This window comes from Sinorhizobium sp. CCBAU 05631 (assembly GCF_002288505.1).
Lineage (GTDB): Bacteria > Pseudomonadota > Alphaproteobacteria > Rhizobiales > Rhizobiaceae > Sinorhizobium > Sinorhizobium fredii_C.
The window spans coordinates 2,545,423-2,659,059 of the sequence record NZ_CP023063.1 but is presented as its reverse complement, the minus strand read 5'-3'; the positions used below and the strand labels follow the sequence as shown (position 1 = coordinate 2,659,059).

The following is a 113,637-nucleotide window of genomic DNA, read 5'->3' as shown; positions in this document are numbered from 1 at the left end:
CCGATCGCCGCAAGCAGCGTGCCCGAAGAGACGAGCACGGAATAGGCGGCGAGCCGGCCCATGGCCTGCGAAGCCAGCACGCCGATGGTGCCGAAGGCGATCGTCAGCATGCCGCCGGTCAGAAGCCAATCCTGGCCGAAACCGGCCGATGCGCCGGCGGCCGTGCCGAAGACGAGCATGTGCAGGCGGAGGATGACGTAGATGCCCACTTTCGTGAGTATGGCGAACACAGCGGCGACCGGTGGGGTCGCCGCTGCATAGGCCGCCGGCAGCCAGAAGCTCAGCGGCCACATGCCGGCCTTGACGAGAAAGGCGACGCCGAGCACCGCGGCGCCGGTTTCGACGAGCCGCCGGCTTTCCGGCGCGAGCGTGGCAAGCTTCGTCGCGAGATCCGCCATATTGAGCGTACCAGTGGTACCGTAGATCAGGCTGACGCCGATCAGGAACAGCGAAGAGGCGGCGAGATTGATGGCGACATAGTGCAGCCCGGCTTTGACGCGCAACGGGCCCGAGCCGTGCAGCAGCAGTCCGTAGGAAGCCGCCAGCATCATCTCGAAGAACACGAAGAGGTTGAACAGGTCGCCCGTCAGGAAGGCGCCGTTGAGACCGGCGACGAGCAGCTGGAACAGCGAGTGGAAATGGTGACCGGCCGTGTGCCAGCGGGCCATCGAATAGGCCTGGGCGGCAAGCGCCAGGCCGCTCGTAAGGCAGAGCATCAGCGCCGACAGCCGGTCGAGGACGAGGACGATGCCGAACGGCGCCGGCCAGTTGCCGAGCTGGTAGACGCCGGCGCCCGGCAGGCTGCCTTCGCCTGCCGCCGCAAGCCGCATCAGGATCATCGTGACGATGAAGACGACGAGCGTCGATGCGAAGCCGATCGCTCCCTTCAGCGTGCGCTCACGCTCGTCGATCGGGATCAGCATCGCCGCGACGCCAAGCGGCAGCAGGATCGGCAGGATTAGAAGATGGTGCAGCCAATCAGTCACCGCGCGGCGGCTCCCTTCCGTCGACATGGTCGGTGCCGGTGAAGCCGCGTGACGCGAGCAGCACGACGAGAAAGAGCGCGGTCATCGCGAAGCCGATGACGATCGCGGTCAGAACGAGGGCCTGCGGCACGGGATCGGTGTAGCGCAAGAGGTCGCCCGCGCCGCCGGGTTCGAGCACCGGCGGCGCGTTTACCCGGAGCCTCCCCATGCTGAAGATGAAGAGGTTGACCGCATAGGAGAGCAGCGCAAGTCCGACGATCACCTGATAGGTGCGTGGTCGCAGCAGAAGATAGACGCCCGATGCGGCGAGGGCGCCGATGCCGGCGGAGAGAATGAGCTCCATTATTGTGCCGCCTCCCTTTCAGGTCGCGCGGCCCGCGCATGGGCGCGCGCTGCGCGGCGGACCGACTGGTGCGCCAGCGCGATAAGCATCAGCACCGTGGCGCCGAGCACCAGAGAGAAGACGCCGAGGTCGAAGAGGATGGCGCTTGCGAGCGGAACCTTGCCGATGACCGGCAGGGTGGCATATTCGGCGCGCGATGTCAGGAACGGATAGCCGAAGAGCCAGGATCCGACGCCCGTCGCCAGGGCGACGAGCAGACCGATGCTCATCCAGCGAAGCGGGTGGATGCGCAGCCGCTCCTCCACCCAGCGGGTGCCGCCCGACATATATTGCAGGATGAAGCCGATCGACATGGCAATTCCGGCGGCAAAGCCGCCGCCCGGCAGGTCGTGGCCGCGCAGGAACAGATAGGCGGCGAGCATGCCGGTGACCGGGAACATCCAGCGCATGATCACCGAAGGGATGTGTAGATATTCAGCGACGCTGTCGCCCGCGGTCCGCTCCGGATGATCGTCGTCATAGGCGTTCTGCACTCGTTGCTGTTCGGGCGATTCCAGACTGTCCAGGTGCGGGCGGAAGCGCAGCAGCAGCGCAAAGACCGTGAGCGCGACGATGCAGAGGACGGCGATCTCCCCGAGGGTGTCGAAGCCGCGGAAATCCACCAGGATGACGTTGACGACATTCGTGCCGCCGCCCTCGTGGTAGGCCTGCCCGAGGAAGTAGCCGGCGATGGTCTCCGGTACCAGGGGCCGGGTCATCACCGTGTAGGCTACCAGCGCCACGCCGCCGCCCGCCATGGTGGCGAGCAGGAAGTCGCGCAGGCGCCGGAAGCGGACCTTCAGCGGAATATCCGCCGTCGCGGGCTCCTCGATGCGCTTCGGCAGCCAGCGCAGGCCGAGCAGGATGAGCACCGTGGTGACGATCTCGACGAGAAGCTGGGTGACGGCAAGGTCGGGAGCAGACAGCCAGACGAAGGTGAGGCAGGTGACGAGCCCGGCACCGCCGAGCAGTACGAGCGATGCCAAACGGTGGAATTTCGCCAGGATGGCCGAGCCGACTGCGCAGGCGATGCCGACACCCCAAAGCAGGGCGAAGGCCGGATCGATGCCGCGGACGACGAGCGGCGGCAGCCGAAAGCCGCCGATCGCGAGGGGCAAGGCACCGGCGAGGAGCGCCAGGAACACCAGGAGCCGCATCTGCGGCTGCAGATGGCGGGTGCCGAGGCGCTGCTCGAGCGAGCGGGCCCATTTCCACGACAGCGTCACCAGGACACGCTCAAAGATGCGCTGTCCCTGGAGCAGGCGGAAGACAGGCGGACCCTCAATGCCCGTCGCGAGATAGGAGCGCATCAGGAAATAGAGGCCGACGCCGCCCGACAGCGCCACGAAGCTCATGATCAGCGGAATGTTCAGGCCGTGCCAGACGGCAAGGCTGTAGCTCGGCGTATCCTCGCGCAGGATCGAAATCACGGCGGCGTCGAGGAAGGGCCCGATCGTTTGCGCCGGAATGATCCCGACGACCAGGCAGGCGAGCACCAGGAAATCGACGGGGGCGCGCATCCAGCGCGGCGGCTCGTGCGGTTTCTTCGGCAGGTCGGACGGCAGCGGCCCGAAGAAGACGCTGTGAATGAAGCGCAGCGAGTAGGTGACCGCAAACATGCTTGCAATCGTCGCGACATAGGGCGTTGCGGTGTCGAGCGCACTGACGAGATGCGTTTCGATCGCCTCGGCGAAGAACATTTCCTTCGACAGGAAGCCGTTGAGCAGAGGCACGCCGGCCATGGCGGCACTCGCCACCATGGCGAGCGTCGCGGTGATCGGCATGTAGTGAAAAAGTCCGCTCAGCCGGCGCATGTCGCGCGTGCCGGTTTCATGGTCGATGATGCCGGCGGCCATGAATAGTGAGGCCTTGAAGGTCGCGTGATTGACGATATGGAAGACCGCGGCGACGGCGGCCAGCGGGCTGCCGAGGCTCAGGAGAACGGTGATCAGCCCGAGATGGCTGATCGTCGAATAGGCGAGCAGCCCCTTCAAATCCTGCTGGAAGATCGCAAAATAGGCGCCGAGCAGCAGGGTCGTCAGTCCTGCAAGACCGACGATCCAGAACCAGGCCTCCGTGCCGGCCATCACCGGCCAAAGCCGCGCCAGCAGGAAAACGCCGGCCTTCACCATCGTCGCCGAATGCAGATAGGCGGAAACCGGCGTCGGTGCGGCCATGGCATGCGGCAGCCAGAAATGAAAGGGAAATTGCGCGCTCTTCGTCAGGGCGCCGAGCAGGACGAGAACCAGGATCGCGTTGTAGAGCGGATCGTTGCGGATCGCCTCGCCCGAGGCGAGCACGGTGTCGAGATCGTAGCTGCCGACGGCGCGTCCGATCAGGAGCAGGCCGACGAGCATCGCAAGGCCGCCCATGCCTGTCATCGTCAGTGCGATACGCGCGCCATCGCGGGCATGCGCGTTGTGATGCCAGTAGCCGATCAGCAGGAACGAAACGATACTCGTCATTTCCCAGAAGACCGCGAGCAGGATCAGGTTGCCGGAAAGCACGACGCCGAGCATCGATCCCATGAAGGCGAGAAACAGCGCGAAGAAGCGCGGCACCGGGTCTTCCTCGGCCATGTAATAGCGGGCGTAGAGGACGACCAAGAAGCCTATTGCGGTAATGAGCGCCGAAAAAAGCCAGGCAAACCCGTCCATGCGCAATTTGAAGTTCAACCCGAGTTCGGGGATCCAGTCGATCTCGAAGCGAAGCACGCCGCTGCCGGTGGCGACGAAGGGATAGAGGCCGGCGGTCACCAGGAAGCAGATGAGGGCGATCGCGCCAGCGAACCAGGCCGTGGCGCCGCGTTGATCGGACGGAAAGAAGATTGCGAGGAGGCTTCCCCCGAATGGGGCGAGAATGAAGACTGACAGCAATTTTTCCGCGTATTCGATCGTTCAGCCCTCTCGGTCTCGGGGTCTCGGAGATTGGAACGGCTGGTTCCGATGGGACGGCCGCCGAAGCAACGGTCACCAGGCATGCCCGGATGATCCGCGAAGCGGCAGAGGCATATGTTTTTATGACTTTTTTGCGCTCTACTGCCAAGCCTTCCGGCAGAGAAAAACACGGCCGTCCGGCGAGACAAATGCCCCGGAGCAGAGCGCCGCGTTTCCGAGGGAGCCCTAGGCGGCGCGCCACTTCCGCTCGAAGACGAAGGCCGCGAGATCGTTGGCGCTCATCGGCCGGGCGAAGGCATAGCCCTGCAGCCCGTGGCAGCCGAGTTGTTTGAGGATGGCGGCGTGTTCGAGCGTCTCGACGCCCTCGGCAATCACTTCTATGCCGAGCGAGGTGCCGATATCGATGATCGATTCGACCAGCCGGCGCTCCTGGGGTGACACGAGAATGGGCAGCACCAGTTGCCGGTCGATCTTCAGGCGGCGCGGCGTCAGCTTCAACAGGCTGAGGATGGAGGCGTAGCCGGTGCCGAAATCGTCGATCTCTATGTCGATGCCGAGTTCTTTGATGCGTCTGATGTTCGACAGCAGCGTCGTGTCGTTCTCGTCGAAAGAGATCGATTCGAGCAGTTCGAAGGAAAGCCGGCCCTCGGGTATCCGCATCTGCTCCAGCCGCTCGATCAGCCCCTCGTCGCGCAGGCGCGAATAGGAAAGATTGACCGACACCTTGGGGATGCGGATGCCGTTTGCCTCCCAGCGGCAGATCTGGAACAGCGCCTGTTCGAGGATCGCCTGGTCGATGGCTGCGACCACGTTGATGTCCTCGGCTGTCTTCAGGAAGGCATGCGGCCCGATCAGCCCCTTGGTCGGATGATCCCATCGCGCCAGCGCTTCGACGCCGATGACCTCCAGCGTCGCCGGGCAAAATTGCGGCTGGAAATGGGCGACGAATTCGTTCTGCTCAAGACCGCGAAGGATCTCATCGGCCGTCTGCTTCGTCTGGAACACGGCGGTCTTGAGCGCGCCGGTGAAGGTTTCGTGCCGGTTGCGGCCGCGCCTCTTCGCCTCGTAGAGGGCGATGTCGGCATTGACGAGGATGTGGGCGAGCTCGTCGGTCGCGGCGGCCTGGGCGGCGATGCCGATGCTGACGCCGATGCGGCATTCCTGGTCCTTGTAGCGAACTGGCGTGCTCATCGCCTCGATGATGCCCGAGGCGAGCGCCGCATCTTCCTCGGCGTTGCCGCCGGCACGAATGATGACGAACTCGTCGCCACCGATCCGCGCGACGAAGTCGTTCTCCCGCGCGCTCGAGCGCAGCAGTCCGGCGGCGTGCCTGAGAATCTCGTCGCCCGCAGCATGGCCCATGGTGTCGTTGATCTGCTTGAAACGGTCGAGATCGATATGGAAGATGCTGATCCTGTCCTTGGCGTCGAAGTGCCGCGTCCGGTCGGCAAGGATCTGGTCGAGGAAGCGTCGGTTCGGGAGTCCTGTCAGCGGGTCGTGCAGCGCGTTGAATTCCATCCGGTGCCGCGCCGCCTCCAGTTCGGCGCTATGCGCCTCGGCGAGGCGCTTGGCTTCCGAGAGTCTTGCCCGCGTTTCGACGTCGGCCGTCACGTCCCAGTTGACGCCGATGATCTTGCGGCTGCCGCCGGCGCCGATGTGAACCGAGCCGCTGGCGCGGATGTATCGGATGTCGCCGCCGGGCAGACGAATGCGGAATTCGGAATTATAGGCGCCGCCGCTTGCGACCGTCTTGGCGTATTCCGCCTTGGCGCGGGGAAGATCGTCGGGATGCAGCGCCTCTTTCCAGTCGTCGAAGGTTTCGCGGATAGAGGGGCCGACGCCGTAGAGCTCCTTCATGCGGTTGTCCCACAGCAGCTTGCCGGTGTCGATATCGAGTTCCCAGATGCCGATCTTGGACGTGTCGAGCGCAATCTTCAGGCGATGCGAAAGTTCGAGCAGTTGATCTTTGCTCTGCCGCAGGGCGCGGATATTTCGCTGGCGTTCCGTCGTCAGATAACCCGTGATGATCATCGGAACGACGATCATCAGGCCCCCGAGCACGATCAGGAGGCGGACCTGCAGGGCATTGTCCGGCGTCGGCGGCCATCCGCCCTTCGGTATCGCCGCCATCCGCCAGGAGCCGCCCGGCAGCGTCACGTCCACCTCCACCGGCGCCTTTCCGAAGATCGCCGGATCGCCGAAGAAAATCGCGCCATCGCGTCCCTGACCGCGGCCAGCAATGGCGATGTCGATACCGAGGGCCGAGGAGACGAGGCCACTGTCGCGATAGAGCTGGTCGATGTCGATGACCGCTGACACCAGGCCCCAGAAGCGCTTGCCGCCGCCGGCATTGGCCGTCACCGGAAAGCGGCCGATCAATCCGCGTCCGCCCTGGACGAGATCGACCGGCCCGGCAAGCACCATCTTCCCGCTTGCCACCACACGCATGACGGACTCGCGTTGCTTGTCGTTGTTGCGGTAGTTCAGGCCGATCGCCTTCTCGTTGCCCGCCAGCGGGTAGACCATCGAGACGATGAGATTGGGCGCTGCGGCGAGGTTGCGCAGTTGCGAGCGCTCGCTGAAGATGCTCTGCGCAAGTTCGCTGAAGCGCTGCTGGTGCATGTCGGGCTCGGTTGCAATCGTGCCGATCAGGCCGCGAACGAGCTGGATATTGCCGTTGACGCTGCTCTCCAGGCGCGAGCGTATCGGATTGAGTTCGTCCGCCACCTCGGAGCGCAGACGTGCTTCGAAAACGACCCGGTTCTGATTGTCGGCGAGAATACCGGCAATCAGCACGACGAAGGTGGCGATCAGCGCCGGGACGTAATTGAGCGTCAGAATCCGCGAGAGCCGGTATTTCCTGAAATATTTACCGTTTATTTTTGCCACAAGACGACCCTGCGAATGCGGACGGCGAGACAGACAGCCCGAATATTCCAAACTCTCCTTAATAATTCTTCATTCGGAACCGCTGAAATAGGCGAGGGCGGGAAACCGCGGTTCTAACCTTTCATGCCGAGCATCGCCTGCAGCGTCTCCAGCCTGTCGGCCTCCCGCGGCAGTTTGTCTGGTCTCAGCCGGGCGATGCGCGGGAAACGCATGGCGACACCCGATTTGTGGCGGGTCGAGCGGTTCAGCCCTTCGAAGGCCACTTCGACGACAAAGCCGGCGTCCGGTTCGGCGCGGACCGCGCGCACCGGGCCGAAGCGCTCGACCGTGTTGTCGCGCACATAGCGGTCGAGTATCTCCAGTTCGGCATCGGTAAAGCCGAAATAGGCCTTGCCGACGGGAACCAGGGCCATGCCGCCTTCTGCCTCCGTCCAGACGCCGAAGGTGAAATCCGAATAGTAGCTCGAGCGCTTGCCGTGGCCGCGCTGGGCGTACATCAGCACCGCGTCGATGTTGAAGGGCGCGCGTTTCCACTTGAACCACGGGCCTTTCATCCGCCCGGCCAGATAGGGCGAGTCGAGCCGCTTCAGCATGATCCCCTCGATGACCGGATCCGGTGGCTCCGAGCGCAGCCGGTCCAGTTCCTCCCAGGTAGAAAAGGGAACAAGCGGCGAAAGATCGAAGTACTGTGGCGAAGCGGCTTCGATCAAGGCGGCCAGGGCTTGGCGGCGGACGTGGAAGGGTTCGGGCCGCATGTCGCGTTCGCCCGAAAAGAGGATGTCGTAACCGCGAATAAAGGCCGGAAAATCCTCGAGAAGCTTGCGGTTGACGGACTTTCTATTCAGCCGCTGCTGCAGGTCCCCGAACGTGGCGGTGGCGCGATTGGTGCGCATCGTTCCGCCGACCAGCAGCTCGCCGTCGATCACGCCGGCAATGTCGGCGGCCTCGATGATCTCCGGGAAAGCGCCGGATATTTCGTCGCCGCTGCGGGAATAGAGACGCCGCACCCCGCCGATATTGGCGAGCTGGACGCGGATGCCGTCCCATTTCCATTCGGCGGTGAAGTCGGCCGGATCCAGTCCTTCTAGATCGCCCTCGCCGATTGGAGTCGCGAGCATCACCGAGTGAAAGACGGCCGGCGTGGTGAGAACGGGCATCTCCGCTTCGCCGGAAAGCCACAGAAAGAGCGGCAGGTAAGGCGGCGAAAGCCCGTGCCACAAGGTTTCGATCTCGGTGATGTCCCTGCCGCCCAGGTCGGCGAGCGCCTGCTTGGCGAGCCGCGCCGAGACGCCGATCCGTAAACCCCCGGTGACGAGCTTCAGAAAGGCGAAACGGCCGGCGGTGTCGAGCCGGTCGAGCATGTCGCGGACGAGCGAGCGTACCTCGGAACGTCCCGCCCGCTGAAGCCGTTCGACGACCTCGCCAAGCGGAATGTCCTCGGGAACGACTCCCGCCTGCGGTTCCCAGGCCAGCGACACCGTCTCGGCGAGATCGCCGACATAGTCATAGGAATAATGGAACAGCACCTCGTCCATACGCTCGAGCAAGAGGTCGCGGATCAAGGCAGGCTTCACCGTGTTGAATGAAAGCGTGCCGCCGATCGCCGCGAGTGCATAGCCGCGGCTTGGATCGGGGGTGCTGTGGAAATAGTCGGCAAGCAGCCTGATCTTGGCGTTTCGCTGCGGCGTCAGGACGAGGCGGCCGAGCAGTTCGGCGAAGGCTTTCATCCGTCACTCCCCCTCGTCGTCGTAGCCGACGAGATGCAGCGGTCGCGCCGGAATGCCCTGCAATTCGCACCAGCGCACCAGGGCTTCCTCACGGCCATGCGTCACCCAGACTTCGGCCGGGGCGATCTCGCGTATGGTGCCGGTCAGTTCGGCCCAGTCGCAATGGTCGGAGATGACGAGCGGCAGTTCGACGCCGCGCTGCTTGGCGCGCTGGCGAATGAGCATCCAACCTGAAGCAAAGACGGCGACGGGCTCGGCGAAGCGTCGCGCCCAGCGGTCGGCAAAGGCTGAAGGCGGGCCGATGACGATCCCGCCGGCGAAATCCGGCCTCTTGTCGCCGGCAAGGGTGGCCGGCCGGATATCGCCGAGGTCGATACCCTCGGCCTGGTAATATTCGCAGAGCTTGGCAAGCGCGCCGTGGATATGGATCGGTTCGTCGTAGCCTTGCTGGCGAAGTAGCGCGATCACCCGTTGCGCCTTGCCGAGCGCGTAAGCGCCGACGACATGGGCACGTTCGGGAAATTGCTTCAGCGATGCAAGAAGCCGGGCGGTCTCCGCCCGGTCGTCCGGATGGTGGAAGACCGGCAGGCCGAAGGTCGCCTCGGTAATGAAGACATCGCAGGGGACGGGCTCGAAAGTGGGGCAGGTCGGGTCGGGCCGCCGCTTGTAGTCGCCCGATACGACGATCCGCTTCCCACCCGCCTCAACCGAAATTTGCGCCGAGCCGAGCACATGGCCGGCCGGATGAAAGCAGACCCGGACGCCGTCGATCGCGATCGTTTCGCCGAGCCGGGCGATTTCGCTTTCACCGCAAAAGCCGTCGCCGTAGCGGATGCGCATGATGTCGAGCGTTTCGCGTGTCGCAAGCACGCGGCCATGTCCGGCGCGAGCATGATCGGAATGGCCATGGGTGATCAGCGCCCTTTCGACCGGCTGAACCGGATCGATGTAGAAGTTTCCCTTCTCGCAATAGAGTCCCTTCGGAGCGGGATAGAGCAATGATTCCGGCTTCATGCAGACAAAGATAGCTGGCGGTCGACGGTCTGCCAGCTATCCGCCGCAAGTTTTTCGTCGGCTGAGAAAGACCGAGGGCTATCGACCGTGCGCCAGCGTATCGCCGATCAGCTTCAGCACCGCCTCGGCATCGATGCCGATGCAGGCCTTTTGGCTCGGCAGATTGTCCCAGGCAGTCGGCGGGAAAAGCCGCCCGTCCGGCTTCTGGATCGTCTGGCCGTCGGCGATGCCGCCGCAGAGCACGCGGATCGGCCCGCTGCGGGTGCGGAACAGATCCGGGGCGACGACATAGGCGCAGGCGCAGCTGTCGTGCACGACCATGCCGTCATCGACATGCTGCTCGTAGAAGACGATGTAGAACTGCGAAATGTCGGCGAGGAGTTTTGCCGCCTTGCCGCCACGTTCGGCGATGTCGGCGAGCGTGGCGCGGGTCATCACCGTTTGCGACGTCACGTCGAGGCCGATCACCGCCACCGGCCATTGTGCAGTCATCACCGCGTCGGCCGCCTCCGGGTCTCCATGGATATTGGCCTCGGCGGCCGGGGTGATGTTGCCGGGAACGTCGAAGGCGCCGCCCATGATCACCACGGCCTTGACGAGGCCGGCAATATCCGGGTCTTCGCGCAGCGCACGTGCCAGATTGGTCATGCGGCCGACGGCCACGAGCGTCACCTCACCGGGATTGGCGCGCACCGTGTCGATGATAAAGCGATGGGCCGGCCGGGGGTCGAGCGGCAGGTCGATCACGTCCGGCACGTCGATATTGCCGAGGCCATCGTGGCCGTGGATGCCGGTCGGCCAATCGATATGCGGCCGGTCGGGATTGAACATCTCGCCGAGGCCCTTGGCGACCGGGGCTGCAATTCCCCAGGCCTGCTTGAGAAAGAGCGCGTTGCGCGTCGTCGTCTCGATGGAGGCATTGCCGAACACCGAGGTGATGCCGATGAGGTCGATTTCCGGGTGCCGGTGCAGGAAGAGAAGCGCCATGGCGTCGTCGACGCCGGGATCCGTATCGAAAATAACCTTGTGCATAGCGTCTTCCTTCTTGGGGATATCGGGCCCATTTGCCTGAACCTGGTCCTGCGTGCTGGCGGCAATGGACAAGCTGCGGGCGAAAGTCAATCGATCGATTCGCTCAGCTTATTGAAAGCGGCGGATGCTGAAGGGTTCGAGGTCGGTGCCGGCCCGGTTGGAAAGGAGGGCGGCGATCCTTGCGCCGGTGATCGCCGAGAGCGTCAGGCCGAGATGGCCGTGGCCGAAGGCCATGGCGATGCGGGGATCGGACGGATGAAGGCCGATGACCGGCACCGAATCCGGTGTCGAAGGGCGCCTGCCCATCCATTCCTTGCCGCCGCTCTCCGGCAGGGCCGGCACATAGCGGCGCATCTTCCGGCGCATGGCGGCGGCGCGCGCATAGTTCGGCGGCGCCTCCGGCCGCGCCAGTTCAACCGCACCGCCGATGCGCAGGGCGTTGGCAAGCGGGGTCGCCACGAAGCCGTGCTCGGCAAAGAAGATCGGCATTTCCAGCGTCACCGGTGGATCAGCGAAGGTGGTGTTGTAGCCGCGCTCCGTTTCCAACAGCACCTTCAGCCCAAGCTTGCGGACGAGGGTGCGTGACCACACGCCGGCGGCGATCACCACCTTGTCGAAGGCCTGCCGGTCGCCGTTGTCGGCGACTATGGTGATCCCCTCGGTGCTTGGCTGCACGGCCTCGACGCCGGCTTCGACGAGCGTGCCCTGTTGCCTGACATGGTGTTGCAGATCGCGCAGCAGTTTGAGCGGATCGGGAAACGTCTGGTATCCGCTGCTGAAGACGCCGCCGGCGAAGGCGCCCTCTAGCGCGGGGACGCGGCCGCGGGCGGCGCGGGCGTCGAGGCGTTCGACGGCAAAGCCGAGCAGCCGGGCGGTCGCCTGCTCGTGCCGGAACGCGGCCTCGAGGGCAGTCTCGCTGTCGAAGATCGTCAGCGCCCCGGTCGGTTTCATATGGCCGGAAATGCCGCAGAGCCTCGTCATTGCCTGATGCGCGGCGAGAGCTTCACGCATCAGGCCGAGCAGGGCCCGACGGGAGCGTTCCACCTGGGCGGGCCGAGCCGCAAGAAGCAAATGCAAGAGCCATGGCGTAAAGGCCGCCAGATCCTGCCAGCGCAGCGTCAGGGGTCCGAGCGGGTCGATTAGCCATTTCGGGGCTGCGAACAGCATTTCGGGGCGCGCCATCGGATCGATCTCTGGAACCGCGAGGATGCCGGCGTTGCCGACGGAGGCAGGCAGGCCGTCGACGTCCTTTTCGAACACGGTGACCGCGTGACCTTCGGCGATCAGATGGACCGCCGAGGCGCAGCCGATGATACCCGCTCCGACGATTCCGATGCGCGCCATGATCTCCCCCGTCCTCAAAATCAAGAAATGACGCTTCGTTTTTAGTGATGACGGGCAGGAGAGCAAGTGTCCTGCATCCGTCCGCTTAAACTTTCCGAAAGGGTGTTTCGCCTATCTTCAGAGGCGTTCTGGCTTTTCTTGTATTTGCGTCCGCAGCGGAGCCGCCTGTGAAGGCTATTTTGAGTAAACTGCGCCCTTCGAAGCGGCTCGTGGTCATCCTTGCCGCGGCCTTTGCCGTTTCGGCCGCGTCCGGCGGTGCCGCCGTCTATGTGGGGCGCGACAGGCTCGTCGCGCGGCTCTCGGAGCCTTCCGCTTCCGGTCTCGAATGCACGGCGCTTCGGACGCTGAAGCTCGACCACCGCGGCCAGCGCTGGATCCGCATGCATGTGAAGACCGACAGCGCGGCTGGCCCGGAGCGCGTCCGCACGGCGCTACGCGTCGTCGGCGCACTCGCGAAGAAGGAAAAGGCCGACCTCTACCAGGTCGTCGTGCTCGATACGGCAGGTCCGGAGGAGCGCGCTGCGGCGCGTGGTGCCGCGATCGGTGCCGAAGTGCTTTTCGCGCCCGGTCCGCAGAGTGTGAAGGGCATGGACGAACCGTTCCGTGCTTCCTACAACGACGGCACGGCCAATCCGGGCGGCATGTTCCATGGCAAGCTCGTGAGCCTCGGTCTCGACGAGGTTCGTGCCATTATGGCCAAGATGGACGATCACTCGCCCTGCATCGATCCGGCTGCGGCCGACGCGGAAGGCGCGGAGGCTCCGGCCGTGTCGGAAGCGAGCGAGCATCCGGCCAAGACTGCCGAGGCGCATGGCGGGCATTGAGCCGCCCGCAAAACTTCCCCATCAAAGGAAAAGCCCACCGCTAACGCGATGGGCTCAATGCTGTCCGGCATCTGCTTATCAGCTCAATCGGCCTTGTGGCGCCGGGCCGGGAAGAGAATGATGTCGCGGATCGACGGCGAGTTGGTGAGCAGCATGATCAGCCGGTCGACGCCGATGCCTAAGCCGCCGGCGGGCGGCATGCCCTGGTCCATCGCGTCGAGGAAGTCCTCGTCGAGCGTCTTTTCCTTTTCGCCGCGGGCGTGGGCCTGTTCCATCTGCTCGACCATGCGGGCGCGCTGTTCGACCGGGTCGTTGAGCTCGGAGAAGGCGTTCCCGATCTCCCAGCCGTTGCAATAGGTCTCGAAGCGCTCGACGAGCCGCGGCTCGCCCGGCACCTCCTTGGCGAAGGGCGAGATATCCTTCGGGAAATGGATGACGTGGGCCGGCTGGATCAGCGTCGCTTCGACCTTCTCCTCGAAGATGAAGGCGAGCACTTCGCCCCAGGTCGCATCCTTCTCGACCTCGATCCCGGCATTGCGGGCCGCCTGGCGGGCTTCCTCGTCGCTCCGGATCGCAAGGAAATCGATGCCGGTCTCATCCTTGACGGCCTCCGGCATGGAGACGCGCGGGAAGGGACCCTTGAAGGAGAGCTGCTTGTCGCTGAATTCGAACTCGGTCTTGCCGTGGACGGCGAGGGCGAGCTTTTCGAACATGCGCTCGACGAGGCCCATCATGTCCTCGTAGTCCGCATAGGCCCAATAGCACTCCATCATGGTGAATTCCGGATTGTGCCGGGTGGAGACGCCTTCGTTGCGGAAGTTGCGGTTGATCTCGAAGACCTTGTCGGTGAGCCCGGAAACGAGCACGCGCTTCAGGTAAAGCTCGGGCGCGATGCGCAGATACATGTCGAGCTTCAGCGTGTTGTGATGCGTCTTGAAAGGCTCGGCCGTGGCGCCGCCATAGATCGGCTGCAGCATCGGCGTCTCGACTTCCATGAAACCTTCGTCCTCAAGGAAGCGGCGAATGCCGGAGACGATGCGGCTTCGCTGCTGGAAGCGCAGCTTCGATTCTTCGTTGACCATGATGTCGAGGTAGCGCTTGCGGTAGCGCGTCTCGATGTCGGCTAGCCCGTGATACTTCTCCGGCATCGGCAGGAGCGACTTGCAGAGCATGGTGATTTCCTTGGCGTTCACCGTCAGCTCGCCGCGCTTGGTGCGGCGCACCTCGCCGGTGACGCCGACGATGTCCCCGAGATCGATCATCGGCAGCAGCGCGCGCGCCTCCTCCGGCGCCGTGTCCTTGTGCGAGAAGATCTGGATCTTGCCGGAGGCGTCATGGATGTCCATGAACATGCCGGAATTGCGCGAGGAGAAGACGCGGCCGGCGACCGTCACCAGGTCGCCGCTTTCCGTGTCCGGCTCGAGCCCGGCATATTTTTCGGCGAGTTCCGCATTGGTGAGCGTGCGGTGGAAATGCGCCGGATAGACGTCGCCGATCTGCGTGCGCAAGAGGTCGAGCTTCTGGGCGCGCACTTCGGTCGCGTCGGAGGAAAGGCCGGCGGTTTCTGTCTTCTCGTTCATGGTTATCGTCCTTACTTTCCGCTGCCAACCATGGAGGCGACCACCTGTGCCGCCACCTTGAGCCGCTGGCGCACCACAGCACGGCCGAGCAGCTCCATCGAGTCGAAGAGCGGCAGCGAACGCTGCGAACCGGAGACGGCGACGAAGAGCGGCGAGACGACGGCCTTGAGCTTCTTGCCCATCCGCTCGGCGCTGGCGCGCAGTTCGGCCTCAATGGACTCCTTGTTCCATTCGAGGATCTTTTCGAGGTCCGGCTGAACGGTGTTGAGGACTTCGAGCATCTCCTCGGGCGAGGCCTTCACGCCGGCAAAGGCGGCCGGCTGCAGGCCGAGATCGGACTTGAAGAGGAAGGCGGCCAGATCCGGCAGCTCGCCGAGCTTCGAGATGCGCGACTGCGAGAGCTTCAGGCCCTCCTTGAGACGTTCGTTTTCGGACGCCCAGGCGAAGACTCGCGCGGCAAACTCGTCTTCCGAAAGCTTCTCGCGGATCCAGCGGGCGTTCAGCCAATCGAGCTTCTGAATGTCGAAGATCGCGCCGGCCTTCGACAGGTTTTCCGGGTCGAACTTGTCCGCCAGTTCCTCGATCGTCAGCAGTTCTTCGCCCTCGGCGATCTGGATGAAGAACAGGCCGAGGAAGTTCATCAGCGCTTCCGGAAGATAGCCGAGCGCCGTGTAATAGGAGATCGAGGTCGGGTTCTTGCGCTTCGACAGCTTCGACTTGTCGGCATTGCGCATGAGCGACAGATGCATGAACTTCGGCGGCTCGAGGCCTAGATACTGATAGATCAGGATGTGCTTCGGCACCGAGGCGAGCCACTCCTCGCCGCGCGCGACATGGGTGATCTTCATCATATGATCGTCGACGACATTCGCCATATGATAGGTCGGCATGCCGTCTGCCTTGAGCAACACCTGCATGTCGACCGCATCCCACGGGATCTCGACATCGCCATAGACGCCGTCGTGGAACTTGCAGGAGCCCTCGGTCGGGATCTTCATGCGCACGACATGCGGCTCGCCGGCGGCGACGCGGGAGGTGACTTCCTCGGCCGACAGGCTCAGGCACAGGCCGTCATACTTCGGCGGCTTGCCGGCGGCGCGCTGTGCCTCGCGCATCTGCTCCAGCCGCTCGGGCGTGCAGAAGCAGCGGAAGCCGTGGCCGTTCTCGACGATTTTCTCGACATAGGGCTTGTAGAGGTCCTTGCGGTCGCTCTGGCGATAGGGGCCGTAGGGGCCGCCGATATCCGGACCTTCCGACCATGTGAGCCCGCACCATTTCAGCGCATCGAGCACCTTCTTCTCGAATTCCGGCGTCGAGCGCGTCGCGTCGGTATCCTCGATGCGCAGGATGAATTCGCCGCCGTGCTTCTTCGCAAAGAGGTAGTTGAACAGCGCGATATAGGCGGTGCCGACATGCGGTTCGCCGGTGGGGGAGGGTGCGATGCGTACCCGGACTGCAGGATCTGCCATGGTCTTTGCCCGTCCTGACGTGCTCTTGAGCCCTTGGCCGGAGTGCCTACCAGCTGACGGGCGCGTATTTTATGGGAAGGAAGGCCCGCAAGGGTGCCGCTTGAGCGGTATCGGCGGGCAATTCCAGTCGGCAGGGGTGAGACCATAGAAAGCCCCTGATGTCAACGGAAAGAGGAAGCGCGCGGTCCAATCGCCTCTCCCCCGAACAGGGATTGGAACGCTAGCGGCGTGGCTGCGTTATCCGCTGCGAGGACGCGGACTGTGGCAACCGGACGCGACAGACCAGGAGAACATGGGAATTTTGCCGGTTTCTTCCCGTGGCCAACGAAACGGCAGGCGAGCTCTTGACCTGTCCAGCTCGCATCCTCGCCTCCCTCCCGCAGCAAGAGGCCCGCATCCGCCGGATGCGGGCCTCTTTGTCGTCTTCGCCGATTGCAAGCTTAATGCAGCTTCGTGGCCTGCTGCTTTTTTAGGCGCGCGTTGCGGGCGATCATGTTGAGGATTTCAACCAGCGCCGAGAAGGCCATGGCGGCATAGACGTAGCCCTTCGGCACGTGGAAGCCCATGCCTTCGGCAATCAGCGTCGTGCCGATCATCAGCAGGAAGGCAAGCGCCAGCATGACGATCGTCGGGTTCCGTTCGATGAAGTTGGCGAGCGGGTTGGCTGCAACCAGCATCACGGTTACGGCGACGACGACGGCGATGACCATGATGGGCAGGTGAGGGGTCATGCCGACGGCGGTGATGATGCTGTCGACGGAGAAGACGAGATCGAGCAGCAGGATCTGGCCGATCGCCGCCGTGAAACCGTTGATCGCCGAGCTCGCGATGAAATCCTCGTCATGGTCGCTCGGATCGACATTGTGGTGGATCTCCTTCGTCGCCTTCCAGACCAGGAAAAGGCCGCCGGCGATCAGGATCATGTCCTTCCAGGAGAAGCCATGGCCAAAGGCCTCGAAGACCGGCTCTGTGAGTTGCACGATCCAGGCGATCGTGCCGAGCAGCCCAAGGCGCATGATAAGCGCGAGGCCGATACCGATGCGCCGGGCGCTGACGCGGTTCTCGGCGGGCAGCTTGTTGGTCAGAATCGAGATGAAGATCAGGTTGTCGATGCCGAGGACCACTTCCATCACAATCAGCGTAATGAGAGCGACCCAAGCCTCCGGGCTTTGAGCGAGCGTGAGGATTTCCTGCATCGGCGAACTCTTCCTTCTAAATGACGATCACTGATGTCGCGTCGTCCGACCCAACGTCAGTGGCGGTGACCGGTCCCAACAAACCGGAGCGGAATGCGAGCGCATCTTCCCCTCCAGGGCGCCTCGTGGCGCCAGGTTCGCCGCAGTATTTAAGGAGTAGTGCCGAAGTAGCAAGCGCTGCCGCGACTTTGCGGCAGCGTTTTACCGTTTACTGTTTTATCGGAACCCACATCTCGACGACGCCCATGCCGGAATCCGGGTCGAACCGCTCGTCGTAGCGTTCCATGAGATCGGGCGTTTCGCCGTGCTCGAGTCCAGACTGCGGAAACCAGGTTGCGAAGATGTGATGGGCAGTGGCCGAGATCGCCGAGATGTGGCCGCGATGCAGGAACACCGCATAGCGCTGCTTCGGCAGCTTCAGGGTCGAAAACCCGTTCGGCAGTCCGTCCGCATCCGCGACTTCGACGGCCGCCATGTAGCGGAAGCTTCCGGCTCCAGCATCCGAATGGGTGCAGACGCCATAGGCGACGTTGCCGCGCTGGCCCGGAATATGACCGAAGTGGCTATTGAAGCGCTGCCAGAGCGAGGGAATGCCTTCGGTGCGATCGTAGGCATAGGTTTCTTCAAGGCCGGCGAGGAGCAGGGCAGGGCCCTCCTCGAAGCGCGGCGGTTCGATCTTCTGATTGCGCGTATCGTCCATCCTGATGGGCTCCACAAGTTCGATATTGCAGACATGCCTCTGCTTGCGCACCGACTCGGGCGTGACCCCGAATTGCTCGCGAAAGGCGCGGGTGAATGCCTCGTGCGAGCCATAGCCCGCGTCGAGGGCCGCCTCGAGAATGGTGGAGTTGCCGTCGGCAAGGCGAAGCGCCGCCGAACTCAGGCGGCGTCCGCGGATATAGGCACTGATCGAATGGCCGGTCGCGAGGCCAAAGACGCGTGATAGATGATAGCGCGACAGGCCGGCGGCGTCGGCAATCCGCTCCAGTGAGATATCCTTGGCGAAATGGCTTTCGATGAACCAGATCGCCCGTCCGATGGCACTCATGTTCACTCCCGTGGCAAGCGACCTAGCTCTTACGGATTCATAGGAGGACGCGTTTGATCGCGGTTGCTGGATTTTAATCGGCACGGCCTGCCGACGGCAAATTCGCCTTCTGGATTTCCCGATTGTGCAGGCTGGACGAACGGGGTCCGCGTCCTACATCCGCCGTCATGGCAACGACCGGTCCTCTCTTTCGTGGCATCAATGTGGTCTCGATTTCGGTGACCGACCTTGATGGTGCCCGCGCGTTCTATGGGGAGGTGCTCGGATTCGGGCCGCCGCTCTACGATCTGCCCGAAGCGGGCTGGATCGAATTCTCCGCCGGCGGCGTGGACGGCAACGTTTCGGTGACGTTGGCGGAGAGCGGCTGGACGCCCTCGACGGGGACGACGCTCGTCTTGAATGTCGAGGACTGCCATGCGGCGGTCGAGGAGCTGCGGCGCCGCGGTGTCCGGAGCGAGGATGCGCAGGTCTTTCCCGGCTTCGTCACCTTTGCGAGCTTCTACGATCCCTTCGGCAATCGCATGCAGATGTGCAGCCCGGCTTAAGATTTCTGATCAGCGCGCTGCCCGTAGGCGGCCATGAAAACACGGATGGCCGAGGCGACGTTCTTTTCGATCTGTTCGGGCGGAACCGCATCACACATCCCGAAGAGACGGCCCTTGAACAGGCCGGCCATACAGAGTTCTATGAACTGCTTGGCGGCCAGTTCCGTATCGTCGATCGACAGCCTGCCTGCCGCTTTCTGCTGGTCGAGATAGGCCTTCAGCACCGTGTAGCCGTTTTCGGGCGTTGCGGTGAAGAAACGCTGCGCTAGCCGCGGCATGCGGTCGATCACGCCGAGCACGGTCCGCATGGCCCGGATTGTGTAATCCGATGTCACGCTGGTAACGAGCGTGACGGCGAAATCGTGTAGCGCTTCCTCGATGGGCTCGATGTCGTTCAGCGACTGCTTGATGCTGTTGACGATGCGGCTGCGTTCGCGCGCGATCAGGGCTTCGAACAGATCTTCCTTGTTCTCGAAGTAGACATAGAGCGTGCCCTTAGATACGCCTGCCTCGCGGGTGATGTCGTTCATGCTGGCGGCATCGAAATTGCTGCGCATGAAGACACGCTTGGCGCCTTCAAGAATCTGCTCGCGTTTGACCGGATCCTCGCCGGCGACGCGGCGGCCGCCACTCGAAGGCTGCTGTTCCGGCTGCAGGGACCTTTCCTGCCGTGCACTTTTCGCTGACGTCATGATTACCCGGACGTTTCCACTCCTGTAGATCACGGTGGATTTAAGAACTCGCTCCGACCCATTAGCGTGACCGTTTCAATAAAAAGCAACGGGTGCGGAATTGGATCCGCATTTATTTCAGCCCGCGGCAAGCGTTTCGAACCGCTCGGTTCGATTTGCTCTTGATATGCGCTGCGAAAGGGATTATGTCAAGGCTAATCGAACCGAACGGTTCAGTTCAATTTAGCTAATTTAGCCGAAACAGGTGTCTCATGTCCCCTTCCAGCACCTCCAGTGCCGCGCGCGTCCGTCCTGTCGGTGACGATTTCGAGGCCGTCGAAGTTCCCACCACCGAGGCCAAGGCACCCGCAGCAGAGGCGCCGGCGGTGACGGAGCCTTCGGCCGCTGAGGCTGCCGCTCCCGCCAAGAAACGCCGCAAGCCGATCCTTCCGGCAATCGGGCTGGCGCTGCTCGCCGCCGGCGCCTGGTACGGCTACGACTGGTGGACCAATGGCCGCTTCATGGTTTCGACCGACGATGCCTATATCGAGGGCGACATCGCGACGATCTCTCCGAAGGTCTCCGGTTATGTTGCCAAGGTCGACGTCGTCGCCAACCAGCACGTGAAGGCCGGCGACCCGCTCGTCACGCTCGAGGACGGCGATTACCGGATCGCGGCGGAACAGGCCGAGGCGCAGATCGCCACGCAGAAGCTGGCGCTCAGCCGTTTCGACGCGCAGATCGCGGGTGCGGAGGCGAGCCTGAATCAGGCCGAGGCGCAGAAAAGGGCCTTCGAGGCGACCGTCCGCGGCGCCGAACTGACCCAGAAGCGCGCCAGCGACCTGCAAGCCTTCGGAACGGACGCTTCGCGCGACAGCGCCCAAGTCGCGCTCGACCAGGCGAATGCGAATCTCGTCGGCGCGGAGGCAAATATCGCCGCCGCCAAGGCCAATATCACCGTGCTCCAAGCGCAGCGCGCGGAATCGGAAAGCACGATCCGTTCGCTGGAACTGGCGCGCGACAAGGCGAATCGCGACCTCGGCTTCACCGTGCTCAAGGCGCCCTATGACGGCGTCATCGGCAATGTCGCCGTCCAAGTCGGCGACCTCGTCTCGGCCGGGCAGCGGCTTGCGGCCCTCGTGCCGGTGGACCAGCTCTATATCGACGCCAACTTCAAGGAAACGCAGATCTCCCATCTGGTCCCCGGCTCCAAGGTTAAGGTCCATGTGGATGCCTATGACGAGCACACGATCGAAGGCACCGTCGCATCGATCTCGCCGGCCTCCGGCTCGGTCTTCTCGCTGCTGCCGGCGGAAAACGCCACCGGCAACTTTACCAAGATCATCCAGCGCGTGCCGGTTCGGATCACGCTCCCGGCCGATGCGCTCGCCAAAGGCAACCTCAGGGCGGGGCTGAGCGTCGTCGTCGACGTCGATACCCGCACGGCGCCGGACGCCACGAAGGTCGCCGAGGCGAAGTAAGCGCGCGAAGGAGTAGCGGACATGGCTTCGACGGCAACAGCGAGCCCGGCGGCGACAGGCGGCGCCGGGGCAGAGGAGCGCATGGATCCGCGGCGGCTCATCGCGTTTCTCGCGATGGTCGTCGGCATGTTCATGGCGATCCTCGACATCCAGATCGTCTCGGCCTCGCTTGCCGAAATCCAGGCGGGACTTTCCGCCAGATCGGACGAGATCGGCTGGGTGCAGACCTCCTATCTGATTGCCGAAGTCATTATGATCCCGCTGTCGGGAACGCTCGCGCGGATCGTTTCGACGCGCGTGCTCTTCTCCGTCGCCGCCGCCGGCTTCACCGCCTCGAGTGCGTTAGCGGCAACCGCCACCAATATCGACCAGATGATCGTCTATCGGGCGATCCAGGGCTTCATCGGCGGCGGCATGATCCCGTCGGTCTTCGCGGCCGCCTTCACGATCTTCCCGCCGTCGAAGCGCAACATCGTGTCGCCGATCATCGGCCTCATTGCCACGCTCGCGCCGACCATCGGCCCGACTGTCGGCGGCTATCTGAGCCACACCTTCTCCTGGCACTGGCTGTTCCTCGTCAACGTCATTCCCGGCATCGTCGTCGCGACGCTCACCTGGATTTTCATCGACTTCGACGAACCGGAACTCGGCCTCATCAAGAAGTTCGACTGGTGGGGGCTGTTCTCGATGGCGGTCTTCCTCGGTTCGCTCGAATATGTGCTCGAGGAAGGCAATGCCAACGATTGGTTCAACGACGACCATATCGTCATGGGGGCGGTCGCCACGGCTGTCGCCGCCGCGATATTCTTCTACCGGGCGTTCAAAGTCGAGTTTCCGGTGGTCGATCTCCGCGCCTTCGCCAATCGAAATTTCACCTTCGGCTCGCTGTTCTCCTTCGTGATGGGCATCGGCCTCTATGGCCTCACCTATCTCTATCCGCTCTATCTCGGGCGCATCCGCGGCTATGATTCGCTGATGATCGGCGAGACCATGTTCGTCTCCGGCCTCGCCATGTTTCTGACGGCGCCGGTCGCGGGCTTCCTCGCCGGCAGGCTCGACCCGCGGGTGATGATGACGATCGGGTTCACGGGCTTTGCGGCAGGCACGTGGACGATGAGCCAGCTGACGGCGGATTGGGATTTCTGGGAACTGCTCGTCCCGCAGATCCTGCGCGGCTGCTCGCTGATGCTCTGCATGGTGCCGATCAACAACATCGCGCTCGGCACGCTGCCGCCGGCACGGATCCGCAACGCGTCCGGTCTCTTCAACCTGACGCGCAACCTCGGCGGCGCCGTAGGCCTGGCGATCATCAACACGATCCTGACCCAGCGCCAGGATCTCCACTATGCCCGTCTGGCGGAGCATATCCAGTGGGGCAGTCCGGAGGCGGTCGATCGGTTGAACAACATAGCATCGAACTTCGACGCTTACGGCCTCGACGGCGCGACCGCTGCCGTCAAGCAACTGGCCCAGATGGTTCAGCAGCAGGCGGTGATCCTGTCCTTCATCGACGTGTTCCTGATCTTGACCGTCCTGTTCCTGGGGATGGTGCTCGGCGTGCTGATGATCAAGAAGCCGGAGGGCGCCGGCTCGGGAGGCGGCGGGCACTGAGGCGGGAGAACGAGAGCCGGCTTTCTGCTCCAGACTGCCCTCATCCTGATGCCGCGACCTTCTCACCGCGCAGTGAGAAGGGGCTCGTGGCGAGCGCCTTCAGCGCGAATGCATGCTTTACGCTCTGAAAACCTTGCGGCACTATTCCGGCCGTCCTTGAGTCGTCGCATCGACCAAGGTGCTGGGCAGGCGATGATCGACAATCCATTCCTTAACCCCTCCAGGCGGAGATTTCTTGCCGGTACGGCTGGTCTAGGCCTTTCGCTGATCGCAGGCGGCGGGCGTGCCGCAGCACGGCCACCGGTCGATGCCACATTCGTCTTTTCCAATGACATCCATGCCTGCCTCGTCTCGACGGAAGGCCTTGCGCCGAATTGCGAGCAGGAGGGCAAGACCGATGCCAATCTGTTGCGCCACATTGCGGCGCTCAACGGACTTCCGGGACAGCACTGGCCGCAAGCAATCGACGGCAGGCCGAGCGGTCTTGCCAGCGCCGGCGCGAAGATTGCCCGGCCGTTCGGCTTGGTGCTCGGCGGCGATATTACCGACGACGGCGGCGGCCAGGTCCGCGAGCCGAGAGAAGGGCGGCAGCTGCAACAGTTTCAGAGCCGCTACGAGCATGGCGTCGGGCCGCATCACATCCACTATCCCGTCTATGTCGGGCTTGGAAATCATGATCTCGATCAGGACGGCGCGCCGCCGAACGTCGACTGGTACCGTCGCGAGCTGCGCGATTATGTGGAACTCACCCATCGCCGGTCGGTTTTCTACAGACCCCCGGTGCCGGTGACCAATTACGATCCGCTCTCGGACAATTACTCCTGGGACTGGGGCGGTCTCCATCTCGTGCAATTGCAGCGCTTCGGCGGCGACGAGAACAAGGGTGCGGTGAGCGGCCTGCCGTGGCTGAAGCGCGATCTCGCGACCTATGCCGCCGATGGGCGCCCGGTCGTCTTGTTCCAGCATTACGGTTGGGACGCGTTTTCGACCGAGGTGTGGGACGCTGCGGCAAAGACGTTCGACGCTCAGGGCGACGGCGAGCCGCATTGGTGGAGCCCCGGCGAGCGCGATGCGCTGCTCGCGGCGCTCAAGGGCTACAACGTCGTCGGACTCTTCCATGGCCACGAACATGACCGGGTGATGGCCTACAGCGCCGGCGACATCGACATCTTCAAGCCAAAGGCGGCCTATCTCGGCGGCTTCGCGCTGGTCCGGGTTACCGACAAGTTCCTGGACGTCGTGTTCGGAGAGGCGAGTGGCGAGGCGGGTCACGCCGCTTTCACGCATGCGTTCAGCAGGCGTTTCGACTGAGGCTTGACGCCCATTTTTCAAAGGCTTTGTCGCGCCTTCGAAATTTTTGATTTACGTACATCAAGACTTCCTTTAAGGGCTTTCCGCGAGGAGGAACGCATGCGACCGACCGTTCACGATATCGCCGCTGAAGCCGGCGTCAGCCTGGCGACCGTCGACCGCGTTCTGAACAACCGTCCGGGCGTTCGGTCGGTCACGCGCGACAAGGTCGAGCAGGCGATCGCGACGCTCGGTTATGTGCGCGACGTTGCCGCGGCCAATCTCGCCAAGGGCCGCAGCTATTCGCTGATTTTCATCCTGCCGGCCGGCGAAAATTCCTTCATGCGCGGGCTCGAGGCCGAGGTGAGGGCCGCCAAGGCGCATCTGGCAGCGGAGCGGACGGAAATCGCGATCCTCTGTGTTCCCGCTTTCGACCCGCGTGCTCTGGCGGATGCCCTTTCCGAGGCGCGCCGGCAGCGGCCCGCCGGCGTCGCCGTCGTTGCCGTCGATGCCCCGGAGGTGGTGCAGTCCGTAAGAGAACTGCGCGAGGACGGGATTGCCGTGGTCACGCTCGTCTCGGACCTGCCGGGATCGACACGGGATCACTTTGCCGGCGTCGACAATATCGCTGCCGGGCGCACCGCCGGAAACCTGATGGGCCGCTTCCTGGGTGATCGGACCGGGCCGGTTGCGGTGGTAGCGGGCTCGATGCTCGTGCGCGACCATCGGGAGCGGCTGGAAGGCTTTCAGGCGGTGATGCGCCAATGCTTCCAAACCCGTTTGCTATTGCCTGTCGTCGAGGGGCAGGACGATGCGGCCCTCGTCGAGAAACTCGTCGGCGATCTCATCGGGTGCCATCCGGATCTGGTCGGAGTCTACAGTCTCGGCGCCGGCAATCGCGGTCTCGTCGCCGCGCTGGAGAAGGCGGGCAGGGCCAAGGCGGTCTGTGCAATCGCCCACGAACTGACGCCCCACAGCCGCGCGGCTCTCCTTTCCGGAACCATCGATGTCCTGCTCAACCAGGATGCGGGCCACGAGGTCAGGAGTGCGATCCGGGTGCTGAAGGCGAAGGCCGACGGGCTGCCGGTGTTCGAGGCCCAGGAACGCATTCGCATCGACATTTTCCTGAAGGACAACCTGCCGATCGAGCAGGCATAGGAGGCACGAATGTATCTCGGACTGGATCTCGGCACGTCCGGCGTCAAGGCCATGCTGATCGACGGCGAGCAGCAGATCATCGGCTCCGCCTCGGCTGCGCTCGAGGTGTCGCGGCCGCATCCCGGCTGGTCCGAGCAGGACCCGGCCGACTGGCTGCGTGCGACGGAAGAGGCGATCGCCGGGCTGAAGGCGGCGCATCCGCATGCCCTTGCGGCGGTCCGCGGCATCGGCCTTTCGGGGCAGATGCACGGCGCGACGCTGCTGGGCGAGGACGATGCGGTGCTTCGCCCCTGCATCCTCTGGAACGATACGCGCAGCTTCCGCCAGGCAGCCGCGCTCGATGGCGATCCACAATTCCGGACGCTGACCGGCAATATCGTCTTTCCGGGCTTTACCGCGCCGAAGCTCGCCTGGGTGCGCGAGAACGAGCCCGAGACTTTTGCCAAGCTGCGCTGGGTGCTTCTGCCCAAGGACTATCTCCGCCTGTGGCTGACCGGCGAGCACATGTCGGAAATGTCCGATTCCGCTGGCACCGCCTGGCTCGACACGGGCAAGCGCCGGTGGTCTGAAAGACTGCTTGCCGCAACGCATCTCGAGGAACGGCAGATGCCGGATCTGGTCGAGGGCACGGACAGCGCGGGCACGCTCAGGCCGGAACTTGCCGCTCGCTGGGGCATGGGGCCGGGGATCGTCATTGCCGGCGGCGCCGGCGACAATGCGGCGTCCGCCTGCGGCATGGGCACGGTCGGCGAGGGGCAGGCCTTTGTCTCGCTCGGCACCTCCGGCGTGCTGTTCGCCGCCAATGCCAGCTATCTTCCCAATCCGGAAAGCGCAGTTCATGCCTTCTGCCACGCGCTCCCGAATACCTGGCACCAGATGGGCGTGATCCTCTCGGCGACCGATGCGCTGAATTGGCATTCGGGCATTACAGGAAGAAGTGCCGCCGACCTGACGGGCGAGCTCGGCGACACGCTAAAGGCGCCAGGTTCCGTTTCGTTCCTTCCCTATCTCTCCGGCGAACGCACGCCACACAATGATGCGGCGATCCGCGGCGTCTTTTCCGGCCTTGGCCACGAGAGCTCCCGCGCCGCGCTGACCCAGGCGGTGCTCGAAGGCGTGTCCTTCGCGATCCGCGACAGCCTGGAAGCATTGCGCGCCGCCGGTACGACGCTTGATCGCGTCACGGCGATCGGCGGCGGCTCGCGGTCGCGCTACTGGCTGAAGTCGATCGCAACCGCGCTCGCCCTGCCGGTCGACCTGCCAGCAGATGGTGATTTCGGTGCCGCCTTCGGGGCGGCCCGGCTCGGGCTGATCGCCGCCACCGTCGCCGACCCGGTAGCGACCTGCTCTGCGCCGGCGACGGCGGAGACCATTGCGCCGGACGCTTCGCTGGTGGCGGCCTATGAGGACGCCTACCAGCGCTACCGCCGGCTTTACCCCGCCATCAAGGGAGCGACGATTTAGCCAAGCCCAGTCGGGCCGGCACCGCCGGCCGCATCCGAACCTGATATGAAAACGATTACTTTCCACGAAATCGCCGGGTTCCGCACAAGCGGGCCGGCAACAGCCCAGGATAGGAGACAGCCGTGAGCACCGGGTTTTTCGGCGATATCGCCAAGATCAAATATGAGGGACCGGAGAGCACGAACCCGCTCGCCTTCCGTCACTACAATGCCGACGAGGTCGTCCTCGGCAAGCGGATGGAAGACCATCTGCGCTTCGCCGTCGCCTATTGGCACAGCTTCGTCTGGCCGGGTGGCGACCCGTTCGGCGGGCAGACCTTCGAACGTCCTTGGTTCAAGGACTCGATGGAGGCGGCGAAGCTGAAGGCCGACGTCGCCTTCGAGTTCTTCCAGCTTCTCGGCGTGCCCTTCTATTGCTTCCATGACGCCGACGTGCGCCCGGAGGGCAAGAACTTCGCTGAAAACACCAGCAATCTCGAAGAGATCGTCGATCATTTCGCCAGGAAGCAGGCCGAGACCGGCGTCAAGCTGCTCTGGGGGACGGCGAATCTATTCTCGAACCGCCGCTATATGGGCGGTGCCGCGACCAACCCGGATCCGGACGTCTTCGCCTTCGCCGCGGCAACCGTGAAGACCTGCATCGACGCGACGCAGAAGCTCGGTGGCGAGAACTACGTGCTCTGGGGCGGGCGCGAGGGCTATGAGACGCTGCTCAACACCGACCTGAAGCGCGAGCTCGACCAGCTCGGCCGCTTCGTCAACCTCGTCGTCGAATACAAGCACAAGATCGGCTTCAAGGGCACGATCCTGATCGAGCCGAAGCCGCAGGAGCCGACCAAGCATCAGTACGATTTCGACGTCGCGACCGTTTACGGCTTCCTGAAAAAGTACGGCCTCGAGAACGAGGTGAAGGTCAATATCGAGCAGGGCCACGCGATCCTGGCCGGCCATTCTTTCGAGCACGAGCTGGCGCTCGCCAACGCGCTCGGCATCTTCGGCTCGATCGACATGAACCGCAACGACTACCAGTCCGGCTGGGACACCGACCAGTTCCCCAACAATGTGCCGGAAATGGCGCTCGCCTATTATCATGTGCTCGCAGGCGGTGGCTTCAAGACCGGCGGCACCAATTTCGACGCGAAGCTGCGCCGCCAGTCGATCGATCCGGAAGACCTCTTGATCGGTCATATCGGCGGCATGGACTGCTGCGCCCGCGGTCTCAAGGCGGCGGCGAAGATGATCGAGGACAAGGCGCTCTCCGCACCGCTCGAAAAGCGCTATGCCGGCTGGAAGGTACCGGAGGCGAACAAGATGCTCGAAGGCGGCTTCTCGCTCGAGGAAATCGAGGGCTGGGTGCGCAAGGCCGATCTCAACCCGCAACCGAAGTCCGGCAAGCAGGAGTACCTGGAAAACGTCGTCAATCGCTACGTCTGACCTGGCGATTGGATTACCCGCTGCACTCGCGGATGAATTTTGGCGCCCGCGAGTGCCATTCAAAAGCTCTTCGCGACAGGGCAGAAGCCCATTGCCCCTCGCGAAGAATCTGCTAGTTTCTCGCTCCTGCAACGTTGCAGGTATTATAAGATATCCCGAAAATTGCGGGGCGAAGCGCTTGAATACCACTCAACCGGCAGGCCGGTGTTTCAGAAAACCGATCCACTAGGGAGGAATTTTGCATGAAGACCATCAAGGGACCGGGGCTTTTTCTTGCGCAATTCGCCGGTGACGCGGCGCCCTTCAATTCCTGGGATTCAATTACGAAATGGGCGGCCGATTGCGGCTACAAGGGCGTACAGGTCCCGAGCTGGGACGGTCGGCTCTTCGACCTGAAGAGGGCGGCTGAATCGAAGGCCTATTGCGACGAGATCGCCGGCAAGGCGCGCGACAACGGCATCGAGATCACCGAGCTCTCGACCCATCTGCAGGGCCAGCTGGTGGCCGTGCATCCTGCCTATGACGAGGCCTTCGACGGCTTCGCCGTGCCGGAAGTGCGCGGCAATCCGAAAGCGCGCCAGCAATGGGCGGTCGAACAGGTGAAGCTGGCGCTGACCGCTTCCAGGAATCTCGGCCTGGACGCGATGGCGAGCTTCTCCGGCGCCCTCGCCTGGCCCTTCTTCTACCCCTGGCCGCAGCGACCGGCAGGGCTGGTCGAGACTGCCTTCGACGAGCTTGCCCGTCGCTGGAAGCCGATCCTCGACCATGCGGAGGAGTGCGGCGTCGATGTCTGCTACGAGATCCATCCGGGCGAGGATTTGCACGACGGCATCACCTACGAGATGTTCCTGGAGCGAACCGGCAACCATGCCCGAGCCTGCATGCTCTACGATCCGTCGCACTACGTCCTGCAGTGCCTCGACTATCTCGACAATATCGACATCTACAAGGACCGCATCCGGATGTTCCACGTCAAGGATGCGGAGTTCAACCCGACCGGCCGGCAGGGCGTCTATGGCGGCTATCAGGGCTGGGTGAACCGCGCCGGCCGCTTCCGCTCGCTCGGCGACGGCCAGGTCGATTTCGGCGCAGTCTTCTCGAAAATGGCCGCGAATGATTTCGCCGGCTGGGCGGTGGTCGAGTGGGAATGCGCGCTGAAGCATCCGGAAGACGGCGCGCGCGAGGGCGCGGACTTCGTCAAGGCGCATATCATCCGCGTCACCGAAAAGGCCTTCGACGATTTTGCCGATAGCGGCACGGACGAGGCGGCGAACCGGCGGATGTTGGGTATTTAAGGAACAAAACCCCGCCCCACCCCCTCCCCACAAGGGGGAGGGCTTTCGGGCTGCTCCCTCCGTCTCCACCTGCGACATCTCCGCTTGCGAATCTGTCGAGTTGGGAATGGAACGGAGGCGGCAGTTCAAGCCCCTCCGCCTTGTGGGAAGGGGTTGGGGAGGGGCACAGGCGGATACTTCGCCAAACAGCTAGTTTCAGGAGAGAAAGCACGATGGCAATCGAGGGAAGCAGTTCGGAATCTCGTCAGAAGCGGATACGGCTCGGCATGGTCGGCGGCGGCTCGGGCGCCTTCATCGGCGCGGTGCACCGGATCGCGGCGCGGCTCGACGACCACTATGAACTGGTGGCCGGCGCTCTGTCGTCGACGCCCGAGAAGGCGCAGGCCTCAGGCCGCGAGCTCGGGCTAGACTCGGCGCGCGTCTACTCGGATTTCAAGGAAATGGCGATCCGAGAGGCGAAGCTCAAGAACGGCATCGAAGCGGTGGCGATCGTCACGCCGAACCATGTGCACTATGCTGCCGCCAAGGAGTTCCTGAAGCGCGGCATCCACGTCATCTGCGACAAGCCGCTAACCTCGACGTTTGCCGACGCGAAGAAGCTGAAGAAGGCGGCGGAGGACAGCGACGCGCTCTTCGTGCTGACGCATAACTACACCGGTTACCCGATGGTGCGGCAGGCGCGCGAAATGATCGCCAACGGCGAGATCGGCGCCGTCCGGCTGGTGCAGATGGAATATCCACAGGACTGGCTGACGGAAAATATCGAGCAGTCCGGCCAGAAGCAGGCGGCGTGGCGGACCGACCCGGCACGCTCCGGAGCCGGCGGCTCGACCGGCGATATCGGCACCCATGCCTATAATCTCGGCTGCTTCGTCTCCGGTCTCGAACTCGACGAACTGTCGGCCGATCTCGACAGTTTCGTCGGCGGTCGCCAGCTCGACGACAACGCCCATGTGATGCTGCGCTTCAAGGAGAAGGACGGTGCGCGGGCGAAGGGCATGCTGTGGTGCAGCCAGGTGGCGCCCGGCCACGAGAACGGCCTGATGGTGCGCGTCTACGGCACCAAGGGTGGTCTCGAATGGACGCAGAAGGACCCGAACTATCTCTGGCATACCCCGTTCGGCGAGCCGAAGCGGCTGCTGACGCGCGCCGGAGCCGGCGCCTCGGCGGCAGGGGCTCGGGTTTCGCGCATTCCGTCGGGCCACCCGGAAGGCTATCTCGAAGGCTTCGCCAATATCTACACGGAGGCCGCCCGCGCCATTTACGCCAGGCGAAACGGCGAGACCGTGGATCCGGCTGTCACATATCCGACGATAGACGATGGCATGAAGGGCATGGTCTTCGTCGATGCCTGCGTACGCTCGTCGCAGCGCAACGGCGCCTGGATCAAGGTCTGAGCCGCATCCGGCAAGTTCAGGAAAGGGCGGGGGTGCACCTCGCCCTTTTTTGTCGGGGTTGACATTTGCTGCGGCAGCTTTAGGCCACGCTCACGAACGAGAGCGGCATGGAAGACGCCTGTCTTTTCGCGCGCCCCGCTCTCCCATTGGAAACGAATGCAGCCGCGCCCCTTCCGACGCGCTGTGCAGACGACGGGACAATAACGATGATCGAAGCCAAGAAACTCGCAGAACGATTTCCGGGCGACTTCGTCTTCGGCGTGGCCACCGCCTCCTTCCAGATCGAGGGCGCCAGCAAGGCCGACGGGCGCAAGCCGTCCATCTGGGACGCCTTCTCCAGCATGCCGGGCCGCGTCTTCGAGCGCCACAATGGCGACGTCGCTTGCGACCATTACAATCGCCTGGAACAGGATCTCGATCTCATCAAGAGCCTCAGCGTCGAGGCCTACCGCTTCTCGATCGCCTGGCCGCGCATCATTCCGGAGGGCACCGGGCCGATCAACGAGAAGGGGCTCGACTTCTATGACCGCCTAGTCGATGGCCTGAAGGCCCGCGGCATCAAGGCCTTTGCGACGCTCTACCATTGGGACCTGCCGCTGGCGCTGATGGGCGACGGCGGCTGGACGGCGCGGACGACCGCCTATGCCTACCAGCGCTATGCGAAGACGGTGATCGCCCGGCTCGGTGACCGGCTCGATGCGGTGGCGACCTTCAACGAGCCGTGGTGCTCGGTGTGGCTCAGCCATCTCTACGGCATTCATGCGCCGGGCGAGCGCAATATGGATGCGGCGCTCGCCGCACTGCATTTCACCAATCTCGCCCACGGCCTTGGCGTCGCTGTGATCCGCTCCGAAAAGCCGGACCTGCCGGTCGGCATCGTCATCAACGCTCACCCGGTCTGTCCCGGCAGCGACAGCGCCGAGGACAAGGCCGCGGCCGAGCGCGCCTTCGATTTCCACAACGGCGTCTTCTTCGGGCCGATCTTCAAGGGCGAGTACCCGGAGGGCTTCCTCTCGGCGCTCGGGTCCCGCATGCCGCTGATCGAGGACGGCGACATGACGACGATCGCCCAGCCGCTCGACTGGTGGGGCCTCAACTACTACACGCCGATGCGCGTTTCGCATGATCCGGCCGCCGGTGCCGAATATCCGGCAACGGTCAATGCGAAGCCGGTGAGCGAGGTGAAGACCGATATCGGTTGGGAGGTCTATGCGCCGGCGCTCGGGGCGCTGGTGGAAACCCTCAACGCCCGCTATACGCTTCCGGATTGCTACATCACCGAGAATGGCGCCTGCTACAATATGGGCGTCGAGAACGGCGTCGTCGACGACCAGCCGCGGCTCGACTACATCGCCGACCACCTGTCGGTCACCGCCGACCTGATTGCCAAGGGCTATCCGATGCGCGGCTATTTCGCCTGGAGCCTCATGGACAATTTCGAATGGGCGGAAGGCTATCGCATGCGCTTCGGCATCGTCCACGTGGACTACGAGACTCAGGCCCGCACGATCAAGAAGAGCGGCCACTGGTATAAGGCGCTCGCGGAGCAGTTTCCGAAGGGCAACCATAAGCCGGCCTGACTCCCAGCGCCGCACTGCGGGCGCAATCGTTCTACATAAAAAGAGTAGACTTTTGCGCCGGGCTCCCGCGTTAGGAAAAATCGTGCCTGTGAAACGGGAGGGGCGAAGGGCATAACAACCTAGACGAGGCGGCATGGCAGCCATGCCGCACGCGACCTTGAACCGACCGGTTGCCCGATGATAGAGAATTGCTCCCCGTTCCGAATGCGTTGTCGCAGGTCCGAGTGACCCGACACGCCTCCCGTCCAGCAACGTGACAGGGACGAGAGTTTCGAACATCCGAGAGCATCATGTATCCTGACATCCCTGTGATCCCTCCTGCGGAGGCGACCGGACAATGACCGTTTCAACTTCCCCTATTGAGACCGGGGATGCCGCCGTCGTCTTCGACGGCGTTTCCAAGCGCTTCGCGGCCTCCGGCCAAAGCGCTGCCTTCACGGCGCTGAACGACGTCAGCCTGACGGTTGGTCGCGGCTCGATCACCGGTATCATCGGCCGCTCCGGCGCCGGCAAGTCGACGCTAATCCGGCTGGTCAACGGCCTCGAGAAGCCGACAACCGGCAAGGTGCTCGTCGACGGCGTCGATGTCGGCGCACTCGACGAGGCGTCATTGCGCGACCTTCGACGCTCGGTCGGGATGATCTTCCAGCACTTCAACCTGCTTTCGTCGCGGACCGTTTTCGGCAATGTGGCGCTGCCGCTGGAGATCGCCGGCATGGATAGGCGGGCGATCGATGAGCGCGTGCGACCGCTCCTCGACCTCGTCGGTCTCGCCGACAAGCACGGCCGCTACCCGGCCGAGCTTTCCGGCGGCCAGAAGCAGCGCATCGGCATCGCCCGGGCGCTGGCGACCGAGCCGAAGCTGCTGCTTTCGGACGAGGCGACCTCGGCGCTTGATCCGGAAACGACGCAATCGATCCTCGAACTGCTGAAGCGCATCAATGCCGAACTGGGTCTGACGGTGCTGCTGATTACCCACGAAATGGAGGTGGTGAAGGCGGTCACCTCGGACGTGGCGGTGATCGACAAGGGCGAGATCGTCGAGCGCGGCCACACCTTCGACGTCTTCACCCATCCGAAGCACGAAACGACGCGGGCCCTTCTATCCGGACTGCCGGGCTCGAAGCTGCCGGAAGCCGTTGCAAGGGACATCAGGCCCGCTGCAGCGGCTGGCGACCGGGTCGTCGTGCGGCTGACTTTCTTCGGCGCGGCGGCCGAGCGGCCGCTGATCTCCCGGCTCATCCAGTCGATCGGCGCAGAGGTCAATATCATCGCCGGCACGATCGATGAGATCGGCGGCAAGCCCTATGGCTCGCTGGTCGTCGCCTATGGCGCGGATCCGGAAACCGCGGGGAGGGCGGATCGGTTCTTCGCCGAGAACGGCCTGGTGACGGAGGTGCTTGGCTATGTCGCCTGATCTTCTCATGCTCATCGGCAAGGCCACGCTCGACACGCTTCGCATGGTGGCGATCGCCGGTTTCGTCGGCGCGCTGATCGGCCTGCCGATCGGCATCTTCCTCGCCACCAGCGGCAAGGGCGAACTCTTTCCGGCACCCAATGTCAACCGCGCCGTCGGTCTTATCGTCAACGCCACGCGTTCGACGCCCTTCATCATTCTCGTCGTGGCGATCATACCGTTCACGCGGCTCGTCACCGGCACCTCGATCGGCACCAAGGCGGCGATCGTGCCGCTGACCATCGCGACCATCCCGTTCTTCGCCCGCCTCGTCGAGGCGGCGATCCGTGACGTCGACAGGGGGCTGATCGAGGCGGCCCGCGCCATGGGCGCCACGCCGATGCAGATCGTCTTCAAGGTGCTGCTCGCCGAGGCCCGGCCGGCGCTGACGCTGGCGCTCACCATGACCATCGTGAGCCTCATCGGCTATTCGGCAATGGTCGGCGCCGTCGGCGGCGGCGGCCTCGGCGATCTCGGCATTCGCTACGGCTACCAGCGCTTCATGCCCGACGTGATGCTGATCGTCGTCATCGTGCTGATCGTCTTGGTGCAGCTCGTGCAGAGCGCCGGCGACCGCCTGGCGCGCCGCTTCGACAAGCGCAGCCGCAAGACCTGACCCTTCCTCCCACACGCGACTTCCTTCAGATAACAAGGAGCCTCCCATGAAGAAAATCCTCCTCGCAGCATCGCTCGCCCTTGCCTTTGCGGCCGGGGCGGCCAACGCCGAAACCATCAAGGTCGGCGTGACACCCGGCCCACACGCCCAGATCATGGAAAAGGTCAAGGAAGTGGCGGCCGGCAAGGGCCTCGACATCGAGATCCTCGAATTCTCCGATTACGTCGTGCCGAACCAGGCGCTCGCCGATGGCGAGCTCAACGCCAACTCCTTCCAGCACAAGCCCTATCTCGACAATCAGGTCGCCGACCGCGGCTACGACATCGTCAGCGTCGCCTATACCGTCAACTTCCCGATGGGGGTCTATTCGAAGAAGGTGAACAGCCTCGAAGAGCTTGCCGAGGGTGCGACGGTCGCGATCCCGAACGACCCGACCAATGGCGGCCGGGCGCTGCTGATCCTCGCCGACAAGGGGCTGATCAAGCTTAAGGAAGGCGCCGGTCTCAAGGTCGGCCCCGCCGATGTGGCCGAAAACCCGAAGAACTTCACCTTCGCCGAACTCGATGCGGCCCAGCTTCCGCGCTCGCTCGATGATGTCGACGCTGCCGTCATCAACACCAACTATGCGCTCGAAGCCGGACTCGACCCGTCCAAGGACCCGATCGCCCGCGAAGGCGAGAAGGCGCCCTATGTCAATATCATCGCCGTCAACGGCAAGGACAAGGACGCGCCCTGGGTCAAGACGCTGATCGACGCCTACCACAACGACACGGTGAAGGCGTTCGTCAACGAGACCTTCAAGGGCTCGGTCATCGCCGGCTGGTGACCGCGGAATATCCCGAGGGCTGGCCCTCTCCCCGGGGCGAGGGGGTTCAGGAAGTGTCCATGCAAAGCCGCGCGTCCTGACGCGCGGCTTCCATTGATTGACGCAGGCGCAGCGCTATTCTTCCCGCTTTCGAGGAGGAAAGCACATGAAGGGTGGATGTCTGTGCGGTGCCGTGCGTTACGAGGCGAAGGGGCCACCGATCTATTCCGGGTTTTGCCATTGTCGCGATTGCCAGCGGGCAACCGGCACCGGCCATTGCTGCTACATGATTTTTTCGCGCGCCGATGTGGAGTTCACCGGCGAGCTCAAGCCCTATTCGAAATTTGCCGAGAACGGCAATGTCACGCTCAGGCATTTCTGCGTCACATGCGGCAGCCAGATATTCGGCTCCGGCCCGCTCGAGGATGATCGATGGACGGTCTATGCCGGGACGCTCGACGATCCTTCGCTGTTCACGCCGACAGATGCGGTCTTCACCCGTAGCCGCCAAGCTTGGGACAGGCTTGCCATTGTGCTTGACGAGTGTGAGACCCTTCCGGGCTGAATGCCGGCAAGTGGTCGAATTGACTTGCGCCACGGGAAGACTTTAATCCGCTGTATGTCCATAGCGCTTTCATCTGTCGACGAATCGCTGCTGTCCGGCGAGCAAGGCGGAGCGGCCGCCTTCGCCATGCGGCTGCTCGTCCGCTTCGCCGAGGCGGTCGGCGCGGAGCGTTTCGTCGACATCGAGGCGGCGCATATCGACGGCTGTCTCTATCTCGGCCAGGTGAGCCTCGACTTCGTCGAGCATCTGGTAAGCCTCGGGGGCCGCGTTCGCGTGCCGACGACGCTCAATGTCGGCTCCGTCGACCTTATCCACCCGGAGCTTTTTCATGGGAGCGACGAGGTCAGCCATGGCGGGGCGCGGCTGATGAGGGCGCATGAGGAGCTCGGCTGCGTGCCGACCTTCACCTGCGCGCCCTATCAAACGATCTTCCGGCCGCGCTTCGGCGCCCAGATCGCCTGGGCCGAATCGAACGCCATCGTCTTTGCAAATTCGGTGCTCGGCGCCCGTACCAATCGCTATGGCGATTTCATCGATCTCTGTTGCGCCTTGACCGGTCGTGCGCCCTATTATGGCCTGCATATCGGCGAGAACCGCCGCGCGCGCATCCTTGTGGAGGTCGAGAGCCTGCCCGAAGAATGGGCGGAAGCGGGGCTCGCCTGCGTCGCCGTCGGACATGCTATCGGCAGGCGCTGCGGCGACCGGGTGCCGGCGATCACCGGCCTGCCGGTCTCGACGAACGAGGACGATCTGAAGGCGCTCGGTGCGGTCGCGGCTTCCGCTGGCGCCGTTGCGCTCTTTCATGCGGTAGGGCTGACGCCGGAGGCGCCGACGATCGAGGCGGCCTTCCAGGGCAGGGCGCCGGAAGAGGTGATCCGGCTGAGGGCGGCGGACCTCCGGGAAACCGTGCACAAGCTTTCGACCGTCCCGGACGGAACCCCATTGACTGCCGTCAGCTTGGGCACGCCGCACTTCTCGCTCTCGGAGTTCGGGCGGCTGATGCCACTGATCGACGGTGCACGGCCGGCGATCGATGTCTATGTCAACACCCACCGGGCGGTGCTCGAGGAACTGCAAAGACGCGGCTGGGAGGAGCGCCTGAGGGAGGCCGGCGTGACGCTGGTCATCGATACCTGCACCTATGTGACGGCGGTAATGCGCGACTTGTCCGGCGCCGTCATGACCAATTCCGGCAAGTGGGCCTATTATGCGCCTGGCAATATCGGCGTCGACGTCGCCTTCGGCCCGCTTGCGGACTGCATCGCATCGGCCCGGGCCGGAAAGGTGGTGCGGCTGTGACGGTGCGGCTCCGGGCAACAACGCTGGTTGCGGGATCGGCGGCGGCGGAAACCCTGGTGCTGTCGGAACCTTTAAGCTTCTGGGGCGGCCTCGACTCGGCGTCCGGCCGGATCATCGACCAGTGGCATCCGCAGAAGAACGCGGTGATGAGCGGCCGCATCCTGGTGATGCGGGCAGGGCGCGGCTCGAGCTCCGGCAGTTCGGTCCTGGCCGAAGCGCTTCGCCGTGGAACCGGTCCGGCCGGCATCGTGCTCTTGGCGCGCGACGCGATCGTCACGGTCGGGGCGATGGTGGCGGCCGAGCTCTATGGAAAGTCCTGTCCGGTGGTCCTCGCCAGCGAGGCCGACTGGATGGCGATCACCGGAGCCGGCTCATTGGCGATCGATACGCAGGACGAAGCGGCGATCGAGATTTGATGCGCCCCGCTGGCAGGAAGAAGGTGCCGGCAGGCGGATGAGTGGCGGACCGGACGGCAACCAATTCAGCTTCCCAAATGCCGCTCGCCGCGTTTCTTCGCCAGGGCGATCTGCCGCTGCCGCTCCCGGTAGCGCTCGCGGTCCTCGTCGGTGCGGATCTCGTGGCAATGGACGCAGGAGACGCCCTCTTCGTGAAGCGTCGACTGCAGGTCCGCCAGAGCCAGAGGCTGGCGGCAGGCGTGGCAGAGCGTATGCTCGCCCTCGGCGAGGCCATGGGTGACGGAGACGCGCTCGTCGAAGACGAAGCAGGCGCCGTCCCAGAGGCTTTCCTCCGCCGGGACTTCCTCGAGATATTTCAGGATGCCGCCTTTGAGGTGATAGACCTCTTCGAAGCCCTCTTCCTTCATGAAGGCGGTCGCCTTCTCGCAGCGGATGCCGCCGGTGCAGTACATGGCGATCTTCGGCTTGTTGTGCAGACCGGTGTTGTTGCGCACCCAGTCGGGAAATTCGCGGAAGGTCTTGGTCTTCGGATCGACGGCACCGCGGAAGAGGCCGATCGCCGTCTCGTAGTCGTTGCGCGTGTCGATGACCAGCGTGTCCGGATCGGAGATCAGCGCGTTCCAGTCCTTCGGCTCCACATAGGTGCCGACCACCTTGTTGGGGTCGATGGTGTCGACGCCCATGGTGACGATCTCCTTCTTCAGCCGCACCTTCATGCGCAGGAAGGGCATGGCCGAGGCCCGGCTTTCCTTGTGCTCGAGACGCGCGAATTCCGGTTGCGCGCGCAGAAAGGCGAGCACCGACGCAATCCCTCCGTCACTGCCGGCGATCGTGCCGTTGATGCCTTCGTGGGCGAGGAGCAGCGTGCCCTTCACGCCGCTGGCGTCGCAGACCGCCTGCAGCGGTTCGCGGAATTCGGCGAAACGCGCGAAGGAAACGAAATGGTATAGCGCGGCCACGAGAAACTGGCCCTGCGCCGCCGGGTGCGGTGTCGTGAACATGTCGGTCATGCGGGACGCAAATACAGCTTTCATCGGCCAAGCGCAATCGCGGCGGGCGGCAACCGAAAGCCCTTACCGGCTATCTCCCTGGTGGATGCACGGTGCACTCCGGCCGGCTGCTCGTTCAGGACTGCCACCGCATGCTCGATCTCGCGAAAGTCCCCGGTAAGACGACGACCCGGACCGAAGGCGCAGGTCATCGTTGCGCGACCAAGAGTCCCTCGGTGGCAAGCGCCTGGTTGGAATAGCGGCGGTCGCCGGTAATCTCTCGTCCGACCCAGGAGGGCAGGGCGGGCAAATCCGTTTCGCGCTTCATTTCGACTTCGGCGACGACGAGCCCTTCGAGTGCCCCTTCGTAAACGTCGACCTCCCAGGTAAAGCCCTTGTGCGGCACGCGGTAGCGGCGCTTCTCGATGACGATGCCAACGCCCTGGGCCAGCAGCTCGCGGGCGTCGTCCATCGGCAGGTCGTATTCGTATTCGTTGCGGACAAGGGCTGATTTGCCGATCTTGACGGTGAGGCGTGCCCATTTGTTGCCGTGGATCCGCACGCGCACCGAACGATCCTCCATGGTGACGATATAGGCCTGGCGCAGCCTGATCCCTCCGTCGGCGCGCTCCTTCCAGCCGTCGGAAGCGACCAGAAACTTGCGCTCTATCTCCTTCGCCATGAAATGTCCCGTCACTTCGAGAAGTGGAATGTCATGAAACTATCGGATTGTAGCAGAGGCTCAAGCCATGTCTTTGCGCCAAATCATATTTTGTCATTTGCTTGCATGCGGGGCGGGAATGCGCGCGTCTTTCGGGCTCGACATCGATTGGCAGGAAGAGTATGCGAGGGGCGGATTCAATCGTTTTAAAGGACGCGGGCATGAGTGCGAAGACCGACAAGCTTCTTTCCATCCTCAAGCTGCAACCGGTTGTGCCGGTGCTGGTGATCGACGATGCGGCAACCGCTGTGCCGCTCGCCCGCGCGCTAGTGGCAGGCGGCCTGAAGGCGATCGAGATCACGCTGCGCACGCCGGCGGCGCTCGAGGCGATCCGCGCCGTGGCGAACGAAGTGGAGGGCGCCGTTGCCGGGGCCGGCACCATCCTCAACGCCGCGCAGTTCAAAGAGGCGGTGAAGGCCGGCTCCGAGTTCATCGTTACTCCCGGCACGACGCAGGAGCTGATCGATGTCGCCAATGACCACGCGGTGCCGCTGCTGCCGGGGGCGGCAACGGCCAGCGAAGTGATGGGGCTGCGCGAGGAAGGCTACGACGTCATGAAGTTCTTCCCGGCCGAACAGGCCGGCGGTGCCGCCTATCTGAAGTCGCTGTCCTCGCCGCTTGCCGGCACTTTGTTCTGCCCGACCGGCGGCATTTCGCTCGCCAATGCGCGCGACTATCTTTCGCTGCCGAACGTCGTCTGCGTCGGCGGATCCTGGGTGGCGCCGAAGGAGCTGGTTGCGAAGGGCGACTGGGCCGGCATTACCAAGCTTGCCGCCGAGGCCTTCGCCCTCAAAGGATAACAGGCCAAACAGGCAACTCACAAGAAGCCGGGCTCCTGTCCGGCTTTTTCGTGTCCGGGGCGTATTTGTATTTTCGCCTCGCGGTTCCTATGTCTCACACCGCAACGACGCGGCGAGGCGAAAGCTTCCGCGCGTCAAACCTAAGGAGCGAGGCCGATGTTCGACGCGAAGAAATTGCTGGATCAGTTCTTGGGTTCGCAGATGCCCGGCGCCGGCGGCACGGTCGGCGGCCGCGCCGACCAGGTGACCAAGCTCGCCAAGGACAATCCTCTGGCGACCGGCGCGATCGCGGCGGTGCTGCTCGGCACGAAGTCGGGACGCACGCTGGCCGGCAATGCGGCTGTTCTCGGCGGCTTGGCGGCGATCGCCGGCCTTGGCTATCAGGCCTACAAGAACTACCAGGCCGGCCAGGCGCCGCAACCGGCGTCTTCAGCACCCGCACAACTCCCCGCACCGCCGGCCGATTCCGGCTTCGCGGCACCGGAAGCGCTCAGCAACGACTTCGCGCTGGTGCTCGTTCGCGCCATGATCGCTGCAGCCCGGGCGGATGGCCATATCGACGCAACCGAGCGCGGCCGGATCCTGGACAAGCTCTCCCTTTCCGGTCTTTCGGCGGATGCCGCGGCTTTCCTTGAAAAAGAGCTCGCCGATCCGATCGATCTGGACGCCATCGTCGCTGCCGGCAAGACGGAGGAGGAGCGGGTCGAGATCTACACGGCGTCGCGGCTTGCAATCGAGCCGGACGGCCGGGCGGAGCGCGGCTACCTCGATCTTCTAGCCGGACGGCTTGGACTTGCCGATGCGCTTGTCGACCATATCGAGGCGACGGTGTCCGCGGCGAAGGTTTCCATTTAGGCCGCAGGCGGAGCGGAGCACATCCGTTCCGCTCATGGTTCGATCACCAGTTTGAATTTGAAACCGGCCGGCGTCTGTCCTATTGCGAAGCAAGTGCAACGCAGGAGTGATCGATGCGCGATCTTGCCAAGTGGAAGGGATGCCCGGCGCCGCAGCCGGTCTCGATCGAGGGCCGATATGTCCGGGTGGAGCCCTATGACCGGGCGGCGCATCTCGATCCGCTCTGGCACGACGCCTTCGGCGGCTTAGCGATCAACCCGCTGCTCAAATATTTCACCCAGGACGATTTTTCGGGAATCGAGGCCTTCGACGCCTGGCTCTCGGCGGTCCAGACGAAGTCCGGATGGATCACCGAGGTGTTTCGCGACAAGGCGACCGGCAAGGTCGTCGGCATGGCGAACTATATGCGTGCTGACCCCGCCAACGGCGTCGTCGAGGTCGGCGGCGTCGCGCACGGACCGGCCATGTCGCGTTCGCCGCTTTCGACGGAAGCGCATTATCTGATGGCGAGGCACGTTTTCGAGGACCTCGGTTATCGCCGCTACGAGTGGAAATGCCACAGCGAGAACCAGCCGAGCCGCACCACGGCGCTCAGGCTCGGTTTCACCTTCGAAGGCATTTTCCGCCAGCACATGATTTCCAAGCACGCCAATCGCGACACGGCCTGGTTTTCGATGATCGACAGCGAATGGCCGCTCCTCAAGGCGGCGTTCGAGGCCTGGCTTTCGCCGGAGAATTTCGATCCTGAGGGGCGCCAGAAGCGGCGGCTGGAGGACATCCGCGCGGACCTCGCGGCAAGGGAGCAAGCGTGAACACGCCGGAGAAGAAGGATAAGTCGCCGGCGATCGCCGCCGCCATCATCCTGGCGGTCGTCGGCATCGGCTTCTTCGTGCTGCCGTCGATCATGGTGCGGCTCGGCGACATTTCCCCATGGCTCGCCGCCGGCGTCGGGGCCCTCTTCGTGCTCGGCTTCTTCCTGCTCTTCTGGCTGCGCGCCCGGCATCAGCGGCGGAAGGGGCTTTGATACTGCCGGCGCAAAGCCGCCTTGATGCAAGTGATTGCCCCTCACCTAGCCTTCTCCCCGCGTGCGGGGAGAAGGTCGCGGCAGCGGGATGAGGGGCCGCCTCGGCTGAAATTCTCCTGATCAGCCTTGCAGCGCGGCCCCCAGCAGAACAAGCCCCAGAACCAGCACCAGCAGCGCGCCGGCGATCTCGATGCCGTTCGAGAGGCGGGCCGCGGCCGATTGGCTGGAGGCGTAGCGGAGCGCGAAACCCTTGGCGGTGACGGCGAGGGTGGCGAGGATCGAGACGGTGATCGCGGTGCCGATCGACATGGCGAAGACCGAGAGCACGCCGCCGAGGTAGAGGCCGTTCAGGAGCGCGAAGGAAAGCACGATCAAGGCACCGGAGCAGGGGCGTAGACCCACGGCGACGATCGCCGACCAGGCTTCGCTGAGCGCAAAGCGGTCGCCCTTGAGCATCTGCGGATCCGGCGCGTGGACGTGGCCGCAGGTGGCGCAGACCTCGCCGGCGTCATGGGAGTGGGGGTGCTCATGGTGGTGATGCGAATGATCGTGGCCGTGATGGCCGTGATCATAGTGGCCATGATCGTGATGAGCGTGCTCGCGGTGGGCGTGGTCGCTGGCGGCCGGCCGCATCACCGATCGCAGCTTGCGGAACACCAGCCAGCCGCCGAAGGCGGCAATCAGCGCGTAGCTTGCGACCTCGAGCGAATGGGTTGCGCGTGTCATGTTGATCGAGGAGCCGCGCAGCACCAGATAGACGGCGCCGATCAGCAGGATCGCGACGACGCCCTGCAGGATCGAGGAGAGGAACGACAGGAGCACGCCGCGTTTCAGTTCCGTCTCGTTGGCGATCATATAGGAGGAGATCACCGCCTTGCCGTGGCCGGGGCCGGCCGCGTGGAAGACGCCATAGGCGAAGGAAAGGCCGATCAGCGACCAGAGCTGCCAGGGGTTCTCGCGCATGCCCTTGAGTGCCCCGGTCAGCAGCCGGTAGAAGCTTTGCTGCTCCATGTTCACCCAGGCGAAAAACCCGCCGAAGAGGCCCGTCGCTTGGATCGAAGGCTCGGCGGAGCCGATGCCGAGCGGCGATTGCGCCATTGCGAGCGTCGCCGAAAGGGCCGCCAGCAGAAGGCCGGCGGCGAGCGGACCGCCGATCCTGCGCAGGTTCAGCATGTGACCTCGATCCTGGTTGCAAAGAGTTTCGACATGTCGGTCCCGGTCGGATCGTTCCAGAAGGCGTCGGTGAGCGTGTCCTTGTTCTCGGCCAGCACCTCGTCGGGGTCCGGCCGCACCACCTGATGCTTGCACGCTTCGATCTTCTCACCGATGACGGTCAGGTCATCGTCTGTCGGGAAGTCCATCGCCGTGTACATGGTCGGGTCGTAGACGCCGAAAGAGAGCTTGCCCTTGAGCGGCATCGCCTCGGCCGGCTTGACCGCGAACATCATCAAGAGCTGGTTGTCCTTGTAGTCGACGGTGATGCCGTCGGGCCGATTGACCTTCACGGATTTCCCGTTGTCGAAGATCGTCGTGTAGTAGTTGTACTCGGAAAGCGACTCCAGCACGGTCTGGCCGACCTCTTTCAGTTCCTCCGGATCGAGCGTGGCGTTGGAGTTCTTATCGAAGTCGAGCACGACGCTTGCCGAGAACAGCTCGTCGAAGCGCCAGACATTGCGCAACTCGCCGATGTTGCCCTGTTCGTCGGAGACGATTTCCAGCCGCGCCTCGGCAAAGATGTGCGGATGGGCGGCGGCGAGCCCGGGCGTCAGCAGGGTCATGAGGCCGGCCAGGACGAGGCGTCGTGTGTTCATCGAGCGGGATTTCCTTTTCGGTCGAAGCGGACCGTACGAATCGCCCCGGAATGTACCGCAAATGGGACGGAATTGGGACTTCGCCGGGCAAAGCGCTGGGCGCCTTCATTGCGTCTTGCGAAACCAGCCATGCAGGAAATCGACGAAAGTCCGCACCTTCGTCGGCAGATAGCGCCGGTGCGGATAGATGGCATAGATGCCGCGGTCCTTGGGCAGGTAGTCGTCGAAGAGCGTCACGAGCTCGCCGGACTGGACCCTCGGCCGGGCGATGAAATCGGGGAGGACCGCGATCCCGATGCCCGTCACCGCGGCGCGGGCTGCCGCAAGCGGGCTGTTGACCTCGATCGGACCGCTCACCGGGACCGAGAAGGGCGACCCGTCCGGCTCGATGAAACGCCAGTTCGAGTAGGACCGGCCGTTGGTGTCGAGGATGCAGGGTATCTTCGAGAGCTCGCTCGGATGCGCGAAGGGACCGGCCTTCGCCATGAAGTCCGGCGAGGCGCAGACCAGCACCTGGAAGTCGTCGAGCTTGCGGGCGATCAGCGTCGAGTCCTCGAGCCGGGTGATGCGGATCGCCACATCGAAGCCCTCCTCGACGAGGTCGATGAAGCGATCGTCGGAAACGATTTCCAGCGACAGTTCCGGGTGCTGCCGGCCGAAGTCGATCAACGACTGGCCGATCTCCGCATCGACGAAGGTCCGCGGCACGGTGATTCGCAGCCGTCCGCGCAGATCGGAATTGTTGGCGCGGACGAGATCGGCAAGATTGTCGATCTCCTTCAGGATTTCGGAGGCGGAGCGGTAATAGGTGTGCCCGGCCTCGGTCAGCGAGAATTGCCGCGTCGTCCGGTTGAGGAGCAGGGCGCCGAGCTCGTCTTCGAGTTCGCGGACATATTTAGACAGCAATGCCTTGGATTTGCCGACGCGCCGGGCGGCCGCCGAAAAGCCCTCCGCGTCCACGACATCGATGAAGGCGCGGATGCGGGTCAAAGTGTCCATGATTCGTCTTTCTCTTCTGACCCGCGCGGAGCCGCAAAGCCCCGCCGAATCCCCGGCTTAGGTTGTCTCCGCGGCGCGCACCGGCGCGGCTGCAGTCGTTCATCGAAAGTGAACATGCGCGCTCTGGCCCGGTCCAGAAAAAATTAGCGGCGAAGCGGCAAAAAACTCTTGATTACGACAGCGAATTTTCTTACCTACGCCCTTGCCCAAAGTCGCACGTGCCTGTGGGTGTCCGCCGACCCTCGATTAGGTGAGGATCTCGGTAAGGTACCTGGAACTAACCCCTCCAGTCGCTATTCCGGCCAACCGGGAAATGCGAGGACATCTTGAAGCAACGACGGTGCGGGCCTTTCTGGTGTCTGCCGGCTCTCCAACAGCCGGGGTTACTGAAGAGGCACACCTTCATTGCCGGAAGTGCGGTTGGGTTATTCCCTCCAATCCATGGCAGACAAAGCCGAATCTTAGCCTTTGCGGGCTTCGATTCATCGTTCGCGCATCGAGCGCATGCATGGTTCCGGGGTCTCCACCGGCTGGTTCCAGTGCAAGCGCGCGTATGCCCTTTGTCCTCCACAGTTGTGGAGTCTAATGGATCGGGGAATATAGCCATGACCACCGCACGCATCATCGACTTCCTCAACACCCGACGACCCGAAGGCCCCTGCCTCGTTGTCGACCTCGACATCGTGCGCGACAATTTCAAGGCTTTCCGTCACGCGTTGCCCGATAGCGCCATCTACTACGCCGTGAAGGCCAATCCGGCACCGGAGATCCTGCGCCTGCTCGCCGGTCTCGGCTCCAACTTCGATTGCGCGTCGGTCGCCGAAATCGAAATGGCGCTCGATGCCGGTGCGACCCCGGCTCGCATCTCCTATGGCAACACCATCAAGAAGGAGCGCGACATTGCCCGCGCTCACGCGCTCGGCATCAACCTCTTCGCGGTCGACAGCCATGAAGAGGTTGAGAAGGTCGCGCGCGCCGCTCCTGGCGCCCGTGTCTTCTGCCGCGTGCTGACCGATGGCGAGGGCGCCGAATGGCCGCTGTCGCGCAAGTTCGGCTGCGTGCCGCAGATGGCCGTCGACGTGCTCGTCTACGCCCACCAGCTCGGCCTCGTCTCCTATGGCGTGTCGTTCCATGTCGGCTCGCAGATGACGAAGCTCGACGCCTGGGATGCGGCGCTCGCCGATGCCAAGCGGGTCTTCGTGCAGCTTGCCAAGCAGGGCATCGAGCTCAAGATGGTCAACATGGGCGGCGGCTTCCCGACGAAGTATCTCCGGGACGTTCCGTCGGCCGAAGCCTATGGCCAGGCGATCTTCGGTGCGCTGAAGAAGCACTTCGGCAACAACATTCCGGAGACGATCATCGAGCCGGGCCGCGGCATGGTCGGCAATGCCGGCGTGATCAAGGCGGAGGTCGTTCTCGTCTCGAAGAAATCGGACAACGACAGCCATCGCTGGGTGTTCCTCGACATCGGCAAGTTCGGCGGTCTCGCCGAGACGATGGACGAGGCGATCCGCTACCCGATCCGCACGGCGCGCGACGCCGACGCGATGGAGCCCTGCGTGCTGGCCGGCCCGACCTGCGATTCGGCCGACGTGCTCTACGAGAAGAACATGTACCCGCTGCCGATCTCGCTGACGATCGGCGACGAGGTTCTGATCGAGGGCACAGGCGCCTACACGACCACCTACTCGGCCGTCGCCTTCAATGGCTTCGAGCCGCTGGAGGCCTATGTGATCTGATCCTGCCGGCTCCCGCTTCAAGCGGGAGCGGCGACTTCACAATCATCCTTGGTCCGCCTGAAGCGGTTTTGATGACGGGAGGCCCCGATGGCCGCTGTTGTTGACACCCTGCGCGCGTTCTTCGCGCCATCCACCTTTGTAATCGACTCGGAAAACCCGGGCGACGTCGTCGCGCGTGAAAACTTGCTCGACCGGGCCATGGGACCCGGCCGCCGCAGGAAGTCGTCGGAGAAGTTGCGCCGCGGCCGCGTGCCGGCCGAGGGGCTTTCCCTGGTGGCCCGCGACGCCGACGGCCACGTCGTCGGCACCGTGCGTCTCTGGAACGTCGAGGCTGGTGTGAACCGGGAGGGCAACGCCGTCCCCGCACTGCTCCTCGGCCCGCTTGCCGTCGATCCGGCGCAGGAGGGCAAGGGCATCGGCGGCATGCTGATGCGGGTAGCGATCCAGGAGGCGAAGAACCGCGGCCACGGTGCGGTCCTGCTTGTCGGCGACGCGGCTTACTACGAGCGCTTCGGCTTCTTCGCCGATCGGACGCAGCATCTCGTCATGCCCGGCCCGTTCGAGCGCAACCGTTTCCTGGCGCTCGAGCTCAAGGAAGACTGGCTGGAAGGCGCCGTCGGCATGCTCGTCGCCAGCGGCCGGAAGCTCGCTTTGCCGCCGGTCAAGCGCGCCGCCTGATTTTCCGCCTCTCACCCTGCGGAGGCGGACAACGAACAGCGCTCCTGCCGCGAGGCAGGGGCGTTGTCGCGTTTTGCGAGCTGTGTCAGGTGGTGGCGCGACGATAGAATGCCAGCGAACCGGCAAGCGCCAGCAACGCGCCGCCGCAGACGCGATCCAGCCAGACCGCGCCGGAGCGCTTCAGGAAGCGTAGGGCCTGCGAACCAAGCAGCGCATAGCCGAACATCACCATGAAATCGATCGAGGCGAAGACGAGGGCCAGCGCGGCGTATTGCTGTGCTTGTGGCAGCGCCACGTCGATGAATTGCGGCAGGAAGGCGGAAAAGAACAGATAGCCCTTGGGGTTGGTGACGGCGACGAGGAAGCTCTTCAGGAAGATCGCGCGCCGCGTACAGGCTCCGGTGCCCTGAGGCTCCTGCGAGACATCGAGCGTGCCTTGGGAGCGCAGCAGCGTGACGCCGAGGAAAGCGAGATAGGCGGCGCCGAGCCACTTGACCACCGAGAACCAGAATTCGGATGCGGCGAGCAGCGCGCCGAGGCCGAGCGCCACGGCGCCGATCAGCACGAAGTCCGAAAGTATCGCGCCGATCATTCCGTAGCCGGAGCGGCGGACGCCATAGCGCGACCCGTTGGTCAGCGCCAGGAGCACGGTCGGTCCCGGTGTCGCGATGCCGATAAAGGCGACGGCGGCGAATGCAAGGATGGTCGTCTCGTTCATGGCTATCTCCTCTCGCGCCTACAGTCGTTCCACATCTCCGAAATCGCTGCAACGAAGAATTGCACGGTCGAAAGCTCACGAACCGCAAGCCGGACCAGCACATTTGACAGCGCACACGGATCCGCTTATGCAGACCGCGGGCGAGGGCCCCTGCCGTCCGCGAGCGCAAGCTTTGGTGAAGTCCCTCCTTGCGACACGGTCACGCCGGAACGGCATGCGAACCGATGGCAATGCGGACCCCCATCCGAATGAGCGCATGCCGTAGCAGGAGACCCTGTCATGCCGCATGAATCACGCGCGCTCCCATCTCTGGAGACACTGAAGGATCAGGCCAAACGCTTGCGCGCCCGGCTTTCCGCCGAAGGCGAGCAGATTGGCCACTCGAAAGCCCTCGAACTGATCGCCGCGCAATACGGCTATCGAGATTGGAACACCCTTTGTGCCGCTGTCGGTAACCGGCCGCCCTTCAACCCGTGGATACTGGGCGCGCGGGTCAGAGGCCGCTACCTCGGACAGCCCTTCAAGGGCGAAATCCTATCAGCCCAGGCGCTGACCGCGAAGCCGGGCCATTACCGGCTGACGTTCAAGTTCGATGAGCCGGTGGATGTCGTCACGTTCGAAAGCTTCTCGGCCTTCCGGCAAAGGGTGACGGCAACCGTCGACGAAAGCGGCCGCACGGTCGAAAGGACGTCGAACGGAAGGCCGCATCTGGAGCTCGAGTGGTGAGGATTGGCGGGGGCAGCCCCTCATCCAGTTGCCGCGACCTTCTCCCCGCCAGCGGGGCGAAGGGGATTCGCGGCGTTCTCTCCGTTCCCTCTCCCCGTTGGAACGGCTAGAAGGCATTCCCCCGACACCGTGAGGCAGGCTATCCCGCCAGATCCACCACGCCGCAATCACCGGCGGCCGAGCCGAAGGCAAGCTGGCGGCCGGATCCGTTCCAGGCCATCGCGGTGATCGCACCTTTGCCGGGGCGGCGCAGCAGGACTTCCTTGCTGTCGGCGAAGCGGGCAGCCAGGATCATGCCGTCCTCATAGCCGATCGCGACGATGTCCTCGGCCGGATGGCAGGCGACCGTCGTCACCATCGTGTTGCCGCGGGTGCCGAGTTCGAGCGGCGCCTTGCCCATCGGCCCGTCCTTGCCCTGGAAGGGCCAGACGATCGCCGCCGGGGCGCCCGCGGAGGCGAGCCACTTGCCCTTGGCGGACCAGGAGAGCGACTTCACCTTGGCCGGGTAACCGGTCATGCGCATGTGGCGCGCCTCGGCGCCGGGCTTCGCGTCAAGCTTCCAGCCATGCAGCGCATTTTCCTGCATGGTGGTGACGACGAAACGGCCATCGGGGGAGAAGGTGACGCCGGTATGGGCGCCCTTCCATTCGAGATCGATCGGCTGGCCGGCCATTCCCACCCAATGCAGCGACACGCCATTGTAGCGCGCAACCGCTATCCGCAGCCCTTTCGGGGCGAAGGCGATGCCCTCGACTGTGCGTTCTTCTGAAAATTCCTTCGTGGTGCCGTCGGCAAGGCGGACATAGCTCGTCTTGCCGTAGGCATAGGCGACCGCCTTTTGCGGGCCGGCAGCGACCTGGGCAATCCATTTGCGCGGTGTCTCGGCGACGAGGCTCGCCGTGCCGTCGGCCGCAACGCGCATCACCTTGCCGTCCTCGCCGCCGGTCAAGAGCGTATCGGTCGCTTCGTCATTGGCGAGCGACAGCAGGCCGTCGTGCAGGTCGGTCGTCTTGTGGCCCTGGTCCAGACGGTGGATGGTGCCGGCGGCCCCGGCGAAAAAGGGAATGTCCTTCAGAAAGGCGACGCCGACGACGTGGCCTTCGAGATCGAGCGGAGCGACGGTCGGCATCAGATAGTCGGGCTTTCTTCGTTCAGCATGATTTCGTTCGGAGGCGCGGATCTCAACGGCATGACCCGTGGTGTTCGAGGATCATGCCTGGGCTTCACAGGCCTTGAAGGTGCGCTCGAGCTTCTCGCGATCGAGGTCGCGGCCGATGAAGACGAGGCGGCTCTCGCGCTTCTCGCCATCCTTCCACGGCCGCTGGTGGTCGCCCTCGATGATCATGTGCACGCCTTGCACCACATAGCGCTCGGCGTCGCCGGCAAAGGCGATGATGCCCTTGAGGCGAAGGATGTTCGGTCCTTCCGTCTGGGTGATCTTCTGGATCCAGGGGAAGAAGCGCTCCGGATTCATCTCGCCGCCACGCAAGGAGATCGACTGCACCGTCACGTCGTGAATCGGCGACGGGGCATGATCGTGGTGATGGTGATGGTGATGATGGTCGTGATCACAGTCGGGGCCGCAGACGTGATCGTCATGCTCGTCCTGGTCGAGGAAATGCGGATCGTTCTCCAGCGCCTTTTCCAGATTGAATGCCCCCTGGTCGAGGACCTTGCCGAGATCGATATCGGAGCGCTGCGTCCGGTAGATGCGGGCGGAGGGATTGATCACCCGGACCGTCGCCTCGATGCGCTCGAGTTCTTCGGGGGTCACGAGATCGGTCTTGTTGAGCAGCACCACATCGGCGAAGGCGATCTGGTCTTCCGCCTCGCGGCTGTCCTTCAGTCGGAGCGGCAGATGCTTGGCGTCGACGAGTGCGACAACGGCGTCGAGTTCGGTCTTGGCGCGCACGTCGTCATCCATGAAGAAGGTCTGCGCGACCGGCACCGGATCGGCAAGGCCGGTGGTCTCGACGATGATCGCATCGAAACGGCCGGGACGGCGCATTAGCCCTTCGACGACGCGGATCAGGTCGCCGCGAACCGTGCAGCAGACGCAGCCGTTGTTCATCTCGTAGATTTCCTCGTCCGACTCGACGATCAGGTCGTTGTCGATGCCGATCTCACCGAATTCGTTGACGATGACCGCATATTTGCGACCGTGGTTTTCGCTGAGGATGCGGTTGAGGAGCGTCGTCTTGCCGGCGCCGAGATAGCCCGTGAGCACGGTGACGGGTATCGGCTTCTGGGTGGTCGTTTCGGTCATGGGAGCCTCGAGGATTGGCGATGCGCCGCGGGCATCTTCGTTGGGGTTTCATATAGGAGATGACGCAGCGATGCGCAAATGTGCGGCGCGCCTTTTCGCCGCCGTCATCCGCTCACGCGAGCTCGTCGGGGTCGAAGGCCTGCACGTCCTTGAGCAGCTCGATGATGCCGGTGACCGCATGGCCGAGGAGAGCTTCGCCGCGCTCCGCCGTGGCGGCGGCCGCGTTGCCGGCCGCGCCGTCCGGGTTGAGGTCCGCCATCTTCCATCCGAAGGCATGCAGGCCATAGGCGCGCAGATGCTTGAAACGCTGCTGGAACTCGCTCTGGCGGGAGGGGAAATTGCGTGCCTTTGCCATGTCCACCTTGTCCGGATGGAGGGTCAGCATAACCGATGTTTCGATGTCGCCGCCATGGATATCGATCGCCTTCTCATCGGGTCCGATCCAGCCGTCCGGCTGTCCGAAACGGGTCCAGCTCGTCGCGACCGCCAGCATGCCGAAGCGAATGCGTGCCTCGGTCGCCACGACGGTCATCAGCGGCGAATTGCCCCCATGCGCATTCAGCATCACGAATTTGCGGATGCCCAACCGGCTGAGGCCTTCGGCGATGCCGAGCCAGCGCGCAATCGCTTCGCCATAGGCAATCGTCCGAGTCCCGGCAACGTCGATATGCTCGATCGAGTAGCCGACCGGTTCGGCCGGCAGGAAGGTTGCGGGCAGTCCGTCCGGCATGCCGGCAATGATGCGGTCGACGATGCCTTCGGCGATCAGCCGGTCCGTTTCGAAGGGGAGATGCGGCCCGTGCTGCTCATGTGCGCCGAGCGGCAGAACGGCGATCCAGTTGCGCCGTTCGGCCGGTAGAATATCGGCGGGATTGTCCTCCCAGCGGGGCTTCGGCAGCGACATTTCTGTTCGGTCCTCAGTGGCGATTGTCGTAAAATTGGTATTTGAGTCATACAGTTCGTATTCGCAAGCCGACTTGCTATAAAGACAGTGTCAGGGATTCGGCCGGAGGTCCAATGGGCAAGAAGAGCAAAGCCGAAAAGAAGGGCAAGAACGGCAAGAAGCGAGACGAGCTGAATGCCGACGTGCAGGACCACGACCTTGCCTCGCTGCTTGTCCAGGCTGCCCGCTCGATGCGCACCGTGCTTTCCCGCAACCTCGTTGAGAGCGGCCTCTATGCCGGCCAGGACGGCGTTATGCTCGCCTTGGCCGAAACGGACGGTCTGACTGCTGGGGCGCTCGCCGCGAGACTCGGCGTCAAGGCGCCGACGATGACGCGCACGATCGGCCGCATGGAGGCTCAGGGCTTCCTCGAGCGCCGTCCGGACGAAGACGACGCGCGGCTGACCAAGGTCTTTCTGACGGGTCCGGGGCGCGACCGCCTGCAGACTATTGCCGAGGCCGGCCAGCATTCCGAAAAGCTCGCCACGCGCGGCCTCACTGAAAAGCAGGTGCGCACCCTTCTGAAACTCCTGCGCGTCGTCGACAGCAACCTGCAGGCGGCGCGTGCTGCCGACTGACGCAGCTCGTATGGCCAATTCCCGATTGCAGCGGCGATTTAAACAGTTTAAAGAGGGTTTAAAACAGGCCGGCAGAATAGACGGGCAAACGGGGGGCACGGTGGCGCAGAAGGTCAAGCTTTCGACAATTGCGGAAACACTCGGCCTTTCGACGGCGACCGTATCCCTGGCATTGAGAGACAGCCCGCTCGTGGCGATCGCCACCCGCGAGAAGATCAAGGAACAGGCGCGCGCTCTCGGCTACATCTACAATCGCCGCGCCGCGAGCCTCAGGACCTCTCGCTCCGGTATCATCGGCGTCGTCGTGCACGACATCATGAACCCGTTCTATGGCGAGATCCTGAAGTCGATCGAGGCGGAGCTCGATCGCGACAAGCAGACCTTCATTCTTTCCAATCACTACGATTCCGTCGAGAAACAGCGCGATTTCATCGAAACGTTGCTGCAGCTCGGCGGCGACGGCGTCATCATGTCGCCGGCGATCGGCACGCCACCTGAGGATATTCAGCTCGCCGAGGACAACGGCATGCCGGCGATCCTGATCGCCCGTTCGATCGAAGGACTCGACGTGCCGATCTTTCGCGGGGACGACGCTTACGGGATCGCGCTGGCCACCAACCATCTGATCGGTCTCGGCCACCGCTGCATCGCGATGGTCGGCGGCACCGACCAGACCTCGACCGGGCGCGACCGCTACCAGGGCTATGTCAACGCTTTGCGCAAAGCGAATATCGAGGTCGATCCGGACCTGCGTATTCCCGGGCCCCGTTCGAAGCAGGGCGGTTTCGAGGCGGCGGTGCATCTCCTGTCGCTGCCGCAGAAGCCCACCGCCGTGGTTTGCTGGAACGACCTGGTTGCAATCGGCATGATGAACGGCATCGCCCGCGCCGGCCTCGTGCCGGGCATCGATATTTCGGTCACCGGCTATGACGATCTTGAGGAAGCCTCGATCGCCACGCCGGCGCTGACGACCGTCTGGAACGGTCAGGCGGAGGTCGGCCGCAGTGCGGCCCGCGCGCTCCTCGACAAGCTTTCCGGCAGCCATGAGCCGGATGGCATCCACCTGATCAAGCCGGAAATGCGCATCCGCCAGTCGACCGGTCCGCTGCGGGTAACGGCTTGATCCTTTCCTCCGAGTCGGAACAGGATGCGGGCACCGCATTTTTCGCGACGCTCCGAAAAGGGAACCTCGATGAGCCGTCCTAGAATCCTCGTGCCCGGCAAGATCAACCCGCGCGTCCTCGAGCGACTGCCGGAGATGTTCGAGACTGTGCGCATCGAGCGTGCCGATGCGGCATTGGTAACTTCGGACGTGGCGGATGTCGTCGGCATCGCCGTTTCGGGTCGTCTTCCGAACGAACTGATGGATGCCCTCCCTCGGCTGGAGATCATCGGGAATTTCGGCGTCGGCTATGACGGCGTCGATGTCGCCCGCGCAGCGGAGCGCGGTATCGTCGTCACCAATACGCCGGATGTTCTGACGGAGGAAGTCGCCGATACGGCGATCGGGCTGCTCCTCAACACCGTGCGGCAACTGCCGCAGGCGGAGCAATGGCTGCGGCAGGGCCGGTGGGTTCGCGACGGCGGGTTTCCGCTGTCGCCGCTGTCGCTCCGGGGCCGGAGTGTCGGGCTTTTCGGCCTTGGCAGGATCGGCCTGGCGATCGCCCGCAGGCTGGAAGCGTTCCGCGTGCCGATCGCCTATCACACGCGCAGCCGGCGCGAGGAACTGCCCTTCGCCTATTACCCGAGCCTTTTGGCTCTGGCGGAGGCAGTCGACACGCTGATCGTCATCGTACCGGGGACGGCGAGCACGGCGAAGGCCGTCAATGCGGAAGTGCTCGCGGCGCTTGGACCGCAAGGGGTGGTGATCAATGTCGGCCGCGGTTCGACGCTGGACGAGGCCGCCCTGATCGCGGCGCTCGAGAGCGGCACCATCGCCGGGGCAGGGCTCGACGTCTTCGAGAACGAGCCGCATGTGCCGGAGGCGCTTCTCGCTCTCCCGAACGTCTCGCTGCTGCCGCATGTGGCGTCCGCGTCGGTCGTCACCCGCAACGCCATGGCTGATCTGGTCGTCGACAATCTGAAGGCTTGGTTTTCCACCGGACGGGCGCTGACGCCGGTGGCCGAGACGCCGTTCGAGCGCAAGGGCCATTAGGAGCGGCTATTTCGCCTTGCTCTCCCGATAGCCGCGCGCCGCGTCGCCGAAAGCCTTGAAGAGGGCGGCGGAGGGGCCGTCGGTGCGCACCCAATATTCCGGATGCCATTGGACGCCGACGGCGAACGCCTTGGCGCCGATGACCGACACCGCCTCAATCGTGCCGTCGTCTGCGACCGCCTCGACCGCGAGCCTGGGCGCGGTGGCTGCGATAGCCTGGCGATGCAGCGAGTTGACCCGGATCCGCCCGGTGCCGAGAACGGGAGCGAGGCAGCTTCCTTCCTTGACGACCACGTCCTGGCGGATGCTATAGGCGATGTCGAGATCGGGCACGTCCGGCTTACGATGGTCCGAAATGCCCGGCAGATCCTGAATTTCGGTGGCGAGCGTGCCGCCCAGCGCGACATTGAGCTCCTGAATGCCGCGGCAGATGGCGAGCAGCGGAATGCCGCGATCGAGCGCCCCACGGATCAAGGGGAGGCTGGTCGCGTCGCGGCCGGCATCGAAGGGTCCATCCGCATCCGTCGCGTCTCGACCGTAAAGGGATGGGTGGACGTTGGAGCGGGCGCCGCTGGCAAGCACCCCGTCGACCCGATCGAGGATTTCATCGATGTCATTGCCGCTTTCGAGCGCTGGAACGAGGAAGGGCATGACGCTAGCCCCCTCGACGGCAGCACGCACATATTGATGGGCGACCACGTGCCAGACATTGCCGTCGAATTCGCGAAAGTCGCAGGGGATGGCGACGACAGGTTTCGGCATCATCAAACTCCGTTTATCGTTCTGAAAAGCCTTGCCGCCAGACCGCGGTCAAAGTCAACCACGGAGAGAGGCGGGCGCCATGCAGGGCCTGCCGGACTAGTTTTCCGGTCGTTTCCTGGCGCGCAACAGGCATTCGGCGCCGTTTCTTCAAGATCGGCTAACCATTTTCTTCGGAAGCGGTTGGCCGCCCAGCAACCATGGAAGTTCGGTTGGTTTCGATTTTCTTAAAGTATGCCTATGCGCGGTTGCAAAACCCGTGCATTATTGGCAGCTGGCCGCAAGAGAAGGTTGAATCTCTGCCGGAAACACGAAAACCGAGTTGCCCCAGTTCTGGAGTTCTGCAGCTATTTTCGACAGTTAGACGAAATCATTCCTTAAGTCCTCAAATTCTAACAATCCGGCAGACCGGAGCTTGGTTCATGACGCGCAATGAACAGGGCGCTTTCCCGACAGACATCTACCTGTCGTCTGTAAGCTCGCTCTACCAACATCGCCGGGCCTTGGTGATCGGCATGCTGTCGCACGTCGTGACCTTTCTGCTCGTCTTTATGAAGACGTCCGATCCCTTCTATCTCGGCTGCGCCGTTGCGATCGTAGTCATCTGGACTCTCCGCAACCTCGACATGCGGCGCTTCGATCGCGAGGATTTCTCTCATGCCGATCGCGCCGTCGTCAGAAGATGGGAAAACCGATATATTGTCGGTGGCATCGGCGTCACGCTGACCTGTGGCCTCACCTGTGGCTATGCCATTGCCGTCAGCCGGGATTCCTTCGCGGAACTCGCCTGCATCTCCGTGACGCTTGCCTCGATGATATCGCTGGTGGGCCGCAATTACGGCTCCGAACGCGCGGTGCTGCTGCTGTCGTCGTCGGCCTGCCTGCCGATCGTCATCGGCCTCATGACGCTGCGCGACCCCTATATGCTGATACTGGCGGTCCTGATCCTGCCGTTCATCTTCACAATTTGGAAGATGGCGAACAACGTGCGCGCCTTTCTCTACGACAATGTCCTCGCCGCTCGGGAAATCAGATCGATCAACGGGCAGTTCGACGCGGCCCTCAACAACATGACGCACGGCCTGTTCATGCTGGATGGCGACAACCGGATCGTCGTCGCCAATGAGCGCGCCTGCGAGCTTCTGAAGCTCGGCGACAAGGCGGAAACTAGGGATGTGCTCCTCGACGAGGTGCTCCGGCGCGGCGCCCGCGAGATGACGCTGGACGCGGAAAAGACCGCGACCATGATTCGCCGGCTCGACCTCCTGCTCAAGGGAAAGCGGTCGCGCGCACTCGTTCCCGTTTCCGAGGATTACTTTCTCGAATTTTCGGCGAGCCGGCGCGAGAACGGCGAGATCGTGCTGATCTTCGAAGACGTGACGGCGCGGGTTCATGCGGAAAAGCAGATCCTGCAGATGGTGCGCTTCGACACGCTGACCGGGCTGCCGAGCCGTGACTATCTTTTCGAGCTGGCGCACAATGCGGTCGCCGGCGACACTGTGCCTGATCGCGATATCGGGCTGTTGCTCATCGATATCGCCGAGTTCAAGCACGTGAACGACACACGCGGTCACGTGGTCGGCGACAAGTTGCTGCAATCGATCGCCGAGCGCCTCAAGGATATCGCGAGCAGCGGCGCGATCGCGGCGCGGCTGATGGGCGACGAGTTCCTTGTCTTTTTCCCGAACAGGGAAAACGCCCCGGACCTCGACGAGCGCATTCGCGATGTCCACGCCAGGATGCGCGGCACCTACGAGGCCGGCGGTTTCACATTCTACATGACCATTAGTTCTGGCTTCGTCATTGGCAAAAGCAGCGCCTTTCGATTCGAGGATCTGCAGATCAAGGCCGACCTGGCGCTGGCGGAGACAAAATCCCGCGAAAGGGGAGGGTGCACCGCCTTCGAAGCCGAGATGGATGCGCGCTACCTCGACCGGCAGAAGCTCAAGGGCGATCTGCGCGAAGCGCTCAAGTCCGGCGCCCTCAGCGTCTCCTACCAACCGATGTTCACGCCCGACGGGACGCGCGTCGAATGCTGCGAGGCCCTGGCGCGCTGGACCCACCCGGAACGCGGGCCGGTGCCGCCGAGCGTCTTCATCCAGCTTGCGGAGGAGATGGGGCTCGTGACCGAGATCACCTGCTTCGTTCTCCGGCAGGCCTGCCGCGATTGCTCGACCTGGCCAGCCGGCGTCTCGGTTTCGGTCAACCTGTCGGTGCTTGATCTTCGCGACAGGCAGATCGTCGAGATCGTCGGCAAGGCTCTGGACGAGACAGGTTTGGACCCGGCCCGGTTGCATCTCGAAGTGACGGAAAGCTGCCTGATGGATGAGCCGGCCAAGGGCCAGTCGCTGCTTTACGAGTTGCGCGAGCTCGGCATGACGCTTGCGATCGACGACTTCGGGACCGGCTATTCGAGCCTCAGCTATCTCGACGCGCTGCCCGTCTCGATCATCAAGATCGATCGATCCTTCGTCCGGAACATCCGCGACGATGCGCGCCGTTTCAAGCTGCTGTGCAGCGCAGTCAATCTCGGCCGTGCCCTTGGTCTCAAAGCTGTCGTCGAAGGGGTGGAGACGGTCGATGAGTTGCAGCTCATCAACGATTACCGCTGTGCCGATCTGATCCAGGGTTTCGTGTTTTCGGCGCCGATGCCGGCATCGGCGATCAGCGACTTGTGCAAGCCGCGCGTCCGAAAACGGAACGCGAAAGCGTCGCGCTCGCAGATCGCTTAAGCCCCAATAGGCTACAGTCGTGCACCACTCGCCGTTCGTTCGCCACGGCGATTTACTTTTTGTTAAGGTTAACAGAACGTTAATTGTGAGTTGTGCCATTTTGTTGTTGCCGACAGTCGTCCCATCAATAGGTTTAACCTCCTGTTAACCATCGGGTGGGGTGATGCGGGCCAACGGGGGCCAGGCCGATTCTGGCAGTTTTTCCGAGAAGCTCATGCTGCTCCTCGATCGCGTCGAGTACCGGCGGGTCGAAGGCGGCGAGGATATGGAGGACATCGCACGACTGAGATTCAAGGCTTACAAGGCCGTGAACCTCATGGAGTTGACCGGTTCGACGCTCGTCGACGGGCTGGACTTCGACAGTCACGCCTATGTCTTCGGCATCTATCTCGACGAGAGGCTGGTCAGCACCGTGCGCGTCCACCATGTGACGCCGGATCATCGCTCCAGCACGTCCGGGTTGATTTTCCACGAAGAGATCGAGGTCTTCCTGGATGCGGGCATGGTGCTTATCGACCCGGGGCGGCTTGCAGTCCATCCGGAGGTCCTCGGCGACGACCTGAAAGCCCTGCCGTATCTGACGCTACGCCCGGTGGCGATGGCCTGCGAGTATTTTGCCGCCGACCGGTGCCTGACCGCCTGCCGCCCGCGCCACGCCGCCTTCTACAAGCGCATCTTCGGATCGGCGACCATGGTGGAGCGGCGGGAGAACCTCGGCGTCTACAATGCCGACGGCACGCTCCTCGTTGCGCAGGTGCGCGGCCAGCGGCCGTCCATTCTGGATCGTTATCCGATCTTCGATTCCGAGCCGTTCGAGCGCCGCCTGATGTTCGCCGGGCGCGACGAGGTGCCGTTTGCGCCGCTGACGATCCTGCCAACCGCGCGATTCGCGCAGCTGGGTCAGGGCCGCTCCTTCCTGCGGGCTTAGACAGGCGATTAGGCGCCTCTCCGGTTCCGCCTGCGTCACGCCGAAACAATTCGCCGGCATGTGCGTTCGACTATGCCGCAGCCTACTGCATGTCTCCTTAGATCGACCTCGACTTAAGGACAAAGACATGCAGCCATTCAAAGTGTTACAGCGAACTTTGCGCGTCAGATAAGACGCGCGGCGCGATAGTGGGGCGGGTTTTCGTTGCGAAGGGCCGCCGCTTTGTGTATGCGGAAGCTAAAGAACCGCTCTCTCGCATCACTCGCGGTGCGGTTCCGAATAGTGGGTCAAAGCGAACCGCCGAAAGGCGGTGCCACAGCATTCTGGAGAACTGGAGATGGCAGAGCATCATACGGGACCGGCCGAGACGGGCGCCCCGATGGACTATTCCGAGCACGAGAAGACCTACACGCTCTTTCTCAACGCAACGAAATACGGCACGCTGTTTTGCGTCGCCCTGCTGATCGCCATGGCCGCCGGCTTCTTCACGACCATGGGCTTCATCAGCTCCGTCGTACTGTTCATCCTGCTCAACGTCGCCGGCTACTTTTTCCTGCGCTGAGCGATCTTTCCGACATTTCCTGTCGAAGGCAGGGGAGGAGGACGCCCCTGCCTTCGTCGCCGGATGCAATCCGGACTGACCTCACCGCGTGAGGAGAGTTTTCGACGGCGGACAGATTCCGCCTGCGAAAGAAGTGTGTCTGTCGCTGCAGCGATCCGTGCCTTGGTTCGCACAAACCTCGCTGCAGTGCATTGAAGTGATGCATGGCTTCTCCTTGGATCGGGGATTTGATTTGGGGAGCGAGCATTCGGGCGGCTCGGTTCAAGCGCCGACTCGGCAATCGAACATGTACCCGCATTCAGCGAGGGCCTGGTTGCGGGGCGGAGAGGGGGAGTATTGAGCCAGATTGTCTTTATCGCAAAGGAATCGGATTCCGACGAGCCGCGCGTCGCGGGCTCCGTCGAAAGCGTCAAAAAGCTGAAGTCGCTGGGTTTCGACGTCGTCGTCGAGGCCGGCGCGGGCTCGCGGTCGCGGGTGCCGGATGAGGAATTCGAGAAGGCCGGGGCGCGGATCGGCAGCGCCGCCGATGCCGGCAGCGCCGACGTCATCCTCAAGGTGCGCCGGCCGACGGCCGAGGAAATCGGCGGCTACAAGTCCGGGGCGATCGTCATCGGCATCATGGATCCCTACGGCAACGACGCGGCGATCGCCGCGATGGCTGAGGCCGGGCTGACCGCCTTCGCGATGGAACTGATGCCGCGCATCACCCGGGCGCAATCGATGGACGTGCTTTCCTCGCAGGCGAACCTTGCCGGCTACCAGGCGGTGGTCGACGCGGCGCATGAATACGACCGGGCGCTGCCGATGATGATGACGGCGGCCGGCACGGTGCCGGCGGCCAAGGTGTTCGTCATGGGCGCCGGCGTTGCCGGCCTGCAGGCGATCGCCACCGCACGGCGGCTCGGCGCCATGGTGTCGGCGACCGACGTCCGCCCGGCGGCCAAGGAGCAGGTCGCCTCGCTCGGCGCCAAGTTCATCGCCGTCGAGGACGACGAGTTCAAGGCCGCCGAGACCGCCGGCGGCTACGCCAAGGAAATGTCGAAGGACTACCAGGCAAAGCAGGCAGCGCTGGTCGCCGAGCACATCGCCAAGCAGGACATCGTCGTCACCACGGCGCTGATCCCCGGCCGGCCGGCGCCGCGGCTGGTGACCCGCCAGATGCTCGATTCGATGAAGCCCGGCTCGGTCGTCGTCGACCTTGCCGTCGAGCGCGGCGGCAATGTCGAAGGCGCCGAGGCCGGCAGGGTCGTCGAGATCGGCGGCGTCAAGGTCGTCGGCCACCTCAACGTGCCCGGCCGCATCGCTGCCTCGGCCTCGCTGCTCTATGCCAAAAACCTCGTCACCTTCCTGGAGACGATGGTCTCGAAGGAGGAAAAGGCCTTGGCGGTCGACATGGAGGACGAGCTCGTCAAGGCGACGGCGCTGACCCACGGCGGCGCCGTGGTGCATCCGGCCTTCGGCGGCGCGAATGGGGGGGACAAGTAAATGGCGAACGAACTTCTCGACAAGGCGCTCACCGACCTCGAACGGGCGGTGGAGGCGGTGAGGACCGCGGCCGAATACGTGCCGGATGCGGCCGGCGCGGTGGCGCATGGCGCCACCGGCGGGGCGATCGACCCCTTCGTCTTCCGGCTGGCGATCTTCGTGCTGGCGATCTTCGTCGGCTACTACGTCGTCTGGTCGGTGACGCCGGCGCTGCACACGCCGCTGATGGCGGTCACCAATGCGATCTCCTCGGTGATCGTCGTCGGCGCGCTCTTGGCGGTCGGCATCTCGGCCTCAGGCCTGGCCACCGGCTTCGGCTTCGTCGCGCTGGTGCTCGCCTCGGTCAACATCTTCGGCGGCTTCCTGGTCACCCAGCGGATGCTCGCCATGTACAAGAAAAAAGACAAGTGAGGCGGGCCGATGAACGCTAACTTCGCAGCCTTCCTCTATCTCGTCTCCGGCGTGCTGTTCATCATGGCGCTCAGGGGCCTGTCGCATCCGACCAGCAGCCGCCGGGGCAATACCTACGGCATGATCGGCATGGCGATCGCCATCGTCACGACGCTCATGCTCGCCCTGCCGTCGATCGGCGGCTTTCTGATGATCGTCGTCGGCCTTGCCATCGGCGGCGGTGTCGGCGCCGTCATCGCGCGGCGCATCGCCATGACCTCGATGCCGCAGCTGGTCGCCGCCTTCCACTCGCTCGTCGGCCTCGCCGCGGTGATGGTGGCGGCCGCGGCGATGTACGCGCCGGAAAGCTTCGGCATCGGCGCCATCGGCGACATCCATTCGCAGGCGCTGGTCGAAATGTCGCTCGGTGTCGCCATCGGCGCGATCACCTTCACCGGCTCGGTGATCGCCTTCCTGAAGCTCGATGGCCGCATGTCGGGCAAGCCGATCCTCTTGCCGGCACGCCACCTCGTCAATGCGGGCCTTGCGGCCGCGCTCGTGGCGCTGGTGATCATGCTGGTCTTCACCGAGAGCACCACGGTCTTCTGGCTGATCGTCGCCCTGTCGCTCGTCCTCGGGGTGTTGATCATCATCCCGATCGGCGGCGCCGACATGCCGGTGGTGGTGTCGATGCTGAACTCCTATTCCGGCTGGGCGGCGGCCGGCATCGGCTTCACGCTTGGCAACCTGGCGCTGATCGTCACCGGGGCGCTGGTCGGCTCCTCCGGCGCGATCCTCTCCTACATCATGTGCAAGGGCATGAACCGCTCGTTCGTCTCGGTGATCCTCGGCGGCTTCGGCGGCGAGACGGCAGCCGCGGGCGGCGACGACGGCATCCAGCGGACCGTCAAGCAGGGCTCGGCCGACGACGCCGCCTTCCTGATGCAAAACGCCTCGAAGGTGATCATCGTGCCCGGCTACGGCATGGCGGTGGCCCAGGCCCAGCATGCGCTGCGCGAGATGGGCGACCAGCTGAAGGCGGCCGGCGTCGAGGTCAAATACGCCATCCATCCGGTTGCCGGCCGCATGCCCGGCCACATGAACGTGCTTCTCGCCGAGGCGAACGTCCCCTATGACGAGGTGTTCGAGCTCGAGGACATCAACTCGGAGTTTGCCCAGGCCGACGTCGCCTATGTCATCGGCGCCAACGACGTCACCAACCCGGCGGCGCGCGACGACAAGACCTCGCCGATCTACGGCATGCCGATCCTCGACGTCGATAAGGCCAAGACCTGCCTGTTCGTCAAGCGCTCGCTCGGCTCCGGCTATGCCGGCATCGACAACACGCTGTTCTACAAGGACGGCACGATGATGCTCTTGGGCGACGCCAAGAAGGTCACCGAGGAAATCGTCAAGGCCATTAATCACTGAGGCGTGACGCCGGCGCTTCGATGCCGAATGCCCGCCTCACTCAGGCGGGCATTCGCTTTTGTAGGACTGAAAGACCACGGCCCCGGTTCCGTTGCGAGGTAGGCGGCCGCATTCGAAGTCATGGGAGCCGGCGGCGGCGGCCTTCCGGCCGCTCCGGCGCTGCCTTGCTGGAGTCGGAGCCTCACATAGGTCCCCGCCGCCGCGGAAGCCTCATGCACCGTCGAGTTGCACGTTGGAGAGCTGCAGCCAGGGCGGGTTGTCGGCGTACATTTCGCGAATGAGCTGCTTGATCTCTTCGACCCGGCCTTTCGCGTCGTCGCGCCTGAAGCTCATGATGATCGGCGAGGTGGCGTTCTCGTCCTTTATGGTGCGATAGCACACGTCGTCGGGCCTTTGCCGCTGCGACGCCGCGGGAATGACGCACAGGCTCATTCCGGCCGCCACAATGCCCAATGCGGTCTGAATTTCGCGAACCTCTTCCACGCTGCCAGGCGAAATGCCCTGTTCGGACAACATGTTGAGGACCTCGTCGGCAAAGCTCGGGCGCGGAGCCGAGGGATAGACGATGAGCGGTTCCCCCTCCAGTTCGGCGAGCGCGATCGGCTCGGTCGATACCGATTTCGGATGCCCCTTCGGAAAGGCGACGACCAGTCGTTCCTCCCGCAGCGTCAGCCTCTCGACCTCCCTGTCGTTGAAGCGAACCCGGCCGAAGCCGAGATCGATCCGCCTCTCCTTGAGGGCCGTGACCTGCTCGGTCGACATCATTTCCCGGATTTCGATGTCGAGATCCGGCCAGCGCCGGCGCATGCGGCGGACCAGGTCCGGCATGCCGCCATAAAGGGTCGAGCCGACGCAGCCGATGACGTAACGCTCGCGTTTCGACAGGCCGATCTTGCGCGTCTGCTCGCGCATATGCTCGGTCCGGGCAATGATCTGTCCGGCCTGCTCGTAGAAGAAGCGACCGGCCTCGGTCAGATCGAGCGGCCGGCTCGACCGGTCGATCAGCAGAACGCCGAGTTCGTCTTCCAATTGCTGGATCTGCCGACTGAGAGGCGGCTGCGCGATATGCAGGATTCCCGCCGCACGCGAGAAGTTCCGCTCGCGCGCGACGGCAAGAAAATAGCGCAGCTGCCTCAGCTCCATGGCTATACCTTTCAGGTATCAAATCCAACTTATATAGTTTTGGACTGATTTTACAGTGGGCGCTAATTTCCTTGCGATCAAGGGAGGAAAGCCGGGTGTCTACCGAAATCCGCATCAGCGCGATCGAAACCATTATACTCGATCTGCCCACCATCCGGCCGCATCGCCTGTCGATGGTGACGATGAACCGGCAGAGCATGACCATCGTCCGCGTTCGCTGCTCCGACGGTTTCGAGGGGTTCGGGGAGGGGACGACGATCGGCGGTCTCGCCTATGGGCCGGAAAGCCCGGAAGGCATGAAGCTGACGATCGACGAATATATCGCGCCGCTGCTCATCGGCCGCGATGCGTCGCGCATCCAGGCTGCCATGGACGTCGTCGTCAAGGCGGTCAAGGGCAATCACTTCGCCAAATGCGCGGTGGAGGCGGCCCTGCTCGATTGCCACGCACGCCGCCTCGGTCTGCCGATGTCGGAACTGCTCGGCGGGCGGCGGCGCGACAGCCTGCCCATCGCCTGGACGCTGGCCTCCGGAGACACCGCCCGGGACATCGACGAGGCGCAAGCCATGCTCGACCGGCGGCGCCACAGGGATTTCAAGCTGAAGATCGGCGTCAAGTCGATCGAGGAAGACATCCATCACGTGGCCGCTATCCGCAAGGCGCTGCCGGACATGGCCTCCATCCGCGTCGACGTGAACATGGCGTGGCGCGAGCGGGAGGCGCGCAACGCGATCGCGGCTCTGGCCGACGCCGGCTGCGTGCTGGTCGAGCAGCCGGTAGAGGGGATCGGATCGCTCGCCCGCCTGCGGCGGACTTCACCGATCGCCATCATGGCGGACGAGGTTCTGGTCGGGCCAGAAAGTGCGCTGGAGGCGGCGACTGCAAGGGCTGCCGACGTGTTCTCGATCAAGATCGAGCAGGCGGGAGGATTGTTTGCCGCCGCCCGGGTGATCGCGATCGCGGAAGCCGCAGGCGTCAGCATCTATGGCGGCACCATGCTGGAGGGGCCGATCGGCACGATCGCTGCCTCTCAGTTGATGGCAAGCGTCAAGGAGCTGGAATGGGGCACCGAGTTCTTCGGTCCCCTGCTTCTGACCGAGGAGATCCTGGACGAGCCGCTTCGCTTCGAGAACTTCCAACTGCAACTGCCGAAAGGTCCCGGGCTCGGCGTGGCTCTTTCAATGGAAGCCGTCGATCGTTTCCGCAGGGACGGCAAGCACGCTTCGACCCTGCGCGTGGTGGGGTGAGATCATGCTGTTTCATGTCGAGATGACCGTCAGTCTGCCGCACGATCTGCCCTCGGGCGTCGCTGCGGAGCTCAAGGCCACGGAACGCGAGCGGGCACAGGAACTGCAGCGTTCCGGCAAATGGCGCCACCTGTGGCGCGTGGCCGGCCGCTACGCGAATGTGAGCATTTTCGATGTGAGCGGGCCGGGAGAACTGCACGAGGTCCTGGCCACCTTGCCGCTCTTTCCCTTCATGGACGTCAAGGTCGTGCCGCTCTGTCGGCACCCTTCGTCGATCCGCGAGGACGATACCTAGACCCTTCGTCGGCGGCACTCCCGGGAGGATGGAGCCGCTGCAGTTCAAGACAATCCAAGTGGAGGAACGAACATGAACGTGAAGATTTTCGACAGGCCTGACATTCGGGACTTTCTCAAGACCCTCAGCGGTCTCGACAAGGAAGGCGGCAATCCGCGCGTCAAAGAGATCGTTCATCGGATCATGTCGGACCTGTTCAAGGCCATCGACGATCTCGACATCACCCCCGACGAATACTGGACCGGCATCGCCTGGCTCAACGAGATCGGCGCGGCCGGCCAGGCCGGCCTGATCTCGCCCGGTCTCGGCCTCGACCACTTCCTCGACGAGCGTCTCGACGCCATCGACGAGGCGCTCGGGATCGACAATCCCACCCCGCGCACGATCGAGGGGCCGCTCTATGTCGCCGGCGCGCCGGTTTCGGAAGGCTTTGCGCGACTGGACGACGGCACCGATGCCGACGGTCACACGCTCATCGTGCACGGCACCGTCCATGATGCCGACGGCAAGCCGCTGCCGGGCGCGACCGTCGAAGTCTGGCACTGTGACACCCGCGGCTTCTACTCGCACTTCGATCCGACGGGAAAGCAGGCGCCGTTCAACATGCGCCGCACCATCGTCACCGACGAAAGCGGCCGCTACAAGTTCCAGAGCATCGTGCCGCACGGTTACGGCGTGCCGCCCGGCAGCCCGACGGAGCAGCTTCTTTCCGCGCTCGGCCGACACGGCCAGCGCCCGGCACATATCCACTTCTTCATCAGCGCCGACGGTCATCGCAAGCTGACGACCCAAATCAACATCGAAGGCGATCCGCTGGTCAACGACGATTTCGCCTATGCGACCCGTGAGGGGCTTGTGCCATCCGTTGTCGAAAGGACCGACGAGGTCAGCATCAGGGCGAACGGCTTGAACGGCCCGTTTGCGGAGATCAAGTTCGACATTCACCTGACGGCCCTGGTGAACGGTGTCGACAATCAGATAAACGAGCAGCGCAAGCGCGCGGCCGCATGAGGCTCGGCGGCCGAACGGCCGCCACGTGAGTAACCAACGTCACCACCGACATTGTTGCAAAGGCTGTGCCAAGGACAGCGCGCCCTTTGCGGGAGATAGGTCATGTCTGCGATCATCGACAAAGCCCGGGATCTCGATCATCTGCTCGCCACCGCCGTGCAGGACGACAAGGAGGCCGGCATTTTCCGTTGCCGCCGCGACATCTTCACCAATGAAGACCTGTTCGAGCTGGAGATGAAGCACATCTTCGAGAGCAACTGGGTGTACTTGGCACATGAGAGCCAGATCCCGGAAAACAACGACTACTACACGACCTATATGGGCCGTCAGCCGGTGGTCGTCACCCGCGACAAGAACGGCGAACTCAATGCGATCATCAATGCCTGCGCGCATCGCGGGGCAATGCTTTGCCGGCGCAAGCATGGCAACAAGGGCAGCTTCACCTGTCCCTTCCACGGCTGGACCTTTTCCAACACCGGCAAGCTGCTCAAGGTCAAGGACGAGAAGTCCACCCAATATCCGGAGCAGTTCGCCAAGGACGGCTCGCACGACCTGAAGCGCCTGCCCCGCTTCGAAAGCTATCGCGGCTTCCTATTCGGCAGCCTGAAGGAGGACGTCGCGTCGCTCGAGGCGTTCCTCGGCGAGACGAAGGTCATCATCGACCAGATCGTCGACCAGGCTTCGAACGGGCTCGAAGTGCTGCGAGGCAACTCGTCCTACATCTATGACGGCAATTGGAAGCTGCAGATGGAGAACGGCTGCGACGGCTATCACGTCAGCTCGGTCCACTGGAACTACGCCGCCACCATGGGCCGGCGCAAGGAGGAGGGCACGAAGGCGGTCGATGCCAACAGTTGGAGCCGATCCGTCGCCGGCGTCTACGGTTTCGAGAACGGCCATATCCTCTTGTGGACGAACACGATGAACCCGGAAGTGCGTCCGGTCTACGACCAACGCGACGAGATCAGGGCACGCGTCGGCGAGGTGAAGGCGGATTTCATCGTCAACCAGACGCGCAATCTCTGCATCTACCCCAATGTCTTCCTGATGGATCAGTTCTCGACGCAAATTCGCGTGACCCGGCCGATCAGCGTCGACAAGACCGAGATCAGCATCTTCTGCTTCGCGCCGAAAGGAGAAAACGCTGCGGACCGAGCGCTGCGCATCCGGCAATACGAGGACTTCTTCAACGTGTCCGGAATGGGCACGGCCGACGATCTGGAAGAATTCCGCGCCTGCCAGGCCGGCTATGCCGGCACCGCCGCGCTCTGGAACGACCTGTCGCGGGGCGCACCGCTCTGGATCGACGGTCCTGATGAGAACGCGAAGCGAATGGGCATCGAGCCGCTCCTGTCCGGCGAGCGCAGCGAAGACGAGGGCCTGTTCGTCCGCCAGCACGAATATTGGGCCAAGGTGATGCGCGAGGCGCTGACGGCCGAGAAGAGCGGAGTCGTCGCATGAGCATTTTCTACGAAGCCATCTGCGCGTTCCTTTACCGGGAAGCCCGTCTGCTGGACGATCGCGAGTGGGACGAATGGCTGACCTGCTATGCGCCAGACGTGACCTACTGGATGCCGGCCTGGGACGACGACGACCAGATCACCGATGACCCGCAGTCGCAGATCTCGCTGATCTACTATCCGAACCGCGACGGTCTGGAAGACAGGGTGTTCCGCATCAAGACCGAGCGCTCCGGCGCCTCCACGCCGGAGCCGCGCACCAGCCACAGCGTGACCAATGTCGAAGTCTTGGAAGTCCGCGGTGATGAAGTCGACGTGCGCTACAACTTCCACACGTTGAACCATCGTTACAAGGTCACCGACCAGTTCTTCGGCACGATGTTCGTGACGCTGCGCAAGAGCGACGACGAGCTGCTGATCTCCAACAAGAAGATCGTGCTGAAGAACGACTACATCCGCCAGGTCATCGACGTCTATCACATCTGACGGGCGTTGCCGGCCGGCACAGGAATTGATGAGGAGGGTTCTATGGCCTGCTACAGAATTGCGTTGAACTTCGAGGACGGGGTGACCCGCTTCATCGAGTGCAAGGACGGCGAGAAGGTTCTCGATGCGGCCTTCCGCAACAAGATCAACCTGCCAATGGACTGTTCCGACGGCGTGTGCGGCACCTGCAAGTGTCGCGCCGAGAGCGGCAGCTACGACCTAGGCAACGATTTCATCGACGATGCGCTGACGGCGGAGGAGGCCGAAAGCGGGCTTGTGCTGACCTGCCAGATGAAGCCGGCTTCGGATTGCGTGATCGCGGTGCCGACGACATCCGTGGCCTGCAAGACCGGGCAGCAGAGATTCTCGGCCACAGTGGCGCGCGTCAGCCTGCACAACGACGCGGCGACCGTGCTGGAGCTTGAGGCGGAGGCCGCGCCTGCCTTCCTGCCTGGCCAGTATGTCAATATCGAGGTGCCGGGCAGCGGTCAGAGCCGCTCCTATTCGTTCAGCACAGCGCCCTGCGAAGGCCGCATCGGCTTCCTCATCAAGAAGATACCCGGCGGCCTGATGAGCAGCTGGCTGGAGCGCGCCGAAGTCGGCGCGAAGCTGGAGCTGACAGGACCGCTGGGGAGCTTTTATCTCCGCCACGTCCAGAGGCCACTCTTGTTCCTGGCCGGCGGCACGGGGCTCGCGCCGTTCCTGTCGATGCTGGAAGTGCTCGCCCGCGAGAGTTCTGGGCAGAAGATCCACCTAATCTATGGCGTGACGCGCGATCTCGATTTGGTTCTCGTCGACGAAATCGAAGCCTATGCGGCGCGCCTGCCCAACTTCAGCTTCGCGACGGTGGTGGCCGAGGATTCTTCCGGCCACCCGCGCAAGGGCTGGGTGACACAGCATATGCCCACCGAGGTGCTGCACGGCGGCGACGTCGACGTCTATCTCTGCGGCCCGCCGCCGATGGTCGATGCTGTTCGCAGGCATTTCGACGACAGCGGCGTTAAGCCGAACAGTTTTCACTATGAGAAGTTCACGCCCAATGCGGTCGTGAAGGAGGCTGCGTGAGCAGGGTGCGCTTCGCGGATCGTTTTGCCGGCAAGGTGCTGGTGGTGACCGGCGCGGCGCAGGGCATCGGCCGCGCCGTGGCGATCCGCGCCGCGGAGGAGGGCGGACGGGTCGTCTTCGTCGATCGTGCCAATTTCGTCGCCGATGTGGCGACCGAGGCCCGCGACGCTGAAGCCGCGGCTTTCAGGACCGACCTAGAAACCTATGAAGGTGCGGCTGCCGCGATGCGCTTCGCCGAAGAACGCTTCGGCGGCATCGACATCCTCATCAACAATGTCGGCGGGGCGATCCGCATGCGCCCCTACGGTGAATTCGAGCCGCAGCAGATCGATGCCGAGATCCGCCGCTCGCTGATGCCGACGCTCTACTGCTGCCACGCCGTGCTGCCGCATCTCGTCGCGCGCGGCGGCGGCACCATCGTCAATGTGTCGTCGAATGCGACGCGCGGCATCCATCGGGTGCCCTATTCGGCTGCCAAGGGCGGGGTGAATGCAATCACCCAGTCGCTGGCGATGGAGTTGGCGGAGCGCAACATCCGCGTGGTCGCTACCGCCCCGGGCGGCACGGAAGCGCCGCCGCGGCGCGTCCCGCGCAATGCCGGCGGCGACACGGAGGCGGAGAAGGGCTGGATGGCCGAGGTCGTTCACCAGGTGAAGCAATCCAGCTTCGTGAAGCGCTACGGGACCATCGAGGAACAGGTGGCGCCGATCCTGTTCCTGGCCTCGGACGAGGCGTCCTACATCACCGGCAGCGTGCTGCCCGTGGCCGGGGGCGATACCGGCTGACATTTCAAGACTGACTGCGTAGCAACTCGGGGAGGAGCGATGATGCGCACTATCGATGTGAATGAAGCAATAGACAACAATCCGTTCGGGGGATTCCAGTGGCTGGTGGTGGGGCTCTGCGCCGTGCTGCTGATCGTCGACGGCTACGACGTCTTCGTCGCCGGCACCGTCCTGCCGACGCTGATCGCCGAATGGGGTCTGAGCAAACCCCAGGCCGGCGCGCTGCAGGCCTGGGCGCTGTTCGGCATGATGTTCGGCGCCCTGTTCTTCGGGCCGCTGGCCGACAGGATCGGCCGGAAGAAGGGCATCGCGATCAGCTTTCTGCTGTTCACCGTCTCGACCCTTCTCACCGGCTTTGCAGGTTCGCCGGAACAGTTCAAGGTCTTCCGCTTCTTCGCCGGGCTCGGCTGCGGCGGGCTGATGCCGAATGCCGTGGCGCTGATGAACGAATATGCGCCGAAGCGCCTGCGCGGCACCATGGTGGCGCTGATGTTCTCCGGCTATTCGGTCGGCGGCATGGTCGCGGCGGGCCTCGGCATCGGTCTCATCCCGCAATTCGGCTGGAAGCCGATGTTCTTCGTCGCCGCGCTGCCGCTGGTGCTGCTGCCGGTCATCCTGTGGAAGCTGCCGGAATCGCTCGGCTTCCTCATTCGCCAGGGCGAGCAGGAAAAGGCTAGACAAATCTATGCGAAGATCGTCCCGTCCGCGCGCCTCGTCAGTGAAGACAGGCTGGTCTTCTCCGAAGCCAAGGGCGCGTCTGCGTCGGTCGCCGAACTGTTCCGGCACCAGCGGACGCTGCGCACGCTGATGCTGTGGGTCGCCTTTTTCTGCTGCCTGTTGCTCGTCTATCTGCTCTCGTCCTGGCTGCCGAAAGTTCTCCAGGAAGCCGGCTATGCCGAAAAGGCGAGCCTGCTCAGCCTCTTCTCGCTCAACTTCGGCGGCATGGCGGGCGCGATCGCCGGCGGCTGGCTCGGCGACCGCTTCGGTTTGCCGAAAGTGGTGGTCGCCTTCTTCGTTGCAGCGACTGCCTCGATCGCGCTGATCGGCTTCAACCTGCCGGCGGGACTGCTGTTCCTGATGGTCTTTATTGCCGGCGCTACGACGATCGGCACGCAGATCCTGCTCTATGCCAGCGTCGCGCAGCTCTACAATCTCTCCGTCCGGTCGACCGGGTTGGGTTGGGCCTCGGGCGTGGGCCGCATCGGCGCCATCGTCGGCCCGACGCTCGGCGGCGTGCTCCTCGCGCAGCAACTTCCGCTCCAGCAGAACTTCCTGATTTTCGCCATCCCCGCGGCGGTCTCGGCGCTCGCCATGCTGGTCTTCGCGGTCAGCAACGCCCGCCGCGCCGGCACCGTCCAACTCGCTGCCGCGTAGGGCGGTGGTACGATGAGCGGTGGCCCGAGCCGCTCATCACGCTTCTGCCGACGGCCGATCGTAACCCGGCCGTCGGCGCCTTTCTCGCGGCGAGCACGGTCGACACTACGTCATAGGATGAGTGTTCGTCCGAATCGCCCGTAAGCCTCTTCAAAAAAACCGAAGCCCTCGAGCCGTGCCCTATCTAGATCTCGAAAGTCACCGCCTTCATTACCGTATCGACGGCGATACGGCCGCTTCCGGCAAGCCTTGGCTCATGTTCTGCAATTCGGTCGGTACCGACCTGCACATGTGGGCTGCGCAGGTGGCCGCGCTCTCGCACCAATATCGCCTGCTGCGTTACGATCGCCGCGGTCATGGCCTGTCTTCGGCACCGCCGCCGCCCTATGCGCTGTCCGATCTTGGTCACGACGTCATCGCGCTGCTCGATGCGCTTGAGATAGAGCGGGCGCATTTCTGCGGCCTCTCCATCGGCGGTCTGACCGGACAGTGGCTGGCCATTCATGCCGGAGAACGGCTGGACAAGCTTGTTGTGTGCGCGACGTCCGCCAAGATCGGCACCGCGGAAAGCTGGGTCGCGCGCATTGCCGCCGTGCGGGAAAACGGCATTGGGGAGCTCGCCGCCGCCACCGCCGAGCGCTGGTTCACGCCGGAGTTCAGAACCGCTGAAGGCGGCACCGTCCGCGAGATGCGTGACACGTTCGCCGCGACCAAGGTCGACGGCTATATCGGCTGTTGCGCAGCTCTGGCCGGGGCGGATCTGCGGGAGGAAGTCGGCCGGATCGCAAACCCCGTGCTTGCCGTCTCCGGCGAAGACGATCCGGTGTGTCCGCCGGCCGATTTGGAGGGCATCGCCGTTGGTGTGCACTGGGGTCGCCACGTCTCATTGCCGGGCCGCCATATGGTCAATGTCGAGTCGGCTTCGGCATTCAATGCTGCGCTTATCGAGTTTCTCGACAGCGATTGGTGACTCGGCGGCAAGGCGAACGGCTTGCGGTGTAACTGCACGATCATCATATTGCGGTCAATAAAGGCGAGCGCGAGGTTTCGACGATGGTCATTCTGACAATTCGGAATGTGCCCGATGAAGTGCATCGCGCCCTGCGCGTGCGGGCTGCGCTACACGGCCGCAGCACGGAGGCGGAAGTCCGCGACATTCTGGAAAGTGTCGTGAAGCCGGAGCAGCGCGTCCGCATGGGAGACGTCCTCGCTGATCTCAGCCGGCGGCAGGGGCTGACCAATGATGATTTCGCGGTACTCGACCAGCGTCGTGACGAGGCAGCAGAGCCAATAAGGTTCGAATGATCGTCTTGGATACGAATGTCGTTTCCGAGGCGATGAAACCAGAGCCCAACCCGGCCGTCCGTTCCTGGCTGAACGCGCAGGTCGCCGAAACCCTGTATTTGTCGAATGTAATGCTGGCCGAAATGCTGTTCGGCATCGCTGCGTTGCCGGACGGTCGGCGAAAGCAGCACTGACCGAAACGCTTGATGGCATGCTCGGCCTGTTCGGCGATCGCATATTGCCGTTCGACACCGGCGCTGCTCGGCACTACGCCGCCTTGGCTGTGAAAGCCAGAACGGCCGGCAAGGGGTTTCCGACCCCCGACGGATATATTGCCGCCATTGCCTCCTCTAACGGGTTCATCATAGCGACACGCGACATCGGCCCCTTTGAAGCGGCAGGGCTAACCGTTGTAAATCCTTGAAATAATGCATAGTCCAAAGACACTGAACCGCAGGCTCTTGCCTTCCTCTTTGGTCGAATCGGCGCAAGCGAGACATGGACTGGTCGGCTCGGGGCCTTAAGCTGCCATTGGCAGCGCACCTCTTTAGACCGGGCAACGACCACGCAGCGATCTTCCGCCACTCGGCGCCGCTCCCGGCGACCGCGCTCCTACGTGGCGACCGTACAAGCTGTGGCCGAAATCCGCGCCGAAGGCTGCCTTTACGGTCAGCGCAGGGGGCTCGCCCGACGGCTCGCCGCCATTCCGGCGAGCCAAGTCGCGCTCCAGTACCGCCTGCGCCCCTCGAAGACATGGCCCCGCACCGGCCGCCACCTCCCACCGCCAGCTCCCCCGACATGTCACAAAAAAATCCATAATCGCCGTTGCGGCGTGACATAACTTGCGCTATATATCTGACCGATCGGTCGGTTAATGAAAATTACCGATCCAGTGGGAGGAGTCACATGCCTGAGGCTTTCAGCCTGCGTCCTTTATGGACCCCAGCACCAGCCGACGCTTCGCGGGCCCGAAGCTCCTGGCGGCCTTCTGTGTTGATTCCCTGCCGGAGACGGCCGACAATATGGGCGAGGACTTCGGCGTCAGCTGCGCCGATCAGGATGCAGTCGCCGAACGCAACGAAGCGCGCGGGGCCGCGGCACAAAGTGCGGGTTCGTCCGCTCAGCATAAGCGGCGCACGGCTGGTGACGACCGCCACCCATCAGCTTCACCGCCAGGGCGGTCGCGCGTGCGCTGTGCAGGATGTGCATCGGCGTCGGCCAGGCCTTTGCCATCATTCTCTGACGGAGGAGTAGGACCATGTATGCGCAAATGGTGAAAACCGACGCTGCCCGCGTCAAGGGTCTCGGCGAGATGGATGCGCAAGAGCGCGCCTTCCAGCAGCGCATCGATGCGGGCCAAAAGATCGAGCCGAAGGAATGGATGCCGGAAGGCTACCGTAAGACGCTCATCCGCCAGATCAGCCAGCACGCCCATTCCGAAATCGTCGGTCAGTTGCCGGAAGGCAACTGGATCACCCGTGCGCCGACGCTGGAGCGCAAGGCGATACTGCTTGCCAAGGTCCAGGATGAGGCCGGCCACGGCCTCTATCTCTACTGCGCCGCCGAGACGCTCGGGATCAGCCGCGATCAGATGTATGACCAGTTGCACAGCGGCAAGGCAAAATATTCCTCGATCTTCAACTATCCGACGCTCTCCTGGGCGGACATCGGTGCCATCGGCTGGCTGGTCGACGGCGCGGCGATCATGAACCAGGTGCCGCTGCAGCGCTGTTCCTACGGGCCCTATGCGCGCGCCATGGTGAGGATCTGTAAGGAGGAAAGCTTCCATCAGCGCCAAGGCTTCGACATTCTGGCGAAGATGGTGAAGGGCACGCGGGCCCAAAAAGCGATGGTTCAGGATGCGCTGGACCGCTGGTGGTGGCCGTCGCTGATGATGTTCGGCCCCTCCGACGATGCCTCCGTCCACTCGGCCCAGTCGATGGCCTGGAAGATCAAGCAGAACTCGAATGATGAGCTCCGTCAAAAGTTCGTCGATCAGACGGTGCCCCAGGCCGAGTATCTAGGACTCACCGTTCCAGATCCGGACCTCAAGTGGAACGACGAAAAGGGCGGCTACGATTTCGGCGAGCCGGACTGGAGCGAGTTCTTCGAGGTGATCGCCGGCAACGGCCCCTGCAATGCTGAACGCCTCGGGGCGCGCAGGAAGGCCTGGGAGGATGGCACCTGGTTCCGCGACGGCCTGACGGCGCATGCGGAGAAGGTCGCGGCTCGACGCGCCAAGTCGATCGCTGCCGAGTAGAGATAGGGAGAGAGCAGCATGTCCAGCGAATGGCCCCTTTGGGAGGTTTTCATCCGCGGCCAACACGGGCTGAACCACCGACACGTGGGCAGCCTGCATGCGCCGGACGCGGAAATGGCAATCAACAACGCCCGCGACGTCTACACGCGCCGCAATGAGGGCGTCAGCATCTGGGTGGTGCGTTCGAGCGACATCGTCGCCAGCGCGCCCTCTGAAAAGGGGCCGCTTTTCGAGCCTTCGAATTCGAAGGTCTACCGCCATCCGACCTTCTTCGACATTCCCGACGAAGTGGGGCACATGTGATGGGTAGAGCAACCGTGACGGACACGGCCGTCGACCGCGCCGCACTTTTCGAGTTCCTGCTGCGCATGGGCGACAGCACCCTTGTCCTCGGCCATCGCCTTTCGGAATGGTGCGGCCACGGCCCGGCGCTCGAGGAAGACATCGCGCTCGCCAACACGGCGCTCGACTTTATCGGCCAGACGCAGTTGTGGCTGGGTCTCGCGAGCGAGGTCGAAGGCGAGGGCCGCAGCGCCGACGATCTCGCCTATCTCCGGGACGCGCGCGATTTCCGTAATCTGTTGCTTACAGAACGTCCGAACGGCGATTTCGGCAAGACGCTGATGCGCCAGTTCCTTTTCGACGCGTGGCACTACCTCTGTCTGAGGGCGCTGTTAGGCTCTTCCGATGCGCGCGTTGCCGCGATCGCCGAGAAGGCGTCCAAGGAGGTGGCCTACCATCTCCAGCGCAGCCGCGACCTCGTCATCCGGCTCGGTGACGGAACGGCGGAAAGCCATGCCCGCATGCAGGAAGCGCTTGATGATCTCTGGCCCTATACCGGCGAGATTTTCATGAACGAAGCCTCCGACGCGGCCCTTGTCGCCGCCGGTGTGGCGCCCGAGCCCGCAAGCCTCAAGGCGGAATGGGATGCGCTGGTTGCGGAAGCGCTCTCAGAGGCGACGCTGAAGAAGCCCGCCGACGGCTATATGCACAGGGGCGGCAAGCGCGGCATTCATACGGAGCATCTCGGCTACGTGCTCGCCGAGCTGCAGTTCCTGCAGCGCGCCTATCCGGGCGCCACCTGGTAGGAGGCTTTGATGGCAACCGCGACGCTTCCGTCGATCAAGGATGTCTGGGACTGGCTGGCGCAAGTGCCCGACCCGGAGATTCCGGTCATTTCGGTTACGGATCTCGGCATCGTTCGTGATGTCGCCTGGGACGGCGGCACGGTGGTGGTGACGGTGACGCCGACCTATTCGGGCTGTCCCGCCACGACGGTGATCAACCTGGATATCGAACGGGCGCTCCATGAAAAGGGGCTTAAACGCGTCAGGCTCGAACGCCGGCTCTCGCCGGCCTGGACCACCGACTGGATCAGCGCCGAGGGCCGCGACAAGCTCAAGACCTATGGGATCGCGCCGCCGGTCGACGGTACGGCCGCGGACGGAACGCTGCTCAAGCGGATCGACCGTCTCTCCGGTCGCCCGAGTCTGACGGTCGGCTGTCCCCGCTGCGGATCCTCACGGACCGAAAAGGTCAGCCAGTTCGGGTCGACTCCGTGCAAGGCGAGCTATCGCTGCTCCGACTGCCTAGAACCGTTCGATTATTTCAAGTGCATCTGACGCGATCCAGAGTGAGGCCCGCTTAAATGGCACGTTTCCACCCCCTGCAAGTCACCGAAGTCCGGCGCGAAACGCGCGATGCCGTGGTCGTGACGCTCATGCCGCGGGAAGAAGACCGCGCCGCCTTCGATTTCACGCAAGGCCAGTACCTGACGTTTCGCCGGATGTTCGACGGCGAGGAGCTGCGCCGCTCCTATTCGATCTGCGCCGGAAAGGACGAAGGTGTGCTGAGGGTCGGCATCAAGCGCGTCGACGGCGGCTGCTTCTCCACCTGGGCGAACGAGGAGCTCAAGCGCGGCGAGATGCTGGAGGCGATGCCGCCGATGGGGGGCTTCTTCACGCCGATTGAGCCGGATGCGGCAAAACACTATCTCGGCTTTGCCGGCGGCAGCGGCATCACGCCGCTCCTCTCGATCATCAAGACGACGCTTGCGCGCGAGCCGCGGTCCCAGTTCACGCTGGTCTATGCCAACCGACACGTCAGCTCGATCATGTTTCGCGAGGAGCTCGAAGACCTCAAGAACCTCTATCTCGGGCGGTTTGCGGCATTGCATGTCCTCGAAAGCGAAGCCCAGGATATCGACCTTTTTACCGGACGGGTCGACGCGGAGAAATGCGAGGCGCTGTTCCGCAGCTGGATCGATCTGAAATCGGTCGACACCGTCTTCATCTGCGGCCCGGAACCGATGATGCTGGCGATCGCCGCGGCGCTGCGCGCGCACGGACTTCGCGACGAGCAGATCAAGTTCGAGCTGTTCGCGTCCTCGCAGCCCGGCCGTGCACGGCGCAAGGTCGCAAGTGCTGCCGGTGCCGACAGGCAATCGAGTTGCGAGGCGACCGTCACCCTCGATGGTACGACCCGCAACTTCAGCTTTCCGAAACAGGGGCAGAGCCTCCTCGAAGCCGCACTCGAAAACAGGCTGGATGCGCCATACGCCTGCAAGGCGGGCGTCTGTTCTACCTGCCGCGCCAAAGTGATCGAGGGCGAGGTGGAGATGGAGACCAACCATGCGCTGGAGGACTACGAGGTGGAGCAGGGATATGTGCTGACCTGCCAGTGCTTTCCGCTGAGCGACCGCATCGTCGTCAGCTACGACCAGTGACGCTTCGAGGGAGGAGTTCCATGTCCGATGAGACGATGCCGATCGAGGACTATCTCGCCCAAGGCGGCCTGCTCACCTCGCCGGACAACGTGCCGCCGCGCTATCGCGGCGAACTTCTCCGGCTGATGGCGAGCTTCGTCGACAGCGAACTCGCCGGTTCTGCCGGCTTCGCCGATGTCATCAACGATGCTCCGGGGATCAAGGAGCGCATCGCGGCCGCCCGGATCGTGTTGGAAAAGGCGGACCATGCGGGGCGGGTGCTCGAGATAATGGGCGATTTTGGTGCCGATACGGTGCGTTATGCGGTCCATCACCCGTGGTCGGCGCGGCTTCCCCGCAATGCCGATATCGGTGCGGAGCGCCGCGGCGGCGACATGCGCCTTTCGGTCCTACACTACCCGCTCGAAGGCTGGATCGATGCGGTCGTCATGAACGTGCTGATGGGCAAGGCGGTCGTCATTCAGCTCGGCGAACTGGCGCGCGTCTCCTACCAGCCGCTTGCCGAAGTCCTCCGGGCGATTTTGCCGCGCGAAACCCGCCACGCCGAACTCGGCATCGACGGGCTGAAACGAATTGCCGAGACGGAGGAGGGGCGCCGTGCTGCCCGGGAAGCGGTCGCCTATTGGCGTCCGCGGGTTGCCGCGAGCTTCGGCCTTTCCGGCTCGACCCGCTACGACATGCTCGCCCGACTCGGGTTGCGCCACACGCCCAATGAGGCGCTGCTCGCCGCGTGGCAGAAGGCCACCGACGCCGAGCTTGCCGCGCTGAACCTGAACTGACGGAAGGAATATTCGATGAACATACTGGCAGATCGTGCCCGTCGGCTTGAAAGCTATGTCGGCGGCGCCTGGATGAGGGGTGCCAGCGACGGCGCGGCGCTGCTCGACGCCGCGACCGGCGCGCCGGTGGCGATGATCGATTCCACCGGCATCGACTTTGCCGCCGCACTCGCCTATGGGCGCGAAAAGGCCGGTCCGGCGCTCCGTCGCATGTCGTTCCATGAACGGGCGGCGATGCTGAAGGCGCTCGCTGAGGCGTTGATGGATCGAAAGGAGGAGTTCTACGCGCTCTCGACCCCCACCGGCGCCACCAGGACAGACAGCTGGATCGACATCGAGGGCGGCATCGGCACGCTGTTCTCCTATGCCTCCAAGGGCAAACGGGAATTGCCGAACACCCGGGTGCTGGTCGATGGTGAGGTCGAGACGCTGTCGCGAGACGGCACGTTTTCGGCCCGGCACATCCTGACGCCGCTCGAAGGCGTGGCGATCCACATCAACGCCTTCAACTTTCCCTGTTGGGGGATGCTCGAGAAGCTGGCGCCGACGCTGCTTGCAGGCATGCCTGCGATCGTGAAGCCGGCAAGCCAGACAGCCTATCTCACGGAGCTCGTGGTGCGGCGAATGGTGGAGACCGGATTGCTTCCGGAAGGAGCCGTGCAGCTCGTCTGCGGTTCGGTCGGCGATCTTCTCGATCACCTCGACGGACAGGACGTAGTCACCTTCACTGGCTCGGCCGCGACCGGGCGCAAGCTGAAGACGCATCCCGCGATCATCGAGAATTCCGTGCGCTTCACCATGGAGGCCGATAGTCTCAACGCGGCCGTTCTCGGTCTCGACGCAGGCCCCGGGACGGAGGAATTCGATCTCTTCGTCAAGGAGGTCGCTCGCGAGATGACCGCCAAGGCCGGGCAGAAATGCACCGCCATTCGCCGCGTCATCGCACCGCGTGCCCATTGCGATGCGCTTATCGCGGCACTGGGCGAACGACTTGCCAAGGTTCCGCTCGGCAACCCCGCTGCCGAGAGCGTGCGGATGGGGCCGCTCGCAAGCCTCGGGCAGCGCGAGGAGGTCAGGGTGCGCATCCGCGATCTTGCCGCCGATGCGGAGATCGTCGCCGGCGATCCCACGAACCCCCAGGTGGCTTCCGGCGACGCGGAAGCGGGCGCCTTTCTCAATCCGGTCCTGCTTTATTGCGGCAACCCCGGCGCCGCGCGGGCCGTGCACGATGTCGAGGCTTTTGGTCCGGTCAGCACCGTCATGCCTTACGATACCGCGGAAGAAGCTGTGGATCTTGTGAAGCGCGGCAAGGGCAGCCTCGTCACCTCCGTCTTCACCAATGATCCTCGTGTTGCAGAGGAGCTGGTGCTCGGCATCGCGTCATTCAATGGCCGGGTGATGATCGGCAACCGCTTGAGCGCCAAGACCTCGACCGGGCACGGTTCGCCGCTGCCGGGCCTCGTCCATGGCGGCCCGGGAAGGGCCGGCGGCGGCGAGGAGCTCGGCGGCATCCGGGGCGTCAAGCACTACATGCAGCGCACGGCCGTCCAGGGAGCACCGGGGCTGCTCTCGGCGGTCACCGGCCGATGGATCGAGGGTGCCCCGGTGCGCGCCGACGGCGAACATCCGTTCCGCAAGTCGCTTGCCGAGCTCCGGATCGGCGACCAGCTGGTGACGGCGACCCGCACGGTGACGCTCGAGGACATCGAGCATTTCGCCAATTTCACCGGCGACACCTTCTACGCCCACATGGACGAGGAGGCGGCGCGGGCGAATCCGTTCTTCGACGGACGCGTCGCGCATGGCTACCTGATCGTCTCCTTCGCCGCCGGGCTCTTCGTCGATCCGGCCCCCGGGCCGGTGCTCGCGAATTACGGCGTCGACAATTTGCGCCTCCTGACGCCGGTCTATCCCGGCGACACGCTGCAGGTCGCGCTCACCTGCAAGGAGATCAATCCCCGGATCAATGCCGAGCATGGCGAGGTCCGCTGGGACTGCCGCGTCACCAACCAGACGGGCGCGACCGTGGCGCAGTACGATGTACTGACGATGGTGGCGAAGACGAGAGGATAGCGACGTCGCGCCTACAGCGCCGCGCGTCTTATCAGAGGGGATGCGGTCCACGCACGAGGGCGCGAAAAGTCAGCGCACCGCCTTGACGCCCTCCAGGATCAGGGTCGTGGCGATCTCGGCATATTCGTCCCGGCTGATCGGGCCGTCGGGGCGGAACCACATATAGACCCAGTTCATCATGCCGAACAGCGACATCGTCACCGGCATCAGCAGTGGACGATCATTATTGAGATCCGGATTGATGTCGTTGAGCACGCTCGAGAAGCGCTTGACGATGCGTCGCTCGATGGCGCGAATCTCGGCCATCTGCTCGGGCGAGAGCGCGCTCGTGCCGTTCAGCTGCACCTTGTGCTGGTCGTCGGCGTCGCGATAGTTTTCGAGCACCTGGCGCACGAGCAGCCGCAACCGTTCCCCCGGAGCGAGATCCGGCCGGTCGGCAGCTTCTATGGCCGCGTCGAGCTCGGCAAGGTGCGTGCGAACGATATCGAAGATCAGCGCGTCCTTGCTCGGATAATAGTGATAAAGCAGTGCTTTCGAGACGTTGCTGTGAGCAGCGATCTGCGCCATCGAGGCCTTTTCCATCCCCATTTCGGCGAACACTGCGGCGGCGCTCGTCAGAATGCCGCGCTGCTTCTCCTCGAAATCGACTGCGCGTGTTCGTGCCATGTTGATCCTGCTCTCACTCTCTACCTGCTCAATCCCACGAATAAGGGAGAACCGTAAAGTCCTCCCGTCTCTATGGTCTACGCGTGCCGTCGCTCCTGTCATTCCTTCGGGCGGTTGTCGACGACCCTTTTTGCCTTTCCTTCCGAGCGGGCGACGCCGCCCGGATCATGTACCTCGATCCTGGTGCTGACACCGACGACGCTCTTGATGTGGTGGGCGAGTTCGCGCGCCGATCCGGCTCGCGCGGTTTCGTCCGCCGCCTCGATCGTGCATTCGACGTGGACGGTCATGTTGTCCATCCGGCCCGTGCGCGTCAGCTCGATCTGGAAGTGCGGCGCCAGGCCGCGGCATTTCAGGATCTGCTCCTCGATCTGGGTCGGGAAGACATTGACGCCGCGCAGGATCATCATGTCGTCCGAGCGGCCGGTGATCTTCTCGATGCGGCGCATCGAACGCGCCGTGCCGGGCAGCAGCCGCGTCAGATCGCGGGTGCGGTATCGGATCATCGGCAGGCCTTCCTTGGTCAGCGTCGTGAAGACGAGTTCGCCCATCTCGCCGTCCGGCAGCACCTCGTCGGTCACCGGATCGATGATCTCGGGATAGAAATGGTCTTCCCAGATATGCAGTCCGTCCTTGGTCTCCACGCATTCGTTGGCAACGCCGGGCCCCATGACCTCCGAAAGGCCGTAAATGTCGACGGCATGCATGTCGAAGGCATGCTCGATCTCCTCGCGCATGGCATTCGTCCATGGCTCCGCGCCGAAGATGCCGACGGCGAGCGAACTCTCGCGCGGGTCCCGCCCTTGACGGCGGAACTCGTCGAGGATGGAGAGCATGTAGGAGGGGGTGACCATGATGATGCGCGGCTTAAAGTCCGCCATCAGCGTCACCTGCCGCTCGGTCATGCCGCCGGAGATCGGCACGACGGTGCAACCGAGCCTTTCCGCGCCGTAATGGGCGCCAAGCCCTCCGGTGAAGAGGCCGTAGCCATAGGCGACATGGACGATGTCGCCGGGCCTGCCGCCGGAGGCGCGGATCGAGCGCGCCACGACGTTCGCCCAGCTATCGATGTCCTTCAGCGTATAGCCGACGACAGTCGGCTTGCCGGTCGTTCCCGAAGAAGCGTGGATGCGGCAGAGCTTCTCGCGCGGAACGGCGAACATGCCGAAGGGATAGCTTTCGCGAAGGTCCTGCTTGGTGGTGAAGGGGAATTTTGCGAGATCGGCGAGCGTCTTCAGATCGGACGGATGGACGCCGGCCGCGTCGAAGCGCGCGCGGTAGAAGGGCGAGTTCTCATAGGCATGGGCGAGCGACCATTTCATCCGCTCCAATTGAAGCGCGGCGATCTCGTCGCGCGACGCGGTTTCGATCGGCTCGAGATCGCCGGGGCGGGGTGAAAGGTCTTCCATGAATCTCTCCTCCGGGAATTGTCCTCCCGCATGATGCCCCCGCGTTGCCATTGGCCCGCGGAATCATGCAGCTTTCAAAGTATGGCGGCGCTCACGCCTCCGGTGCGCCGTCTGCTTGCGGCAGGTGCGTGCCCTTGACGGTGCGCGAATGGCCGCGGAACTCGGCGATGTGTTCGCCGCGCTGGTTGGTGATGCGGATGTCGTAGATGCCGCCGCGGCCGCGCCGCGAAATCTCGCTGGCCGCCGCCGTCAGCCGGTCGCCCTCGAAGGCCGGCGCGATATAGGTGACCGAGCAGTGCTGGGCGACGGCGCGCTGGTTGTAGCTGTTGCAGGCAAAGGCAAAGGCGGAATCGGCGAGGGTGAAGATGTAGCCGCCGTGGCAGGTGCCGTGACCGTTGGTCATCTCCGACGTAATCGTCATCGAGATTGTTGCCGTACCCGGCGTAACGCGATCGAGCGCCATGCCGAGCCGCTGCGACGCCTGGTCGTCGTCCCACATGACACGGGCGCAGGCGCTGGCGAGCTCCTCGGCGTTCATTCTTGCCGCGTCCATCATCGCCCCTTGAACTCCGGCTTGCGCTTTTCCAGGAAGGCTGTCACGCCCTCGGCATAGTCGCCGCTGCGGCCCGCTTCGCGCTGCAGGTCGCGTTCGAGCTCGAGCTGCTCGTCGAAGGAATTGACGGCGGCAGCCTGGATCGCCCGCTTAGTCATGCCAAGCCCCTTGGTCGGGCCGGCGGCGAGACGGGCGGCAAGCGCGGAGGCCTCGTCCATCAGCGCTGCGTCGTCGACGGCGCGCCAGATAAGCCCCCAGTTCGCTGCCGTCTCCGCATCGAGCGGCTCTGCCGTCAGCGCCAGCGCCTTGGCGCGGGCCTCGCCGATCAGCCGCGGCAGGCTCCAGGTGCCGCCGGAGTCGGGCACCAGGCCGATCTTCGCAAAGGCCTGGATAAAGCGGGCCGAGCGGGCCGCAAGGGTGATGTCGCAGGCGAAGGCGATGTTGGCGCCGGCGCCGGCGGCGACGCCGTTGACGGCGCAGACGATGGGCTTTTCGAGGCTGCGGATCAGCCTGAGGAGCGGATTGTAAAAGGTCTCGATCGTGTGGCCGAGGTCGGGCGTACCGCCCTTGCGCGGGTCACGATCGCCGAGATCCTGGCCGGCGGAGAAGCCGCGCCCGGCGCCCGTCAGCAGCACGGCCCGCACCGTGTCATCCGAGTGAGCGCGCCCGAAACCAGCGCGCAGCGCCAGATGCATTTCCTCGTTGAAGGCGTTCAGCTTGTCGGGGCGATTGAGCGTCAGGCGCAGCACGCCGGCGTCAAGCGCCGACAGGACGGTGTCGGATTCGGCCATGATTCCTCCCTGCCGCCAGCTGGATGGGCGGCCTGAAAAAAACACTTGCATAAACCGACCGGTCAGTCAATGATAATCCCAGCAGCAGGGAGGAATGGACATGAGCGACCTATTCGACCGGCACCGCACGGTGCTCGGCGCGGCCTTGCAGGCGGCGCAGGATCGCGGCTATTGGTCCGCCTTTCCGGAAATACCGAGCGGCAAGATCTATGGAGAGACCGCCAAGGACGATGGCCTCTCCGCCTACCAGGCACGTCTCGGCAAGGCGTTCGACCTGCCCGGGCATCCCGGTGCAAAGAGGGTCGGCAAGGAAGTCTCGCCCTACGGACCGTCGCTCGGCATCACCTATCCGGCGGCCGACGCGGATGCCCTCATGGCCGCCTCCAAAGGCGCGGCAGCCGCATGGGGCAATGCCTCGCCGGAGGCGCGGGTCGGTGTCTGCCTGGAAATTCTGGCGCGCCTCAACCGCATGAGCTTTGAGATGGCCAATGCGGTGATGCACACGACGGGGCAGGCCTTCGCCATGGCCTTCCAGGCGGGCGGCCCGCATGCGCAGGATCGCGGCCTGGAAGCCGTCGCCTATGCCTGGGCCGAGATGACGCGCACGCCTCGGAGTGCGACCTGGGCGAAGCCGCAGGGCAAGGGTGAGCCGATCGTGCTTGAGAAGCACTGGCGCATCGTGCCGCGCGGCGTGTCGCTGGTGGTCGCTTGCCAGACCTTCCCGACCTGGAACAGCTATCCCGGCCTGTTCGCGAGCCTTGCGACCGGCAATACGGTGATCGTCAAGCCGCATCCGGGCGCCATCCTGCCGCTCGCTCTCACGGTCCTGGTGGCCCGCGAGGTCCTTGCCGAAGAAGGCCTTCCCGCCGACGTGGTCCTGCTTGCGGCCGACGAGCCCGGCGCGGAAATCACCCGCGATCTCGTCGCGCACCCTGCGGTCGCCATCGTCGACTACACCGGCTCCAATGCCTTCGGCGACTGGGTGCGCAAGAACGCGGCGATGCGCGACATCTATACCGAGGAGGCCGGCGTCAACTCGATCGTGATCGGCGCGACCGACAACTTTGCCGGCATGTGCGCCAACATTGCCTTTTCGCTGTCGCTCTATAGTGGCCAGATGTGCACCGCGCCCCAGAACATCTATGTGCCGCGCGGCGGCATTGAAACCGATGAGGGGCCGAAGTGCTTCGATGCGGTAGCGGCGGGCATTGCTGCGGCGGTCGACGCGCTCATCGCCGATCAGGCGCGCGCCGCCGGCGTCTGCGGCGCCATCGCCAATCCGGCAACGCTCGGGCGGATCGAGGCGGCGCGCAGTCTCGGTCGCATCGTCCGCGACTCTGCGCCGCTCCCGGGCGCCGAAGGCGCGCGCACCGCGACGCCGCTGATTCTCGCGGTGAACGCCGATCAAACATCCGCCCATGAGGAGGAGCGGTTCGGCCCGATTTCCTTCGTGGTGGCCGTGGAGAATGCCGCGGAGGGCGTCGCGCGCGCTGCAAGTCTTGCTCGCCGCAAGGGCGCCATTACCGCGGCGCTCTACGACACCGATGATGCCCGCATTGCCGCGGCGGCCGACGCATTTGCGGCTGCGGGCGTGAACCTGTCCGTCAATCTGACCGGCGGGATATTCGTCAACCAGAGCGCCGCGTTCAGTGATTTCCACGTCACCGGCGCCAACCCGGCCGGCAATGCCAGCCTGACGGACACGGCCTTCGTCGCCAACCGCTTCCGCGTCGCCATGTGGCGCCGTCCAGTGGCGGCATAGGCGGCGAACTTAAACCCGCAATAGTCTTGACACCTGCACTCTTGGGAGGAGATGCCGATATGAGACTGCACACCACGACTGCGCTAACAACGCTGGTGCTTGGCTTCGGCCTCGCGGCTCCGGCGATGGCCGATATCCGCATCGGCGCGACGCTTTCGGAGACCGGCCCCGCCGCCTTCCTCGGCGATCCCGAGGCCAAGACGCTGAAGCTGCTCGTCGACGAGATCAATGCCGCGGGCGGCGTCAACGGCGAGAAGATCGAACTGATCGTCTATGACGATGGCGGCGACCCGAACAAGGCGCGTACCTTCGCCACCCGTCTCGTCGAAGACGATGAAGTCGTTGCCGTGATCGGCGGCACGACGACCGGGACCTCCATGGCAATCCTGCAGGTCTTCGAGGATGCGGAGATTCCCTTCATCTCGCTTGCCGGCGCCATCGAGATCATCGACCCCGTGCGGCCCTTCACCTTCAAGACGCCCCACACCGATCGCATGGCCTGCGCCAAGATCTTCGAGGACATGAAGGCGCGCGGCCTGACGAAGATCGGCATGATTTCGGGTTCCGACGGTTTCGGCGCGTCGATGCACAAGCAGTGCCTCCAGATCGTCGGCGACTACGGCATCGAGGTCATCGCCGACGAGACCTACGGTCCGAGCGACGCCGACATGACGCCGCAGCTTACCAACATCAAGGGCAAGGAAGGCGTGCAGGCGGTCCTGAACGCCGGTTTCGGACAGGGGCCGGCGATCGTCACGCGCAACTATCAGCAGCTCGCAGTCGGCCTGCCGCTCTACCAGTCGCATGGTGTGGCCTCGGACGGCTTCATCGAGCTTGCCGGCGCGCCCGCCGCCGAGGGCATCCGCCTGCCTGGCACGGCGCTGCTGGTGGCGAAGCTGCTGCCCGAGAACGATCCGCAGCGCCCGGTCGTCACCGCCTACAAGGCGAGCTACGAGGCGGCGACCGGCAAGCCGGTCTCGACCTTTGGCGGCTATGCGCACGACGCGCTGCGCATCCTCGTCGATGCGATCAACCGGGCCGGCAAGGCGGAGCCGCAGGCGATCCGCGACGCGATCGAAGCCACATCCGGTCTCGTCGGCACCACCGGCGTCGTGACCATGTCGGAGGAGGACCATCTCGGCCTCGACCTCAGCGCCTTTCGGATGCTCGAGATCAAGGACGGCGGCTGGAAGCTCGTCGAATAGGTCGGCAATCGTGGGATACCGGACGCGCGGCGCGCGTCCGGTCGACAGATCGTCGCGTGCCGTAGCGGAGGCATCCATGCCCGAACTCATGCAATTCATCCTGTCCGGGGTGACCGTCGGCGCGGTCTATGCCCTGGTCGCCCTGGGCTTCACCATCATCTATAACGCCTCCGACGTCGTGAACTTCGCCCAAGGCGAATTCGTGATGCTCGGCGGCATGTTCACCGTCTTCTCCTTCGAAGCGGGGATCCCGCTGCCGCTCGCGGCGGCGATCGCCATCCTGGCGACGGCGGCGATCGGTGTGGCGCTGAACAAGCTCGCCATCGAGCCTGCGCGGGGCGCGCCGGTCGTCTCGCTGATCATCATCACCATCGGTGCGTCGATTCTCATCCGCGGTCTGACGCAGATCGCCTTCGACAAGCAGCTCCACCGCTTCCCGGCCTTCTCCGGCGAGACGCCCATTCAGATCATGGGCGCGACGGTCCTGCCGCAGAGCGTCTGGGTGATCGCGGGGGCGCTGGCGGTCTTCGTCGGCCTGTGGCTGTTCTTCACCCGAACGCTCACCGGCCGGGCGGTTCTCGCCACCGCCAACAACCGCATTGCCGCGCAGCTCGTCGGCATCAGCACCAGATACGTGATGACGCTCAGTTTCGCGCTGTCGGCGGCAATCGGCGCACTTGCCGGCGTGCTCGTCACGCCGATCACGCTCACCGGCTACGACATCGGCATCGCCCTTGCCCTGAAAGGGTTCGCGGCAGCGATGCTGGGCGGGATGGGCAATCCCAAGGGTGCGCTGGTCGGAGGGCTGCTGCTCGGCGTCGTCGAGGCGCTGACCGCCGGCTATCTCAGCTCGCAATACAAGGATGCCGCCGCCTTCGTGATCATCCTCGCCGTGCTCTTTGCCATGCCTCAGGGGCTGTTCGGCCGGCAATCAACGGATCGGGTGTAGCCATGCGGCTCTCGTCGAAGACAAACACTTTGCTCGCGCTCGCCGCACTGATTGCGCTGGCGCCGCTGTTCTTCCCGTCCTCCTACTATTTTCGGGTCGGCTCGCTGATCTTCGTCAACGGGCTGGCGGTGACCGGTCTCGTCGTCCTGATCGGCTATGCCGGCGGCCAGATCAGCCTCGGCCACGCCGGCTTCGTCGGCATCGGCGCCTATGCCTGTGCCTTGGCGCCCGTTCATCTCGGACTCAATCCGCTCGTCGCTGCCGGCCTCGGCGCCGCGCTGTCGGGCGCGATCGCCTGGCTGGTCGGCCGGCCGATCCTGCGGCTGAAGGGCTATTATCTGGCGGTGGCAAGCCTCGGTTTCGGCGCCCTGGTGTCGATGGTGCTCGCCAACGAGGCGGGGCTCACCGGCGGCCCGGACGGGATGACGGTGCCCGATCCGGGATTGCGGGCCCTGCTCAAGTCGGTCGCCATCGATCTCTCCAACGCCGCCTTCTGGTATGCCTTCTCAGCTGTCGTGCTCGTCATCGGCGCCTGGCTCGCTTTGAACCTCTATCATAGCCCCACCGGACGGGCCTTGCGCGCGCTTCATGGATCGGAGGTCGCGGCCCGGACGGTCGGCGTCGACGTGGCCCGGTTCAAGCTGCAGGCCTTCGTCATCTCGGCCATTTATGCCTCGATCTCCGGCTCGCTGCTGGCGCTGCAGAACAAATTCATCACGCCGGACGTGGCGGGCTACATGCATTCGATCGAACTCGTCACCATGACGGTGCTTGGCGGCGCCGGCTCGGTCATCGGCGCGATCAGCGGTGCGGTGATCCTGACGACGCTGCCACAGGTCCTGACGGTCTTCCAGGAGTACGAGCAGGTGATGCTCGGTCTCGTGATGATGCTGGTGATGATCTTCATGCGTGATGGCCTGCTGCCGAGTCTTTCGCGCAAAATCCGGGGGAGGGGTCAATGAATCTGCTTCAGGTCGAAGGGCTGGGCATCGAATTCGGCGGCTTGCGTGCCGTCCGCGATGTCAGTTTTTCCCTCAATGCAGGCGAGATCGTCTCGGTGATCGGCCCGAACGGCGCCGGCAAGACGACCCTCTTCAACATGGTCTCCGGCATCTACCGGCCCGGCCACGGTCGCGTGAAGCTTGCCGGCGAGGACGTGACCGGCATGGAGCCGCACCTGCTGGCGCGGCGGGGCCTTTCCCGCACCTTCCAGAACCTGCAGATATTCCAGGCGATGACGGTGCTGGAGAATGCAATTGCCGGGCATCATCTGCACGAAAAGGGGTCGGTGCTCGCCGATCTCTTCGGCCTGCCGTCATCCCGCCGCCGTGCCCGCGAGGCCGAGGCGAGCTCACGCAGGCTGCTCGACCGGGTTGGCCTCGGCCGTGCGGAGGCCCAGGAGGCCGGGTCGCTCTCCTATGGGGCGCTGAAGCGGCTCGAGATCGCTCGCGCGCTGGCGCTGAAACCGCGTGTCCTTCTCCTCGATGAGCCGGCCGCAGGCTGCAATGCCGTGGAGACGGAGGAGATCGATCGGCTGATCGCCGAAGTCGCGGCTGAAGGTGTCGCGATCCTGCTGGTGGAGCACGACATGAAGATGGTGATGCGCATCTCGAACCATATCGTCGTCCTGGACCACGGCGAAAAGATTGCCGAAGGTGAACCGGCGAAAGTGTCGCGTGACCCGAGCGTCATCGAGGCCTATCTCGGGCCGCAGGCGAGGGAGGCGGCCGATGCTCACCGTTGAGGGATTGCGCTCGCGCTACGGGCGCATCGAGGTCCTGCACGGCATCGATCTCGAAATCGGCTCGGGCGAGATCGTCGCGGTGGTCGGCGCCAACGGCGCCGGCAAGACGACGCTGCTGCGCTGTCTCTCCGGCATCCAGCCCGTCTCCGGCGGAGCGATCCACTTCCGAGGCGAGGCGTTGACCGCGGTTCCAGCCTATCGCCGCCTCGAGCGCGGCCTGGCACAATCGCCGGAGGGACGGCAGATCTTCACCAATCTGACGGTCGAGGAAAATCTCCGCCTCGGCGCCTACCTGTTCTCCGACGACCGGGTGGCGCGTGACATGGAGGATGCCTTCGCGATGTTCCCGGTCTTGAGAGAAAAGCGCAATCTCGCCGCCGGCGGCCTCTCTGGCGGGCAGCAGCAGATGCTGGCTATCGCCCGGGCGCTGATGGGGCGGCCGTCCTGCCTGCTGCTCGATGAGCCGAGCATGGGTCTCGCGCCAATCCTGGTGCGGCAGATCTTCGACGTCGTCAAAGGCCTGCGCGGGCTCGGCGTCACCGTGCTCCTCGTGGAGCAGAACGCCTTCGGTGCCCTGTCGATCGCCGACCGCGGCTATGTGATGGAGACCGGCCGCATCACCATGACCGGCCCGGCCGCCGAACTCATCGCCGACCAGCGTATCCGTGAAGCCTATCTAGGAATCTAAACCATGGCCGTCAGCATCGAACACCGTGGCGAGATCGCCGTCGTCATCGTAGACAATCCTCCGGTCAACGCGCTGTCGCAGGTCGTGCGCCAGGCTCTTCTTGAGGCGGCGGAGGCGCTCGATGCCGATCCGTCGGTGAAGGCGGTGGTGCTGACCTGCGCGGGGCGCGCCTTCATTGCCGGGGCCGATGTCGGTGAATTCGGCAAGCCGCCGATGCCGCCGCACCTGCCCGATCTCGTGTCGCGGATCGAGCGGGCGGCAAAGCCATGGGTCGCCGCCATCCACGGCAGCGCGCTTGGCGGCGGCTTCGAAGTCGCCCTCGGCTGCCGCTTCCGCGTCGCGGTTCCTTCGGCAAGTGTAGGCTTGCCGGAGGTCCGCCTCGGCATCGTGCCGGGCGCCGGCGGAACGGTGCGTCTGCCGCGGATCGCCGAGGTGGAGACGGCGGTCGACATGGCCACGACGGGGAAGCCGCTCGGGGCGCGCAAGGCCCACGAGGCCGGATTGCTCGACGCGTTGATCGAGGACGATCTCGTCGCCGGTGCCGCGGCCTTCGCCCGCGCTGTTCTCGACAGGCCGCTGCCCCCCGCGCTTTGCGATCGCCCCGTCGCGCCACCGCCTGCGGGTTTCTGGGAGGCAGCGGAAAGGACCGTTTCGGCCCGCGCCAAACGGGAAGATGCGCCTCTCAGAGCGCTGGCCTGTATGCGGCGCGCCGCCGAGACGGACTTCGACACGGCGATCGCCTTCGAGCGCGAAACGTTCCTGGCGCTGCGCGGCTCGGCGCAGGCCGCCGCACTCCGTCACGTCTTCTTCGCCGAGCGGGCAGCGACCCGGCCGCCGGAGCTTGCCGGTGTGGCGCCGCGCATGATCCGTTCGACGGCGGTGATCGGCGGCGGCACCATGGGCGCCGGCATTGCCGCGGCGCTGCGCGATTCCGGCCTGCCGGTCATCCTGATCGAGCGCGATGGTGCGGCAATCGAACGAGGGCTCGCCAGCTTGCGGGCGATCTTCGACGGCGCGGCAAAGCGCGGCCGCATTTCCGCTGACGTGGCAACCGAGCGGATGGCGGGCATCACCGCCTCCACGGATTACGCGGCGCTCGCCGATGTCGATCTCGCTATCGAGGCGGTCTTCGAGGACATGGACGTGAAGCGGGACGTCTTTGCGCGTCTTGCCGACAGCTGCGGTGACGATGCCATCCTCGCGACGAACACCTCCTATCTCGATCCCGAGCGGATCGCCGAGGGCGTCCGCCGGCCGGAGCGCTTCCTGGGCCTGCATTTCTTCAGCCCGGCACATGTGATGAAGCTATTGGAAATCGTGCCGACCAAGGCGACGGCGCCGGAGGTGCTGGCGACCGGCTTCGCGCTGGCGCGGATGCTGAACAAGATCCCGGTGCGCGCCGGCATATGCGACGGGTTCATCGGCAACCGTATCCTGAAGGTCACCAGGGCGCAGGCCGAGCGACTGCTGCTCTCCGGCGCCACGCCCGCGGCCGTCGACGCCGCCATGCGTGCCTTCGGACTTCCCATGGGACCCTTCGAGGCGCAGGACCTTGGCGGGCTCGACATCGCGGCATTCCAGCGCAAGGCCGCGCGTGCGCGCGGCGAGACGCCCTTCGCGCCGATCGCCGATCGCCTTTGCGCGATCGAGCGCTTCGGCCAGAAGAGCGGCGGCGGCTGGTATGACTACGAGCCAGGCGACCGCACGCCGCGGCCTTCGGATGCGGTCGCGGCGGTCATCGCCGAGGAGGCGAAAGGCCGGCCTCGGCGGGACTGGAACGAGGACGCCATTGCCGACTGCATTCTCTGGCCGATGGTCAACGAGGGAGCACGCATCCTTGCGGACGGCACGGCGCTACGGCCGTCCGATATCGACCTGGTGAAGATCCACGGCTACGGCTTTCCGCGCTGGCGCGGCGGGCCGATGCACTGTGCAGAGGCCCATGGACTCGGTAACGTCGTCGATGCACTGCGCGCGCTTGCCGGCGAGGGGCTGGCCGAGCCGCCTTGCGACCTCTTGCTCGAGGCCGCCCGGCGCGGCGGGTTCCCGACGCCTCTCGTTGAGGCATTGTAGTCCAAAAATGTGCAGGTGGTCTGGGGGGAGCACGACCTCCATAGAACGGCGGGACGAGGAGGGAGTGCGCGGACGCCGGATCGGCATGGAATTTGCGTGATGAGGTCACAACAAACGCGTCGCGACGGAGGGGAGCATGCAGGCGCTTACAGTTCCGGTCTACAGGCCGTTGCCGGTCGAGATCTTGCAAGGCGAGATCCGAAATGTTTGCGGCGCCTTCGATCTGGAGCCGATGCGGGGCACAGGCCTGGTGGCCGGTGATGTCTCGCTGCGGCGCATGGAATACTTCGATGCCGCGGTCGTGGCGCTCGATGCCCGATATGTGCAGCGCGGCGTCCGATCGATCCGCCAGGATCCGGGCGAACATCTCTTTCTGCTGGTCCAGGACGAGGGCCATTGCAGCGTCACGCAGGGAGACCAGTCGCTCGAGCTCGCACCCGGAGACATGTTTCTCGTCGATTCCGTCGAACCCTCGTCCTTCGTTTACGAGGGAAGGCGCTCGAACCAGATCTCGGTGCATATGCCGCGCGACGAGATGCTGCATCGTTTTGGCCAGTCCTGCATGGGCGGCGTTGCGATCGACCGGCACGACCCTCTCTGGGTCGCCATGCGAGCGGTGCTGACGAAAATGCTGACCAGTCTCGATGTTCAGGTGCAGCTCCGGGAAGCCTTCCTGTGCCTGATGGGCGCCTATCTTCAGGCGGGCCGGACCGGCAGCCGCGGGTACGAGACCCTGTTGTCGCGGGCACTCGCCTTGATCGACCGCCATCGCGAGGATCCCGGCTTCGGCCCGCGCGAGCTCGCCACACGGCTGAACGTCTCGGAGCGCATGCTGCAGCGGCACTTCCAAGCTCTGGGCGAGAGCCCGGGCCACCGGCTGCTCAATCGCCGCCTCGAGCTTGCGCATGCGCGGCTCTCCGGCCGCCTGCCGGAACAGGCGAAGGAAGGGGTCGCGGGCATTGCCTACGATTCCGGCTTCAACGACCTTTCCTATTTCTATCGCGAGTTCCGCAAGCGATACGGCACCACGCCGGGCGCGGTCGCCCGCCACTGACGGATTTGTCCAATCGAAGGGACGTTCCCGTCCAAGCGGGACATGCGTCGCCCTCCTAGTCTTCCATGATGGGCTTGCCGGCATGGCAGGACACAATGGGAGGACGAGGATCATGACGCAGCACTTTGCGACGGTAAACGGAAAGCCCGTCTCCGGAGGGGCGAGCTTTGCCGTCCTCAATCCGGCGACCGGCGGCGAGATCGGTCGCGCGCCGGACATGAATGCGACGGAGCTCAACGCGGCGGTCGCGGCCGCGCAGGCGGCATTTCCGGAATGGTCCGCCCGTAGCGACGAGGCTCTGCAGGCGGCCTGCGCCGCGGTGACCGCCAGGATCGAGGCGCAGGCCGACGAACTCGCGCGGATGGTCACGCTCGAGCAGGGCAAGCCGCTCAACGGCCTCGGGTCGCGCTGGGAAATCGGCGGGGCAATCGCCTGGGCCGGCTATACGACCGGTTTGTCGCTGCCGGTCAAAGTGCTGCAGGACAATGAACGGGGCCGCGTCGAACTGCACCGCAAGCCGCTCGGCGTCGTCGGTTCTATCACGCCCTGGAACTTCCCGGTGATGATCGCCATCTGGCACATCATGCCGGCACTGCGGACCGGCAACACGGTGGTGATCAAGCCGTCGCCGTATACGCCGCTTTCCACTCTGCGGCTCGTCGAGATCATCAACGAGGTGCTGCCGCCCGGTGTCGTCAATGTCGTCACCGGCGACGACAAGGCCTTCAACATCGGCGCGGCGATGTCGGCACATCGGGATATCCGCAAGATCGTCTTCACCGGCTCCTGCGCGACCGGGCAAAAGATCATGGCGTCGGCGGCGCCGACGATGAAGCGGCTGACGCTGGAGATGGGCGGCAACGATGCCGGCATCGTCCTTCCCGATGCCGATCCCGAAGAGATCGCCGAGGGCCTGTTCTGGGGCGCCTTCATCAACAATGGCCAGACCTGTGCGGCGATGAAGCGCCTTTATGTCCATGAATCGGTCCACGACGCCGTCTGCGATGCGCTCGTCGCCTTCGCCCGCAATATCGCCGTCGGGGACGGCATGGATGAGACCAGCATTCTTGGCCCGATCCAGAATCGCATGCAGTTCGACAAGGTGGCGGCGCTCGTCGCCGACGCGAAGACCCGTGGCAGGGTTCTGCTCGGCGGCGAGCGGGGCGCTGGGCTGTTCTTCCCGCCGACGATCATTGCCGGACTGAAGAACGGTGATCCGCTCGTCGACGAGGAGCAATTCGGTCCGGCTTTGCCCGTTGTTTCCTACAGCGACGTCGAGGATGCGATCGCCATGGCAAATGACAGTTCGAACGGGCTCGGAGGATCTGTCTGGTCGTCGGACATCGATGCCGCTCGCAACGTTGCCGGCCGAATGCAGTGCGGCTCGGTCTGGATCAACAAGCATGGGGCGATTCAGCCGAACGCTCCGTTCGGCGGCATCAAGGCATCCGGGCTCGGCGTGGAATTCGCAGAGGAGGGCCTGCAGGAATACACTGACATTCAGGTCGTTTTTGCCTGATCGCGAAGAAAAAACGAAAGACGAAGGGAACAAAGAGATGAAACATTTCAGAGGAGCAACGCTCGTCGCTCTGATCGCCTGCGCGGCAACGCCGGCGGCGATCGCGCATCCGCTCGATGGGCTGACGGCGGAGGAATACCAGAACATCAACCGGATCCTGCGGAACGAGAAGATCGTCGACGCCGAAACGCTTTTCCCGCTGATCGAGCTCAAGGAGCCCGCCAAGGCCGATGTGCTCTCCTGGAAGGAGGGCGACGCGCTCGACCGCAAGGCCATGGTGCAGTTCACCAGCCCGGATGGGTTCAAGGAGGCGGTCGTCAACATCACTCAGGGCAAGGTCGAGAGCACCGCGGCCATCAAGGGCCAGCCGATGGTCCTCTTCGCCGAGTTCATGAATGCGCTCGAAGGCGCGCTCGGCCATCCCGAGATGATTGCCGGTCTCGCCAAACGCGGGCTGAAACCGGAAGAGGCCTTCTGCCTGCCGTTGACGGCCGGCAACTTTTTCACCCAGGACTACGAGAACAGCCGGCTGATGAAGGTGCCCTGCTATCGGGTTCCGGAGGGGTCGAACTTCTATGCGAAGCCGATCGAGGGCCTTTTCGCCGTCTACGACATCGGCAAGAAGAGCGTGATCAAGGTCATCGATAGCGGAGCGGTCGATCTACCGAAGGACAATTGGGGCTATACCGAGGATGAGGTCGCCGCCCGCACGCCGCTGAGGCCGAAGACGAACAAGGTCGCGCTCACCCAGGAGGGCGGCCCCAACTACAAAATCAACGGCAGCCATCTGGAATGGGATATCTGGCGGCTTAATCTGAGAGTGGACAAGCGTCCGGGCCTCGTCGTTTCAAACCTAGACGTGAACGACGGCGACACCTGGCGGTCGGTGATCTATCAGGCGCACCTCTCGGAGGTATTCGTGCCCTATATGGACCCAACCGAAGGCTGGTACTGGCGCACCTACATGGACAGCGGGGAGTATGGTTTCGGCCTCTTCCTGAGCCCGTTGACCGCAGGGATCGACTGCCCAGACAATGCGACGTTTCTGCCTGCCACGATCGCCGATGACAAGGGCAATCCGCTCGTCATCCCGAACGCGATCTGCATCTTCGAACGCAGCATCGGCGATCCGGCCTGGCGGCACTTCGAGGTCTTCGCCCAGACGCCGGAAAAGCCGGTTCCGGCGGAAGGCCGGCCGGCGACGGAGCTCGTGGTCCGCACCGCATCGGAAGTCGGCAATTACGACTACCTCATCGACTACCGTTTGCAGCAGAATGGCCAGATCAACATCTACATCGGCGCGAGCGGCCTGGACGCGGTGAAGGGTGTCGCATCGACCTCGATGAAGGATCCGACGGCCAAGGCCGACACCGCCTATGGCACGCTGATCGCGCCCAATCTCGTCGCCGCCAACCACGACCACTATTTCAACTTCCGCATCGATTTCGACGTCGACCAGCCCGCCAATCACTTCTCGACCATGGACATCGTGCCGGCGGACGTCGAGCCGAACAGCCCGCGCAAGTCGATGTGGACGGTCAAGCACTCGATGCCGCATTCGGAAATGGAGGCGCGCTATAAGCTTTCGGCGGCCGAGCCACGCTACTTCCATGTCTCGAACCCGAACCGCGAAAGCTATCTCGGCCACGAGCCGGGCTGGATGATTCACCACGGCAACGTTGCCTACGGCCCGTTCGATTATGCCAACGATCCGCCGATGAAGCGCAATGCCTATATCGAGTACTCGGTCTGGAACACCGTCTACGATCAGGACCAGCGTTATGCCGGCGGCAAGTACGCGATGCAGAGCGACGGCAGCGATACGCTGGCGGAGTGGGTGAAGGCCGATCGTCCGCTGATGGGCAAGGACATCGTCACCTGGTTCTCGGCAGGCTTCCACCACATTCCGCGCATGGAAGACTGGCCGGTCATGTCGACCGAATGGAAGACCGTGCACATCATGCCGCACAACTTCTTCGCCCATAATCCGGCGCTCTCCATCCGGAAATGACCGCCTGTCGTCAAAGGCGCCTTGGGGGGCGCCTTTGATACTCTCGACCTCCAAGGTCGGCTGCCGACAAGCGCGACAGGAGTCCTATCTTCCGATGGAACGCTCCTGCATCTCTTCGCCTATAAAGCAATTGTAGGACTGTGCATATTCAGCAGGCTCCGGACGGGGCTGCCTGGCGCCGCTGACTTTCAGTCCCGAAATCTCGGCCGTGAGCTTGGCCAGAATAGCGGCTGAGAATTGGCTGGCCTCCGACACTTTCATGACGAACGCCCCTTCTCCGCCGACGACGCACTGCCTGTAATAGGCATCGAGATCCGGGATCGAGGCCGAATCCGGCGTGTCTCTCAACATGATCGCCAGCCCGTCGATGACGATCCCTTGGGCAACGGTGCTGTTGCGGGCAACCGGCGCCGGTACCCCGGCATTGTTGGGTCCATCGCCCGATATGTCGATGACGCGCCGGCTTCCCCGATAGGGGCTCAAGTGAACAAGCCTGCGCGCGAAGGCAAGCACATTGGAGATGGAGGTGAACGAGATCCGTCGGATCGGCTGGCGGCGCAAGGCCTCGGCAAACTGTGCCGCACTCTGCCGGTCCTCGATCAGCGTCCAGGGCAGCACCTGGACGGCCTTGCCGCCCCACTCAACATAGGTCACGGCAATCCTGCCGAGCCGCCCTGTCCCTATCGCCCTCATTATCTCTGGCCTGCGAAACGCCTCCACATAGCCCGTCCGTTGAAGCTGCAGTTCGTCCAATCCAATCGAATAGGATACGTCGACGGCGAGGACCAGTTGGAGGTCCACGGCAACAGGATCCTGTGTCGCGGCGGTGCTGGCGCCGAGAAGAAAAGCCGCAGCCAAATGCGTCCAACGTGGTCCCATGGAGCCGATGGCCATCTGGAGACGGGGACCCGCGCGAGGTGCCTCTGCAGCGCCGCGCGTCCTATCAGATGCCACAGTACGCGACAGTAGCGCAAATTGGACCTTGTTGGATGCTTCTCGTCCTCGTCCCTGTGCTTGTCACAGCGATGAAGCAGCGCCGCGTCTGCGGCGCGAAGGCTCTTTTCAGCCTTCGTGCTGATCGGCGCTGAAACCGGGTAGACGCGGCTCGGCCAAACCGCGGGGAACAGCACAGTAAAAAAGCGAGCCTCCGGCTGGAGAGGCTCGCTTGTTCGCTATTAGGCCCTTCGGAAACGCTAGCTGCGCGGCTTGAGGTTTTCCGGGTCGTAGAGCGGCTTGTAGCCGACACCTGCGACCTCGACCGGATAGGTCTCGGCGAAATATTCGACGTTCAGCTTGCGACCTTCCTGGCAATAGGCCCAGGGCAGATAGGCGAGCGCGATGTTCTTGCCGATCGTCGGGCCGTAGGCGATGGAGGTGGTGTAGGAGCGGCGGCCGAGTTCGTCGATCAGCACCTCACCGGTTTCCGGGTCCATGACCGGCAGGTTGCCGACCGGGTAGCGCTTGACGCCGTTCCTGTCGGTGTTCTCGGTCATGACGAGCGTGCAGAGCATGGCGGGCTGATGCTCGCGCGCCTTGTACTCCAGATGCTTCGCCTTGCCGCGGAAGTCCGCTTCCTTGACCTTCGGACGGGCAAGGTCGGCCTCGATGAGATTGTACTGGGTGAGAAGATCCGCGTTCTGCAGGCGCAGGCTCTTTTCCATGCGCCGCGAGTTCGCATAGGTCTCGACGCCGAAGGCCATGACGCCGGTGGTGCGCAGCGCATCCCAGACCGCCAGGCCGTCCTCATACTTCATGTGCAATTCCCAGCCTTGCTCGCCGACATAGGAGATGCGGAAGGCCGAAACCGGCTTGCCGGCGATCTCGATCGGCTTGATCGCGGCGAAGGGGAAGTTCTCAGGATCGAGGCCGGCCGGATCGGCAACCACCTTCTTCAGCGTCTGGCGGGCATTGGGGCCCCAGATGCCGATGGTGACGAACTTCTCCGAAACGTCGGTAATGGTGACGTCGAGGCCCCGGTCTTCCGCGACACGGCGCATGTAGTGGAAGTCGCGCGGGCCGGCATCGGCGCCGTTCACGAGACGGCAACGGTCGGCCATGCGGAAGACCGTGAAGTCGGCCCTGACCATCCCCTCGTCATCGAGGAAGTGGGTGTAGATGCCCTTGCCGATATTGCCGTCTCCGCCGATCTTGGCGGCGCAAAGCCACTCGAGAAGCTCCACATGGTCCGGACCTTCGATGTCGACCATGTGGAAGTGCGAGAGGTTGACGATGCCGCAATCCTCGCTCATCGCCAGATGCTCGGCATTGGAGACGCGCCAGAAATGGCGGTTGTCCCACTCGTTCTCGCGCACTGGAACCCGGTTGCCGTATCTTTCCAGGAGGTGCTCGTTGGCGGCATAGCCGTGGGCGCGCTCCCAGCCGCCGAGCTCCATGAAGTAACCGCCGAGCTCCTTCTCGCGCTCGTAGAAGGGCGAGCGCTTGACGTTGCGGCCGCTCGCATAGGGCTCGCGCGTATGCACGGCCGGGAAATAGATCTTCTGTGCCGCCTCGAAGCAGCGGCCCTCGATGAATTTCTCCTCGAGCTGGTGCGGGTAGAAGCGTGCATAGTCGATCGAGGCATGGTCGATCTCGGTGCGCCCGTCCGTCATCCAGTCGGCGATCAGCTTGCCGTAGCCCGGGCCGTCCTTCACCCAGATGGCGACGCAATACCAGAGGCCGCGCACCTTCTGGCTCTCGCCGCAGGAGGGGCCGCCGGCGGCCGATACCTGCAGCAGGCCGTTGAAGGAGTGGCCCTCGTTATAGCCAAGCTCGCCGAGGATCGGCGTCAGTTCCATGGCGCGCTCGAGCGGTTCGATGATCTGCTCCATCTCGAGATCGCGCTGCGAGGGCGACAGGCGTGCCTCGTGCTTCTCGAGAATGTCGCGCGGATGGCAGAGGCGCGGATTGGTGGCCTCGTAGTAGCCCCACTCGATCTGGCCGCCTTCGGTGGTCTTCGGGTCGCCGGTGTCGCGCATATAGGCGGAGTTGCCCTGGTCGCGCAGCAGCGGGAAGCCGATTTCCTTGCCGGTGCCTTCGAATTCGTTATAGGGGCCGAAGAAGGTCAGCGGATGGTCGACCGGCATGACCGGCAGGTCTTCGCCGACCATTTCGGCGATCAGGCGACCCCAGATGCCGGCGCAGACGATGACATGGTCGGCCATGATCGTGCCGCGATGCGTGACCACGCCCTTGATGCGGCCGTTCTCGACGAGGAGCGACGTTGCCGGCGTATTGCCGAAGACCTGCAGCTTGCCGGACTTTTCCGCCGCATCGACCAGCTTGCCGGCAACCGTCTGCGAGCGCGGGACGACGAGGCCGGCATCCGGATCGAACATGCCGCCCATGACCTGATCTTCCTCGATCAACGGGAACATTTTCTTGATTTCGGCCGGCGAGACATAGTGCGCGCGAGTGCCGAAGGCCTTGGCAGAGGAAAGCTTGCGCTTGATCTCCTCCATCCAGATGTCGTCGCCGGTGCGTGCGACTTCCAGGCCGCCGATGCGGGCGTAGTGGCCCATCTTCTCGAAGAAGTCGATCGAATACTGCGTCGTCCAGACCGAGAGAAAGTCGTGGCTCGTCGTGTAGCAGAAGTCGGAGGCATGCGCCGTCGAGCCGATGTCGGTCGGGATGCCCGACTTGTCGATGCCGACGATATCGTCCCAGCCACGCTCGATCAGGTGATGGGCGATCGACGCGCCAACGATGCCACCCAGACCGATGATTACGACCTTCGCCCTTTGCGGAAACTCTGCCATTGCTTGCGACCCTAGTTGGTATGGAAGCCGGATATTAGATTTTGCAGCGACGCGAGTTGCGCCTGTCTACGACATAATCATCGTGCTGCACGACCAGAGCCATGCCGTAGCGAATGGCAACGCTGGTGGCTAGGGGGGATGCAGCCGCTCAGCTTGGTGCTCAAGTGGGCGGTTTGCGCCACAAGGCTGCCGTTCGTCTTCTGGAGTTGCAGCAATCCATTCGCGTCTTGCGTCCGGGAGTAACGATAATCTCCACCGGCGAGGGACTTTTTGGAACAAGTTTCCTTAGTAAATTTATAGACTATCTTATCATTCTCCCGAACTGCATTGTTCCTCAGCGACCAGACAGAGGTGGAAAATGATCACTCGCAGGCAGACCCTCGCGCTCATCGGCGCAACCGCCGCGGCCTTGAGCGCGCCGAACATCCGGCAGGCAAGGGCGGCAAAGGAGTTTCGTATCGGCTGGCAGAAAAACGGCGTGCTCGCCTTGGCGAAGCGTACCGGCGCGCTGGAGAAGCGGCTTGCTGAACGCGGCCTGACGGTGAGCTGGGCCGAGTTCACTTCGGGCCCGCCGCTCCTCGAGGCACTCGGCGCCGGCTCGCTCGACTTCGGTCCGACCGGCGACGTTCCGCCGCTTTTCGCCCAGGCTGCCGGGGCCAATCTTCTTTACGTCGGGAGCTACAAGGGCACGCCATCGGGCTCCGCCATCCTCGTGCCGAAGGATTCGCCGATCACTGCGCTCGAGAAGCTGAAGGGGAAGAAGATCGCTTTCAAGCGCGGTTCCAGCGCCCATAATTTCACAGTCAAGGCGCTGCGCAAAGTCGGCCTGACGACCGACGACATCGAAGCGGCCGATCTCGCCCCGCCAGACGCGGCGGCCGCCTTCAAGACCGGAGGTATCGACGCCTGGGCGATATGGGACCCCTATTTTGCCGTTGCCGAGGCGGATCCGCGGACACGGGTCCTGACCACGGCGGAAGGCATCGTCGACAACTGGAGCTTCTTCTTCGGCAATGGCGATTTCACCGCCTCCGAGCCGGAGGTCATCGCCGAGGTGATTGATGAACTGGCCAAGGTCGGAGCCTGGGCGCAGGCCAATCTCGATGAGACCGTTCCGGCGCTCGCGGAGATCACCGGCATTCCAACCGAGGTGACCCGAACGATCCTGACGCGAAAGGGGGCCGACCTCAGCAAGGTGGCGCCCCTGTCGGATGACGCGCTGACCTACCAGCAGGCGCTCGCGGACGAATTCCATGGCCTCGGCATCCTGCCGAAGACCCTGACGATCGCCGACGTCGCCTGGCGACCGAAGGCAAGCTGAAACGCCGCACGCTGAAAGGATCAGGCCATGACAAAGACAGACAAACCACTCGATTTCCTCTGGTTCATCCCGACCTCCGGCGATGGCGCCTATCTCGGCTCCGATGATCTGAGCCGCCCTGCGGACATCGGCTATTTTCGCGAGATCGCCACGGCGGCGGACCGGCTGGGTTACTCCGGCGTGCTCATTCCGACCGGGGTCGCCTGCGAGGAATCCTTCATCCTTGCAGCACACCTCGCGGCCTCCACGGAGAACCTGAAGTTTCTCGTGGCCATACGACCCGGCATCGCTTCGCCCGCCTACTACGCGCGGCTCGCCGCGACGCTCGACCGCGTCTCGAGGGGGCGGCTGCTCCTCAATATCGTCGCGGGCGGAAGTGCCAAGGAGCTTGCCGGCGACGGCGTCTTCCTGCCGCATGACGAACGCTATGCGCATGCCGAGGAGTTCTTCCAGGTCTTCAACCAGCTCCTCGAGACAGGCAAGGCGCATCTCGACGGCAAATACATAAAGGCGCACGAAGCACAGCTTGGCTTCCCGTCGGTACAGCAGCCGCGCCCGCCGCTCTATTTCGGCGGATCGTCGGATGCCGCGATCGAATTTTCGACGGGCGTGGTCGACAAATACCTGACCTGGGGCGAGACGCCGGCCCAGGTCGCGGAAAAGATTGCCACGGTCCGCAAGGCCGCGTTCGACAAGGGGCGGGAGGTGACCTTCGGCATTCGCCTGCACTTCATCGTCCGCGAGACCGACGAGGAGGCCTGGGCTGCCGCCGACCGGCTGATCTCCAAGCTCTCGGACGAGACGATTGCCGCTGCCCAGGAAGGATTTGCCCGGAACTCCGATTCCGTCGGCCAGGCTCGCATGCGGGCGCTGCACGGCGGCCGTCGAGACAGGCTCGAAGTGTCGCCCAACCTTTGGGCCGGCATCGGCCTCGTCCGCTCGGGCGCCGGGACCGCGCTTGTCGGCTCGCCAAAGACGGTGGCCGCCCGCCTCCGGGAATACCAGGAAATCGGCATCGATACGGTGATCGCCTCCGGTTATCCCCATCTCGAGGAGGTCTATCGGGTTTCCGAACTGCTCTTTCCGGAAATCGGCCTTGCTGGTCCGCGCAACCAGGTCCGCTCGTCCTTCGGAGAACAGCCGCTTTTCGCTGGCGGTGGCCATGGAGGCAATCTGCGAGTCGTCGCCGGCTCCTGATCCCGAACGGGAATCCGTGCGGGCCGCGCTCGCCAATCGAGAAGGAGAAGAATATGACCGCATACGACGTTGCAAGCGATCGCCCGCGGCAAAGACGGAGCTGGGTCTTGCCGGCCCCACCGGCGCGGCGGATCCGTCTGGAGGGGCTCTTGCCCTATGCCGTGCCGATCGTCCTGGTTCTGGTGTGGCAGTTATTTTCGTCGCTCGGCTGGATTTCGACGCGGATCATGCCGGCACCGACGGATGTGGCAGCCGCCTTCGTCGAGCAATTGCTCTCCGGCGCGCTGCTTCATAACGTGGCAGTTTCGGGCGCGCGCGCCCTGGCCGGACTTATCGTCGGCGGAACGATCGGTCTGCTGCTTGGCATTGCGAACGGCGTCTCCAAGCTTTCCGAGCAATTGACGGACACCTCGCTGCAGATGCTCAGGACCATTCCGCATCTGGCCATGATCCCGCTGGTAATCCTCTGGTTCGGGATCGGCGAGGAATCGAAGCTGTTCCTCACGTCTTTGGGCGTGCTTTTTCCAATCTATCTCAACACCTTTCACGGCGTCAGGAACGTCGACCGCGAGCTGATCGAGATGGGCCGGATCTACGGAATGAGCGGCTGGACACTGTTCAGGAAGGTCATCCTGCCCGGCGCCCTGCCTTCGATATTCGTCGGACTGCGTTATGCGCTCGGCATCATGTGGCTGACGCTCATCGTCTCGGAGTCGATCGCCGCATCATCCGGGATCGGCCACATGGCGAACCAGGCGCGAGAATTCATGATGACGGACGTGGTGGTTCTGTCACTGCTCATCTACGCGGCGCTTGGCAAGCTCGCCGACGTGATTGCGAGGGCCCTGGAGCGTAATGCCCTGTCCTGGAACCCGGTCTATCAGAAATAGGAGGCCAGCATGAGCGGCTATGTCAGCAGGTTCGAGGGGCGCCAAGGCACTGTCGAACCCTTGGGAGAACAGGGGCGAACGGTCTCCGCCGCAGCGACCGAAGCGGTCTCGATCGAGCTGCGGCGGGTCGAGCAATCCTTCGGTCAAAACCGGGTCCTTCGTGGCATCGACCTTGACGTCCTGGCCGGGCAGTTCCTGGCGATCGTCGGCAAGAGCGGCTGCGGCAAAAGTACCTTGTTGCGCCTGCTCGTCGGGCTGGACCGCCCGACCGCCGGCTCGCTTCGCTTCGCCGACCGATCGGGAAACACGGTGGAGGCCAATGCGCGCATCGTCTTCCAGGAGCCTCGGCTGCTTCCCTGGGCGAGGGTGGTCGACAATGTGGCGGCTGGCCTCGGCCAGGATATCGACAAGGATACGGCGCGCGTGAAAGCGCTAATGGCGCTGGACGACGTACAATTGACCGACAAGGCGGATCAATGGCCGGCGCGGCTCTCCGGCGGCCAGCGGCAACGGGTGGCGCTCGCTCGCTCGCTCGTCAGCCGCCCCGGTCTGCTGGTTTTCGACGAACCGCTCGGTGCGCTCGACGCATTGACGCGCATCACGATGCAGGAACTCGTCAGCCGGGTCTGGCGGGAGTTGGGATTCACGGCGGTCCTGGTGACCCATGATGTCAGCGAGGCGGTGCATCTGGCCGACCGGGTGATTGTCCTCGACGGCGGCAAGGTGGCGCTCGATCTCGAAAATCCGACGGAGCATCCGCGGCGCCATGGCGATCCGGGTCTCGCCGTGTTCGAGCGCCGCCTGCTGGATGCCATCCTCGGCTGACGACGCCCGGGCCTTGCCCGCTACAGCGATCGGATCGTGATCGTCCGCGTCGTGGCGAAGCGCATCGCCAAGATTTTCTGGACGATCCTTTCCGCCTGGGCGGCGATCTCCGGCACCCCTGTGAGTTCGCCGAAGGCGCCGCGCGCCAGCGGTCCGGCGATGAACAGATCCTCCACCGGGTAGCCGTCCCGCGCCACGGCCCGGCTGTCTTGATCGCATGCGATGCCGAGACCGCGCGGGTCCTTCCTCAGGAGGCCGGAGCCTTTCAGATCGGCAAGACAGCTTTGGCGACCGATCACGTTGCCGTGGTCGGGTCCGGTCGCCGCGATGATCCATTTTGCAGCGTGGCGCACCACAATCCCATGTGGCTTCGTCGCAATATCGACGGCGATTTCAGCGTGGCCCGGGCGGACCGCGACGATCCGACCCGCACGGCTTCGCAGGCGTCCCGCCGCTCTTTCGCGCTCGACAAGTTCGGCGATCTGCGGCGACATGCGAAAGCGATGCGCTTCGAAGCGTCGGCGAAGGTGGCGCAGGATGCGGCGCTGTTCGACGAGCGGCAATGCCTGCCAGATGGTTTGGCCCTGGTGACGCAAGGCGTCGAAGACGCTCTGCCAGGGCAGGCCGGCTTCGGTCACCTCTTCAAGGGCGAAGCGCACCCGCTCGAGAAGCGAAAGGGCGGTGTTCGGGAGACCGATAAGGAAGTCGCCATGCGGCGCGAAATCGCCGGATGCCTGTGGCTGCGGCAGCTGTCCCGTTCGTGAAAGGAGCGTCACCTCCGAGCGATGGCCTTGCGCGTGCAAGGCACCCACGGCGTCGAGCGCCGTCAGGCCGGCACCGACGACGAGGACCTTATCGTCCTGTCTTATCGGCCGGAGGGCGCCGGACCGCAAAGGGTCCGGTATGAAGCGAGCGTCGCAGCCAAGATGGTAGGAAAGCACGTCCGGCGGCGTCGGCGGCGGATGGCCGGTCGCGATCACGACGATATCGGCCTGCACCGCTGCGCCGCCATTTCCCTCGATCTGCCAGCGGCCGTGCCGGCGGCAGATTCGCTCAGCGCGCTCGCGGACATGCCTGACGCTTCCCCTGTCGAGGAAGGGCTGGATCTGCTCGGCCATGAACGCTGCGAAATCGGCCCGGCGCGCATAGATCCCGCCATCTGCCACGGCATCGGGGTCCAGATCGAAACGCCCGGAGCCCGACAGCCAATGGACGAAGGCTTGCGGGTCGCCGGGCACGGCGCGCATACGGTGAGCCGCGACGTTTAGGCGGAGCGAGGGATCATCGGTATCATAGGCTAAGCCGGCGCCGAGGCCGGCGCGGGGCTCGAAGACGATGATGTCGTCAGGCCCGTATTGACCATTCACGGCAAGAAGGCGGGCAAGGCTTGCTCCGGTGAAGCCTCCGCCGATGATTGCTACTCTGCTGGTGGTCGGAGCCGGCGCGATGTCCTTCGGCAATGGCAGCGTTATTCTCAGCATTCCGATCTCCCTTCGGTTGGAGCGGCGGCCTTGAAGTGCCTCGCACGAGAGGATAGTTATATTTTCTATAAAATATATAGACTAAAGAACCGGATGTCTACCGGGGGCGCGCCGTCGCTGTTACCAATCGGGAAATCGTGGATCTGCCGAATAGAGGAGCGGAAAAATGTCGGTTCAGCCTTCAGTACGAGCCTTCGAGATCGAGGAGAACGCCAGCCGGTCCACGAATCGGCCGGCCGATGCCGACAGTCTGAAGGCGGCATTGCGCGCCTTGGGCGGCGGCGTCAGCATCATAACCGCGGGAGAAGGGGAGGCGCGGACCGGGGCGACCGTCACCTCGGCCACCGCCCTCTCGGTCGAGCCGCCGCGTATGCTCGTCTCCCTCAATCGTGCGTCATCGACGTGGCCGGTCGTCGAGCGGTTCGGTCATTTCTGCGTCAACATCGTCGGCGAACAGCACGAGTTCCTCGCCAACCAGTTCGCCGGCCGTGGCGGGCTCAAGGGGCCGGACCGCTACCGTGGCGGCGAATGGACCCGCCTTGCCAGCGGCGCGCCGGTGCTTCAGGATGCGGTGGCGGCGATCGACTGCGAGGTGGAAGAGGCAATCGAAAGGCACAGCCACGCAATCGTGCTCGGCCGTGTGGTCGGCATCCGTATTGGCGGGGGTGAAACCCTAATCTATCGGGAGGGCCGGTACTTTGCACTGTCCCGATAGGGCATTCGTCGAGCGATGTGGCCGAGCACTTGTAATGCACAGTTTACATCGAAATTATTGACGAACGAGCAGAATGCGGCGACACTGCGCGCCGACCCATGAAGGGCTCAACGGGAGGAACGCCGAAATGCCGCTCGGTATTGTGAACTTCTCTTTCGACCTGTTCGCACCTTGGCGCGAGCAGTTTCGTATCCGCTCCGAAAGCGCACCGAGGAAAGCTGCCGACGAGACAAGGACCGACACGGTCGACCGCAGCGACGAGGAGCAGGAGCGCCGCCAGGCCCTGTTCTGGGGACTGTTCCCGGTTCTCTGAGGCGGAATGGCGAGCAATGTATGCGGCCTCTGTGCAGATCGCAGTCCGGCCAATGGAATGGAGCCTCGCCGCGAGCCATCATCCTACGATGCCGCGCCTAATGTCGGACGCGCCGCCTTTGCGATCGACCCGCCGGTTCCAGCTGAGCCCGCATCAGTAAGGATGCACGAGATGGGGTCCATTACACATCTGCATGAGCGTCTTCGGCCGGTGCCGCTTCGCATAGCGTCCGACGAGGAGGTATTGACGGCGGCCGGCGAGCTCGTGGCGCTTGGCGCCGAGGCTCCCGCCATTGTCCTGGCGGACGCGCTGGTGCGCTCCGGCCTGCTCGCGATCTCCATCCCCTCCGATTTCGACGGTGCGGACGTTTCGAACGGGCTGATAGCCGACGCCGTGTCGAAGATCGCCGAAGTGCAACCCGCTGCGGCCGGTGCCCTCGTTCATCATTATCGCGCCCTAGAATTGGTTCGTAACGCCGGCAGCGAAGAGCAGCGGCGCAGCATCTATTCGCATGTGGCGTCCGGTGAGAGGCTGTCGGCCGCAGCCCCGAGCGATCAGGGCACGCCACGCTACGTGCCCGATGGCATCGGCTTCAAGTTGACCGATGCGCTCGAGGCCGCCTGTCTCGGCGAACCGGATTGGTTCGCCGTCCTGGCACTGAACGACGCCGAGGCGTCGAGCCTGTTGCTCGTCCAGCGTGGCCGCACGGAAACCCGTGTCGTGCACACCGGCGAGCCGGCACTTTATCGGCTCGGCGAGGCGCATGTGCCGGCCGACGCGGTGCTTGCCCTCAATCGCGATGCGCTTCTGCTTGCCCGATCGCTCGGAACGATCCTGCAGGCCGCGGTCGTCCTTGGCGAGAAGCGCCGGCAACTGGCCGGCAATCTGAACATGTGGCGCGACGGCCGGCCTTCCAGCGACCGGCCCTGGGACGAACGGATCGGGCGGTTCCAAGTTGAGATCGAGACCTTAGCGGCGTTGATCGACCGAGCTTCGACCGCCCTCGACCTCGCGCAGGTGAACTCCACGCCCACCGCAGTCGCGGCCGTGGGTAGGCTAGCGACGACGATCGAAATCGCCTTTCCGTTGGAAGTCACGCGCGGCACCGGGCACCTGCTTGCGGAGCTCGGGCGCATGCTGTTCACCTGAGTGAACGCGGGATCACTCGCCGGCGATGAGCGCTTCCTCGACCGTCTTCGTCCGGTCCTTTGAGACGAACTGCGCAAGCGTCATGTTGTCGAGGATGGTGGCGATTGCGTCGCGAACCTCCGTCATCGACAGGCGAACCTGACAGCCGACCGGATCGTTGCAATCGTCGCAGGCCTCGAAGGCCGTTCGGCTCGCACAGCGGATCGGGGCAAGCGGACCGTCAAGCGCGCGGATGACCTGGCCGATCATGATCTCCGTGGCGGGCTTCGACAGCGAATAGCCGCCGTTGGGGCCCTTCTTCGAGCGCAGGATGCCGGTGTTGCGCAGTTCCAGGAGGATGGTGTCGAGGAACTTCTTCGGAATATTGTTGCGCGTCGCAATCTCCGTCACGAACGCGGTTTCTCCAGGACCAAGGCGCGCCAGATCAACAAGCGCCTTCAATCCGTACTTGCCTTTTTTCGTAAGCATCGTGGCACTCGGATGGTGTCGATCGCGCACGCGCCGGGTGGCGCGCGGGCACGTCCATTATTTCTCACTAAGTAAATAGTTTTTGGTGAATTAATCTGCAAGCCAGTTTCACTGAAACTGCTACTCCCCGGCGATGAATTTTAGGTCACTCCCGTAAGAATCCTTGATTTGACCTGTGTCGCAGGCGGCGTGTGCAAAAAAAGCGGATATTGCGCCCTCATTTGCTCGCCTCGACTGTCAGGGCCCTGTGCCGAAGAAGGCGAGGCGGGTGAACAGGACGTAGTTCGACTCCGACGCCATCAGCGCCACGAAGACCAGGACCAAGAGCGGCGGCAGCAGGATGGCATAGGTGAGCGCGAGCCGCTCCCAGGCCATGTGCATGAACACCGCCACGATCAATCCGGCCTTCAGCATCATGAAGATCAGGATCAGCGACCAGCGGAGATAGCCCTGCAGGCCGAAATAATCGACCAGGTAGGAAAAGGCGCTGAGCACGAAGAGCAGGCCCCAGACCAGCAGGTAGAGCTTGATCGGGTGCTGCTGCTGTTCCGTATGTGCCGTATGTTGCGCGGCTTGAGCCTCTGCATGCGCCATGGTGCCCTCCTCACCAGAGATAGAAGAACGCGAAGATGAAGACCCAGACGAGGTCGACGAAGTGCCAGTAGAGGCCGGTGATCTCGACGATCTCGTAGCGGCCCTTGCGGCTGGTGAAGAAGCCGGGCCGCTCCGTGTCGAAATCGCCGCGCCAGACCTTGCGGGCGACGATCAGCAGGAAGATCACGCCGAAGGTGACATGGGTGCCGTGGAAGCCGGTGATCATGAAGAAGGAGGAGCCGAACTGCGCCGCTCCCCAGGGGTTGCCCCAGGGCCGCACGCCTTCGGCGATCAGTTTCGACCACTCGAATGCCTGCATGCCGACGAAAGTGGCGCCGAACAGGGCGGTCACCAGCATGAGAATTGCGGTCTTCCTGCGGTCGCGGCGATAACCGCAATTGACCGCCATCGCCATGGTGCCGCTCGAGGAGATCAGCACGAAGGTCATGATCGCGATCAGGATCAGCGGCATATGCGTTCCGCCGATCTCCAGCGCGAAGACTTCGCTCGGGTTCGGCCAGGGGACGGTGGTGGACATGCGCGCCGCCATATAGGCGAGCAGGAAGCAGCCGAAGACGAAGGTGTCGCTGAGGAGGAAGATCCACATCATGGCCTTCCCCCAGGAGACGTTCTTGAACGTCCGCTGGTCCGAGGCCCAGTCCGACGCCAGCCCGGCCAGGCCGGCCGGGCGGGGAAGCGTTTCTGCGGCGGGGGTCTTGATCGGGGCAGACATTGTCAGCGGTTCCTATGTCAGGAGTTGGCGGCAGAAATCGACGACGTCGCTGGCCCAGCCGGAAAAGAGGCCGAAGAGCACCAGCCAGACGAACAGCATGAAATGCCAGTAGATGGCGCAGAGCTCGACTGTCAGGCGTATTCTGCGGTCGAGCGCTCCGCCCCAGGCGCGGACAGTGAGCCGGCCGAGCGCGGCAAGTCCGCCGACGATGTGCAGGCCGTGCATGCCGGTCAGCAGGTAGAAGAAGCTGTTGGCGGGATTTCCGGCCAGGAAATAGCCGGCAGCCGTCAGTTCGCGCCAGGCGAATAGCTGTCCGACGAGGAAAGCGAGGCCGGCGGCCAGCGCTGCAAGCAGGGCGGTTCTGGTCGCCTCGTCGTGGCGCTTCTGGGCCTCGACCTTTGCCCGGTGCAGCGTGATGCTGCCGGCGGCCAGAATGCCGGTATTGACCCAGAGCAGAGCGGGCAGGGGAAGGGAGCCCCAGTCGGACGAGGCCATCCGCATGAAATAGGCGCTGATGGCGAGCGAGAACAGCGCGCCGACGACACCGAGGAAGACGCCGAGCCCGATCTTTGCCGCTGGCAGCGGCGCGCCGCTCCGGCGGTCGTAGACGTGGCCGACTTCGAGCCAGGGGCGCGAAGCGAGCCGTTGCCGGGCAAGCCACCAGACGATGACGGCGGCGACCAGCGTGAGGAAGATGACAGCGACGCTCATGAAGCCGCCTCATGACCGACGCGGCTCGGCGTCGGCTGGTTCTGCGGGATGAAATCCTCCGGTGCCCCCGGAACGCTGTAATCGTAAGCCCAGCGATAGACGACCGGCAGCTGATGACCCCAATTGCCGTGCGGCGGCGGCGTCTCCGGCGTCTGCCACTCGAGCGTTGTCGCCCGCCACGGATTGCCGCCGGCTTCGCGGCCGTGGCGCAGGCTCCAGACGAGATTGAACAGGAAGACGATCTGGGCGGCGCCGACGATCAGCGCCATGACGCTGATGAAGGCGTTGAGGCTGTGGACCGAGTCCTGCACGAAAGCCATTTCGCCTAGGTCGTAGTAGCGGCGCGGCACGCCGACGAGGCCGACATAGTGCATCGGGAAAAAGATCAAATACGCGCCGATGAAGGTGACCCAGAAGTGGATCTGGCCAAGCGCTTCATTGAGCATGCGGCCGGTGATCTTCGGATACCAATGATAGATCGCACCGAAGATGACCATGATCGGCGCCACGCCCATCACCATGTGGAAATGCGCGACGACGAACATCGTGTCGGAGAGCGGCACGTCGACGACGACATTGCCGAGGAAGAGGCCCGTCAGCCCGCCATTGACGAAGGTGACGATGAAGGCCAGCGAAAACAGCATCGGCAAGGTCAGGTGGATATTGCCGCGCCAGAGGGTCAGTACCCAATTGTACACCTTGATCGCCGTCGGCACGGCGATGATCAGCGTCGTGGTGGCGAAGAAGAAGCCGAAATAGGGATTCATCCCGCTCACATACATGTGGTGCGCCCAGACGATGAAGGAGAGGCCGCCGATGATGACGATCGCCCAGACCATCATCCGGTAGCCGAAGATGTTCTTGCGCGCGTGGGTGCTGATCAGATCGGAAACGATGCCGAAGGCGGGGAGCGCGACGATGTAGACCTCCGGGTGCCCGAAGAACCAGAAGAGATGCTGGAACAGGATCGGGCTGCCGCCGCCATGCTGCAGCTGCTCGCCCATTTCGACGATCGCCGGCATGAAGAAGCTGGTGCCGAGCAGCCGGTCGAACAGCATCATCACGCAGGCGACGAATAGCGCGGGAAAGGCAAGCAGCGCCATCACCGTCGCCGTGAAGATGCCCCAGACGGTCAGCGGCAGGCGCATCAGCGTCATGCCGCGGGCGCGGCCCTGGAGTACCGTTACGACATAGTTGAGGCCGCCCATGGTGAAGCCGATGATGAAGATGATCAGCGACGCGAGCATCAGGATGATGCCCCAATCCTTGCCGCCCGGCGTGCCGGAAAGCACGGCCTGCGGCGGATAGAGCGTCCAGCCGGCGCCCGTCGGTCCGCCGGGTGCGAAGAAACTCGCGACCAGCACAAGCACGGCGAGCAAATAGATCCAATAGCTCAGCATGTTGGCGTAGGGGAACACCATGTCGCGGGCGCCGACCATCAGCGGAATGAGATAATTTCCGAAGCCGCCGAGGAAGAGCGCGGTCAAGAGGTAGATCACCATGATCATGCCGTGCATGGTGATGAACTGGTAATAGGCATCGGCATCGATAAAGTCGAACGTGCCGGGAAAGCCGAGCTGCAGGCGCATAAGCCAGGACAGCACCAGCGCCACCATGCCGATGGCGATCGCGGTCGTCGCATATTGGATGGCGATGATCTTCGCATCCTGGCTGAAGACGTAGCGCGTCCACCAGCTGTGCGGATGGTAGAGCTCAACATCCTCGACTTCGGGAGGCGGAAGCGCCTCGCCAATACCGGACCGGACATCGACCATCATAATCCTCCCAGGTCGCTACGCCACGGCGCCTCCTACTGCGCCGCTGCGGCGGCAACCGTTGCCGCCGGGCTAGTTTCGGACGATGCGGATAGTTGCGAAAAACTCTGCTGCTCGGCGAGCCAGGTCCTATAGTCTTCCTCGGTATCGACCACGACGGTGCCGCGCATCTGCGGATGGCCGACGCCGCAGAGCTCGGCGCAGAGGATTTCGAAGGTGCCGGTGCGCGTCGGGGTGAACCAGAAATAGGTCACCATGCCCGGCACCATGTCCATTTTGGCGCGGAATTCCGGTACGTAGAAATCGTGCAGCACATCGACGGAGCGGAGCAGCACCTTCACCGGCTTGCCGACGGGAAGGTGAAGCTCGCCGCCCTCGATGATCAGGTCGTCGAGGCTGGCGGCGTCGTTCCGGTTGAGGCCGAGCGTGTTTTCCGGGGTGATGTCGCGGGTTTCGCTGGTGCCGAGCCGCCCGTCCGCGCCGGGAAGCCGGAAGCTCCAGAGCCATTGCGCTCCGATCACCTCCACTTCCGAAGCACCC

The 113,637-nt window shown here is 64.0% G+C and carries 104 protein-coding genes and 1 pseudogene (2 of these 105 cut by a window edge); 68 read left to right on the top strand and 37 right to left on the bottom strand.

Features of this window, described 5'->3' with window-relative positions; all coding sequences use genetic code 11:
- The 8 genes from SS05631_RS13045 to SS05631_RS13010 all read right to left on the bottom strand — a co-directional run.
- Window positions 1-1,013: the 5' portion of a monovalent cation/H+ antiporter subunit D gene (locus SS05631_RS13045; protein WP_037414303.1), read on the bottom strand. 634 nt of this gene lie to the left of the window's left edge; the window shows 1,013 of its 1,647 coding nt (coding positions 1-1,013); its start codon is at window positions 1,011-1,013; its stop codon lies beyond the left edge, outside the window.
- Complete coding sequence (locus SS05631_RS13040; RefSeq protein ID WP_037414305.1) at window positions 979-1,329, bottom strand: Na+/H+ antiporter subunit C; 351 nt, start codon at window positions 1,327-1,329, stop codon at window positions 979-981. Before SS05631_RS13040 ends, SS05631_RS13045 begins: the two co-directional genes overlap by 35 nt.
- Window positions 1,329-4,244, bottom strand: a complete 2,916-nt coding sequence (locus tag SS05631_RS13035; protein ID WP_095677993.1) for a monovalent cation/H+ antiporter subunit A — start codon at window positions 4,242-4,244, stop codon at window positions 1,329-1,331. The genes SS05631_RS13040 and SS05631_RS13035 overlap by 1 nt, the downstream gene beginning before the upstream one ends.
- A 246-nt stretch (window positions 4,245-4,490) precedes the next feature.
- On the bottom strand, window positions 4,491-7,154 hold the full coding sequence (locus SS05631_RS13030; RefSeq protein ID WP_050988174.1) for an EAL domain-containing protein: 2,664 nt from the start codon (window positions 7,152-7,154) through the stop codon (window positions 4,491-4,493).
- Window positions 7,155-7,267: 113 nt separating this feature from the next.
- A complete protein-coding gene (locus SS05631_RS13025) occupies window positions 7,268-8,881 on the bottom strand; it encodes a cisplatin damage response ATP-dependent DNA ligase (protein WP_037414310.1) in 1,614 nt (537 codons plus the stop codon).
- A gap of 3 nt (window positions 8,882-8,884) precedes the next feature.
- Window positions 8,885-9,895, bottom strand: coding sequence for a ligase-associated DNA damage response exonuclease (locus SS05631_RS13020; RefSeq protein ID WP_037414312.1), 1,011 nt, complete (start codon window positions 9,893-9,895; stop codon window positions 8,885-8,887).
- 78 nt (window positions 9,896-9,973) lie between these two features.
- Window positions 9,974-10,927, bottom strand: coding sequence for a nucleoside hydrolase (locus tag SS05631_RS13015; protein ID WP_037414314.1), 954 nt, complete (start codon window positions 10,925-10,927; stop codon window positions 9,974-9,976).
- A 108-nt stretch (window positions 10,928-11,035) separates the two neighbouring features.
- Complete coding sequence (locus tag SS05631_RS13010) at window positions 11,036-12,271, bottom strand: FAD-dependent oxidoreductase (RefSeq protein WP_037414316.1); 1,236 nt, start codon at window positions 12,269-12,271, stop codon at window positions 11,036-11,038.
- A 167-nt stretch (window positions 12,272-12,438) separates the two neighbouring features.
- Between SS05631_RS13010 and SS05631_RS13005 the strand changes: the two genes are divergently transcribed.
- Window positions 12,439-13,095 carry a hypothetical protein gene (locus SS05631_RS13005; RefSeq protein WP_037414318.1) on the top strand — a complete coding sequence of 219 codons (657 nt, stop codon included), beginning with the start codon at window positions 12,439-12,441 and terminating at the stop codon, window positions 13,093-13,095.
- Window positions 13,096-13,178: 83 nt separating this feature from the next.
- Here SS05631_RS13005 and lysS read toward each other — a convergent pair whose 3' ends face one another.
- From lysS to SS05631_RS12985, 4 genes are all read right to left on the bottom strand, one after another.
- Window positions 13,179-14,675, bottom strand: a complete 1,497-nt coding sequence (gene lysS, locus SS05631_RS13000; protein WP_037414320.1) for a lysine--tRNA ligase — start codon at window positions 14,673-14,675, stop codon at window positions 13,179-13,181.
- 11 nt (window positions 14,676-14,686) lie between these two features.
- Window positions 14,687-16,144, bottom strand: a complete 1,458-nt coding sequence (gene gltX, locus SS05631_RS12995; protein ID WP_037414322.1) for a glutamate--tRNA ligase — start codon at window positions 16,142-16,144, stop codon at window positions 14,687-14,689.
- 440 nt (window positions 16,145-16,584) lie between these two features.
- On the bottom strand, window positions 16,585-17,340 hold the full coding sequence (locus tag SS05631_RS12990; protein WP_037414324.1) for a TerC family protein: 756 nt from the start codon (window positions 17,338-17,340) through the stop codon (window positions 16,585-16,587).
- Between the two features lie 208 nt (window positions 17,341-17,548).
- A complete protein-coding gene (locus tag SS05631_RS12985; protein ID WP_037414326.1) occupies window positions 17,549-18,388 on the bottom strand; it encodes an AraC family transcriptional regulator in 840 nt (279 codons plus the stop codon).
- Window positions 18,389-18,555: 167 nt separating this feature from the next.
- On the opposite strand from SS05631_RS12985, the gene SS05631_RS12980 reads away from it, so the two are divergent.
- Entirely contained in the window at window positions 18,556-18,933 is a 378-nt protein-coding gene (locus SS05631_RS12980; RefSeq protein WP_037414327.1) for a VOC family protein, read from the top strand.
- On the opposite strand, the gene SS05631_RS12975 is transcribed toward SS05631_RS12980, so the two are convergent.
- Complete coding sequence (locus tag SS05631_RS12975; RefSeq protein WP_037414329.1) at window positions 18,930-19,625, bottom strand: TetR/AcrR family transcriptional regulator; 696 nt, start codon at window positions 19,623-19,625, stop codon at window positions 18,930-18,932. The two genes, SS05631_RS12980 and SS05631_RS12975, sit on opposite strands and share 4 nt — an antisense overlap.
- Window positions 19,626-19,876: 251 nt before the next feature.
- On the opposite strand from SS05631_RS12975, the gene SS05631_RS12970 reads away from it, so the two are divergent.
- From SS05631_RS12970 to SS05631_RS12900, 15 genes are all read left to right on the top strand, one after another.
- Window positions 19,877-21,085 (top strand): HlyD family secretion protein, encoded by a 1,209-nt coding sequence (locus tag SS05631_RS12970; RefSeq protein WP_037414330.1) that lies wholly within the window; start codon window positions 19,877-19,879, stop codon window positions 21,083-21,085.
- 21 nt (window positions 21,086-21,106) lie between these two features.
- Window positions 21,107-22,696: a DHA2 family efflux MFS transporter permease subunit gene (locus SS05631_RS12965; RefSeq protein ID WP_037414332.1), complete on the top strand. Its 1,590-nt coding sequence runs from the start codon at window positions 21,107-21,109 to the stop codon at window positions 22,694-22,696.
- 192 nt (window positions 22,697-22,888) lie between these two features.
- Entirely contained in the window at window positions 22,889-24,007 is a 1,119-nt protein-coding gene (locus SS05631_RS12960) for a metallophosphoesterase (protein WP_037414334.1), read from the top strand.
- 99 nt (window positions 24,008-24,106) lie between these two features.
- Window positions 24,107-25,144, top strand: a complete 1,038-nt coding sequence (locus SS05631_RS12955) for a LacI family DNA-binding transcriptional regulator (protein WP_037414336.1) — start codon at window positions 24,107-24,109, stop codon at window positions 25,142-25,144.
- Window positions 25,145-25,153: 9 nt separating this feature from the next.
- The gene (gene xylB, locus SS05631_RS12950; RefSeq protein ID WP_037414337.1) at window positions 25,154-26,608 is read left to right on the top strand and encodes a xylulokinase; all 1,455 of its coding nucleotides are present in this window, start codon (window positions 25,154-25,156) and stop codon (window positions 26,606-26,608) included.
- A 122-nt stretch (window positions 26,609-26,730) separates the two neighbouring features.
- The gene (xylA, locus tag SS05631_RS12945) at window positions 26,731-28,041 is read left to right on the top strand and encodes a xylose isomerase (protein ID WP_037414339.1); all 1,311 of its coding nucleotides are present in this window, start codon (window positions 26,731-26,733) and stop codon (window positions 28,039-28,041) included.
- 242 nt (window positions 28,042-28,283) lie between these two features.
- On the top strand, window positions 28,284-29,336 hold the full coding sequence (locus tag SS05631_RS12940) for a sugar phosphate isomerase/epimerase (RefSeq protein ID WP_037414341.1): 1,053 nt from the start codon (window positions 28,284-28,286) through the stop codon (window positions 29,334-29,336).
- 212 nt (window positions 29,337-29,548) lie between these two features.
- The gene (locus SS05631_RS12935; RefSeq protein WP_037414343.1) at window positions 29,549-30,733 is read left to right on the top strand and encodes a Gfo/Idh/MocA family oxidoreductase; all 1,185 of its coding nucleotides are present in this window, start codon (window positions 29,549-29,551) and stop codon (window positions 30,731-30,733) included.
- 206 nt (window positions 30,734-30,939) lie between these two features.
- On the top strand, window positions 30,940-32,313 hold the full coding sequence (locus SS05631_RS12930) for a GH1 family beta-glucosidase (protein ID WP_037414345.1): 1,374 nt from the start codon (window positions 30,940-30,942) through the stop codon (window positions 32,311-32,313).
- A gap of 337 nt (window positions 32,314-32,650) precedes the next feature.
- Entirely contained in the window at window positions 32,651-33,730 is a 1,080-nt protein-coding gene (locus SS05631_RS12925; protein WP_037414347.1) for a methionine ABC transporter ATP-binding protein, read from the top strand.
- On the top strand, window positions 33,720-34,385 hold the full coding sequence (locus tag SS05631_RS12920) for a methionine ABC transporter permease (RefSeq protein WP_037414349.1): 666 nt from the start codon (window positions 33,720-33,722) through the stop codon (window positions 34,383-34,385). The genes SS05631_RS12925 and SS05631_RS12920 overlap by 11 nt, the downstream gene beginning before the upstream one ends.
- Window positions 34,386-34,431: 46 nt before the next feature.
- Window positions 34,432-35,211, top strand: a complete 780-nt coding sequence (locus SS05631_RS12915; RefSeq protein WP_037414351.1) for a MetQ/NlpA family ABC transporter substrate-binding protein — start codon at window positions 34,432-34,434, stop codon at window positions 35,209-35,211.
- 145 nt (window positions 35,212-35,356) lie between these two features.
- Window positions 35,357-35,755: a GFA family protein gene (locus tag SS05631_RS12910; protein WP_037414352.1), complete on the top strand. Its 399-nt coding sequence runs from the start codon at window positions 35,357-35,359 to the stop codon at window positions 35,753-35,755.
- 54 nt (window positions 35,756-35,809) lie between these two features.
- The gene (locus tag SS05631_RS12905) at window positions 35,810-37,054 is read left to right on the top strand and encodes an aconitase X catalytic domain-containing protein (protein ID WP_037414355.1); all 1,245 of its coding nucleotides are present in this window, start codon (window positions 35,810-35,812) and stop codon (window positions 37,052-37,054) included.
- The gene (locus SS05631_RS12900) at window positions 37,051-37,470 is read left to right on the top strand and encodes a DUF126 domain-containing protein (RefSeq protein WP_037414357.1); all 420 of its coding nucleotides are present in this window, start codon (window positions 37,051-37,053) and stop codon (window positions 37,468-37,470) included. Before SS05631_RS12905 ends, SS05631_RS12900 begins: the two co-directional genes overlap by 4 nt.
- A 65-nt stretch (window positions 37,471-37,535) precedes the next feature.
- Here SS05631_RS12900 and SS05631_RS12895 read toward each other — a convergent pair whose 3' ends face one another.
- Together SS05631_RS12895 and SS05631_RS12890 are read right to left on the bottom strand one after the other, a co-directional pair.
- Window positions 37,536-38,480 (bottom strand): rhodanese-related sulfurtransferase, encoded by a 945-nt coding sequence (locus SS05631_RS12895; RefSeq protein WP_037414359.1) that lies wholly within the window; start codon window positions 38,478-38,480, stop codon window positions 37,536-37,538.
- A 187-nt stretch (window positions 38,481-38,667) separates the two neighbouring features.
- Entirely contained in the window at window positions 38,668-39,141 is a 474-nt protein-coding gene (locus SS05631_RS12890; protein ID WP_037414361.1) for a CYTH domain-containing protein, read from the bottom strand.
- Between the two features lie 200 nt (window positions 39,142-39,341).
- On the opposite strand from SS05631_RS12890, the gene SS05631_RS12885 reads away from it, so the two are divergent.
- The 4 genes from SS05631_RS12885 (at window position 39,342) to SS05631_RS12870 (ending at window position 41,859) form a co-directional block, all read left to right on the top strand.
- Window positions 39,342-39,980 carry a 2-dehydro-3-deoxy-phosphogluconate aldolase gene (locus SS05631_RS12885; protein ID WP_037414363.1) on the top strand — a complete coding sequence of 213 codons (639 nt, stop codon included), beginning with the start codon at window positions 39,342-39,344 and terminating at the stop codon, window positions 39,978-39,980.
- 156 nt (window positions 39,981-40,136) lie between these two features.
- The gene (locus tag SS05631_RS12880; protein ID WP_037414364.1) at window positions 40,137-40,835 is read left to right on the top strand and encodes a tellurite resistance TerB family protein; all 699 of its coding nucleotides are present in this window, start codon (window positions 40,137-40,139) and stop codon (window positions 40,833-40,835) included.
- 113 nt (window positions 40,836-40,948) lie between these two features.
- A complete protein-coding gene (locus SS05631_RS12875) occupies window positions 40,949-41,647 on the top strand; it encodes a GNAT family protein (protein WP_037414366.1) in 699 nt (232 codons plus the stop codon).
- Window positions 41,644-41,859 carry a hypothetical protein gene (locus SS05631_RS12870; protein WP_037414368.1) on the top strand — a complete coding sequence of 72 codons (216 nt, stop codon included), beginning with the start codon at window positions 41,644-41,646 and terminating at the stop codon, window positions 41,857-41,859. Before SS05631_RS12875 ends, SS05631_RS12870 begins: the two co-directional genes overlap by 4 nt.
- 120 nt (window positions 41,860-41,979) lie before the next feature.
- On the opposite strand, the gene SS05631_RS12865 is transcribed toward SS05631_RS12870, so the two are convergent.
- The 3 genes from SS05631_RS12865 to SS05631_RS12855 form a co-directional block, all read right to left on the bottom strand.
- Entirely contained in the window at window positions 41,980-43,032 is a 1,053-nt protein-coding gene (locus SS05631_RS12865; protein ID WP_037414369.1) for a nickel/cobalt transporter, read from the bottom strand.
- Window positions 43,026-43,670, bottom strand: a complete 645-nt coding sequence (locus tag SS05631_RS12860) for a DUF1007 family protein (protein WP_037414371.1) — start codon at window positions 43,668-43,670, stop codon at window positions 43,026-43,028. Before SS05631_RS12860 ends, SS05631_RS12865 begins: the two co-directional genes overlap by 7 nt.
- Window positions 43,671-43,775: 105 nt before the next feature.
- Window positions 43,776-44,669 carry a LysR family transcriptional regulator gene (locus SS05631_RS12855; protein WP_037414373.1) on the bottom strand — a complete coding sequence of 298 codons (894 nt, stop codon included), beginning with the start codon at window positions 44,667-44,669 and terminating at the stop codon, window positions 43,776-43,778.
- A gap of 605 nt (window positions 44,670-45,274) precedes the next feature.
- On the opposite strand from SS05631_RS12855, the gene odc2 reads away from it, so the two are divergent.
- Window positions 45,275-46,408, top strand: coding sequence for an ornithine/lysine decarboxylase (odc2, locus tag SS05631_RS12850; RefSeq protein ID WP_037414375.1), 1,134 nt, complete (start codon window positions 45,275-45,277; stop codon window positions 46,406-46,408).
- An 87-nt stretch (window positions 46,409-46,495) separates the two neighbouring features.
- Window positions 46,496-47,086: an N-acetyltransferase gene (locus SS05631_RS12845; RefSeq protein ID WP_037414377.1), complete on the top strand. Its 591-nt coding sequence runs from the start codon at window positions 46,496-46,498 to the stop codon at window positions 47,084-47,086.
- Between the two features lie 85 nt (window positions 47,087-47,171).
- Here the strand turns inward: SS05631_RS12845 and SS05631_RS12840 are convergent, their stop codons facing one another.
- A complete protein-coding gene (locus SS05631_RS12840; RefSeq protein WP_037414379.1) occupies window positions 47,172-47,804 on the bottom strand; it encodes a LysE family translocator in 633 nt (210 codons plus the stop codon).
- Between the two features lie 279 nt (window positions 47,805-48,083).
- Here SS05631_RS12840 and SS05631_RS12835 point away from each other — a divergent pair, with 279 nt between their 5' ends.
- Complete coding sequence (locus tag SS05631_RS12835; RefSeq protein ID WP_037414381.1) at window positions 48,084-48,530, top strand: glyoxalase superfamily protein; 447 nt, start codon at window positions 48,084-48,086, stop codon at window positions 48,528-48,530.
- A gap of 139 nt (window positions 48,531-48,669) precedes the next feature.
- Here SS05631_RS12835 and SS05631_RS12830 read toward each other — a convergent pair whose 3' ends face one another.
- From SS05631_RS12830 to SS05631_RS12820, 3 genes are all read right to left on the bottom strand, one after another.
- Entirely contained in the window at window positions 48,670-49,659 is a 990-nt protein-coding gene (locus tag SS05631_RS12830; protein WP_037414383.1) for a WD40 repeat domain-containing protein, read from the bottom strand.
- Window positions 49,660-49,740: 81 nt separating this feature from the next.
- On the bottom strand, window positions 49,741-50,796 hold the full coding sequence (locus SS05631_RS12825; RefSeq protein ID WP_037414385.1) for a GTP-binding protein: 1,056 nt from the start codon (window positions 50,794-50,796) through the stop codon (window positions 49,741-49,743).
- A 112-nt stretch (window positions 50,797-50,908) separates the two neighbouring features.
- Window positions 50,909-51,700, bottom strand: a complete 792-nt coding sequence (locus SS05631_RS12820) for a creatininase family protein (RefSeq protein ID WP_037414387.1) — start codon at window positions 51,698-51,700, stop codon at window positions 50,909-50,911.
- Between the two features lie 113 nt (window positions 51,701-51,813).
- On the opposite strand from SS05631_RS12820, the gene SS05631_RS12815 reads away from it, so the two are divergent.
- The 3 genes from SS05631_RS12815 to SS05631_RS12805 all read left to right on the top strand — a co-directional run bounded on the left by SS05631_RS12815 (window position 51,814) and on the right by SS05631_RS12805 (window position 54,472).
- Window positions 51,814-52,317, top strand: a complete 504-nt coding sequence (locus tag SS05631_RS12815) for a MarR family transcriptional regulator (RefSeq protein ID WP_037414389.1) — start codon at window positions 51,814-51,816, stop codon at window positions 52,315-52,317.
- 100 nt (window positions 52,318-52,417) lie between these two features.
- A complete protein-coding gene (locus tag SS05631_RS12810; RefSeq protein WP_095677992.1) occupies window positions 52,418-53,440 on the top strand; it encodes a LacI family DNA-binding transcriptional regulator in 1,023 nt (340 codons plus the stop codon).
- Window positions 53,441-53,509: 69 nt separating this feature from the next.
- Window positions 53,510-54,472, top strand: a complete 963-nt coding sequence (locus SS05631_RS12805; RefSeq protein WP_083853868.1) for a 2-hydroxyacid dehydrogenase — start codon at window positions 53,510-53,512, stop codon at window positions 54,470-54,472.
- Window positions 54,473-54,478: 6 nt separating this feature from the next.
- On the opposite strand, the gene SS05631_RS12800 is transcribed toward SS05631_RS12805, so the two are convergent.
- Window positions 54,479-55,234 (bottom strand): gamma-glutamyl-gamma-aminobutyrate hydrolase family protein, encoded by a 756-nt coding sequence (locus SS05631_RS12800; RefSeq protein ID WP_037414403.1) that lies wholly within the window; start codon window positions 55,232-55,234, stop codon window positions 54,479-54,481.
- Window positions 55,235-55,653: 419 nt separating this feature from the next.
- On the opposite strand from SS05631_RS12800, the gene SS05631_RS12795 reads away from it, so the two are divergent.
- The 6 genes from SS05631_RS12795 (at window position 55,654) to SS05631_RS12770 (ending at window position 62,759) form a co-directional block, all read left to right on the top strand.
- Window positions 55,654-57,963: an EAL domain-containing protein gene (locus SS05631_RS12795; protein ID WP_037414391.1), complete on the top strand. Its 2,310-nt coding sequence runs from the start codon at window positions 55,654-55,656 to the stop codon at window positions 57,961-57,963.
- Window positions 57,964-58,126: 163 nt separating this feature from the next.
- Window positions 58,127-58,891, top strand: a complete 765-nt coding sequence (locus tag SS05631_RS12790) for a hypothetical protein (RefSeq protein WP_037414393.1) — start codon at window positions 58,127-58,129, stop codon at window positions 58,889-58,891.
- Window positions 58,892-59,228: 337 nt separating this feature from the next.
- Window positions 59,229-59,453, top strand: a complete 225-nt coding sequence (locus tag SS05631_RS12785) for an aa3-type cytochrome c oxidase subunit IV (RefSeq protein ID WP_037414394.1) — start codon at window positions 59,229-59,231, stop codon at window positions 59,451-59,453.
- Window positions 59,454-59,789: 336 nt separating this feature from the next.
- Window positions 59,790-60,938 (top strand): Re/Si-specific NAD(P)(+) transhydrogenase subunit alpha, encoded by a 1,149-nt coding sequence (locus tag SS05631_RS12780; RefSeq protein ID WP_095677991.1) that lies wholly within the window; start codon window positions 59,790-59,792, stop codon window positions 60,936-60,938.
- On the top strand, window positions 60,939-61,349 hold the full coding sequence (locus tag SS05631_RS12775; RefSeq protein ID WP_012709410.1) for a proton-translocating transhydrogenase family protein: 411 nt from the start codon (window positions 60,939-60,941) through the stop codon (window positions 61,347-61,349).
- A 9-nt stretch (window positions 61,350-61,358) separates the two neighbouring features.
- Complete coding sequence (locus tag SS05631_RS12770; protein WP_095677990.1) at window positions 61,359-62,759, top strand: NAD(P)(+) transhydrogenase (Re/Si-specific) subunit beta; 1,401 nt, start codon at window positions 61,359-61,361, stop codon at window positions 62,757-62,759.
- A 210-nt stretch (window positions 62,760-62,969) separates the two neighbouring features.
- On the opposite strand, the gene SS05631_RS12765 is transcribed toward SS05631_RS12770, so the two are convergent.
- On the bottom strand, window positions 62,970-63,902 hold the full coding sequence (locus SS05631_RS12765; protein WP_037414415.1) for a LysR family transcriptional regulator: 933 nt from the start codon (window positions 63,900-63,902) through the stop codon (window positions 62,970-62,972).
- Between the two features lie 95 nt (window positions 63,903-63,997).
- On the opposite strand from SS05631_RS12765, the gene SS05631_RS12760 reads away from it, so the two are divergent.
- The 18 genes and pseudogenes from SS05631_RS12760 (at window position 63,998) to paaZ (ending at window position 80,746) form a co-directional block, all read left to right on the top strand.
- Window positions 63,998-65,149, top strand: a complete 1,152-nt coding sequence (locus SS05631_RS12760) for a muconate/chloromuconate family cycloisomerase (protein ID WP_037414417.1) — start codon at window positions 63,998-64,000, stop codon at window positions 65,147-65,149.
- Window positions 65,150-65,153: 4 nt separating this feature from the next.
- Window positions 65,154-65,444 carry a muconolactone Delta-isomerase gene (gene catC / locus SS05631_RS12755; protein WP_037414419.1) on the top strand — a complete coding sequence of 97 codons (291 nt, stop codon included), beginning with the start codon at window positions 65,154-65,156 and terminating at the stop codon, window positions 65,442-65,444.
- A 72-nt stretch (window positions 65,445-65,516) separates the two neighbouring features.
- Window positions 65,517-66,455, top strand: a complete 939-nt coding sequence (catA, locus tag SS05631_RS12750) for a catechol 1,2-dioxygenase (protein WP_037414421.1) — start codon at window positions 65,517-65,519, stop codon at window positions 66,453-66,455.
- Between the two features lie 102 nt (window positions 66,456-66,557).
- Window positions 66,558-67,916: a Rieske 2Fe-2S domain-containing protein gene (locus tag SS05631_RS12745; RefSeq protein ID WP_037414423.1), complete on the top strand. Its 1,359-nt coding sequence runs from the start codon at window positions 66,558-66,560 to the stop codon at window positions 67,914-67,916.
- Window positions 67,913-68,401: a benzoate 1,2-dioxygenase small subunit gene (benB, locus tag SS05631_RS12740; RefSeq protein ID WP_037414425.1), complete on the top strand. Its 489-nt coding sequence runs from the start codon at window positions 67,913-67,915 to the stop codon at window positions 68,399-68,401. Before SS05631_RS12745 ends, benB begins: the two co-directional genes overlap by 4 nt.
- Before the next feature lie 42 nt (window positions 68,402-68,443).
- A complete protein-coding gene (gene benC / locus SS05631_RS12735; protein WP_037414427.1) occupies window positions 68,444-69,466 on the top strand; it encodes a benzoate 1,2-dioxygenase electron transfer component BenC in 1,023 nt (340 codons plus the stop codon).
- Window positions 69,463-70,251, top strand: coding sequence for a benzoate diol dehydrogenase BenD (gene benD / locus SS05631_RS12730; RefSeq protein ID WP_037414428.1), 789 nt, complete (start codon window positions 69,463-69,465; stop codon window positions 70,249-70,251). Before benC ends, benD begins: the two co-directional genes overlap by 4 nt.
- A gap of 39 nt (window positions 70,252-70,290) precedes the next feature.
- Window positions 70,291-71,625, top strand: a complete 1,335-nt coding sequence (locus SS05631_RS12725; protein ID WP_083853869.1) for an MFS transporter — start codon at window positions 70,291-70,293, stop codon at window positions 71,623-71,625.
- Between the two features lie 121 nt (window positions 71,626-71,746).
- Complete coding sequence (gene pcaD, locus SS05631_RS12720) at window positions 71,747-72,595, top strand: 3-oxoadipate enol-lactonase (RefSeq protein ID WP_348628836.1); 849 nt, start codon at window positions 71,747-71,749, stop codon at window positions 72,593-72,595.
- A gap of 83 nt (window positions 72,596-72,678) precedes the next feature.
- The gene (locus SS05631_RS12715) at window positions 72,679-72,930 is read left to right on the top strand and encodes a plasmid stabilization protein (protein ID WP_037414431.1); all 252 of its coding nucleotides are present in this window, start codon (window positions 72,679-72,681) and stop codon (window positions 72,928-72,930) included.
- Window positions 72,927-73,333 (top strand): annotated as a pseudogene (locus tag SS05631_RS12710) (type II toxin-antitoxin system VapC family toxin). The gene SS05631_RS12715 and the pseudogene SS05631_RS12710 overlap by 4 nt, the downstream one beginning before the upstream one ends.
- A gap of 834 nt (window positions 73,334-74,167) precedes the next feature.
- Window positions 74,168-75,169, top strand: coding sequence for a 1,2-phenylacetyl-CoA epoxidase subunit PaaA (gene paaA, locus SS05631_RS12700; protein WP_037414433.1), 1,002 nt, complete (start codon window positions 74,168-74,170; stop codon window positions 75,167-75,169).
- An 18-nt stretch (window positions 75,170-75,187) separates the two neighbouring features.
- On the top strand, window positions 75,188-75,472 hold the full coding sequence (paaB, locus tag SS05631_RS12695) for a 1,2-phenylacetyl-CoA epoxidase subunit PaaB (protein ID WP_026614670.1): 285 nt from the start codon (window positions 75,188-75,190) through the stop codon (window positions 75,470-75,472).
- Window positions 75,472-76,257, top strand: coding sequence for a 1,2-phenylacetyl-CoA epoxidase subunit PaaC (gene paaC / locus SS05631_RS12690; protein WP_037414436.1), 786 nt, complete (start codon window positions 75,472-75,474; stop codon window positions 76,255-76,257). The genes paaB and paaC overlap by 1 nt, the downstream gene beginning before the upstream one ends.
- A 9-nt stretch (window positions 76,258-76,266) precedes the next feature.
- Window positions 76,267-76,791, top strand: coding sequence for a 1,2-phenylacetyl-CoA epoxidase subunit PaaD (gene paaD / locus SS05631_RS12685; protein ID WP_037414438.1), 525 nt, complete (start codon window positions 76,267-76,269; stop codon window positions 76,789-76,791).
- A 26-nt stretch (window positions 76,792-76,817) separates the two neighbouring features.
- Window positions 76,818-77,894 (top strand): 1,2-phenylacetyl-CoA epoxidase subunit PaaE, encoded by a 1,077-nt coding sequence (gene paaE / locus SS05631_RS12680; protein ID WP_037414440.1) that lies wholly within the window; start codon window positions 76,818-76,820, stop codon window positions 77,892-77,894.
- 20 nt (window positions 77,895-77,914) lie between these two features.
- Window positions 77,915-78,673 carry a Phenylacetic acid catabolic protein gene (locus SS05631_RS12675; RefSeq protein WP_037414442.1) on the top strand — a complete coding sequence of 253 codons (759 nt, stop codon included), beginning with the start codon at window positions 77,915-77,917 and terminating at the stop codon, window positions 78,671-78,673.
- Window positions 78,674-78,688: 15 nt separating this feature from the next.
- Complete coding sequence (gene paaZ / locus SS05631_RS12670) at window positions 78,689-80,746, top strand: phenylacetic acid degradation bifunctional protein PaaZ (protein WP_037414443.1); 2,058 nt, start codon at window positions 78,689-78,691, stop codon at window positions 80,744-80,746.
- A gap of 69 nt (window positions 80,747-80,815) precedes the next feature.
- On the opposite strand, the gene SS05631_RS12665 is transcribed toward paaZ, so the two are convergent.
- From SS05631_RS12665 to paaG, 4 genes are all read right to left on the bottom strand, one after another.
- On the bottom strand, window positions 80,816-81,412 hold the full coding sequence (locus tag SS05631_RS12665; protein ID WP_037414445.1) for a TetR/AcrR family transcriptional regulator: 597 nt from the start codon (window positions 81,410-81,412) through the stop codon (window positions 80,816-80,818).
- A 98-nt stretch (window positions 81,413-81,510) separates the two neighbouring features.
- Window positions 81,511-82,821: a phenylacetate--CoA ligase PaaK gene (gene paaK, locus SS05631_RS12660; RefSeq protein ID WP_037414447.1), complete on the bottom strand. Its 1,311-nt coding sequence runs from the start codon at window positions 82,819-82,821 to the stop codon at window positions 81,511-81,513.
- Between the two features lie 91 nt (window positions 82,822-82,912).
- Complete coding sequence (gene paaI / locus SS05631_RS12655) at window positions 82,913-83,377, bottom strand: hydroxyphenylacetyl-CoA thioesterase PaaI (RefSeq protein ID WP_172900178.1); 465 nt, start codon at window positions 83,375-83,377, stop codon at window positions 82,913-82,915.
- Window positions 83,374-84,165, bottom strand: coding sequence for a 2-(1,2-epoxy-1,2-dihydrophenyl)acetyl-CoA isomerase PaaG (gene paaG, locus SS05631_RS12650; protein WP_037414451.1), 792 nt, complete (start codon window positions 84,163-84,165; stop codon window positions 83,374-83,376). Before paaG ends, paaI begins: the two co-directional genes overlap by 4 nt.
- A 100-nt stretch (window positions 84,166-84,265) precedes the next feature.
- On the opposite strand from paaG, the gene paaN reads away from it, so the two are divergent.
- The 10 genes from paaN to SS05631_RS12600 all read left to right on the top strand — a co-directional run bounded on the left by paaN (window position 84,266) and on the right by SS05631_RS12600 (window position 97,170).
- Complete coding sequence (paaN, locus tag SS05631_RS12645) at window positions 84,266-85,927, top strand: phenylacetic acid degradation protein PaaN (RefSeq protein ID WP_037414453.1); 1,662 nt, start codon at window positions 84,266-84,268, stop codon at window positions 85,925-85,927.
- Window positions 85,928-85,986: 59 nt separating this feature from the next.
- Window positions 85,987-87,132: an ABC transporter substrate-binding protein gene (locus SS05631_RS12640; RefSeq protein ID WP_037414455.1), complete on the top strand. Its 1,146-nt coding sequence runs from the start codon at window positions 85,987-85,989 to the stop codon at window positions 87,130-87,132.
- Between the two features lie 76 nt (window positions 87,133-87,208).
- The gene (locus tag SS05631_RS12635) at window positions 87,209-88,081 is read left to right on the top strand and encodes a branched-chain amino acid ABC transporter permease (RefSeq protein WP_037414457.1); all 873 of its coding nucleotides are present in this window, start codon (window positions 87,209-87,211) and stop codon (window positions 88,079-88,081) included.
- A 2-nt stretch (window positions 88,082-88,083) separates the two neighbouring features.
- Window positions 88,084-89,043 (top strand): branched-chain amino acid ABC transporter permease, encoded by a 960-nt coding sequence (locus SS05631_RS12630; protein ID WP_037414459.1) that lies wholly within the window; start codon window positions 88,084-88,086, stop codon window positions 89,041-89,043.
- Window positions 89,040-89,825, top strand: coding sequence for an ABC transporter ATP-binding protein (locus tag SS05631_RS12625; protein WP_037414461.1), 786 nt, complete (start codon window positions 89,040-89,042; stop codon window positions 89,823-89,825). The genes SS05631_RS12630 and SS05631_RS12625 overlap by 4 nt, the downstream gene beginning before the upstream one ends.
- Window positions 89,812-90,513, top strand: a complete 702-nt coding sequence (locus tag SS05631_RS12620; RefSeq protein WP_037414463.1) for an ABC transporter ATP-binding protein — start codon at window positions 89,812-89,814, stop codon at window positions 90,511-90,513. The genes SS05631_RS12625 and SS05631_RS12620 overlap by 14 nt, the downstream gene beginning before the upstream one ends.
- A gap of 3 nt (window positions 90,514-90,516) precedes the next feature.
- Window positions 90,517-92,586, top strand: coding sequence for a 3-hydroxyacyl-CoA dehydrogenase NAD-binding domain-containing protein (locus SS05631_RS12615; RefSeq protein WP_037414464.1), 2,070 nt, complete (start codon window positions 90,517-90,519; stop codon window positions 92,584-92,586).
- Between the two features lie 136 nt (window positions 92,587-92,722).
- On the top strand, window positions 92,723-93,640 hold the full coding sequence (locus tag SS05631_RS12610; RefSeq protein WP_037414465.1) for a helix-turn-helix domain-containing protein: 918 nt from the start codon (window positions 92,723-92,725) through the stop codon (window positions 93,638-93,640).
- Between the two features lie 112 nt (window positions 93,641-93,752).
- Window positions 93,753-95,159: an aldehyde dehydrogenase family protein gene (locus SS05631_RS12605; RefSeq protein WP_037414467.1), complete on the top strand. Its 1,407-nt coding sequence runs from the start codon at window positions 93,753-93,755 to the stop codon at window positions 95,157-95,159.
- A 37-nt stretch (window positions 95,160-95,196) separates the two neighbouring features.
- Window positions 95,197-97,170, top strand: coding sequence for a tyramine oxidase (locus tag SS05631_RS12600; protein WP_037414469.1), 1,974 nt, complete (start codon window positions 95,197-95,199; stop codon window positions 97,168-97,170).
- A gap of 84 nt (window positions 97,171-97,254) precedes the next feature.
- Here the strand turns inward: SS05631_RS12600 and SS05631_RS12595 are convergent, their stop codons facing one another.
- Window positions 97,255-97,971: a DUF1194 domain-containing protein gene (locus tag SS05631_RS12595; RefSeq protein WP_234819723.1), complete on the bottom strand. Its 717-nt coding sequence runs from the start codon at window positions 97,969-97,971 to the stop codon at window positions 97,255-97,257.
- Window positions 97,972-98,363: 392 nt separating this feature from the next.
- Window positions 98,364-100,925 (bottom strand): FAD-dependent oxidoreductase, encoded by a 2,562-nt coding sequence (locus SS05631_RS12590; protein ID WP_037414471.1) that lies wholly within the window; start codon window positions 100,923-100,925, stop codon window positions 98,364-98,366.
- 358 nt (window positions 100,926-101,283) lie between these two features.
- On the opposite strand from SS05631_RS12590, the gene SS05631_RS12585 reads away from it, so the two are divergent.
- From SS05631_RS12585 to SS05631_RS12570, 4 genes are read left to right on the top strand one after another with little or no spacing between them, the layout of a single operon-like run.
- Window positions 101,284-102,246, top strand: coding sequence for an aliphatic sulfonate ABC transporter substrate-binding protein (locus tag SS05631_RS12585; RefSeq protein ID WP_037414472.1), 963 nt, complete (start codon window positions 101,284-101,286; stop codon window positions 102,244-102,246).
- 27 nt (window positions 102,247-102,273) lie between these two features.
- Complete coding sequence (gene ssuD / locus SS05631_RS12580; RefSeq protein WP_037414474.1) at window positions 102,274-103,443, top strand: FMNH2-dependent alkanesulfonate monooxygenase; 1,170 nt, start codon at window positions 102,274-102,276, stop codon at window positions 103,441-103,443.
- A 53-nt stretch (window positions 103,444-103,496) separates the two neighbouring features.
- Window positions 103,497-104,333, top strand: coding sequence for an ABC transporter permease subunit (locus tag SS05631_RS12575; protein ID WP_037414476.1), 837 nt, complete (start codon window positions 103,497-103,499; stop codon window positions 104,331-104,333).
- Window positions 104,334-104,342: 9 nt separating this feature from the next.
- Window positions 104,343-105,158, top strand: coding sequence for an ATP-binding cassette domain-containing protein (locus SS05631_RS12570; protein WP_037414477.1), 816 nt, complete (start codon window positions 104,343-104,345; stop codon window positions 105,156-105,158).
- Window positions 105,159-105,178: 20 nt separating this feature from the next.
- On the opposite strand, the gene SS05631_RS12565 is transcribed toward SS05631_RS12570, so the two are convergent.
- A complete protein-coding gene (locus SS05631_RS12565; RefSeq protein WP_037414478.1) occupies window positions 105,179-106,639 on the bottom strand; it encodes an FAD/NAD(P)-binding protein in 1,461 nt (486 codons plus the stop codon).
- Window positions 106,640-106,805: 166 nt separating this feature from the next.
- Between SS05631_RS12565 and SS05631_RS12560 the strand changes: the two genes are divergently transcribed.
- The 3 genes from SS05631_RS12560 (at window position 106,806) to SS05631_RS12550 (ending at window position 108,816) form a co-directional block, all read left to right on the top strand.
- Window positions 106,806-107,354: a flavin reductase family protein gene (locus tag SS05631_RS12560; protein WP_083853871.1), complete on the top strand. Its 549-nt coding sequence runs from the start codon at window positions 106,806-106,808 to the stop codon at window positions 107,352-107,354.
- A gap of 127 nt (window positions 107,355-107,481) precedes the next feature.
- Complete coding sequence (locus SS05631_RS12555; RefSeq protein WP_037414480.1) at window positions 107,482-107,667, top strand: hypothetical protein; 186 nt, start codon at window positions 107,482-107,484, stop codon at window positions 107,665-107,667.
- 171 nt (window positions 107,668-107,838) lie between these two features.
- A complete protein-coding gene (locus tag SS05631_RS12550; protein ID WP_037414481.1) occupies window positions 107,839-108,816 on the top strand; it encodes an acyl-CoA dehydrogenase family protein in 978 nt (325 codons plus the stop codon).
- 12 nt (window positions 108,817-108,828) lie between these two features.
- On the opposite strand, the gene SS05631_RS12545 is transcribed toward SS05631_RS12550, so the two are convergent.
- The 6 genes from SS05631_RS12545 to SS05631_RS12520 form a co-directional block, all read right to left on the bottom strand.
- The gene (locus tag SS05631_RS12545; protein WP_037387763.1) at window positions 108,829-109,284 is read right to left on the bottom strand and encodes an Rrf2 family transcriptional regulator; all 456 of its coding nucleotides are present in this window, start codon (window positions 109,282-109,284) and stop codon (window positions 108,829-108,831) included.
- Between the two features lie 237 nt (window positions 109,285-109,521).
- Entirely contained in the window at window positions 109,522-109,878 is a 357-nt protein-coding gene (locus SS05631_RS12540) for a cytochrome C oxidase subunit IV family protein (RefSeq protein WP_037414483.1), read from the bottom strand.
- 10 nt (window positions 109,879-109,888) lie between these two features.
- Window positions 109,889-110,611 carry a heme-copper oxidase subunit III family protein gene (locus tag SS05631_RS12535; RefSeq protein ID WP_037414485.1) on the bottom strand — a complete coding sequence of 241 codons (723 nt, stop codon included), beginning with the start codon at window positions 110,609-110,611 and terminating at the stop codon, window positions 109,889-109,891.
- 12 nt (window positions 110,612-110,623) lie between these two features.
- A complete protein-coding gene (locus tag SS05631_RS12530; RefSeq protein WP_037414486.1) occupies window positions 110,624-111,322 on the bottom strand; it encodes a cytochrome c oxidase subunit 3 in 699 nt (232 codons plus the stop codon).
- Window positions 111,319-113,100, bottom strand: a complete 1,782-nt coding sequence (gene ctaD, locus SS05631_RS12525) for a cytochrome c oxidase subunit I (protein ID WP_083853872.1) — start codon at window positions 113,098-113,100, stop codon at window positions 111,319-111,321. Before ctaD ends, SS05631_RS12530 begins: the two co-directional genes overlap by 4 nt.
- Window positions 113,101-113,132: 32 nt before the next feature.
- Window positions 113,133-113,637, bottom strand: partial view of a cytochrome c oxidase subunit II gene (locus SS05631_RS12520; RefSeq protein WP_037414488.1) — the 3' portion only. It continues 335 nt past the right edge of the window; the window shows 505 of its 840 coding nt (coding positions 336-840); its start codon lies off the right edge, out of view — the gene reads right to left on this strand; its stop codon occupies window positions 113,133-113,135.

Coding starts and splice junctions, on each gene's coding strand:
- SS05631_RS13040 (WP_037414305.1), bottom strand. CDS start 1,329: ATGGAGCTCATTCTCTCCGCCGGCATCGGCGCCCTCGCCGCATCGGGC.
- SS05631_RS13025 (WP_037414310.1), bottom strand. CDS start 8,881: ATGAAAGCCTTCGCCGAACTGCTCGGCCGCCTCGTCCTGACGCCGCAG.
- SS05631_RS13020 (WP_037414312.1), bottom strand. CDS start 9,895: ATGAAGCCGGAATCATTGCTCTATCCCGCTCCGAAGGGACTCTATTGC.
- SS05631_RS13015 (WP_037414314.1), bottom strand. CDS start 10,927: ATGCACAAGGTTATTTTCGATACGGATCCCGGCGTCGACGACGCCATG.
- SS05631_RS13010 (WP_037414316.1), bottom strand. CDS start 12,271: ATGGCGCGCATCGGAATCGTCGGAGCGGGTATCATCGGCTGCGCCTCG.
- lysS (WP_037414320.1), bottom strand. CDS start 14,675: ATGAACGAGAAGACAGAAACCGCCGGCCTTTCCTCCGACGCGACCGAA.
- gltX (WP_037414322.1), bottom strand. CDS start 16,144: ATGGCAGATCCTGCAGTCCGGGTACGCATCGCACCCTCCCCCACCGGC.
- SS05631_RS12990 (WP_037414324.1), bottom strand. CDS start 17,340: ATGCAGGAAATCCTCACGCTCGCTCAAAGCCCGGAGGCTTGGGTCGCT.
- SS05631_RS12985 (WP_037414326.1), bottom strand. CDS start 18,388: ATGAGTGCCATCGGACGGGCGATCTGGTTCATCGAAAGCCATTTCGCC.
- SS05631_RS12980 (WP_037414327.1), top strand. CDS start 18,556: ATGGCAACGACCGGTCCTCTCTTTCGTGGCATCAATGTGGTCTCGATT.
- SS05631_RS12975 (WP_037414329.1), bottom strand. CDS start 19,625: ATGACGTCAGCGAAAAGTGCACGGCAGGAAAGGTCCCTGCAGCCGGAA.
- SS05631_RS12970 (WP_037414330.1), top strand. CDS start 19,877: ATGTCCCCTTCCAGCACCTCCAGTGCCGCGCGCGTCCGTCCTGTCGGT.
- SS05631_RS12965 (WP_037414332.1), top strand. CDS start 21,107: ATGGCTTCGACGGCAACAGCGAGCCCGGCGGCGACAGGCGGCGCCGGG.
- SS05631_RS12960 (WP_037414334.1), top strand. CDS start 22,889: ATGATCGACAATCCATTCCTTAACCCCTCCAGGCGGAGATTTCTTGCC.
- SS05631_RS12955 (WP_037414336.1), top strand. CDS start 24,107: ATGCGACCGACCGTTCACGATATCGCCGCTGAAGCCGGCGTCAGCCTG.
- xylB (WP_037414337.1), top strand. CDS start 25,154: ATGTATCTCGGACTGGATCTCGGCACGTCCGGCGTCAAGGCCATGCTG.
- SS05631_RS12940 (WP_037414341.1), top strand. CDS start 28,284: ATGAAGACCATCAAGGGACCGGGGCTTTTTCTTGCGCAATTCGCCGGT.
- SS05631_RS12935 (WP_037414343.1), top strand. CDS start 29,549: ATGGCAATCGAGGGAAGCAGTTCGGAATCTCGTCAGAAGCGGATACGG.
- SS05631_RS12930 (WP_037414345.1), top strand. CDS start 30,940: ATGATCGAAGCCAAGAAACTCGCAGAACGATTTCCGGGCGACTTCGTC.
- SS05631_RS12925 (WP_037414347.1), top strand. CDS start 32,651: ATGACCGTTTCAACTTCCCCTATTGAGACCGGGGATGCCGCCGTCGTC.
- SS05631_RS12920 (WP_037414349.1), top strand. CDS start 33,720: ATGTCGCCTGATCTTCTCATGCTCATCGGCAAGGCCACGCTCGACACG.
- SS05631_RS12915 (WP_037414351.1), top strand. CDS start 34,432: ATGAAGAAAATCCTCCTCGCAGCATCGCTCGCCCTTGCCTTTGCGGCC.
- SS05631_RS12910 (WP_037414352.1), top strand. CDS start 35,357: ATGAAGGGTGGATGTCTGTGCGGTGCCGTGCGTTACGAGGCGAAGGGG.
- SS05631_RS12905 (WP_037414355.1), top strand. CDS start 35,810: ATGTCCATAGCGCTTTCATCTGTCGACGAATCGCTGCTGTCCGGCGAG.
- SS05631_RS12895 (WP_037414359.1), bottom strand. CDS start 38,480: ATGACCGACATGTTCACGACACCGCACCCGGCGGCGCAGGGCCAGTTT.
- SS05631_RS12890 (WP_037414361.1), bottom strand. CDS start 39,141: ATGGCGAAGGAGATAGAGCGCAAGTTTCTGGTCGCTTCCGACGGCTGG.
- SS05631_RS12885 (WP_037414363.1), top strand. CDS start 39,342: ATGAGTGCGAAGACCGACAAGCTTCTTTCCATCCTCAAGCTGCAACCG.
- SS05631_RS12880 (WP_037414364.1), top strand. CDS start 40,137: ATGTTCGACGCGAAGAAATTGCTGGATCAGTTCTTGGGTTCGCAGATG.
- SS05631_RS12875 (WP_037414366.1), top strand. CDS start 40,949: ATGCGCGATCTTGCCAAGTGGAAGGGATGCCCGGCGCCGCAGCCGGTC.
- SS05631_RS12865 (WP_037414369.1), bottom strand. CDS start 43,032: ATGCTGAACCTGCGCAGGATCGGCGGTCCGCTCGCCGCCGGCCTTCTG.
- SS05631_RS12860 (WP_037414371.1), bottom strand. CDS start 43,670: ATGAACACACGACGCCTCGTCCTGGCCGGCCTCATGACCCTGCTGACG.
- SS05631_RS12855 (WP_037414373.1), bottom strand. CDS start 44,669: ATGGACACTTTGACCCGCATCCGCGCCTTCATCGATGTCGTGGACGCG.
- odc2 (WP_037414375.1), top strand. CDS start 45,275: ATGACCACCGCACGCATCATCGACTTCCTCAACACCCGACGACCCGAA.
- SS05631_RS12845 (WP_037414377.1), top strand. CDS start 46,496: ATGGCCGCTGTTGTTGACACCCTGCGCGCGTTCTTCGCGCCATCCACC.
- SS05631_RS12840 (WP_037414379.1), bottom strand. CDS start 47,804: ATGAACGAGACGACCATCCTTGCATTCGCCGCCGTCGCCTTTATCGGC.
- SS05631_RS12835 (WP_037414381.1), top strand. CDS start 48,084: ATGCCGCATGAATCACGCGCGCTCCCATCTCTGGAGACACTGAAGGAT.
- SS05631_RS12830 (WP_037414383.1), bottom strand. CDS start 49,659: ATGCCGACCGTCGCTCCGCTCGATCTCGAAGGCCACGTCGTCGGCGTC.
- SS05631_RS12825 (WP_037414385.1), bottom strand. CDS start 50,796: ATGACCGAAACGACCACCCAGAAGCCGATACCCGTCACCGTGCTCACG.
- SS05631_RS12820 (WP_037414387.1), bottom strand. CDS start 51,700: ATGTCGCTGCCGAAGCCCCGCTGGGAGGACAATCCCGCCGATATTCTA.
- SS05631_RS12815 (WP_037414389.1), top strand. CDS start 51,814: ATGGGCAAGAAGAGCAAAGCCGAAAAGAAGGGCAAGAACGGCAAGAAG.
- SS05631_RS12805 (WP_083853868.1), top strand. CDS start 53,510: ATGAGCCGTCCTAGAATCCTCGTGCCCGGCAAGATCAACCCGCGCGTC.
- SS05631_RS12800 (WP_037414403.1), bottom strand. CDS start 55,234: ATGCCGAAACCTGTCGTCGCCATCCCCTGCGACTTTCGCGAATTCGAC.
- SS05631_RS12795 (WP_037414391.1), top strand. CDS start 55,654: ATGACGCGCAATGAACAGGGCGCTTTCCCGACAGACATCTACCTGTCG.
- SS05631_RS12790 (WP_037414393.1), top strand. CDS start 58,127: ATGCGGGCCAACGGGGGCCAGGCCGATTCTGGCAGTTTTTCCGAGAAG.
- SS05631_RS12785 (WP_037414394.1), top strand. CDS start 59,229: ATGGCAGAGCATCATACGGGACCGGCCGAGACGGGCGCCCCGATGGAC.
- SS05631_RS12775 (WP_012709410.1), top strand. CDS start 60,939: ATGGCGAACGAACTTCTCGACAAGGCGCTCACCGACCTCGAACGGGCG.
- SS05631_RS12770 (WP_095677990.1), top strand. CDS start 61,359: ATGAACGCTAACTTCGCAGCCTTCCTCTATCTCGTCTCCGGCGTGCTG.
- SS05631_RS12765 (WP_037414415.1), bottom strand. CDS start 63,902: ATGGAGCTGAGGCAGCTGCGCTATTTTCTTGCCGTCGCGCGCGAGCGG.
- catC (WP_037414419.1), top strand. CDS start 65,154: ATGCTGTTTCATGTCGAGATGACCGTCAGTCTGCCGCACGATCTGCCC.
- catA (WP_037414421.1), top strand. CDS start 65,517: ATGAACGTGAAGATTTTCGACAGGCCTGACATTCGGGACTTTCTCAAG.
- SS05631_RS12745 (WP_037414423.1), top strand. CDS start 66,558: ATGTCTGCGATCATCGACAAAGCCCGGGATCTCGATCATCTGCTCGCC.
- benB (WP_037414425.1), top strand. CDS start 67,913: ATGAGCATTTTCTACGAAGCCATCTGCGCGTTCCTTTACCGGGAAGCC.
- benC (WP_037414427.1), top strand. CDS start 68,444: ATGGCCTGCTACAGAATTGCGTTGAACTTCGAGGACGGGGTGACCCGC.
- SS05631_RS12725 (WP_083853869.1), top strand. CDS start 70,291: ATGATGCGCACTATCGATGTGAATGAAGCAATAGACAACAATCCGTTC.
- SS05631_RS12715 (WP_037414431.1), top strand. CDS start 72,679: ATGGTCATTCTGACAATTCGGAATGTGCCCGATGAAGTGCATCGCGCC.
- paaA (WP_037414433.1), top strand. CDS start 74,168: ATGTATGCGCAAATGGTGAAAACCGACGCTGCCCGCGTCAAGGGTCTC.
- paaB (WP_026614670.1), top strand. CDS start 75,188: ATGTCCAGCGAATGGCCCCTTTGGGAGGTTTTCATCCGCGGCCAACAC.
- paaC (WP_037414436.1), top strand. CDS start 75,472: ATGGGTAGAGCAACCGTGACGGACACGGCCGTCGACCGCGCCGCACTT.
- paaD (WP_037414438.1), top strand. CDS start 76,267: ATGGCAACCGCGACGCTTCCGTCGATCAAGGATGTCTGGGACTGGCTG.
- paaE (WP_037414440.1), top strand. CDS start 76,818: ATGGCACGTTTCCACCCCCTGCAAGTCACCGAAGTCCGGCGCGAAACG.
- SS05631_RS12675 (WP_037414442.1), top strand. CDS start 77,915: ATGTCCGATGAGACGATGCCGATCGAGGACTATCTCGCCCAAGGCGGC.
- paaZ (WP_037414443.1), top strand. CDS start 78,689: ATGAACATACTGGCAGATCGTGCCCGTCGGCTTGAAAGCTATGTCGGC.
- SS05631_RS12665 (WP_037414445.1), bottom strand. CDS start 81,412: ATGGCACGAACACGCGCAGTCGATTTCGAGGAGAAGCAGCGCGGCATT.
- paaK (WP_037414447.1), bottom strand. CDS start 82,821: ATGGAAGACCTTTCACCCCGCCCCGGCGATCTCGAGCCGATCGAAACC.
- paaI (WP_172900178.1), bottom strand. CDS start 83,377: ATGATGGACGCGGCAAGAATGAACGCCGAGGAGCTCGCCAGCGCCTGC.
- paaG (WP_037414451.1), bottom strand. CDS start 84,165: ATGGCCGAATCCGACACCGTCCTGTCGGCGCTTGACGCCGGCGTGCTG.
- paaN (WP_037414453.1), top strand. CDS start 84,266: ATGAGCGACCTATTCGACCGGCACCGCACGGTGCTCGGCGCGGCCTTG.
- SS05631_RS12640 (WP_037414455.1), top strand. CDS start 85,987: ATGAGACTGCACACCACGACTGCGCTAACAACGCTGGTGCTTGGCTTC.
- SS05631_RS12635 (WP_037414457.1), top strand. CDS start 87,209: ATGCCCGAACTCATGCAATTCATCCTGTCCGGGGTGACCGTCGGCGCG.
- SS05631_RS12630 (WP_037414459.1), top strand. CDS start 88,084: ATGCGGCTCTCGTCGAAGACAAACACTTTGCTCGCGCTCGCCGCACTG.
- SS05631_RS12625 (WP_037414461.1), top strand. CDS start 89,040: ATGAATCTGCTTCAGGTCGAAGGGCTGGGCATCGAATTCGGCGGCTTG.
- SS05631_RS12620 (WP_037414463.1), top strand. CDS start 89,812: ATGCTCACCGTTGAGGGATTGCGCTCGCGCTACGGGCGCATCGAGGTC.
- SS05631_RS12615 (WP_037414464.1), top strand. CDS start 90,517: ATGGCCGTCAGCATCGAACACCGTGGCGAGATCGCCGTCGTCATCGTA.
- SS05631_RS12610 (WP_037414465.1), top strand. CDS start 92,723: ATGCAGGCGCTTACAGTTCCGGTCTACAGGCCGTTGCCGGTCGAGATC.
- SS05631_RS12605 (WP_037414467.1), top strand. CDS start 93,753: ATGACGCAGCACTTTGCGACGGTAAACGGAAAGCCCGTCTCCGGAGGG.
- SS05631_RS12600 (WP_037414469.1), top strand. CDS start 95,197: ATGAAACATTTCAGAGGAGCAACGCTCGTCGCTCTGATCGCCTGCGCG.
- SS05631_RS12590 (WP_037414471.1), bottom strand. CDS start 100,925: ATGGCAGAGTTTCCGCAAAGGGCGAAGGTCGTAATCATCGGTCTGGGT.
- SS05631_RS12585 (WP_037414472.1), top strand. CDS start 101,284: ATGATCACTCGCAGGCAGACCCTCGCGCTCATCGGCGCAACCGCCGCG.
- ssuD (WP_037414474.1), top strand. CDS start 102,274: ATGACAAAGACAGACAAACCACTCGATTTCCTCTGGTTCATCCCGACC.
- SS05631_RS12575 (WP_037414476.1), top strand. CDS start 103,497: ATGACCGCATACGACGTTGCAAGCGATCGCCCGCGGCAAAGACGGAGC.
- SS05631_RS12570 (WP_037414477.1), top strand. CDS start 104,343: ATGAGCGGCTATGTCAGCAGGTTCGAGGGGCGCCAAGGCACTGTCGAA.
- SS05631_RS12565 (WP_037414478.1), bottom strand. CDS start 106,639: ATGCTGAGAATAACGCTGCCATTGCCGAAGGACATCGCGCCGGCTCCG.
- SS05631_RS12560 (WP_083853871.1), top strand. CDS start 106,806: ATGTCGGTTCAGCCTTCAGTACGAGCCTTCGAGATCGAGGAGAACGCC.
- SS05631_RS12555 (WP_037414480.1), top strand. CDS start 107,482: ATGCCGCTCGGTATTGTGAACTTCTCTTTCGACCTGTTCGCACCTTGG.
- SS05631_RS12550 (WP_037414481.1), top strand. CDS start 107,839: ATGGGGTCCATTACACATCTGCATGAGCGTCTTCGGCCGGTGCCGCTT.
- SS05631_RS12545 (WP_037387763.1), bottom strand. CDS start 109,284: ATGCTTACGAAAAAAGGCAAGTACGGATTGAAGGCGCTTGTTGATCTG.
- SS05631_RS12540 (WP_037414483.1), bottom strand. CDS start 109,878: ATGGCGCATGCAGAGGCTCAAGCCGCGCAACATACGGCACATACGGAA.
- SS05631_RS12535 (WP_037414485.1), bottom strand. CDS start 110,611: ATGTCTGCCCCGATCAAGACCCCCGCCGCAGAAACGCTTCCCCGCCCG.
- SS05631_RS12530 (WP_037414486.1), bottom strand. CDS start 111,322: ATGAGCGTCGCTGTCATCTTCCTCACGCTGGTCGCCGCCGTCATCGTC.
- ctaD (WP_083853872.1), bottom strand. CDS start 113,100: ATGATGGTCGATGTCCGGTCCGGTATTGGCGAGGCGCTTCCGCCTCCC.